Below are 115,343 nucleotides of genomic sequence, written 5' to 3' on the forward strand. Positions count from 1 at the left end.
GTATCGACTACCTGCAGCTACTTGCCGTATGCATCCCCAGTACATTCCTCGCCTGCATGATTGGCGCCTTTGTCGCTGGGTTTATGGGCTGCGAACTCAAGGACGACCCCGTTTACCTTGAGCGCCTGGCTGAGGGCAGCATTCGTGCAGAGAGCCTGCACCAACAGGCGCTGCTGCCCAGTGCCAAGCCTGCCACCTTCATATTCCTCGCGGCGCTGCTGGTCATCGTCTGTTACGCCGCTGCGATTTCAGATTCTGTGGCGCTTATTCAAAACCCGCCGCTCGGTCGCAATGAAGCAATCCTGTCGGTCATGCTGGCCGCCGCGGCAGCGATTGTCTGTTTGACGAAAACCGATGCGTCACTGATACCCAATGCGGCCACGTTTAGATCGGGCATGACCGCCTGCGTTTGCGTATTGGGCGTAGCCTGGCTGGGCTCGACATTTGTTGAGGCACACGTCGAAGACATTAAATCCGTCGCCGGAAATTTGTTAGCGCAATATCCCTGGATGCTGGCACTGACGTTGTTTTTTGCCTCAATGCTGCTCTACTCCCAAGGCGCAACTACCGTCGCCCTGATGCCCGCCGCCCTGACGATTGGCGTTGCACCACTGACCGCAGTGGCCTCTTTCGCCGCGGTGAGCGCGCTGTTCGTATTACCTACCTATCCGACGCTGATTGCCGCTGTGGAGATGGATGACACTGGTTCGACGCGCATTGGCCGGTTTGTGTTTAACCACCCATTTCTCATTCCCGGCGTAGTCACGATTGCCTCAGCAGTGGTGCTGGGTTTTGCTTTCGGGAGTGTGATTTTGTAGTGGCCACAGCCGCAACTGTTCCTGTAGTCGACACAAATTCACGCCCCTTTCACACGACATTGCTATCTTAGTTTCAAGCCCCGAATTCGCGAGCCCTCTCCCATGCAACGTCGCGCCCTATTTGGCCGCTTGGCGCTTACCGCAGCATTCACACTGTTGACAATCCCGGCCATTGCGGATGAAAAAAAGCCTGCCGGCGCTGGGGAGTGGGATTACACCGCAGACTTCCGGCTGCGCCTGGAACAGGACTGGGACTCCCGGGAAGGTGACGGCAGCGCGCGCGATCCCCGCCTGCGCATGCGGATTCGCCTCCGCGGAGGCCTCGGATATCACCTGACCGACCACTGGAAAGCCCAGGTACGCCTGCGCAGTGGCCCCAGGGCATCTCAGCAATCCACACACATCACGATTTACGACTTCAACGGTGGCGATGACGGCCCCTATGAGTTCAACTTCGACCAGTGGTTTCTCGGCTACAAGAATGGCGGTACCGAGTTCTGGGCAGGCCGGCGTGAACTCGAATACCTGCATCAGGACGAACTCTTTGTATTCGACAATATCACCTACACGGGTATTGGCGGCGGTCACCGCGATACCGTCGGCGATCAGTCCGAATACTTTGCCTCGTTCAACTACGTAAAACTGCCGGTAGGCATGCGCGACTATTCCGGTCGCGCAGCAATCGGCGAGTTAGCGTATCGTCACAAGATTGGCTCTGGCGATATGGGCGTAGCCCTGGGCTTTTTCCTGACCAACGCGGACTCAGGCGACCCGGACAACTCGAAACTCCTGACCGAGAACGGCAGCCGCGATTATCGCGAGATCAACCTGCAGTTGCAGTACCGCACCGAGATCGATGCCACACCCCTGACGCTTGGCGCTGATTTCACACGCAACTTCGCCGATTACGACGACGCAGACCCGGGCAGTTTTACCGATTTCCACCGCAAAGACGTCAATGGTTTTGTAGTTGAGGCGATGTACGGCAACAAAAAGAAACCCTGCGACTGGCAGATCGGATATTTTTACAGCTACCAGGAAACGCTGGCCACCAACAGCTCCTACACCCAGGACGAGTGGGTGCGATGGGGAATGTCAGATCAGGTAAGAGCCACCAACTACAAGGGGCATGAGCTGCGTTTCACCTTCATACCGGCAAAGAAAATGAGCATTGTCGCGCGGCTATTCCTTGTAGATGCCATCGACCTACTCTATCCAGACGATGTGGCCAAAGAAGACGGCAAGCGACTGCGAGTCGATTGGAACATCTCGTTCTAGGTGGCGCCAGTATTTAATTGATTCTCTCGGTCTTTGGCTAACAATTATTCATTGGCTCACTCCTAAGTCAGCATTGACCTGACAATCGGCTACTAAACCTCCACTACTGTGAGTACGCCATTTGTAATCACCTCCTATCCGGCACTGACTGCCGCTGCTGAAATGGATGGCACGAGCTCAACGCGCATCGGCCGGCTAGTGTTTAACCGCCCTTTTCTCATTCCCGGTGTAGTGACGATCGCCTCAGCCGTGGTGCTTGGTTTTTCTTTGGGGAGTGTGATTCTTTAGTGCCGCTAACGATGTAGCTTCGAACAAGCCCAATAAATGGGGCGTTATGACCAAAAAATACATTCGAGATCTTCACGCGATCAGTACGTATAAGCTCACCGGGGAGCATTGATTCGAAGCCAATAACCGCCATAACGAACCGTGTCGGACGGACATATTGATACGGACTGCCTTAGTAAAGAAGCGACGTGCAAAGAGCCGCCTTCCCCTCAAACATTCCAATTCGCTATATCAAAGAAGCCTCTTATTTCAAAAAGGTGGTTTCGTTTAGTTTTCCCAGCGACTACAGTTGTAAACTGTTTGAAACCACAAGTGTAATCGGAAGGCGAATGGAAATTTCAGAAGCAGAGCACGAAGTAATGGAGGCGTTATGGGACGGAGCACCCGCGAGCGCTCGTGAGGTTTTCCAACGACTTAAAAGTAAAAAAAAATGGCAAGAACAAACTGTAAAAACCCTACTTAGCCGCCTGGTTAAAAAGGGGGCCATAGATTATGTCCGCCAAGATCGCTCATTTTTATACTCCCCTTGTTTTGGACGTGAAGCATACCAGATCAAGCAAAGTAAAAAACTTGTAGAGAGACTATTTGACGGCCAGCTCTCCATGCTTGTTTCAGGTTTTGTAAAAGGTGGAAATTTAAAGAAATCGGACATAGAAGAACTCAAGGACATCATCAAGCAATGGGAAAAAAATAATGATTAATTGGGTTCTGGAGCAGCAAGAACCGCTGACTTTAACGCTTTTCTTGGTTTGGTTTTGCGATTTGGTATTGGTAAAACGCCTTGGAGCAAAGTTCACTTACCGACTATATGCTCTGATCCCCCTGGCTCTCTTTGTTATAAACCTGCCTCCCATAAACCTAGCAAGCACAGCCCAAAGTAGTGAGTCGCTCCACCTGATTCCTTATGCACTGGCGGTCACTGCCTATACCGTTAATGATTACCAAATTGCTCAAAGCGTAACATCAAGTACCGCGAATAATATCGAGTGGATCTGGCTACTTGGTGCAGGAACACTCATAACGAGCGTACTGATAGGATTAATCAGGCTAGCCATGCTACCAAAATCACCGGTGCTTGAAGACCGCCAGTATGAACTACTCCCCAGCGGGATTTTTTATACCTCCAGCAAAGTAAAGGGGCCGATTTTAAAAGGTATCTTCAAGCCAGAAATAATTCTTCCCAGTGACTACAAACAATACTATGAGACAAAGCAGCTGGATTATGTATTGGAGCATGAACTGGTACACGCCAAGAGATTCGACAATCTATGGAATCTACTTGCACTTACGCTCGCCATTCTCTTTTGGTTTAACCCAGCCGCTTGGATAGTTTACCTGCGCTTCCGTCTCACCCAAGAGTGTGCTTGTGACGAAGAAGTCATATCACAGGCGGACAAACAGAAAAAAATCCTATATTCCAGAGCAATGTTGCAGTCCTATGAGCGTTGGGATGGATTCTGGATACTTCAATCACATTACGGAGATAAGATGACAATGATTACAAGGATCGATCGATTGAAAAGCACATTAAAACCTTCAAAGCTTGCTCGATTTTTAGCGAGCTGGGTTAGCGCAGCGATTTTGGCTTTGGCGTTTGCTTGGGGACAAGCAATAGCTAAGAGTCAAAATACGATTAACCTAAATGATGCAGACTTATTGAATTTTTCCATGCCAAGGGCGGCATTTTTTGAAGGAATCCAAGGCGAGGTCCATCTCCGGTTTGACGTAAAAGACGGTAAGGTTTCATCTATTCAGGTAGTAGAAACTGTAACATCAGGCGGGCATGAAGAAGCGTTTATAGAATCCGCGACTAACTTCGTTACAACATTGCCGTTCAGCGATAAAAACTCCAACCTGAAGGCCGCTGATTATGTTGTGAGATTCCATGTAGCAGGTGTAGGGACATCACAAGTCGCTCTCGACAAAGTTCTTAAGAAGATGCCCCATCGTAAAATCCACTTATTGCCCTATTCAATCCCATCCCCTGCGAACGAAATTTCCTTCACAGGGAAACCAAAATTGCAATACATTAAAAGCCATTACCCAAGTTACCCTGAAGGTCTGGAAGCGTTGGCGATTTCTGCGTCGGCAGTGGTAGAGCTGGATGTTCGGGAAAGCGGTATCGCCGTCAACCCACGCATTATCAGTGTTGACGCACCAGCAGAGTATCAAGACGCATTCCGTCAAACGGCATTGTCCGAAGCGGACAACCTGAATGTATTTAAAAACAATACCGGGCGGCAACTCGATAACGTCAGAGTGCAGCTCCGCTGGACGCCCGCTGACTACACGAAAGGCGTTGACCAGTTAAAATTGGGAAAAAACTAATTAAAGCCGGAAACACTAAGGATTGGTAAACCTTCGTGTTTCCAGTGAAGCTGGTCACTCCCGTGGTGGCCGGTTCTCCGATTTAGAATAAAGCTGCCCCTTCCTTCGAATGCCCACCGCTACAGCAGTAAGTGCTCTTCCCTGTAAGAACCGAACTAAATTCACACACTGGAGAGTTTCATCAGCACCAATCCCGAGACGATCAGGATCGCGGCAGCAATTCTCATCGCATTCACCGGCTCTGCCAGAAAAATAATACCCACGATAAACGCACCAATAGCACCGATGCCCGTCCAGATCGTATAAGCGGTACCGAGGGGGATAGTGCGCATGGCAATGGCCAATAGCCAGAAGCTGCCCAGCATGGTGACCAGTGTGATGAGGGAGGGGACGAGCCGAGTGAAGCCGTGGGACTGCTTCATGGAGAATGCCCAAATCACTTCAAGGGCGCCGGCGATGACAAGGTAGATCCAGGCGGACATTGACTGCTCCGTTTCAAACAGGGCCAGGCCGTCCTGGGAATCACTACCCGAAATGGGGGAGGCCGTCCTCCTTTAGAGGCCGGAACAATACCCCACGAGCGATTTTTGATCAACATGGCTCCCCCTTAGAGGTTGCCCTGCCGGCCATCGGGAACAATCTGACTGGCACGTCACACGCTGCTGCCACATCCGCCACGGGCTCCGCCTCACAACTCACGGCACAGTACATGCCAGGACAAGCACGAGAGAAAAGCTTTGACTTCGCTCACAGGGGGGCCTACAGTGCCTTTAGTCAAAAGTAAGCCTCTTGTTTAAATCCTCAGTTTCGTCGCATCCGTATTTCTTCGTCCTGTAGCATCTAAATTCCAGTCTTCATTTTGCTATTCATGCCTTATGAAGGCACCCTCTATTTGTTTACAGGAAATAATCATGTCCAATACAACTACCGGCACGGTTAAGTGGTTCGACGAATCCAAGGGCTTCGGCTTTATTGCACAGCAATCCGGCCCTGACGTGTTCGCGCACTTCAGTGCTATTGCGAGCTCCGGGTTCAAAACCCTGGCTGAAGGCCAGGCTGTTGAGTTCTCCGTAACTCAGGGCCCTAAAGGCCCGCAAGCTGAAAATATTGTTTGCGTTTGAGCCAACTGGTTCGCGCATTCGGCAGGCCAGACCCTGGCCCGCCAAATGAGTGGCCCTAGCTGCCACTCCGGTTGAGTTACCGTCAGGTCGCTCAACCTGTAAGACGGGCATTCAGACTGATCACAGTGTGAATGCCCTCCTGCAATACCCCTCAACGCCGTTGAGTAATCTCCGCCTGCATACCTTGCCGAGTAACACCTGATCTGTCCTTACATATCACTCAAGTTTTTACCAAGCGCAATTTTATTGGCGGTTTTCCCGAGAGGAAATCATGAGTAAATCCCCAATAGCTGCGTTTGATCCCCAAGACGCCAAAAAATACAGTAACCCGATCCCCGCGCGCACGTTCATTATGAACCTGCTCGAAAAAAGCAATAAAGAGCTTGATCGGGAACAACTGGCAAAAGTCCTGGACCTCACTTCTGATGAACAGAAAGAGGCCCTGCGTCGCCGTTTGCGCGCAATGGAGCGCGACGGACAAATTCTTTTCGAACACCGCAAAGGTTACAGCCTGGTCAAAACCGAAGACCTGCTGAGTGGCCGTGTGATCGGGCATCCGGACGGTTTCGGATTCCTGAGCAGTGACGCATCCGAAGAAGACCTGTTCTTGTCCGATAACGAAATGCTGACCGTGTTCGACGGTGATCGCGTGCAGGCCCGTATCAGTGGCACCGACCGCCGCGGCCGTAAAACCGGCGTGATTGTGAACGTACTGGAGCGCAACACCAGTCATCTGGTTGGCCGTTTGCAGTTTGAAGATGACCACTATTTTCTCAAGCCGGAAAACAGTCGTATCGCCCACGAGATTGATCTGGATCGCGACCAGTTGATGGGCGCCAAGCCGGGACAGTACGTTTCCGTTGAGATCGTCGATTTTCCCAGCCGTCGCTACAATGCCTTCGGACGTGTCACCGAGCTGCTCGGTGATGCCATGGGTCCCGGCATGGAGATCGATGTCGCCATCCGCAGTCACGATATCCCCCACAACTGGCCGAAGGGCACCCTGCGCGCAGCGAAGCAGCTGGGCCATAAAGTGCCCGAGGCGGACAAACTGCACCGCGCGGATCTGCGAGAACTGCCGTTTGTGACCATCGACGGTGACGACGCCAAGGATTTCGACGATGCAGTGTACTGTGAAAAAGACGCCAATGGCCGCTGGCGCCTGTTCGTAGCGATTGCCGATGTCTCCCACTACGTTGCCCCGGGCAGCGCACTGGACCAGGAAGCGCAGAATCGCGCGACATCGGTGTATTTTCCCGGTCGCGTAGTGCCGATGCTGCCAGAATCACTCTCCAATGGTTTGTGCTCGCTCAATCCACAGGTAGACCGGTTGGTGATGGTCTGTGAGATGACATTCAGCAAAGCCGGGAAAATGACCGCTTACACCTTTTCCGAGGGTGTTATCCACTCGCACGCCCGGCTTACCTACAATCAGGTGAATGCCTTCATCACGGCTCCGGATTCGGGACTCGGGCGGCAGACGGCGCGTAAACTCAAAGACACGGCGCCACATATTCACGCGCTGCACGGGCTCTACACGGTATTGAAGAAAGCTCGTGCAAAACGCGGTGCAATGGATTTTGAAAAGACCGAAGTGAAATTCGAGTTCACGGAAGACCGCAAGATCGAGCAAATAGTCCCAGTAGTCCGCAACGATGCGCACAAGATGATTGAAGAGTTCATGCTGAGCGCCAATGTGGCCACCGCAGACTTCCTCAAGCGGCAGAAGATACCGACCCTGTACCGCGTGCATGACGGCCCGCGGGACAAGAAACTGACCAGCTTGCGCGCATTCTTGAAGGATAAAGGGCTCAAGCTGGGCGGCGGCAACAAGCCTTCGACTGCGGATTACGATCAGGTGCTGAGCAGTATTGGCCAACGCGCCGATGCGCAGACCATCCGCACCATGATGCTGCGATCCCTCAGCCAGGCGGAGTACAGTCCGGATAACCGCGGCCATTTCGGACTTGCCTACTCCGCCTATGCGCACTTCACCTCGCCCATTCGCCGCTACCCGGATTTGCTGGTACACCGAGCCATTCGCTCAGTGATCCGCCGGGAAAAGCAGCGCAATCCGCTGCGCAAGGCGCTGAGCTATGTGTTTGGCGCGGGCAAAGCACCGGTACAGCGCTTCGAGCACGCGACGCCCCTCGCTCCCGGAAAAAGCTACCCCTACGACAAGCCGGCCATGCAGACCCTCGCGGTGCACTGCTCCAACGCCTCGCGCCGCGCAGACAAGGCGAGCTGGGATGTTGAAGCCTGGCTGAAGTGCGAGTTTATGCAGGACTTTATCGGCGAGACCTTTCATGGCGTTGTCGGCAGCGTTACGCACTTTGGTCTGTTTATCGAGCTTGAAGATCTTCAGGTTGAAGGCCTGATTCACATCTCCGCGCTCAAAAATGACTACTACAACTTCGATGCTGCGGCGCAGCGTCTTGTTGCCGAGCGAGGCAACAGCAGCTTTGCCATCGGTGATGAAGTCAGAGTGCGCATCGCCGCGGTCGATATGGAACGACGTAAAATTGAATTCACGCTGGCCAAATAGCAGCCGACGCTAAATCGGCCAATTACCCTAAAGCGAGAATGCCCGATATCGGAAGATAGCGGGCATTTTTGATTTGGCGGATTGTCTTCTCATGTATTTTTTCTCCATTGAACCTAGAGACAAATCCCCCCGGTTGATTGCTCCGTCAAGCTTTTAGAAAAAGAGGCATCAGCGCCATGCCCGACCTACCTCTCCATACTGTCGTCTATTAGTAAGCTAACCATAGCCCCTTTAGTTCGTTAACAAGAGATAACACCATGCGCTACTCGGTTATGCCGTACTACGCACGGGTTCTACAAATTCCGACCCCGCGCTGGTCTACTTACGATGCAGCCCGCTACGGACTGAAGTGACCAGAAGACCTGCCGGTGAGCATTCAGGAACGTGCGTGGACGTCGCCGATCTGGTATACGCCCGAGCAATAACCTGCAGAATAACTCTGTCTTTCCCAACCAGGGCAGCAAACTATCGGGTTACTTTTTATAGAGACTCTGGACCACCGCCAGCACGACGGCGGTGGTCCAACCAAACATAATGATGCCAATAGCCGCCTGGAATGAGGACAGTAAGCGCAGGCTGCCTTCCAGCACGATATCGCCGTAGCCGAGCGTGGTGTAGGTCACCATGGAAAAATAGAGTGCGGGCTCCGCTCCACTGAATGCACCCAGCCAGCGATATACCAGCGCCCATGTCATCACTTCCGCAACCGAGGCAAAGAACATCAGCAGCACCACTGCTGACACAACCACCGGTCTGCCAGTGGGCAGAAATGGATGTGTCGGGTGCAATCCGGCGATATGTCGGCTCCAGCGAAGAGCAACGGTCATCGCTACCGCGTGGATCAGCGTGTTCAACACCAGTAATACTGATGCCACGAGCAGTACACTTAAGAGCATTTCGCAGTCCGATCCCGCTATTAATCTCAGGGTAGTTTTCGCACTTTAGTCTACTCACTGGCCCGCCTATAACCGAGGCGCTCCAAGTCACATAAAGATAGTCACATTATGTGTCGCCGCTCTTCTATACCTTCACGCTGCCTGCGTCACTGCTGCGTGCCAAGGGGGTGCTGCACCTGGCAGAGAAACCCTCGCACCGAACAATCTACCAGCGCGTTGCTCAACGCTGGCGCTACACCAACACAGAACCTTGCGGCAAAGAGCGCCCCCATTCGAGCCAGGTCCTTATCGGTCCCGCCGGTGTGCTCGACCAGTCCACACTTACAGAGAAACTTGACGCCTGCCGTGTCGACAGCGAAGAGACTTAGGTCTATAGCAGACTAGGCTCTAGAGAAAGGAAGGAAAGGCTGGAAGGGAAGGCAGTAAATCTAGTCAGGTTATAGCGCCAGGCACCGCGTGGACCCCACGCTCGAGAGCGCTGATTACTGGGACCCAGCACCCTGGCCTCGCCAATAATCACGGACGACAACACCTATGAAATTACGCAGCAATTTCGCATCTGCCCGCTTTCTTCTGGAACTTCTCCTGTTGGCCTTCCCCTTCTGTCTGGCACAGGCCCAAAGCTACGGTCGCCCTGAGACGTTCGGCGGCGGCCCACCGGATCACTGGATGCTGGGTGCGGAAGTCTACCTGTGGGGTGCCAGTATCGGCGGCGACACCGCACGTGGCGATACAATCGATATCGGTTTCGATGAACTCGTCAAAGATCTCGAGGTCGGCTTTATGGGTACCCTGGCCGCCTCCCGGGGCGAGTGGACGCTGTTTGCCGATATGATCTACCTGGATGTCTCCGACGATATCCGCCAAACCATTCGCTTCCGGGGAGACCTGTTCCGCGTGGGGGCAGATATCGATCTGCAAGGCTTCGTAAGCACCCTGGGCGGTGCCTATCGCTTTTATCAATCAGACGTTTCGAATATCAATGTAACGCTTGGCGCACGCTACCTGTGGCTGGACGTCGATGTCCGGGGCGATATCGATAATTTTCGCAGATTCCGGATTTCCGACTCCGATAGCGTCTGGGATGGTGTTATCGGCCTGCGTGGAAAAACCGATATCGATGATCGCTGGTACCTCACCTACTATGCGGATATTGGTGCGGGTGATAGCGATTCGACCTGGCAGGCGGTGGGCGCGATCAATTATCGCTGCTACCGATACGATTTTGTCGGTGGCTATCGCTACCTTAAGTGGAACTTTGACCGTTCTCCTTATTTTGACGACCTGGATCTGAGTGGTCTGTTTGCGGGTGTGAAATTTTTGTTTTAGCCACAGGACTTTGCTAGCGCTAATCGCGAAATCCCTCCGTAACAATCATCAGGGAGAGGGATCAATTCTGGTCGCCAGCGGCTCGCCCTGTTCAAAATCGGTAAATGCCTGCAAGGTGGTTGTGGCGATATCGGCGAGTGCGTGATCTGTCAGGAAGGCCATATGCGAGGTAACGATCACGTTGGGAAAGGTAAGCAGGCGGCAAAACGTATCGTCCTGCAGCACATCGGTAGAACGGTCGGTATGAAACAGGCCGGCCTCATCCTCGTACACATCGATTGCTGCCCCGCCGATTTGACCGGACTTTAACCCTTCCACCAGCGCCCGGGTGTCAATCAGCCCACCGCGCCCGGTATTGATGATCAGCGCCCCTCGCTTTAACTGCTGAACCGTCGTCGGGTTCAGGGTGTGGCGGGTCTCCGGGGTTAAAGGCAGGTTGAGCACTAAAATATCGCTTTCCCGCGTCAGCTCGGGCACATCACAATGCGTTGCAATGTCATCCAGTTCAGAATGCCGATGCAGGTCGTGGTACATCAGGCGGCAGCCAAAACCACTCAATGCCCGCAGCACCAGCCCGCCGATTTGTCCGGCACCCAAAACCCCCACGGTTTTATCTGACAACTGGGTGCCAGTCAGCCCATCGATACTGAAATTGAATTCGCGACTGCGCAGGAAGGCGCGGTGAATTTTACGCGTAAGGGAAAGGATCAACCCTACGGTAAACTCGGAGACCGAGTGCGGCGAATAGTGTGGTACCCGCGCTACCGGAATCCCCGCCTTGTCTGCCGCCTCCAGGTCGATCTGGTTGAAACCAATGGAGCGCGTAACAATAATCCCGCAGCCATTTTTCTTCAGAGCGCTGATCGCCGCGGCATCCACCGCATCGTTTACGGAAACGCACACGCCATCGCTGTCATTGGCGAGTGCCACGGTATCTGCCCCAAACCGCTCTACGCAATAATGAATCTCGTGCCCGAGTTCACGGTTTACCGCCTCAAAGGCGGCGCGCTCAAATCCGAGCGTACTGAATAGTGTGATTTTCATGGAACGATTCCCTTCCTCCGGTACGCCAGATTGGTCAAACGCCTGCATGATCAACAGGGAATGTAGACAACCCAAACTGAGGTGTCATTTATCCGCATCGTGATAGCCAAAGTATCATTCGGGAAAAACCTTCTCCCGGTTGCCGCGCCGCAGGCGACTGAAATACTGTAGTTCCCAGGGCCTTAGTGCCACCAGCAGGCTGGAGCCATAGCGCTCGTCCAGCGCGAGTTCGGTATCCGCATCGTGGAGCTCATCGAACTGTTGCAATAATTTGTCCATTTTTTTCATCAGCTCGGCATTCGCCGCTCTTGAGAGCATACCGGTGCGGAACACGAGCTTTTCCCCGGGGCCGGAGAAGCTGGATGCCAGGAACTCCGGTTGTACTTCCTTCTGGAACAGCTGCTGGATCGGCCCATTGGGACGCCAGTGGAACTCTTTCGCCACAATCACCCGGTAGCGATTCAGTGGCAGCAGTTCGATCAGTTTCAGCCGATCGAGGCGCGCCAGTAACTGGATGCATTCTGTCTCGCTCAGTTCATATGTCTCGAGTATCTGCGCAACGGTCCAGTAGTTGAGTACACACACTGCCATCAGGAGCAGGCGGGGATCGGAGGCCAGTTCCTGTTCCTGCTGTTCGCTCAGCGTCGCAATTCCCCGTCGCGCCTCCGCAGCCTTGCGCACGAGTTCAGAAAAATCCAGCCCTGCAATCTGGCAGAGGGACTCGAGTCGCGCGACGGACAAAGTGCCGCCACTGAACATCCTTTTGACACTGCTTTCAGACAGCGCCAACTGGCGGGCAATCTGCGCGTAGGTAACCCCTCTCGCCTTAAGCTCGCGCTTCAGCGTCTTCATCAGTGCCTGTACCTGACTCATGTCATGCCTTCCCTCAGCTATCCAATATGGCCACCCGCAAAAAGTATCACCTGCCGATACTTTTTGGTCCGGTTCACGCGACTCTATCGGATTCAGGTGATTGCTACGAGCCCTTGCCGATAGATTCCACAGCGGCACGTGCCACTACGGCACGTAAATCCATGCAGCCCCAGATGGCATACGGAGGAACCGACAATGCAACGTGTATGGAGCAATCCCATAGGCTGGTGCCTGAGTTTTTTGATGAGTGTACTCGCGCCCCAATTAGCCACGGCCGCCGGCCTGCTGACACCGGCCAACAGCAACCTGCCCCAACTGGAGATCAGGGAGCACCATGTGAATGTGGTGATCGAGGATGGCTATGCCATCACCGAAGTGGACCAGACCTTCGCCAATCCCCACGACCAGCAACTGGAAGCTGTTTACACTTTCCCGGTACCGGAGAAGGCCTCGGTGGGTGAATTCACCTACTGGATTGACGGCAAGCCGGTGACCGGTGAAGTTCTCCCGAAAAAGCAGGCCCGCGACCTGTACGAGCAGGAAAAGTCCCAGGGCAGGCGCACCGCACTGACCGAGCAGGATGAATACCGGAGTTTCGATAGCCGCGTATACCCGGTACTGCCCAATGACACCGTGCGTATCCGCCTCGTGTACATACAGCCGGTACACGCGGACCTGGGTATCGGGCGCTACGTGTATCCACTGGAGGAAGGCGGTGTGGATGAAGAGCGTATGGCGTTTTTCACCTACCAGCCCCATGTGCAGCAAGCCTTCAGTTTCAAGCTGACCATGCGCTCTTCCTACCCCCTGGACCAGTTCCTGCTGCCCGCCCACCCGCAGGCACAGGTGCAACGCGCATCCGATCAGGAGTGGCAGGTATCGTTCGCTAATACCGCCGGCGCGGCGGCGTTTGCCGACGAGGAAGGACTAACACCGGCTTCGTTGGCCGCGACAGCCTCCACCAACGGCACAACAACCGGCAGCGCATTTACCCTCGACAAGGACATAGTCGCCTACTGGCGGCACCAGCCCGGTCTGCCCGGCGCCGCGGATATGGTCACCTATCGTCCCGAGGGCAGCGATCGCGGTACCTTTATGCTGACCCTGACTCCCGGCGATGACCTGGGTGCAATATCCCATGGGCGCGACTGGACCTTTGTACTGGATCTCTCCGGCTCCATGGCCGGGAAGTACCAAAGCCTTGCGGAAGGCGTGCGCAAAGGGCTGGGCAAGTTACAGCCGGGGGATCGCTTCCGCATGGTGTTGTTCAATGACCAGGCGCACGAACTCACCAACGGCTACGTTGCGGTTAACGACGCCAACGTGACCCACTACCTGCAACAGCTGGAATCGGTTCAGCCAGATGGCGGCACCAACCTGTTCGCCGGCCTGAAAGCCGCCTACCAGGGGCTGGACTCCGATCGGCCCAGTGCCGTGATCCTGGTGACAGATGGCGTCGCCAACGTGGGTGTGGTTGCCAAAAAAGCATTTCTGGAATTACTCGAGCAACACGATATCCGCCTGTTTACCTTTGTGATGGGCAACAGTGCGAACCGCCCTTTGCTTGAGGGCATGGCCAAGGTGTCCAATGGCTTTGCGATGAGCATATCCAACAGCGACGATATCTCAGGGCGCCTGGTGCAGGCCGCGGATCAACTGCGTCACGAGTCGTACCGGGACATCTCGCTCACGATTTCCGGGAAGAAGTCTGGAATAAAGGTACGCGACCTCAGCCCCGAGCAAATCGGCTCCCTGTATCGCGGCCAGCAGTTGATCGTGTTCGGTCACTACTGGGGGGATGGCCAGGCGAACCTCGATATCGAAGGCAAGGTTTCCGGGCGTGAAGTGCGCTACCGTTCGGATCTGGAATTCCCGGCAACCGACACCCGCAACCCGGAACTGGAACGGCTGTGGGCCTATGCGACCATTGAGGACATCCAGAACCGCATGGACTACCTCGGCCACAACGCCGACAGCGAAGAGGCGATTGTCGGCCTCGCTGTGGAGCACGGACTGGTGACGCCATATACATCCATGGTGGTTGTGGAAGAGCAGGTATTCGAGCAACAGGGTATTGCCCGCAACAACAAGGCCCGGGTTGAGCGGGAAAGAACGGCCCGGGAAAACCGCGCCGTGGCACCGGTACAGGATAATCGTCAGGACAGCGCCCAGCCGGCCTTCAATAGCAACCGCGCCTACCCCCGCAGCAGCGGCGGGTCCAGCGGCCCGGTGATGCTATTGCTGCTGATTGGCCTGATACTATTGCGTCTGCAATCGCGCCGGAATACCGCCGGCACATAATCAGTAAGAGTGAGTGCAGGGCCTCAAAGGGGCCCTGTTGCGATACACACAGCAAGTACGACACGCCTTCCAGCTGGAGGACAGACCTTGGATTTAACAGAACTGGCCGCCCGCGCGGCATCCGCAATTCGTCAGGCCGATGGCCTGTTGATCACCGGTGGTGCCGGTATGGGCGTGGATTCGGGGCTGCCGGACTTCCGCGGTAATGACGGTTTCTGGCGCGCCTATCCAGCGCTCGCGGAGGCCGGCCTGTCGTTTGTGGAAATTGCCGATCCGGAACATTTCCACAGCTTCCCGGAGCGCGCCTGGGGGTTTTACGGCCACCGCCTGAACCTCTACCGACGTGTAGACCCCCACGCAGGTTTTGAACTACTGCTGGAGATCACCGAAAAACTTCAGAAAGACTACTTCGTGTTTACCAGCAATGTAGATGGGCACTATTCAAAAGCGGGGTTCGACGCAGAACGGATCTTCGAGTGCCACGGCTCGATCCACCATCTACAGTGCACAGAAGACTGTAAAGGCCGTATTTGGCAAGCCGATAACGAATCCATCGATATCGACGAACAACGCTGTTTGGCTATCGGGCCAGTACCCGTTTGCCCGGATTGTGGTGGCGTAGCGCGGCCCAATATACTGATGTTCGGCGACTGGCACTGGAACTCTCAACGAGCAGATTTACAACAGAGCCGCTACGAGAACTGGCTGAACAATGTCGACAAGCTGGTTACTATTGAATGCGGTGCCGGTACGGCCATACCCACCGTAAGGAATCAGGGGGAATATCTCGATGGAACACTGATCCGGATAAACCCACGCGAAGCGCAATCCTCCCACCCAAACGCCATTAGTATCCCTGCAGGTGCACAGCAGGCAATCACTTTGATTGCAAGCCAGCTCGAGCGGTATTTACCATGAGGAAATTTGAGTAACTCCCGTATTGATCTAGCGGGAGCAGTCAGAGTGCCGACACCTCAGTTACGTAATACAACCCGGTATCAGCAGGCTCCCGCTATTTGCATTAGCGCTTGATTGCAAAGGTTACACCGTCAGCCAATGTAGTCAGAATTGACTCCACCCGCGAGTCTTCCAGTATCCTGGTGTTTAACTGTCTCAGGGTCGTGGCTATATCACTGTCATCGCTTCGATCAGCCACTTTGCCACTCCAGAGCATATTATCAAGGATAATAACCCCCCCCGTTTTCAACAGCGCCAGAGACGACTCATAGTAGTCGGGGTAACTCTCTTTATTTGCATCAATATAAACCAGGTCAAATGTGCCGGCACTTCCTTCCGCCAGCAAGGCATTCAGGCCTTCTACGCCCCCCTGATTGACCGCTCGAACCCGGTTGGAGACGCCGGCTTCTTGCCAATAATTAGACGCGATTTCCAATAATTCACCGTCCACTTCCAGCACGGTAAGGGAGCCATCTTCCGGCAATGCCAAAGCGATCGCCAGGCTTGAGTAGCCGGTAAAAGATCCGATTTCGAGGCAATTTCTGCTACCGCTGAGTTTCACCAGGAAGGCAATAAATGCGGCCTCCTCCGGAGGAGTCATCATCGTCGCATCCGGACGAGACTTAAACGTCTCAAGCCTGCACTTTTTTAGAACATCGTGTTCATGAAACCCAAACTTACGGACATAAGCCAGGGTCCTCGCATCGTCCAATCCTGCGGTACTGTTCCAGGCCATTTGTTTTCCTCCCTGAAAACAATTACTTAATCAGGGCAGTAAGTGAATCTATGCTATCAATTTTATCAATATAGATATCGGCCACATCCACCTCCGCACCCAGCTCCTGCTCCATAAAAGCCAGAAGCTCAATCAGCGCAAAACTATCCATTAAGCCACTGGTGAACAGTGGATCTGAATAGCTCGTTTTGGACATATCAATACCCAGGTCAGAAGCGATGTAACTTTTAATTTTTTCTTTATATTCGACCACGTAAATTTCCCTTTACTCAATGCGCTTGATTGCATTCTGCGCAAACACTATAACCATCATGCACGCTCCAGGATAGTCAAAGCTTCTTCCAGTGCGGTGCCTGTTGTTTTCCAGAATTGATCGGCCTTGACCAGATCAAGATGACCACCTGGACAAGGGATCACCGTTTTCAAGTCGATATACTTGGCCCAACCATAGTCTGGCGTCCATTCCCTCAGATTTTCCCACCAGTCAACCTTCTCACTTCGAACGAGAACAGAGGGTACCGGACAATCAGAAGCAACGTAATTATTCACTGCCTCCCGACCGAGCTTAAATGCCTTCTTAAAAGCCTTCGGCAAATTCGGTATCGACTTATGCTGATCATAAGTTATTTTCGCGCCATTTTGGGCACTGACATCCTGTGTTTTGAAAAGAAAACTCGTGTACTTCGTCAGGTACCAGCGAAAATATATGGATAATCTCACCAATGGAGATTTCAGCGGAGGTAGCTCTGGTGGCTTGGTATCGAGCAATACTACTCGTACTTCCAGCCCCTTATCCATAAGCAGGCGCCCCATTTCTATAGCGATCAACCCACCCATGGAGTACCCGATCAAATTATATGGGCCCTGCCGCTGGGCTCTGAGCAAATGCTCAGTCAGAACACGCGCATTCTCTTCGACAGTGCTGTACTCATAGCCAGTAAAAACCGGATGCAATAGCCCATATGCCTTCCACTTTTCAGAGATACCCCGTGCGATCAGCTGGGAAGACATAACATGCCCGCCCATACCCGAAATCATGTAAATCGGAACTTTCCCTTCAGGTGTTTTTTTATCCAGCGAAAGAACAAGACTCTTCTCACTCACACGCCTTTCGGCACTATCGCCCTCGATACTGACAAAGGATTCGCTCGTGTCATCGCACATTGTAATAGCAGACATCATATAAGCTCTCTGTTAAAAAACATCGGCCCAAATAATATTATTCATCATCAGACATCGACCATTCGATATCGCTTAGGTCCGGACGACTATAACTTGGGAGTCGCCTAGGAAAATGAAGGTTTCAACCACGAGACATCCTTCAATTCGCCAGTTGATTCTCTCTCCCGTGAAAAAACCACTTCTTTAGGTAGATCGTGCGCAATAAAGAATAACGGGCTTGCGGTGGGACCGTAACTTCCCGAACATCCGACCACAATCAAGTCACCGACCGACACTTTAGGGAGCTTTACCCGATGCGCCAGCGTATCAATGGCAGTACATAAGGGACCAACCACCCGGTACGTTTCTTCCTCACCACCAAGGCTATTAAGGTTTATCATCGAATAATGTCGATGTGAAATCCCGCCAAGGTGGCCGCACGCTCCCAGATTGTTATTCATACCGCCATCGCAAATCACGAAATTCGAATTCCTTGATTTTTTGACCCTGACCACTTCAGTCACAAATAAACCCGCAGAACCTACAAGAAACCGCCCCACTTCGATAAAGCACTCAATATCCGAAGAAATTTTCTTTACATCTTCAATAATCTTTGAAGCCACATCAGGCAGGCTATCCAACGTCAGACTGGTATCGCCATCGTGATATGGAATCCCCATTCCCGCGCCAAACACAAGCTCATTGATCGGCTCACCCCACAGTTGAATTGCCTCCTGGAATACTGACCACATACTGACAAAGTGATCAGCTATCGATTCATCGTTAAGACATTGGCTACCCGAGTAGATATGAAAGCCCGCCAGTTCGACATGTTTCAGCTTTTTCACTTCCGCAAAAACTTCGGACAACCTGTCCTGATCGATCCCGAATTGCGTCGGCCTGCCGGCAAGGCGCACTCCGAAGTTTTCTTCGGCGAGTGACGGTGCGATCCTTATAAGTACACGCGCGATAACGCCTTTTTCTCTTGCGATGTCATTGAGGGATATCGCTTCACTCAAGTCTTCGATGACTACCGATCCGACATTGTTTTCAAGCGCAAGCACAAGGTCCGAGTCACGTTTAGCCGGTCCAGTAAATTCAATCTTGTCACTACTCCATCCATTTCCTATTGCATGTTTTAGCTCACCTGAAGAAGAAACATCCAGAGAGTCAATATGGTCTTTAAGCCAATTCAGGAGGAACGGATTAGGATTTGTTTTTACTGCGTAACGTATCTTAAACCCTTTGGTGGCTTGTTTCAGCTTATCGATATTACACCCGAGCACACCCATGTCGTAAAAATAGAGTGGAGTGCCAAATTTCCGGGCGGCCTGACTGACCGAATCAAAAGTAAACTCTTCAAAATTCATAATAAATCCTGTTAATCAGCAACCGGTTCAGCTTTTATCCTGTCTATTCTCTCGACGATATCTCTTACTGCAGGGATATCTATTTTTCCGCTCAGAGTTTCTGGTAGCTTCTCAATGAAGTAGATATTCCTGGGAACAATATGTGAAGCAAGCCTTTGGCGTAATATTCCCTTTGCGGCTTGCTCATCTCCCAAACCAGGATCATCCATCTCTACTACAGCACTCAGAACAGGATCACTGGAACCAGAAGCATCTGAAACCAAAACGACCACATCGGAGACATTCAGGACGCCTTTTATCGTATTAGCCACATCTTGTGGAAAAACCCTCTGATCCAGGATCTTTAACATATCGCTCTTTCTGCCAGAGATAACGAGTCGTCCAGAGTCATCCAGATATCCAACATCTCCGGTGACAACTGGGCTTTGGATATCTTTATTCACCTCTCCGACATAACCCAGCATCCGGCCAAGTCCTTGTGCCTGGATATTACCCTCCCGCCCGGAAGGTAGGACCTGACCGGAATCATCAGTAATCGATATCTCGACACCGGGGTAGACGCCACCAACAGATTCAAGATCTGCTTCATTGACCACTTTACAAGATGCAATTCTGAACATCTCAGTTTGGCCATAGGTTTTAACAAAAACCGTATTCTTCAAATTCTGGTTTATCACGAGCAAGTCGGGTAAAGGTAGCGGTCCGCCAGATAAAGTGACATACCTAAGTGTATTGAGCTGCCCCCACAGTTGATCCGTATCATGTACCTTTAGCAGGCCCTTCCATATCATTGGAGACATCGCCAATCCACATGGCCTGTATAGCGAAATTTGCTTCAGGATATCGGCGGGAAACCATGAAGAGGAAAAAACATAATGCCCGCCTGCAAACAAAGTACCCAATAATTGAGTCAAACCGACATCAAAGTTGATAGGCAGAACACCCAAGACACAGTCTTCAGCCTGTATTCCAAACCAGTCTTTTTCGACCCTGGCTCGCTCATCAAGGTCGGACTCACCAATACAAACGCCTTTTGGATTACCGGTCGACCCGGACGTGTAGATGATCAAGGCTGTTCTGTCAGGTACACACTTGGCTTTATCCGAACCTGCGGAATCTTCAGTAGCACAAGGGAAAATCATCCAGTCAGACTGAAAATTGTCGAGTTCAACTTTTAAATAGCCGGAAACAGAAGATAGCCCTTCCAGCTCATCGGTTTTTCCCAGTAAGTTTTCTCCAATTTTATCCACAATCCCCGCAATGCTATTTCCCTGATTGAGCATACTCGCAATTCGCGCACTGCCCTGACGAATATCGATAATCGCCAGTGGAACACCAGAAATTCGAGCAGCCAATATCGCAATCGCTTGTAGAGGCCCCCTATTTGCCATCACGAACGCAAAGTCAATATTCTCTCTAATTTCCTGTAATTTTCCTGCGATCCCACTGGCAGCAGCCCAAAGTTCCGAGTAGGTCAGGTCGTTTCCAAAAGTATCTGATATAGCGGGGATTTCAGCCAAAGAACCCGCATATAGAGCCACTTTTTCAACCAGAGTCTCAGTCATTTCCCCTTACCTTCCTGAGTTGCAGGATGAGTGTTCTTTTGCACGATGCTTTCTTCACGTTAGAAAATCAGGTTCGATCAACGCCATAAAGAGTTTCGGCCGTTTTCTCCGCCAGTCCCGCCAAAAATCGTTTGCCACCCTCAAAGCCCGGGCTTTCCAGCTTTAGCTCTACTCTTTCACAGGTACGAATCAGCGAAAGACTGATTTCACCACCATCTGTAGAAAATGAACGAGGAATAATGGCAGCTTGATAACCCTCCGGATATTTATCTTCAAAACGCAACTCATTAACAAAACCATCAAAAGGAAATCGTCCAAGTCTTCTGAGATCTTCCTGGGAATGAATAATCAACTCATAAGGAACATCGCTATTGGACATCGCATACTCAAAGTCTTTCCGGACCTGATCCGAGTGCCTCTCAAAGTCATTAGCTGGATTAACCGTTAAAAAAACCGGAACCAGGTTTACAAACATTCCAACTTGAGGATCCTCATCGGAATCCCGCCGCATGGCAACATGCGCGCAAAAGACGAAATTTTCTCGACCAAAGCTGTGGTAAAGGACCCAAGAAAATGCCGAAACCACATCTACAAAACTAGCACCTGCGCTTCGCACCTGATCCAGAACAATACTGAAATCCAATTGACTTTCGGATCCCGCAACGGAAGCTATTAACGGCTTGTTGCTTATTCTTTCCAAAGAGAAAAGTAATCTTTCTCCTATTTCTTTTGCTCGCTGGTCGTAGAACCCCGAATCCGCCCGATCTTGTTGATCCAACAAAAAATCATCGTATTCCGACTCCACTGGAACGAGACTTAAATCCTCGCCCTTTAACAAAGCGTTGTAGATATCAATAAAGTCTTTCGCTATTCTTCCTGTCGAGTTGTCATCCGCGGCTATGTGGTGGGCACTCAACTGCAACAAATCGCCGCCCGTATCAAGCTGGCAGCATAAAGCGGCCAAAAGGGGCCCTCTTCCCAAATTAAATTTGTAATCCTGCTTTATGAACGCCCTGACTTCAGACCCACCCGACAGACTCCAAACTCCAGGCAGCCTTTCCATCAGAACGCCATCTTCAGAAGGCGGCTCCTGTAATGTTAGCTGGAGACTGCCTTTACTTGGTTTCACTGTGGTTCTTAAGGTTTTGTACCTATCAATCAAAATGACAAGCGACTTCCTGATGAGGTCATCATCAAAACCTTCACTACGAATTACATACCTGGTACAGGTTATTGACTTATCCCGCCGCTCGAACATTTCCCGGAAAAACAAGCCAACTTGAGCAAAGCTACCCCTTGCTTCAGATTCAGACAAACCCAATGAACTTTCACGCCCCTTGGCTGAAAGAAATTCAGCCTGACGCTTTAGCGTTGGATAGCGATAGATATCAGCCACTTCTATCCGCAGATGCAACTCGCGCTTGATTGCCGAAACCAGAGCAATAGCAGACATACTATTACCCCCGACCTCAAAGAAATTATCATCTGCCGAAGCAGCTACAACCTTCCCTGACTCAAACCATAATCTGGCAATTTTTGAGGTGGTCTTATCGACGCCCGAGATCTCTGGAGCTGAAGTTTTCACTTCCAAGCTCCCAAGAGACTTCTTATCTATTTTAAAATTTTCGGTATATGGGAATTTTTCGAGCGCGGTGATTGAGGACGGAATCATATAGTCCGGCAAAGCGGAAACCAGAAATTTCCTAATTACATCTACGCCGCTTATTGCTTCATCCACTAAAATGACAAAAGCATGGAGTTCCTTACTCCCGCCTCCATCATCTTTGGCGATAATAACCGACTCTTTTACCGACTCATGGGACCGAAGATGGAAATTTATCTCTCTAAGGTCTATCCTGATCCCCCTGACTTTTAGCTGATCATCCGTTCGCTGCAAGTATTCCAGGTTCCCTTCAGTATCCAGCTGAGCAAAATCTCCGGTGGAAAAGTATCTTTCCCCGTCTATACATGGAAACTTCTCTTTATTCAGATCAGGCTGACCATAGTATTCAAGAGCCAACCTTGGACCACCTATATAGAGTTCTCCAACCTGTCCATCACCAACCGGTGCGCCCTTCGGATCGAGAAGCAGCTGTGTCATGGAACCTACCGGCTCGCCAATCAACACCTTACTTGAAGCGGAATTTCTGCTATAGAAATGGCAATGACTCAAGCCAAATATCTCAGTGGTGCCGTATGCGGTCGCAACGCGAGCATTAGGAAAAACCCGCTGCAGCATCTCTATGGATCTATATTCGAACGAATCACCGCCATACCAGACAAGCTGAATATTTGAAAAAGCCTCTATACCGACTTCGCTTTCGACATACTCAGCAAGGCTTTTTAATAACGCAGGCGGACAGTGAAATGCGGTACACGCTCTCACCCTGGCTGACAGCCATTCAAGATCCAGTGCATTTTTACGATCCAGGATCAGAGTGGTGCCGCCGTGAACCAGGGCCGCCATGAGCTCCAGCATGCTGATACTCCAGGCATAGCGGGCGATGGAATCGAGGACATCATTGCCAGTCAGGCCAAGATGATTACTCGGTTCAATAATCGACGCTGAAAGCGCCGCATAGCTACCCAGGACACCTTTTGGTTTTCCTGTGCTTCCTGACGTAAAGAAAATGCAGGCAGGATCATCCGGTTTCGATTCGAGTCGGATATTACTGGGGACTTCTACCCCAGCCATTTCATCTACGTATACCGAAGTCAATCCAAGTTTCTCGACGCGCTCCTTATAGTGCGACTGCGTAAGGGTAATGACGGGCAATATCGCATCCTGACGCTCGTGGATTTGTGTATCAGGGTGCATCGGATCCAGGGGCGCATATATGGCACCCAACCGAAAAATTGCGAGCATGGCCACAACTATGTCTTCAGATGGATCCAGTAGTACGGCAACAAATTTCTCTGAAGACACACCAGCGGTATAAAGATAAAACGCTAGCGCGTTAACGCGCTTATTAAGTTCTGCAAAGCTGATTTCCCGATCTTCAAACCGGATAGCCGTTTTATTTGGCGACTCATCAGCATATTTGAGAATTACGTCATCTAAACGAGGATGTAATTTATTGTAATTTGTCGTTATCATAGCGGCAGCATGTATCCCTTGCCTTCCATAATCTTCAGTGCTTAGCGCTTACCACAACTCAATAGGTAAGGCATTTAATGCACTATTCCCTGCTATCGATTGCCCAGTTCACGGGCAATAAATGGTGCCAACTTCAACACACCACATTATTTTTTGGTAACGGTTAACTCTAAATTTTCAGACTACCGAATTAAAACAATCCAACAATGCCTGCGGCCTGAATATCATTGCAGTTACAGCAACATATGTACCTGCTTTGCCAGCTGCAAGTGAAATCCGGAATCGGATTCAGCCTTGCTATGTCTGGCCCTGGTAAGCTTGCGAAGTGTTTCCATCCGCCCTTCTTGCGCCGATATCAGTTTGTTGTTTTTATCGAACGACGCCGCCCGCTCCCAGGCAGGTCTGGATGAATCAATAGCGTTTTCCAGATAGTCTTTAAAAACAAAACCCAGATCGCTGGATTTTTTTGCAAAAGCATCTCTCAGCGCTAATACATGCCCCAAGGCTACGGTCATACCCTGGCCGTATATAGGGTTAAAACTGGTGATCGTGTCACCAACAGGAAAATAGCCTATTGGAATTCCTGAAACCTGATCAAAGCGGCGGAAAACGGAGTGAGCTTTTTTAAACACTTTGAGGCTACCTAACGTATCTGCTCCACAAATACGCTGCCAAATTCTCTGATCGGCCAGATTTTTGGCCATATCCATCCACTCTTCTATGGTTTTCGGTGGCTTAATGCCGTTTGTACCGTGTAACGATACACACCAGGACTCACCCTCTATCGAGATTAATGATCCGCCGATATGGGAAACACCCGGCTCCGGGTTCACCAGAATATTTTCCTGGCAGCCTTGCCATTCCGCCTTCTTCTTAAAGTGCAGGGTTGCATAAAACAGGTCGATGGAAGACTTCTCTACCGGCACTTCACCCGACAACACCTTGCTTACCTCAGACAGGAATGGTGCACCATTACCAGCGGCATCGATCACAATATCGGAAGCAATTTTCGAGCCGTCCCGCAGCGTGACCGAAGGCGCTCCCCCCTTGGGATCAGTGGCAAAATTCAGGCGCTCCACCGGTGATCGGTGGCTTATCTGAACGTTGTCGATTTTACTCACATAGTCGAATACAACATTCTCAAGCAGTGGACGTGATTGGGATAAGAAATGAATCCCCAGATCCCTGTTCGGCATCCATCCGCCGTACTCGTATATCTGCTGGTCGCTGCCAAAAGACACACGTACCGCGCCACGGGATTCAAGCGCGGACGATATGCCGGGTAAAATGCTCTCAAGCCTGTCCAGGCCAGCCCTCAGTAATATATGAATATGCGCGCCCTGAGGAACCGCTTTACGGACACCAGCAGGAAAAACATCATCATTCCTGTCTCGCTGGTCTTTATCCAGCACGGTCACCTTTTTGAAATAAGGTGATAACGCGGCAGCCGAGGCAAGCCCGGCCATACCAGCGCCAACGATAACCGCGTGATTCATTTTATCCATAAGCCCACCGTCCACTGGCGATCAACAGCTGTACATCTGAGCACGCTGAAACCATTCCAAGTGTCGATCAGGACTGGTAAATATCTCAGCTTGTTTCTTTTGAGAAAGCGCTCGTAACAGCTCGTAATTTTTCTTTGCTGCATGGCCGTCAAATGACGAATCATAAGCCGCACATACCCGCCAGGCTTTTTGTGACCACGCGGCAGACGTCTTTATGTAGTCACTCTGTGCCAGGCCAATATCGTCGTGATCACTAAACGCGTCGTGGAGCGCTTCAGCATGCCCAAAACCGACCGTCATACCCTGGCCGAAAGTGGGGTTCACACTCGTTATCACATCACCGAGAGGGAAATAGCGGAAGGGTAGCTCTGGCATCAAATCAAATCGACGCCAGGTTGATAACGGCTTTTTATATAAGGCTACTGGGTGAATTTTGCGAGCCTGTATCAACCGCTGATAAATCCGGTCCGCGGGCAGTTGCCTGGCAAACTCGACCCACTCACTCGGCGTTGTCGGCGGAACCAGACCGTTGCGCCCGTGCAGGGATACAAACCAGCGACCGTCTTCGATATCGAGCAGGGCTCCCCCTGCGGAAGCACCAGGCTCCGCAATGATCAGGATATTTTCTCTACTTTCGGCCAGCGATTCTGGCTTGTCGACGATTGCAGACGCATAGACAATATTTGAATTGATTTCATCAACCCGGTCCATTCCCGGAAAGAGCTCATTCAATTGCCTTACAAACTTCCCTCCACGCCCGGAGCAATCGACCACGATATCGGCCGGCATTTCACGGGCTTCACCGTCTGGTTCCGCCAGCCTCACACCGGCAATCCCCCCAACACCATCTAATGTGAGATTTCCGACCCGAACACCATCAAGAATAGAGACATTTTCAAGCTGGGTTACCCGGGATCGAATAACATGCTCAAGCAAGTAGCGCGACTGCGCGAGTATGCTGCAGCCCAGATCACGTTCCGGCAGCCAAATGCCATATTCATGAATCTGCTGATCGATACCGGCACGCAAACACTTTGCACCAGAAAGCGTCAGTTCCTGGGTTATCCCCGGGAGAAATCGCTCCATTATCTGCAAACCGCCAAGCAAGAGACTGTGTAAATGAGCAGCCTGACCTGCGCCTTTACGAATGGCGGGTACATCTGGCAGAGTATCCCGTTCAAGAATACGAACGGTTTTGAAGTGCGGGGCTAGCGCAGCCGCGGCTAATAGGCCTCCGGTCCCCGCCCCGATGATTAGGGCTATATCCTTGCCCTGTTTAACTGTCATATGGCATATTCCGTGTGCTTTGTCACTATCCGACAGTGGCATGGTTAACAGATGTTAATCCAAACGGCTTCGATTTAGCCATAGCTCTACTTTATTTACCAGTAATTATTACTCCCGTAAATTCATATCCAGGAAGGAAATGGCTTTACCCACCTGAACCCTCTTCAGGTGTCGGAATGGCCAGTAACTGCGTAAGGAAACCATGAAGCTGCTCGACAATATCAACGAGATACTACCTGTCATACTTGACAATTCTTCCCGCTGCGAAGAGATCGGGATGGTGCCAAAAGAAAATGTCGAGTTGCTGAAACAAGCGGGGTTTTTCCGCGCACTGCAGCCCAAAGCTTACGGCGGCCTTGAACTTCCTTTCCCCGAATACGCAGCCTGTATCGCCCGCCTGGCAGAAGCCTGCGCATCCACGGCTTGGGCATGTGGGCTACTCGCCAATCACTCCCACGCGATCGGTTTGTTTTCGGTGCAGCTGCAAGAGGAAATATGGGGGAAAAACCCCGACGCCCTGGTGAGTTCCTCCGTTGCACCTCTCGGTAAGTGGGAACCCGTTGAGGGTGGCATCCGACTTTCCGGTACTTTCGGGTGGTCTTCAGGCTGCGACCATGCGGATTGGGCCGTTCTCGGTTATATGGGCAAAAACAATATGGGCCAGGCCGGCCCCTGCTTTGCCGTAGTACCACGCAGCGATTATGAAATCCTGGAAGACTGGGACACCATGGCACTGCGGGGGACGGGCAGTAAGTCTTTGCGGCTAAAGGACGTTTTTGTTCCTGATTACCGCACCGAGTCCCTGTTCGGTCTGAACTTCGGTCTTACCCGCGGTTACAAGAGCCACAGCGGCGACATTTTTTACACGCCGTTTTCCCCCGTCTTTTCTATAGGGTTTGCTGCAGTAGCTTTAGGGATTGCCCGCCGCTTTGCCCATCTGTTTACGGAAAAAACCAGGGCTCGTACCAGAGCCTATTCCGGGGCCAAAGAGATAAACAATGCGCCCGCGCAGATGTATCTTGCGGAATCCACCAACCAGATAAAATCGGTACAGCTTCTGCTGGAAAATGACTGGCGGGAAATGATGGATCGTGCCAGCCAGCAGAGTTTGCCCTCGCCAGACGATGTGCTGAACTGGCGATGCCAACAGGCCTACGCCATCAAAGCCCTGATCGAAGCGGTAAGCAGACTGTCGCTGGCATCCGGCGGCAATGCCTGGTTTGCCAGTAATGAGATGCAGCGGCTATTCAGGGATATCAGGATCACCGGCAGCCATGCGCAAACGGACTATGCCATCGCGTCACAGACCTACGGCAGGCACCTGCTGGGACTCGGAATGGATGCTAAATTCTATTAAGTCCCGGTAAGTCACCCCGGTGCCCGGACATGGCACCGGTTGCAATAAACGTTGCAATAGCCAGAGGCGTAAACAACAAGGCCACAAACAAAAAGAGCGTTACTTCGGCAACGCCTGAAGTACCTGGTGGCTCTCACTAACTTCCGGCACACAACCTCCCCTCGTAGCCAGGTAATGCAGGTTAAAAACGGAAAAGTAGTGTTGGAGGATCGAAGCCGGTCTTTCTTCTCCGGCGAGTAACAAACAGCTTATGGCCGCCTCTGCCGTCGAAAAGCGATCACTTTTCCCTGAGTCCCTCACCGCGTAGGAACGTACCAGCGTTTCCGGCAAACTGAGGCACGGCGTTGCGTCCAGCCAGCGACTCAAGCCAACCATTCGGCTGCACTGCTTCCAGGTGCCATCCAGCAAAATCAGCGTGATCTTTTTTGAGCCGGTCGGTAGGGTTTTGGTAACCGGCCTTGTGCAGTTCACGGTTCCATCCGCAGGGAAGACGATAAAGCACTCCCGACCAGGGTCGCTCAGTAACGCCTTCAGCCCTTCAGGTGCTTCCAGCCGATTCCACAAGAAGACCGGTGTCTGCGGGAAGGTATCCACGATTAACCGACCGGTATTGGTCGGTTTGAACAGTTCCTTACGATGCATAAGCAATGCGAAATCCACCTCGCTTTCCGCCCTGGGACGCCATTCGCACATGCAGGCAAACTCGCCCATCTGGCAGTCCGCGCACCGTTTTACGCTTTTGCCTTTGGCCAAAAAGGGTTTAGTGGATTTCGCAAGCTCCTGATCGCGCAGGAGCGTATACATCGTGGAATACATATCTGACCTACAACCAAATCAACCGCCCCTGAAACGCGCTTGCTCGCGCTGACCCGGGATTGATGCGGACCTGAATAAAGGGGCCGCTCCGCGTGGGTGATGAAAGGCGAAATTTTACACTGCGGCAAAAGTGAAGTCCCAGCTTAGTTGCACCGTGAAAGGCGTACAGGCCTAAATCCCCTGCCTGACAGGTTAACCGGACCGCAGTACTCGTTGGCCACACACTACTCTTCTATCAATATGACCAACCGGTCTCACCTTAATGGCTAAAAAGCGACACAAGCCGGTCCTCGCCGCTATCTTTGTGACCGGGAAAGATGCGTTAGGCACAGATTCCCTGTTGGCGAGAATTGTCAAATTGCTTCAAGGCCACTCCTCTATTCTCGCGTACTGATTTGAACAATAAAAACACAGTTGAGTCTCCACAGGAGTATCCGCGATGAGCGAGAAGTTTGATTTTGACCAGGTCATCATCGGGTCTGGTTTTGGTGGTTCCAGCAGCGCACTGCGCCTGAGTGAAAAGGGCCACCGGGTGCTGATGCTGGAAAAAGGCAAGCGCTGGAAAGACAAGGATTTCTCCAACAACTCCTGGAACATCAAGAAGTTCCTGTGGGCGCCCAAGCTGGGGCTGACCGGCACCATGCAGGTGAGCCTTACTCGTAAGGTGACCGCACTCCACGGCGCCGGTGTCGGCGGTGGCTCGCTCATCTACGCCAACGTGCACCTGATCCCCACCGACGAGGTCTTCGACTCCGAGCCGTGGTCGCGGGTACACAAAGACTGGAAGCAGCGCCTGCTGCCGTTTTACGGCCTGGCCCAGCGTATGATCGGTGTGGCCAAAAATCCCTACGGCAATGCTGCCGACGAGACACTTAAGGAAACCGCCCGACGGATGGGGCGCGAAGACTCTTTCCAGGTCGTGAATACCGGCGTGCTGTTCCCGGAAGCCCCCGAGGACCGGAGCGGCAAGGACCGTGGCGATCCCTACTTCGATGGCGAGGGCCCGGACCGCAACAGCTGCCAGCACTGCGGTGGCTGTATGATGGGCTGCCGTCACAATGCCAAGAATACCCTGGAGAAGAACTACCTCTGGTTTGCCGAGCGCAATGGTGTGGAGATCCGCGCGGAAAGCGAAGTCACCCGCATCGAGCCGCTGCCCAACGCCGAAGGCGTGCGCGATGGCAGCGCCGGGTACGAGCTGACGGTACAGAGTTCCACCGCCTTGCTGTTCAAGAAGCCCTACAAAATCCGCACCCGCGGGGTCGTGGTGTCAGCCGGTGTCTTCGGTACCATTCCGCTGCTGCTGAAAGCCCGCGACAAAGACGGCACCCTGCCAAATATCTCGCCACAGCTCGGCCGTCAGGTGCGCACCAATTCCGAGACGCTGATCGTCGCCACCAGCGACTACAAAGACAAAGACGGCAAGCCGCGGGAAGTGTGCGAGGGCCCGGCCATCACCAGCATGTTCGACCCGGATGATGAAACCCGGATCGAAATCGTGCGCTTTGCCCCCTATGGGGATTTCAATTTCGCCCTGCAGAGTGCGGTGCCAATTACCGAATCCAACGGGCGCGTGCCACGGCAGATCAGCATGCTGGCCAGTATGTTGCGCCAGCCGATCAAATCCCTGTGCATGCTCAACCCGATCGGCAAGTCTCGCAACAGCATTATCTTCCTGGTGATGCAGACCAAGGACAGTTTCGTACACGTGAAATCCGGCAAATGGCCGTTCGGCTGGCGGGTAACACAGGAACCCGGCGACTCACCGCTGTCGAATTATTTCCCCATCGCCCACGAGACCGCCCGCCACTATATTGACGCCGCTGGCGGCGGTAACGCCGGCAACGTGGTCACCGAAGTATTGACCGGTGCCCCCAGTACTGCACACCTGATGGGCGGCGTGGCCATCGGCACCTGTGCCGAAGACGGCGTGGTGGACGATACAGGCGCGGTATTCGGCTACCAGAACCTGCGTGTGATCGACGGCTCGCTGATTCCCGGCAATCTGGGGGTCAACCCGTCGCTAACCATTCTGGCCCTGAGCGAGTACGCCTGGTCCAAAGCACCGGTCTTCAACCGGGAGCGTGCGGAGAAAATAACCCCGGTGCGCTTTTCCAACCCGCTGCCCGGCAGCATCTCCGCACTGACTGGCAGCGGCGACCTGCACGGCATCATCTGTCGTAGCGGGACGGCAGACCGTATTACTGCCAGTGAATCTACTACCAGCGTGACAGGCTGAACCGGAATCATCCGCGCCTAGGGAGAAAGTAATGAACAAACAATTTGAAGTTCCGCGCGAGCAAGCCTTAGCGCAGATCCAGTATGTATTCGAGCAGCAACGCCAGGCGTACCTGGCACAGCCTTATCCGAGTTTTGCCCAGCGAATCGAGGACCTGAAGCAACTCGCCAGGCTGCTCACAGATCACCAGGATGCGATCGTGCAGGCGATCAGTGATGATTTCGGCAACCGCTCGCCCACGGAAACCCTGTTCTGCGAATTTTTCGTGGTGCTGGACGGCATCAAGGACACCATCAAAAAGCTGCGCAAGTGGATGAAACCGCAGAAGCGCCACACACCGTTCACTCTCTACCCGGGAGCGAGCAGCCGGGTGATTCCCCAGCCACTGGGCGTGGTGGGCGTAATCGTGCCGTGGAATTTTCCGGCCAACCTGATGTTTGCCCCGCTGACCTGCATTTTTGCGGCCGGCAACCGCGCCATGGTGAAAATGTCGGACCGTTCCTCGCGCCTGGCGCATCTGTTAAGCAGTGCCAGCGGTGACTATTTCCCGCCGGAGAAGCTGTCCATTTTTGCCGACAGTCACCAGATAGGTCCGGACTTTTCCGCATTACCGTTCGACCATCTGCTGTTTACCGGCTCCACCCAGACCGGCCGCGCAGTGATGCGCAATGCTTCCGCCAACCTGACACCGGTAACGCTGGAACTGGGTGGCAAGTCGCCCGCCGTGGTAGCTCCCGACTTCCCCATTGATGTCGCTGCCGATCGCATCATTTACTGGAAGCTGGTGAATGCCGGCCAGATCTGCACCAATATCGATTACCTGTTTCTGCCGGAAGACAAGGTAGAAAGCTTTGTCGAGCAGTCCCGCAAACTGGTCGCCAGGCGCTATCCAGACCTGCAGAGTAGCGATTACACGTCGATCATCGACGACACATCCTATAAACGCCTGTGGCAAACCGTTAGAGATGCGGAAGCCAAGGGTGCCAGGGTGATCAACCTGGCACCCGGCGGCGAAGGCGATGGCAAGTTGCGCAAGTTCCCCCCGCACCTGATCCTCAATGTCAGCGAAGATATGCTGGTAATGCAGCGGGAAATTTTCGGCCCGTTATTGCCAATCAAAACCTACCGGCAGGCCAGTGAGGTCACGGACTACATTAACCATCACGACCGCCCGCTCGCGCTCTACCCATTTACCAGAGACAAGCAGTTGCAGGCGTTTTATATCGAGCACGTGATGTCCGGTGGTGTCAGCGTCAACAATGCACTGTTGCACGTAGCCCAGCACGATATGCCATTCGGTGGCGTCGGCCCCAGTGGTATGGGCCATTATCACGGCTACGAAGGCTTCGTGAATTTCTCGAAGATGCGCCCGGTGTTCTACCAGGGCTTCTTCGACGGCATGAAACCGCTGATGCCGCCCTACGGTCCAACCACGCAGAAAATCCTCAACTTTATGTTGCGCCTGGTGCGCTAGGGTTCGCAGTAGGCCCCGAGCGAGTCGTGACTGATGAGACTTGACTCTTTTCGCCACTGCGCGCATTTTGCTTCGATATGGAAAGTGGCAGGAAGAGGTTTCGCCGCAGATGACCACGCATTCAGTCCGACTCGCCTCCTTCGATGGCATTCGCGAAGCCGCACTGGAACTCGGTGTCGATCCCGAACCGATTTTCCACCGCAACGGCCTACCCCCGCTGGGCGACTACAATCCCGACGCCCGCTTTCCCTATATCGCGCTGATCAACACGCTGAATACACTGGCAGACGCCACGGATGCGCCACACTTCGGCCTGCTGGTGGCCCGCCGGCAACCGCTGACGACCATGGGTCTGCTCGGTGCCGTGGCCGCTGAAGCCCCCACCGTCGGTCAGGCCATTACCGATATCGGCGACCACCTAAAAGTACATATCAATGGCGCACGTTCAATCTGCGAAGTGGAAAAGGATATCGCCACCTGGCGCGTCGCGGTGGATCTTGAAGGCGCACCGGACCTGAAACAGAAACACCTTCTATCCGTCGGTATTGCCTTTAACATCCTGAGACAACTACTGGGTTCGAGCTGGCTTCCATCCCGGGTCCAGTTCGATCATGCACAACCAGAAGATGTGCGCCCCTACAAACAGTTCTTCCGCTGTCCGGTGCTTTTCGGACAGGAGTTCTCCGGCCTGTGTTTTCACAGTGAGGTTTTACAAAGGGCCAACACGGAAAAGAAAGGCGCCGACTACGGACAACTGAAATCGGCCCTCGAATCCAGCGAGCAGTCACTAGGCGGCGATTTCGAGGATTTATTTCTCAGCACCACCCGAGAATTGATCGAAAAGGGAAACCTTTCACTCGAGAGCGTGGCAGCAGCACTGGATATGTCCCCGCGTACCTTACACCGCAGGCTGCGCGAGGAGCTCGACACCAACTTCCGCGAGGCTTCAGACAAAATTCGCATCCAACTGGGGATGAAATACATCCGTAACACCACACTCCCCCTGAGCGATATCGCGGATATTCTCGGATACTCGGAACTGGCCGCTTTTTCCCGGGCGTTCAAACGCAAAGTTGGCTGTTCACCCAGACAGTGGCGCGCGGTGGCCTGATTTCAACTCTGCTTGTTTACATAACTCTCTTTTAGTATCTCCAGCTTCACACCAGCAGCACTCGGGGCGGAATGCCAATTGTTTATTCAAGGCGCAAACATGCGCGCTTGCAATTGCCCATCCGGTTACCGCGCACTGCATTCAAGGCTCCTTATTTCCCCAGCAAAATCCCACCCCCATGCTACTTTTACTGATGCTTTCGCAAGTTCTTCGGCAGTTTATAAATCCATAATTGCCGCGCCACGAAAAAGCTTTTCCGCCAATTGATACAGCCTTGGAACCTGGCCCTGTACCAACTGGTGTTAAACGGAGTTAACAATGAAAAAGCTCAAGCTGGCTGCCGCTGTAGCACTGCTGTCACCGGCACTGGCAACAGCCCAGATACCGGTTTCCGATATTGATCTGACGCGGTTTTATGTACGCCTGGGAGCCAGTTTCGTCTATCCAGACGACGACATCACACCGCTGAAATATTACCTGCTGCAGGATTGGGAGCTTTATCGTACCGGATGGGATATCGATGAAAACGTGACCTGGAATGTTTCCGGCGTCTGGCGCCCGCTTCCCTACCTCGGCGTGGAGGCGCTGTATATCGGCAGTCCGGATCACTCACTGACCATCACCAATTTTCGCGCCCAGCCCGGGCGGGACAATATCGAGTTTGGTTTTTTCACCACTTCATCCGCCAATCTTTTCGTCAACTGGTACCTGATGGATGAGACCTGCCTCGGACAGCCGTATATCGGTATCGGCGTCAACTACACCGACTTTTACGACGACGAACTCAAACCGGAAATGCAGCGTTACCTGATCGACAGCGGTTTGGCCACCGGGCTTTCCAAGTTCGGCATGGGACACTCCTGGGGCGCCAGTGCACAGCTTGGTCTGGACTGGCGCCTTGGCCACGGGCGCGCCTGGCTGATCAATGCGGCGGTGATCTATACCGACGCGGATACCGACGGCGTGGTTACCTTCCCGGTTTCACCCGGTTATGAGCGCCTGTATTCCGATTTTGAGTACAACCCCTGGACACTGAACCTCGGCGTAACCTACGAGTTCTAGTCTTCAGGCCGGTTCCGGATAACAATCTATAACGACTCCCCCGGGGGCATTTGTGATTCAAACAGCGCGGAATTTGTTGCTCACCGTCCGGCTTTTCAACAAGCATTTGTTACCTTCCATCGGCCTGGTGCTGGCCACAGCCCTCTCGCCTTCCCCGGCAATTGCGGAATGCTCGCCCTCAAATACCGGCACCGCCGGCGACGACAGCATTCTGTGTGACGAAGACAACGACGCCGGGGGTGCCGATGTAAACAGCCTCGCGGGGGACGACACCCTGGATTTGAATGGCGGGACAATAGGTACCGTCGACGCCGGAGCCGGCAATGACACCGTCAACATCAACGGAGCTCAAGTCGAAACGAACCTGCTGACCGGCGACGGCGACGATACCGTGGTCATGGATGTGCGCGAGTCGGAAGTGGGCTCTTTTTTCGGCGGCGGTCTCGACACCGGTACCGGCAACGATCACGTGCATATCTATGACGGGCTCGCCTTCGAAGTGCTCACCGGCGAAGGCGATGACGAGGTGATTCTCGAAGGCGGATTCATTTTCAACTTTCTCGATACCGGTGCCGGTGACGACTATGTCTACTGGGATGAAGGCATCCTTAGCGAATTTCGCGGCAATGCCGGATCCGACTACCTGGAAATCGATGCCTTCGCCTATGAAGGCGATGTGGTCCTCGATGGCGGCGATGACCTGACCGCAGACGACGGCGATGTCGATACGCTGCGCTTCAAACTGGACCACGAAATCGACGGCCGCCTGCTGCGCAACTGGGAACGCATCATCATCAACGGCAGCACCAAACTCGACCTGCTCGGCACCCTCGCCGTTGGTGGCGGGCAGGACAGCAACGGCCAGCAACTGGGGCTGGATATCCGGTTTGGCGGGATCGTCCAATTTCTGCCGCGGGCCTATGAAATTCAGGGCGATGTACTGAATGCCGGAACACTTCTCTTGCATGACAACCGTATAAGCCAGTTGAGTATCACCCCGCACAATGACGGCCGCTTTGGTAACTATATTGGCCGCAACGGACGCCTGCGGATCGATACCCGCCTGGCCGGCGACAACGCCGCTACAGATCGGCTCAATATTCTCGGTAATGCCAGCGGTACAACATTCGTGCGCGTTTACAACATGGGCGGTAACGGCGCCCTGACCACCGGCGACGGCATCAAGGTGATCGACATACAGGGCGACTCCCCCAGCGATGCCTTTGTGCTCGACGGCGACTACTGGGGCGCTGACCGCCAGGATGTGACGATCGGCGGCGCCTACGGATACACCCTGCACCACAACGCACTGAGCGACCCCGACGACGGCAACTGGTATTTGCGCTCAACCCTGCTCGATCCTTTTGATGGCAGCGGCAACCTGATCCCCCGCTGGCAACCGGCTGCGGTAATGTACGAAACCTACGCGCAGGTGCTGCGCAATATGAATCGCCCGAACACCCTGCGCCAGCGGGTGGGCAACCGCTTCTGGGCGGGTACCAGTTACCTCGATCGCGGTGTTTGCTGCCTCACCGAAGCCACGGAAAAAACCATCGATGGCGGCGGCCTGTGGATGCGTATAGCGGGGGAGTATTACGACTTCGCGCCGGAGTTTTCCTATGGACGCGCCCAGTGGCAGCAGGACTACGGGCAGGCTCAGGTGGGTGTGGATTTCTCGGTTGATCCCTCCGTCTATGGAGGGCGCCTGGTCCTCGGGCTGTTCGGGCAGTATGCGTATGCGGATACCGAGCTGGACGCATTCTTCAGCCACGGCCAGTTTGATACTGAAAACTTTGGTGTTGGCGGTACCGCAACCTGGTACGGGCACCAGGGTACTTATGTAGACCTGCAAGCCCAGGTCAACTGGTTCGACACCGACCTGCGGTCTTACGAGCTCTACTACCTGGCCAGAGGCAATGATGCGGTGGGCGTATCCCTGTCCGCCGAAGTCGGGCACACCATCAAGCTGTGTGACTACTTCGCCCTGACCCCGCAAGTGCAGGTGACCTATAACGCGGAAGAGGCGGACGATATCTACGACGCCTACGGTGCTTATATGAAGGACACCGAAAACCACGGCGGCGCGGCGCGCTTTGGGGTGGCCTTCGAGCAGCGGGTAAGTGGGCGCAAATCCCCCGCCAATATGTACGGTCGATTGCTGCTCGAACGGATCAACCTCTACGCCATTGCCAACGCATTTTATTACTACGATGCAGAAACCCGGGTGAACGTATCCGGTACCTACCTGTACCAGGCCCGCGACGATTGGTGGGGGCAGATTGGCGTTGGCGCCACCTACGATGAATGCGGCGATCACTGCTCCTTCTATACCGAAGTGGATTACAGCACCAGCTTCGACAACCCGGGCGACAGCTACGGCGCAAGTGTGCGCTTTGGCTTTCGCTTCAAGTGGTGATACCGGCGCTGCCCTCGCCACAGGTTTTCCCTATACTCGCGTCATGTCTCCGCCTGCCGAAATACCGCTGACCATCGCCGAGCCCGATCATTGGGCCAACCTGCTGTGGGCAGTCAGCAGCACCGACATTTGCACGCCCTCCACACTTCCGTGGCTGCCTGCGCCACGACGACAACGCCTCCGTGAGTACTTTTCCACAGCAGACGTTCGCGATGCACGGTCAGAATCATTGACGCAACTGCTGGAGAGCACCAGCAGCCGGCGCCTGGGGGTCTATTTTGAAAACCTGTGGGCCTTCGCGTTTGAACATCACCCGGATTACCGACTGATCGCACGCAACTTTCCCATTCGCGAGGGCGGACGGACGCTGGGCGAGCTGGATTTCCTGGTCCAGCACCTGCCCGATGCTCGCTGCGAACACTGGGAGGTTGCGGTGAAGTTCTACCTGCAAGCCGGTGACTATTGGGTAGGCCCGGGCCTTAAAGACAGGCTGGATATCAAGCTCGCACGCATGCGCACACACCAACTGCCCGTGCTTCATGCCGCCGCTACCAGCGCGGCATTAACCACACTGGGATTGCCAAACCACCAGGACAGTATCCGCCAGTGGGCGCTGGTGCCCGGGCGCCTGTTTCGCCCACTTGGGGAGATCGCCCCAGCCACTGATCCGGGTTACTGGTGGTGTACGCTGGAGCAGTTTATCCACAACGTCCGACATCTCTCCTCCGGCCATTGGTTCCAACTGCCCAAGCACAGCTGGCTCGCACCCCTAACGACAGGTCGGCCCAATACTGAACGCGAGCAACGGTTTGTCGATGAACAGCTGCTTGCCCGCGGGCCGGTCTGTGTCGCCGGCACCCGCAACGGCCGCGAATACACCCGCGGGTTTATCGTGCCGGATGACTGGCTCGAACAAGCATTCAAGCGATTACCAACCACCCGGTAACGATCAAAAAACGCACAAACCATCGACACATTACTGTCTTAGCGCCAATACCTGACGCCCAAATCAACCTCCAACATAAATTTAAGAAAAAAGTACCAGTAACTGGGCTAACCTTATTGCTCTACCAAATACGAATCATTACTATCCGCATCCAAATTAACATCTCTTAACAATAAGGAAGCCGACCCGTGGAGAACGCAATCGCGCTATTTATTCAGGGTGGTGTAGTGATCTGGTTGCTGTGCGCGTTTTCCATTGCCGCAACAACCCTGTTTCTGCAAAAGCTGTGGCAGTTCTGGCAGCTGCGTACCCTGCCCGGCGCCACTCCTGAGCGCGTGCTTCAACACCTGGAAAACGGTGAGCGCAGCCAGGCGCTGATACTCTCCAAGGGACAACGCAACCCCCGCGCGCGCCTGATCGCACAGACGCTCGGGCTGTTTGAACGCCAAACCCTGTCCGCCGACAAGGTCCGTACCGAAAGCCTGCGCCTGGCCCGCGTCGAGATCAGCAAGCTCAACAGTTTCCTGCGTCCACTGGAAGTAATCGCCACCCTGGCGCCGCTGCTCGGCCTCCTCGGTACCGTCATGGGCATGATCGAAGCGTTTAAAGCAATGGAGGCCGCCGGCACCCAGGTGAATCCTGCGGTATTGTCCGGCGGTATCTGGCAGGCGCTGCTCACCACGGCCCTGGGCCTTGCCGTCGCTATTCCAGTATCCCTCGCGCATAGCTGGCTCGAGCGCAAAGTGGAAGTACAGGCAGGTGACATCCAGAACGATCTCGACCGCGTGTTTACCTGGTTCGCGGAAAAAGACAGCCGCAAGACGGCCGCTAAAGAGCCTGTAAAAGCGGGCGAAGCCAAATCAAAACCCAGCCAGCAGCCGGCCTGATTCCAGATAAATAAAGCGAATAGAAATGGAATCCACCTGCTCACAACAAGCCGCGGACACACCTCTGCTGTTTCAGTCCCGCCGCCGCGGCATCAGCCTGACACCGCTGATTGATGTGGTGTTTATCCTGCTGATGTTTTTCATGCTGACGTCCAGCTTCAGCCAGTGGCGGGCGGTGGATTTCTTTTCGCCAACGGAAGCAAGCGCGACGGCAGAAAAGCCTGCGGCACCATATGTACTGATCCTGCATGCCGACCAACGCTTGCGGCTGGCCAATGGTGATCTGGATATCGCTCATTACCGGGACTTTTCCCCGGCGATGTTGCAACACTTTGAACAAGACGCTGCCGTATTGCTGGCTCCCGAGGCCACGGTACGGGTTCAGGATATCGTCAGTGCACTGGAAGCCCTGCAACAGGCCGGCCTGAGCCGGGCAACATTGGGCAAGAGCCTGCCGGAAAACCTGGCCAAACAGGTGGGCGAACAATAATGCAGCTGCACACAGCACGCCCGCGCAAGAGCGCCGACGACAGCATGATCCCGCTGATCAACATCGTCTTCCTGCTGCTTATTTTCTTCATGATTGCGGGAAAGATCAGTAACGACCAGCAGGACGCGATCACACCGCCGGTTTCACAAAGTCAGGAACCGGTGAACACGCCACCTGCGGTGTTGAAAATCAATGCGGAAAACCAGCTCACGTTTGATGGTAAGGCGGTAACCCTGGAGACACTGGCAACCAGCCTGCCGGAAGTGCGCACGCAGATTTACGTCAAGGCCGACCGGAACTTACAGGCCAAGGATCTGGATGCCGTGTTCAACCTGCTGCGGGAAGCCGGTGTGGAGCAGATCACCTTGTACAGCGAGCGCGCTGAAGTTCAGTCCGGCGGCGGCAGCTTATGAACAGTATCCAGTGGGTTTCGTCCCTGTTTATCGCACTGATGCTGCATCTGCTGTTGGCCGCCGGCATTTTTCACCTCGAGCAACCGGAAGCCGGTGTCGCCGTGGAGGCAGGGGAAGGTGGTGTAGATGTTGGCCTCGGCATGCTGGGCAGTTACGAGGAAGTTCTGCAGCCCCCGGAACCCGAAAAAGAACCGGAGCCTGCACCCGTCGAGCCGCCAAAACCGGAAAAGAAGCCACAACCGAAGCTCAAGCCGCAACCGCCAGAGCCGGTGGTAAAACCAAAACTGCCTGAATCCGAGCCTGAACCAAAGCCGGAGCCGCAACCACAGGTAACGACGGTAAAAACGGCGGAAGTCAGCCAGATTGCCGTAGCGAAAGTAGAAGCCAAAGCAGAAACCGCAGTGGTGGACGAGCCTGCGCCGCAGGTAGAGAAAAAGCCTGAGCCCAAGCCCGCCTCCGTACGCGCAACCGGGCGGCACAATCACGCCAGCGCAGGCGCCACCGCCGGCAATGCCAAAACCTATTTCAGTGCGCTGATGGCCTGGCTGAACCGTTTCAAGGATTACCCGGCGGCACTCAAGAAAGAAAAAATTCAGGGCGTAGTCACTGTGGAATTCACCATCGCAAAGAATGGCGACATTACCAAAGCGGCTATCAAAAAGAGCTCGGGCCACCCGGAGCTGGATGCGGCGGCAATGTCGATGCTGCAGAACGCATCCCCGGTGCCACCGATACCCGAATCCATGAACCGGGAGACCATCAAACTGGTTATCCCGGTCGAATATTCACTGATCACAAACCGGAAATTCACGGAGTAGAACATGAAGAAAGGAAAGCAACTGGCCCCGGCCTCCCTGCGTCAATCCGCGCAGCCGCGTCTCAACGTCAACAAAACCGCACTGGCTCTGAGCGTGCCAATGCTGCTGATGGGGCAGGCGGCGCTGGCCGAGGAAGAAGCGATCGTTCTGGACACCATGCAGATCACCGAGCGCACCAGTGATACCAATCCCTACGCCGAAGAGGGCGCGCCCTACAAAGCCAAGGTTTCCGGTGATGCGCGTCGCGTAAAAGAAATTGCCAAAACACCGCAGACCATCAGCGTACTGACCCAGACCGCGATCAAGGAATCCGGCCGCAGCGACCTGCGCGAAGTACTGGACGCACAGCCGGGCGTAACTCTCGGCACCGGTGAAAACGGCAACGCCTTCGGCGACCGCTACATCATCCGCGGCCACGAAGCGCGCAGCGATGTATATGTTGATGGCCTGCGTGACCCGGGCATGACCACCCGTGAAAGCTTCGCCGTTGAGCAGATCGAAATCACCAAAGGCCCGAGCGCAACTTTCGCCGGCCGCGGTTCCACCGGTGGTGCCGTTAACAGTGTGACCAAGCAAGCCAGCACCGACTACGACTTCAATAACGTGGAAGCGGGCTTCGGCACCAATGATTTCCGCCGCCTGACCCTGGACAGCAACGTCAAGATCTCCGAAACCCTGGCCGCGCGTGTGAACCTGCTGCACGGTTACGAAGAAGTGCCGGATCGCGCCCCGGCGGATCGCGAGCGCAATGGTGTGGCCCTGTCCCTCACCCAGCAGACTACTGACAAACTGAGCCTGACTGGTGACTTCTACTACCTGAATGCCGAAGACAAGCCGGACCTCGGTACCTACATCGTGCCCGAAGGCCGCCCGGTACACGACCTGCCTACCTACACCCAGGACCAGGATTTCCTGGATTCCGAGGTACAGACGTTTACCTTCCGCGCCAACTACGACATCAGCGACAACCTGCGTTTCCAGAACTCCACCCGTTACGGCACCACCGAAAACGGCTACGTAGTGACCGGCGCCCGTGGCACCACCCGTGCAGACGATGACGAGATGGCACCCGGTGCAGGAACCGTAACCCTGAGCACGCACCAGGGCTGGCAGGATGTGGATTACTTCGTAAACCAGGCCAACCTGTTTATCGACAGCCAGCTGGGCGGCGTGCAGCACCAGTTCCTGATCAGCGCAGAATATTCCGACCTGGCGGTACTGAACGGCCAGTTCAAAGTGGACCCAACCGCTGCCGGCAACTGTGAGGCCAATGGTCGCGGTGATAAACACTTCTGTATCGTGGACGAGAACGGTGATTACATCACTGATAACGGCAACCTGATGGGCCTCGAGATCACCCGCAGCGACTGGGATTCCGATTACCAGATCAAGACCGCATCTGTCTCCCTGATGGATACTGTTGACCTGAATAATTTCTGGACCGTACACGCCGGCCTGCGCCTCGACAGCTTCGACTACAGCAACGCAGCCTTCGGCCGTGGCGCCACCGAAGCCACCTTGTACGAATATTCCGATACCCTGGTGAACGGCCATGTTGGTGTGGTGTACACCTTCAACGACCTGGGCAATGTGTACTTCACATACGGCACCGCCACCAACATCAACGGCGGTGAATCCGATGTGGGCGCAAACTGTGGTTACGGCGGTATCTGTACCGACAGCGCCAACGTGGGCGCCCCCAACCCGGAAGGCACCCGCAACCTGGAACTGGGTACCAAGTGGAACCTGAATGGCGAAAAACTGCTGCTGACCGGTGCCATCTTCCAGATCACTAAAGACGACGTGATGGAAAGCCTGCCGTTTGGCTCCAGCTATGACGATGTTGGCAGCATCAACACCGGCAAGAACCGCGTGCAAGGTTTCGAAGTAGCGCTGGTGGGTAACCTGAGCGACAAGTTCAGCACCCAGTTCGGCCTCACCATGATGGATTCTGAAATCCTTGAGTCCACCAACGAGGACAGCATCGGCGAAAGCCTGGCGAACTTCGCAGACGACAGCGCCTTCCTGCAATTGCGCTACCAGGCCACCAGCGCGTTCGCTTTCGGTGGTTCTGCCAACTACTCCAGTGAAATCTTTGCCGGCCAGCCGGACTCCGCGGCCAGCGATACCTTCCGCGTCCCCAGCTACACGTCTTTTGACCTGTTCGCCAGCTACCAATTCAGCGAAAAGCTGAAAGCACAGCTGAACGTTAACAACGTGACCGATAAAGACTACTATCTGGCGGCATACCGGAGCGGTGCCTTCACCTACATCGGTGATGCCCGCAGCGCTGCGCTGACTGTGTCTTACGACCTGTAATCCACGCGCAGCCTGAAAAAAGCCGGGGACTTCCCCGGCTTTTTTTTAGCCCAGAAAAGTTACGCCAAATAAATAGACCAGAGCAATGACAGAGCAGACCCCGCCAACCGATTACCTCGACCGGATTCCCCCGCATTTAGTTAGCGCCGGGGATTACGAGCAGGAAGCCAGACAGCGACTCTCCGACCCGGTATGGGCGCAGATTGCCGGGGGCGCCGGGGATGAAATCACCCTGCGAAAAAACCGCACAGCATTCGATACGCTGGAAATCATTCCGCGCATGCTGGCGGATTTTCGTCACGCGGATACCGGGGTTAACCTGTTCGGCCGCAGGCATAAATTCCCCCTGTTGATCGCTCCCATCGCCCACCAGCAACTGCTGTACCCGGACGGTGAACTGGCCACACTGGCGGCAGCCAACGCGCTGGAAACCACCTTTATCGCCTCCACTCTGGCATCCACGCCACTGGAAACCATTGCTGCAGAAAGTACCGCGCCTTGCTGGTTCCAGCTCTACTTTCAGCCGCAACGGGAACAGACCCTCGATCTGCTGCAACGGGCCGAAGCCGCGGGTTACGAAGCCATCGTGGTGACCCTGGACGCGCCGATCAGCGGCCTGCGCAACCGGGTACAACGCTCCGGCTTTGCCCTGCCCGCACATATTCCCACCCCCAATACAACGGGCTACGAGCCACCCGCGCCACGCAGCCTGGCGCCGGGCAGCAGTGTGATCCTGAACGGCTTTATGGCCGATGCACCGCGCTGGGAGGATCTGCAGTGGCTGCGTGAGCAGTGCAAATTGCCGTTACTGGCAAAAGGCGTAATCAGCCCGGCGGATGCCGAGCAGTGCAAGGCCATCGGGCTCGACGGCATCATCGTATCCAACCACGGTGGCCGCACCCTGGACGGCCTGCCGGCCACCATCGACGCGCTGCCGGAAATCCGCGCGGCCGTCGGCCACGACCTGCCGCTATTGCTGGACAGCGGTATCCGCCGCGGCACCGATATCTTCAAGGCCCTCGCCCTCGGCGCTGACGCGGTATTACTGGGCAGGCCATACCTCTACGCACTCGCCACTGCCGGCGCCTTGGGCGTCGCGCATTTGCTGCGTATCCTGCACGAAGAACTGGAAATCGCCATGGCACTGTCCGGGCGCCCGGATATCCAAAGTATTCAGCCCGACGCAGTAAAGCGCCGCTAAGAAAGCGCGAACAGGAGACACCATGCTTACAGTTATCGAAGATCTCTTTACCACCGACGAAGCCGCGCAACTGCGCGCGCAGCTGGTGGAACAACCCTGGCTGGATGGCGCCGCCACCGCCGGCGGCCAGGCGGCCTCGGTAAAGGCCAACCTGCAAATGGATGACCGCAACCCGGTAGCGCAACAGTTGCGCCAGCAGGTACTGGAGCGCCTCGGCCGCAGTCCGCTGTTTGTCTCCGCAGCGCTGCCACAAAAAATCTACCCACCCAAATTCAACTGCTACCGCGACGGCGGCCACTATGGCCTGCACGTGGACAGCGCCATCATGCAGCTGCCAAATGGGGAGTCCCTGCGCACTGACCTGTCGATTACCCTGTTCCTGAGCGAGCCGGATACCTATGAAGGCGGCGAGCTGATGATCGAGACCCGCTACGGTGCCCAGGCGGTCAAGCTGAATGCCGGCAGTGCGGTGCTCTACCCGTCCTCCAGCCTGCACCAGGTGACCCCGACCACCGAGGGCGAGAGGGTTTGCAGCTTCTTCTGGATCCAGAGCCTGGTGGCCGACGACCACCAGCGGGAACAGCTGTTCGAGCTGGACCAGTGCATCCAGACCCTGACCATGGAGCGCGGCCACCAGGATCCACAGGTCAAATCCCTCACCGGGATCTATCACAATCTGTTGCGGGGTTGGGCAACTACCTAAGCCCCTGCGCCCTAGTGCTGTACACAGAACAACATTGAGGCGGTACCGCTACCGGGTAGAGCTTTGTGAGACACGAGCTAGGCGCCCCCCCCTAAACCCATCCATGGGGGCTCGGCTGCGGCCGTCCTGGCCGCAGACGGTCTCACAAAGCTCTACCCGGTATCGGTACCTTCGCGGCGAGTTCAGCTCATCGAATATCATCACGCATAGCACCAATTCCCTTTCCCCTCCTACCCCCGCCTCAAACTGATCGACTGCCACAAATCCGGAAAATAGCTCCCCCACAGTTGACACAAGTCAATTAGCGTTTAGAATTTTCAGAAATTTCTGAAACTTAAGAAAAAGATGAAACTTTCGAACCAGGCACAAGCGTTCGTCCTGCATTTTGGGGAAATGGGCAGCCGTTGGGGATTCAACCGCACCGTGGGACAGATGTTCGCCCTGCTCACCATCCATAGCGAACCGCTGAATGCCGACCAGCTCGCCGAAGCGCTCAAGATCAGCCGCGGTAATGTGAGCATGGGACTCAAAGAATTACAGGCCTGGCGCCTGGTGGAGCTTCACCACCAGCCCGGCGACCGCAAGGATTACTTCACCGCAGCCGGCTCCATCTGGGACCTGGCGCGCACCGTATTCGAGGAGCGCCGCAAGCGTGAGCTCGACCCGACCCTGACACTCCTGCGCCAGCTTTTACTGTCCGATCCCCGCGACGAACAGGAAGCGCTGGCGCAGGAAAAAATCCAGGAGGTTTACAGCCTTCTGGAGATGCTCGACCAGTTTGCCAATACCCTGAGCAGGCTGGACCAGAAGGACCTGCTCAAACTGATGAAACTGGGATCCGGCCTCAGCAAACTGCTGGAGCTGAAATCCAAAGCCAGCGGTGGCTCCCGTAAAAAATAGGGCGTAGCAGGAAATCAATGGCGCCCGGCCCGGGCGCTGTCAGTGTTTTGTGAGGTGCTCATGCTGGATACACTGATCCTTTCGCGAATACAGTTCGCGGCCAATATAAGTTTTCACATTCTCTTTCCCACCATTACCATCGCGCTCTGCTGGATCCTGTTCTTTTTCAAGCTGCGCTTCGATCTTACCGGCAACCCGGTGTGGATGCGGGCCTACCGCTTCTGGGTAAAAATCTTTGCCCTCACCTTCGCCCTCGGCGTCGTCAGCGGTCTCACCATGTCCTTCCAGTTCGGAACCAACTGGCCGGGCTTTATGGAAAAAGTCGGCAATATCGCCGGCCCGTTACTGGGCTATGAGGTACTCACCGCTTTCTTCCTCGAGGCAACCTTCCTCGGCATCATGCTGTTCGGCATCAACCGGGTTTCCAGCCGGCTGCATACCATTTCCGCATTGATTGTCGCCGTCGGTACTACCCTGTCGGCGTTCTGGATCCTTGCGCTCAACTCCTGGATGCAGACGCCCACAGGCTACGAGATCCGCGATGGCGTGGTGCACGCATCAGACTGGATGGCGATCATCTTCAACCCCTCATTCCCCTACCGCTTTGTGCACATGCTGCTGGCTTCCGGGCTGACCGCCGCCTTCTTTGTGGCCGGGCTCTCCGCCTACCGGATCCTGAAAGGGGACCACAAGCAGGCGCCGCGGCTGGCGCTGAAGACCGGCCTGATTGTTGCCGCGATACTGGCACCGGTGCAGGCCTTCGTCGGTGACCTGCACGGTCTCAACACCTTTGAGCACCAGCCGCAGAAAATCGCTGCCATGGAAGGGGTCTGGGATACCGAAGAAGGCGCGCCACTGCTGCTGTTTGCGATTCCGGACGAGGAGCAACGCACGAATCATTTCAGTGTCGGCATCCCCAACATGGCGAGCCTGATCCTCACCCATGAAACCGACGGCGTAATTCGCGGGCTGAACGAATTCGAGGGCGATCACCCGCCGGTCAAACCGATGTTTTTCGGTTTCCGCATTATGGTCGGCGTCGGCCTGCTGATGCTGGTCACGGCCTGGTGGGCGATTTTCCTGCTGCGTAAACGCGGCGAGCTGCCGACCTGGATGCTCAGGGTATTGGTAGGCATGACCTTTTCCGGCTGGGTAGCGACGCTCGCCGGCTGGTATGTCACCGAGGTCGGGCGCCAGCCGTGGCTGGTCACCGGTATTCTGAAAACCGCCGACGCGGTCACCCCGGTAGCGCCCTCCCATGTCGGCCTTTCCCTGACCCTGTATCTGGTCACCTATGTGGTACTGATGTGGGCGTATATCCATACGCTGCGGGTAATGGCACTGAAGTCGGTCAACGTTGAAGAATTCGAAACCAGTGAACCGGTTGCCGACGGCAGCCTCACCAACCTGCCCCGGGAAGCATCCCTCAATTTTGGCCATAGCACTCAAGGAGGTGTTCAATGAGTGGCGCGGTAACTGATATTGCCAATATGGCCGGCACTGACTGGCTGCCGGTAGTGTTTATCGGCCTGATGGGGCTCGCGGTCGTGGTCTACGCGATTCTCGATGGCTACGACCTGGGCGTCGGTATCCTGCTGCCGATGGGCGAGGCCGACGAGCGCCAGCGGGACATCATGATCGCCTCAATCGGTCCTTTCTGGGACGCCAACGAAACCTGGCTGGTACTGGCCATCGGCCTGCTGCTGATTGCCTTCCCCACTGCCCACAGTATTGTGCTGACCAACCTGTATATTCCAGCGGCGATCATGCTGATCGGCCTGATCATGCGCGGTGTGGCATTCGACTTCCGCGCCAAGGCGGCGGTGGACCACAAGCTCGCGTGGGATCGCACCTTCAAGCTCGGCTCCCTGATCACTACCCTTGCCCAAGGCTACATGCTGGGGCAATACGTCATGGGCTTCGACAACAGCTGGTCTGCATTTTACTTCTGCGTACTGAGTGCCTTAGGGGTGACCGCGGCCTATACCTATATCGGGGCAACCTGGCTGGTGATGAAAACCGAAAACGCCCTGCAACAGCGTGCAGTACAGTGGAGCATCCAGGCCGGGCGCGCTGCCCTGGTGGGCGTGATCGCGGTGTGCGTCGTCAATCCGCTGGTGAATCCGGGGGTATTCGACCGCTGGTTTACCTTCCCGCTGGTGATGTTCGTGCTGCTGATACCGACGCTGTGCTTTATCGCTTTTATTAGCAACGACATCCTGCTGCGCCGCCTGCCGAAAGCGGGGGACCGCCATTGCAGCCTGCCGTTCTATACCGTGGTTGGGATTTTTATCCTGAGTTTCACCGGCCTGGCTTTCAGCTTCTTCCCGGAAATCGTGCCGGGCCAGCTGGATATCTGGCAGGCCGCCAGTGCACGGGAATCCCTGCAATTTATTCTAGTGGGCGCGGTGATTGTTGTGCCGGTTATCCTGCTGTATACCGCGTTTTCCTACCGGGTATTCCGCGGCAAGGCGACGGACCTGCACTACTACTGAGTGAACTTGCGGTGCGGTAAAAACTGAGTACGTTGCTACCGCATCGCCAGCCCGTTAGTCGGCGGTCATCAGGCGAGCCTTATCGGCCTCACATTTTCGATACTGAAGTCTTCGCCGGTATATCCAGTCTGGCTGATATCGAGTTAGGATGCGGGGACAGGCATTTTTGGCAACAGGATCTGTTACATGGACTTTCGAATTTCCGCCGGCGTACTGTGCGCCGCAATCTCATTCAGTGCAGTTGCTTCAGCGCAGGATACCCAGAATCTGGTCGAACTGGGCGCGCATACGTTTGCCGATAATTGCCAAAAGTGTCACCAGATAGACGGCTACGGAGAGGAAGCGCTTTACCCTTCACTGCGCGATCCCCAGTTACTGGCGAATAAACCGCTGTTGATCAAAACCATATTGCACGGACGGACCGCACAACAGGCCGACGGTACAGAGGAGCCCCGGATGCCGTCCCTGGACTACCTGACCAACCGCGAAATCACCGCACTTATTGCCTTTATATCGAAGAGCTGGGGTAACGAGGTATTGCTGGTCAACAGTGAGGACATTACCCAGGCCCGCTAACAGGTACTCCGCAACTACGCCGCGATCTATAAAGTCGCGGTGAACTTATGGCTGGGGTTTCTTTTTCCACTTCCTGAACTCCTTGAGCACTTTGTAGGGCCGCTCGGTATACCAGCCATACCCTGCACGGCGCTCTTCGGAAACCTGGTTCAGGTCGAAATACACTTCCCCATTGCGATCACCGAATACCGGGCGGTCGCTGTCGATATCGTAAAAGCGCGCCCACAGCGGGCTCGCTTCTTCATCAGTGATCAGTTCCTTGTAGCTGTGCCCGGCACGCTCATAGCGGAAACCGTTGATCTTGCGCGCCTCAAACCATGCGACGGCGCTTTCAATCGCGCGTGCCACCGCCGGCGGCGGGTTATCCAGGCTCATCATGAACAGCACCAGGTCGGCACTTTCGCTGGTGGCCAGCGCGACCGGCTCGAAAGCTCTTGCGGATGTCGGCAGCAGGGTCTCGGCATCGTGTTGTGCGCCCCAGATCGTTGGCTCGCCATCGATGGCTACCTGGGTATCCACCAGCATCTGTAACCCGCGCGCCAGGCTCGCCCGCGCCTGTTTTTGCAAAGGCTCAGGAACAAATGCGAGACGCGCATCACCCCGCGCTACAGCCCCCACCAGATTCAGCAGGTTGGCAATGGCATCGTCATTGAACGTGATGTCATCGTGATATTTTCCGCGCAGGGGGAAGGTCTGCGGCCAGCCGCCATTCGGATACTGGGCGGTAATCACCAGTTGCAGTGCGCGCAGGGCGGAGTCGCAATAACGCTGCTCACCGGTGGCATTGCACGCGTTCACCATCACCCAGAACTGCACACTGGTGGCATAGTTGTCGAAAGTGGGCACATAGTCCTTTTCTTTGCCGAACTTCTGCCCGGGCTTGCGCGGCGCACTTCCCATGTCCGTTCGTTTGGACCAGCCGCCGGAAGGGGTCTGGAACGACAACACCACATCGGCAATATGCCGCCCCTCTACACTGGCAATAAATTCGGCATTACTGGTTGCCCGTTGGGCATCGAAGCCAAAGCGCTTGGTCGCGGGCGCGTCCAGGGGCTTCTTCAGCCCGGCCTGCTGTACTTCCGCCTGCAGTGCCTTTTGATCCAGCTGGTAGAAGTGCTCGGACAGGGCCCGATACTCCTTCATATTCCCGGCAACTTTGACGGATTCCACGGCATTGATGTCACCGGAGCACCCCGCAAGAAGCGCGAGGGAAGCAAAGACGGCGGTCAGCGGTTGGCGAATATTCACACGGGCACCCTGTCAGGCAGAATTTATTATTTGGTCTTACCAAATGCGATGCTATCAGACTCAATTCCCGTGTGAAACCCGCGCGCCGGGGCACGCGCAGTGTTCAGCAGCAGTCGCCAGAAACAAAAAACCCCGGCGCAAGGCCGGGGAATCAACAACAATGAAAGGATTTACTTCAGCACTAGTCTCAGTCGAGGAACTCACAGCGACCGACTTCAGCCCCTGCCGTGACCGCGTCGCGCAACCCGCCGGGGAAACCGACCTGTTGCGATACACCGCCATTGCAGACATACACCTGACTGAGGTCGATATACCAGGAGAAGGAATAGCCCGCCAGACCGCCAGCGATTTCCTTGCCGGAGGCACTGATGGAAATCGGGTTATCCAGGGGCAGGTTGTCCATTTCCACCACACCCTGCTTTTTCAGGAAGTCGGCAAAGTGCATCCAACCAACACCTTCGACCCACAGAGCGCCGGCCAGGCCCAGGAAGAAGTTACCGGCACGACCGACCATCACACTGCCGTCATCGCTCATGTCGAATACGCTGACCGGCACAGCGCCCACCGCGTCGGTAATTGCTTCCTCACCCAGGAGGGTACAGAAGTCGCGCCCGAGGAACTTGTACGGCAGGTCGTGACACCAGCGCAGGGAGCCGGTATTGATGACCGCGTCATCACCGAGCCCCTTGTAAGGGTTCCAAAGCAGAATGCCATCCGGGCTGGTCAGGGCCACCTTGCTGCCATCGTAGTTGGCCGTGTTGGCATCGGTCGCACCGAACGCGTCACCCGCATGGAGTAACGGACCTTCCTTGACCCAGGCCACCGGGTTGCCGAAGCCGGCGATCCCCACCACCACATCACCGTTACCGGAAATGGCGTGAGCGCGTACAAACTGGGTGCGGGAAATATCCAGGCCCTCGGTGCTCAATTCGCGCATGCCGCCTTTGGTATCCCAGATCCAGGGAACAATCTCGCCCATGAAGGAGCGCTGGCAGCTGCCGTCGCCATCAACATCCTTGTAGGCAAGGCCAACCGCCGTCTTGCCATCATCATCCAGCGCCCAGGAACTGGCCGCCGTTTTTCCGGTATCGCCGCTGCCACCACAGGTATTCCCGTTCAGGTCACCCAGGGCGATATCACCTTTTTCCGACCAGATGACGGGCTCCAGAATACCGTTGCCATTCGTGTCTTTTTCGACCAGCATTTTCTGGCCATTGCGACTCATGGCGCCATTGCCCGGTACATACTCCGGCGGCAGGATATTGAAGCCTTTGTTGATATCCCAGGTGAACGCCGTGGTACCCACATGACCAGCGGCAAATTTGCCGTTCTTGGACATGTCGCGGATAAATGCGGCCACTACCGGCGTAACCTGTACGCCTTTGGTGAAACCATTGAAGTAAAAATCCGCTTCCTTGGTTACGCCCGCTTCCGCAAGAATCGGCGTCGCATCACAGGCATCATCGCTCAACGGGTCACTGCTTTCGGCAACATTCCAGTATTCACCAACCGATGCCAGAGCCTGTGGTGTGGTCGGATAACCGCCGGCAACGATTTCTTCCAGGTAAAGCACATAGGACTCGCCCGGTGTCAGGTTGCGAATCGTGAAACGACCGTCGGGCCCGATTTTCCCCTGGGTTGCAGAACCGGTCATATCCGATATCGCATCGAACATGGGGTTATCCACGTTGCGCGCAATCACATTGATACCACTGTATTCCGTAGAGCCGTCTTTCAGACGCAGCACCCCGGAAATTGTGCCGGTGGTCGACGCATAGTCCGCAGTCGGGTAAAGATTGGAAATGGCTGCGATATCGTCCGGATGATCGACCGTGCTTTGCTCTGCTCCCGCCTGGCCGCTGTGATCGATAAACGGGAACATGGTTTCAATAATGGCAGGGTCCGCATTATTGGCACCGTAGGCGGCGGGGTAATCGTAGCGGTGAACCGGCTCCACTCCGCAGCCTTCTACCCCCGGGTAGTTAGGTGCGTAGGTATAGCTCATATAGGCCATGGAACCATTCACCTGGCTGTGGGACAGGTTGATCGCATGGCCGAATTCGTGGGTGAAAACCCCCGCAACCCGGTTGCCATCGATATCGTCGTCCCACACATTCCAGCCATTCATTACTGCAGTGGCCTCGATGATGTGGTTGTTTTCATCGGCCCACTCCGGGAACGCAATCCCCAGTACGGACTCTTTCGGCACCCCGAAATAGTCTTCCAGAATCGAGCCGTCGCCATCGTAAAGCACGAAGAAACCATAGCCATTCTCAACACCATACAGTGACGTGGCATTTTCGCCGGTTACATCGGCAATACCGGTGATAGTCTCAACACTGCCAACGATCTCTGCAGAAAAAGTGGAGGTGGGTACATCGCTCCAGTTTTTAAACGCATGCGCGGTAATTTCATCGGCACGCTCGATGGTGATAAACGGGGTCTCCCCATCGTAGTCCATGGTAAAGGCATCACCGCCATCGGTATAAACAGGAATCGGCCCTCTACTGGTGTCCCAGGTGTACGGTTGCGGCGTAGAGTCATCGGTGGTGTACAGGGGGCCTGCGGCATAAACGGCATTCGCGGCAACGGCGAAGCCAATGGCCGTCATCAACTTGGTCGTTTTCATTATTTCATCTCCCCTTTGCCAATCCAGTCTTCCGCGACAGCGCGGCCGACCAGATCCATAAAGGCAGTCGCATCAACGGCCCCCGGTGAGGTCAGCATATTGATCTGTTCTGCATTCAACAGTTTTTGATTGATATCAACGCCATCAAAAAGTCCGATATTATTGAACTGGTTCACCAGCTTTCCGTTTTCCAGTCTCAGTTTTCCCTGGGCCATGCCAGCGGTAGTCTGCAACCCGGTACGGCTGGCCTTTTTGAACATAAACGCCACCACATATTCGTCTTCCTTCCAACGCGGGAATCCCTCAGGTGATATCGCCAGCAGTTGATGGCCATTGGCAGCGACTTTTGGCTTTAACAGCCCAAACTGTCGGAAGGTATAGCTTTGTCCGTCCTTGACTTTGCCCTTGGCTACAGACCCTACGGCAATAGTCACTTCGGTATAGGGGACTCCGGAAGCATCAATCCCGTCACTCACCGCAGTTACCGTTCCGGAAATAATGGAATCAGCACTTTGAATCAATTGCGTCAGGTTCTGAGATTTGAGCTTGGTGGCATGTGCCATAGGCACAGACAGTAAAACCAGAAGCGCGGCGGCCAGCGCGGCCACAGGCTTGCGGCACAGCAGGAGATATTTCAACACTTTGCGTTCCTCTCTTTATTATCAATAGTGAGCCCGCAGAAAAAATCGACGGCAAGACGGCGTTACTCTTGCGGTCATTTCGATATCTGGACACGGATACAGTAAAGAGAGGTTCCCGGACAGAGATATAGGGGAAACCCCGATATTTCATCATGTGTGAAACAGTTTTCTTTTTTTGGCCTGAAGAAAATCAACTGTGAAAAATAATGGTGAAAAAAATGGCGCAAAAATTTTCCCGGCACCAATTTGGTTCAGCAGGAAATTGGATTTCGAATTGAAATCACATTTCGGCAGAAATAATCCCAACACGCATTGCAAATCGGACCAATCCCGGAACATGGTAAATCCCCAGGCGATCCATCAGCTGCGCCCGATGGGCCTCCACAGTTTTCACACTGACGTTGAGATTGGAAGCGATATCCCGCGGGCCTAACCCTTCGGCTATTTGCTGCAATATCTGGCGCTGCCGCGGGGTTAGGATTTCCTGAACCGAAACCCCATCCTGTGCATGTTGAATAAAGTACTGTATTTTTTCCGCATTGATTGCCGAGCATAGATAGTCCCTGCCGCAGCACACGGCCTGCAATGCCGCGGCCAACTCATCGAATGCAGAATCCTTGAGCAGGTACCCGGAGGCACCGCTCCCCAATGCGCGGGCGACATACTCCGGCCCCGAATGCATGGAGAGAATCAACAGCCGTATGTCCGGATAAGCCTGGCTGACCTGCTGTACCACTTCCAGCCCGTTGATGCCCGGCAGAGAGATATCCAGCAGCAGTACATCGGGCAGTGTCGTGTGTACCAGCTCCAGCGCTTCCAGTCCGTCGCCACACTCACCGACGATTTCGAAATCATTCAGGTCATCCAGTAATGCCCGAATGCCCGCACGCATTAGTGCATGATCATCTACCAGCAGAATCCGTTTGTTTTTAATCCCTTGCATGCTCTTCCCCGACATACGCTCCCTCACATACGTTCTCTCACATGGGCAGCACGGCGCTGACCCGACAGCCCCTGCCAGGCCCGGAATCAAAATGCATTTCTCCCCCTACACTGCGAGCCCTTTCCAGCATCCCCAATAGCCCCAGGTGCTCGCCCCGCTGCACACGATCCCAGGCTTGTACCGGGTCAAAGCCGCGTCCATTGTCACTTACCACCAAGGTGACCTGCCCATCGCTGCCCTCAAGAAACACTTCGATTCGCCGGCAATCGGCATGGCGCAGCGCGTTGCTCACCGCTTCCTGAACCAGACGGAAAACTACCGTGCGAATCGATCTGCGCACTTCTGTTACCTTGCCGACAGCATTCAGCCCAATATCGATTCCCGTGCGATCGGTGACCGAGTCCAGATGAACTTTCAGCGCTTCCGCCAACCCAATTTCATCCAGAAGCGGCGGACGCAGCGTTAATGAAATATTTCGCACCTGCCCGATCATACGGTCAAGCATGGAGACAGACTCATTTAAACGCTGTTGCTGTTCTCGGCTATCCGTTGCCCTCCCCACTCGCTGTAGCGATATTTTTGTCGCCGTCAGGGTTTGTCCAAGCTCATCGTGCAGCTCCCGCGCAATATGCTCCCGCTGCTCCTCTTTGGCCGATTGCAGCCTGCCGGTGAGGTTGCGCAGCCCTGCGTGGGCCTCGGCCAACTGGCGGCCGCTGATTTCGGCCTTTTGCAGCGCCCCTTCACGCTGTTTACGTAACTGCTCCAGAACCTGATTGCGCCGGCGAAGTTCACGCATGCGAAGGTTATGTAAAGCAAGCGCCAGCATGATCAACAGCGCTACAGCCCCGCCCCGAAACCAGGTCGTCATCCAGTAAGGGGGCACAACGTTAAGCTGTAACGCCGGAGACTCATTCCAGCTACCGAAGACATCGCGCCCGCGTACGCTCAGCTGGTGCGCTCCAGGTGAAAGCTCCAGTAGAGTCAGTTCCCTGCGCGCCCCCAGGGGCAACCAGGGTTCAGAGGAGCGCAGGCGGTACTCGTATTGATGGGTGCCTTGTGCAAAATCAAGAGAGGCAAAGGAGACCGAGAGCATTTTTCCCCAGTCGAGCTCCACCGACTCCACTGCCATCGCCGGCCGTGTTTGGATACCGCTGTTTTCCGTCGCGCGGGAAAGTTCGACCAGCCGAACCGGGCTCGGCTCACGCTGAATCCACTCAGTGCCAGCAGGAATCGTCACCAGCCCGTTGATACCGCCGAAATACAGGCGTTTTTCATCCCGGGCTGCGGCACGTGCATTGAAGTGGGTAACCGGTAGCCCCGATTCTGCCACGTGGTGTACCAGCAACCCGGTTGCCGGTTGCAATCGCGATAACCCCCGCCGTGAACTCAACCAGATGGAACCGTCATCGTCTTCGACTATCCCCATCACCCCCGGTGCCAGCAGCCCATCGCCCTGTCCCCAACGCCGTAGCAAATGCAATTTCCGGTCAGCCCCCAGCTGCAAGCGGTGCACACCTCCACCATCGGTACCAACCCAGATATCATCGGCCCTATCCCGGTAAAGTGCCGTGACATTGTGATGTCCCAGCCCTTGCTCCTCACCAAAACGCAGGCACCCCCAGGGCTTGGTATTGCAGAGATTGAGCCCATTGGATCGCGTCCCGACGAGCAACAGGTTTTCTCCGAGATCCAGTAATGCGGTGATGTAATTACCGCTCAGCGAGTCGGACTGCTCGGGAATATGTGTCCGCCTTTCGAATGTCGAATGACCGGCCGGCAACACGAAAAGGCCGCTACCGCCAACGCCTACCCATAAATCACCCGATTGACTTTCCAGCAAGCTCGTCACATAACCTGCGCCTAGTCCCTTTCCGGAATCCGCATTGATCAGGCGGTGGCTGCCATTGGAATCCAACTCCCACAGCCCGTGATTACTGCCCGCCAGGGTCTGTCCATTGCGGCGCTGTAATACGGAAAGAATACCGTCTGAACTCAATGCAGTTGTGTGAGTGGTCGCCTCTTCCACAGCCAATCCGTCATCACTGAGACGTTGCAGCCCGCCACCAAAAGTGCCGACCCAGGATTGTCCCGCGCTGGTTGCCATTACCGCCGTCACATTGCGGTGACGCAACTGCCCCGCCTCATTTCCTGCGTGCAGCCAGCCGTAAGTATTGCGGTTCAGGCGGGCCATATACACGCCATTGCCCCAGGTGGCGATCAGCAGCTTGTCGCCACTAAAGTGCAAAACCAACTGGGGAAGTGCCGGCAACTGTCCGTCTTCCCCGAGAGGCTTTGGGTTGGCAACCTCCACCGCGCCAGTCGCGGGGTCATATATCAGGACGCCCCGCGCCATCGTCGCAATCCAGAGCCGACCTTGCGGCCCCCACTCCAGCGCCAGCACGGTCGGATGCACCTCCCCGCCCAAATCAACGAGCTCGCCCTTCCCCTGAGCAAAGTCCAGCTGTACCAAACCACCGCGGGTTCCCGCATACAACGTTGACGCTCCCTGGCGAGCGAGGGCAAAAACACTGTTGAGATCCTCGGCGCCCGCAGTCATCCCGGTCAGATCAAAATGATCGAAACCCAATGCTCCCTGCTGCCAGCGATTGACGCCACCACCCACTGTGGCCACCCACACCGCTCCGCCGTCCGGCTCACCCAGAACGTCGTAAATGTAATCGTGGGAAATGGAGCGGGGCTGCGCCGGGTCGTGAACAAAGCGGGTAACGCGGCCGGAAACCGGATCAATCCGGTTCAGGCCGATCTGGCTGCCGGCCCAGATTTGCCCCTCCGAGTCCTGGGCCATGCCATACACACTGTCATGGCTTAAGGTATGTAGGTTTGCCGATGCGTGGCGTAGATGGGTAAAAGAATCTGTGCGGGGGTCGTAACGGCTGAGACCGCTGGTATTGGTGGCAATCCAAATAAAACCGTCGCGGTCTTCAAATAGCCAGCGGATATCGTTGTCGGGCAAGCCGCTACCGCCAGTGGGAAGAGGTACAGCCTGGTAACCATCGTAACGGAAGAGACCTTCACGGGAGGCAACCCAAAGGAACCCGTGGCGATCCACCAGTAACGAGGTGGCCACCTTGATATCCAGCCCCTGCCCTGCTCCTAAAGGATAAAAATCCAGGGGCTGGGCTTTGAGTGGAAAAGGCAATATAAGCAGCAGAAAAGCCAGGCTTTTCCAGTACATCGGCCGTCCCCTTGGTTGTTGTTATCCGCTGACGACAGACAGTGCCTCCGCACACAGGCGGTACAGGCCAGCCTTTATTCTATGTAGTACGGCAGTACAAAGCCCGCGATTGGCGTCACAGTTTTTAAACACGGGGAATTTGAAATGGCAGCAGCATTCCAGGGAGGGCCAACCGGAAAATAAAGAAATTTCCGCCAAGCTACTTCGACGCGAACAGCTTGATGAGACTCAAATAAAAAAGCCGGGAGGCCCCGGCTATTCAACAAAACAATTTTCGCGGGAAGCACGCGCTTCCGTCAGCCTGCTGTCGCCGCCAGTTGTGCAGCCTTGGTCCGGCGTTTTTCACGTGCTGTGCGGCGTTTTTCGCGGCGCTGGTACCAGATATAGATACCGGTGATGGATAACAGCAGAGGGGAAAGGCCGATCACACACCAGATGACCTTGCTCACGAGACCGGCAAAATTTCCAAAGTGCAGGCGGCGGTAGCTGTCCACAATCTTCGCGCCCAGGGAGGCGTCGCGGATGTCGTAGCTGAGCATGTGCTCGCCGCTCTGTGCGTCGTAGGTGACATTGCTCGCATATTCGCTGATCAGCGGATTGCCGGTGTGCACATCGCCCCAGAAGGTGAAATTGGTACCCGGCTCCCAGGGAAAGGAGATATAGGTGGTCTCGAAATTCTGGATGCGATTGCCGGCATCCTCCATAAACCCTTGCAGCGAGAGGTCGTCGTTGTACAGGCGCGCCTCCATTTTGTGATGCGCATGTCCGTCCGCGTGCTCCTCCAGCTCGTGGGCAAAGTGCACAATGTTCCACCAGGCCCCGGTAAACCCCAGGATCAGTAAAACCGGCGTACCAATAATGCCCGTCATTTTATGCAGGTCGGAGAAGTAGACGATCATCCGCGCGTTCCAGCGCAGGGTGAAAAAGCTCTTCCAGAATTTCCGATACAGGATAAAACCGCTGATGCCCAGCAGACACAGCAGAATCGAGAAAATACTGGTAATCAACATGCCCCAGTCATCCAGCAACAGGGTGTAGTGCAAATTGAGCAGCCAGTCGGTGAGATGGTGGGTCAGGCCCATGGGGGGGCGCAGTGGTTCACCGGTGTACTGGTCCAGCAACGCATAGGTCCACTCGTCGGTGCCATGCTGCATGGTATAGACGAGATCTGCGCGGTCTTTGTCCTGAAACAGTGCCCAGCCCACCACTTCGTACTGGGGAAAGTTACTGTGCATGGACAATTCCAGCGCGTCCAGGCTCAGGCGCTCACGGCCAGCGGATTCCACCCGTACCTTGTCGGCGAGCAGCATGGAATCAATCTCGTGCTTGAACACCAGGATGCTGCCGGTTACGCAAATAACCAGCAGCGGCACAAACGCGACCAATGCCATCCAGCTATGCAGTTTGAACAGGATTTTATTCATGGTTTCTTGACGGTTTTAAAAACACAAACGGGGCGACGGTATTCAGGCCCGTCGCCCCAACAGCTTTTCTGAATGCCTTACAGAATCAGTAGCGCCAGTTCACCGATGCGCTGAAGTTGCGCGGTGCGGCATAGAAGCCCTGGTCCCAGTACAGGCTGCTGATGTATTTTTCGTCGGTGAGGTTTTCACCATTGAGGGAAACACTCAGCTGCTCGGTCACTTTGTAGTTGGCGAACAGTTGCAGGGTGGCATAGGCTTCCTGCTCGATCGTGAAGCCTGTGGCGTGAGTGCGAGAAATATCATCCTGCCAGTTCAGGCCGCCACCGACTTTCAGGGCATCCAGCATGGGTGGGCGATAGCTGGCATACAGGCGTACCGTCTGTGCCGGGATAAAGTCGCGGTTCAGACCATTGCCCGCCTTGTTGTCGATATTGACCTTGGCGTAGCTGAATTCCATATTCAGGCCGTCGGTGAATTCGCCACTTACGGTCAGATCAAAGCCGTTGCTGTCATAGTCGCGGCCTTCGTAATAATCAATCAGGATCTGGTCGTTGTTCGGATCTTCCACCTGCCCTGCAAATTCCGCCACATTATTCTGCTGGGTCTGGTAGTAGGCCAGGGATGCGATCAGCTTGCCCCCCAGGAACTGCCCCTTCACACCGACTTCATCGTTCACCCCTTCGGTGGGATCAATAAAAGTCAGGTCTTGTGCGACATCGTCCTGCGCGGCGAAGGTTTCAGTGTGGCTGGCGTACAGGGAATAGTTATCGGTTACCCGATACACCAAGCCGGCGTAGGGCAGCACCTTGCCGTCCACCTCAGTGACTTTGCTGGTACCGTAACCTTCGCCATCAGCCTCCCAGTTCACCACGCGGGCGCCGCCCACCAGGCTCAAACTGTCGGTCAGCCTGAAACGGGTGGCAGCAAACACAGCGTTCTGCGTTTCATTGAAATCACTGCCAGTCAGGCCATCGGTATACACCGGCTTGACTGGGGTCTGACCAATCCACTGAGTAAAATCGCCGATCCAGGGGAAACCATTGGTGTAGTCGTACAGGGAAACTTCTTCCGTAGAACCTTCAGACCAGTTGTAGCCGAACAGCAGTTCGTGTTCCCGGCCCAGCAGGCTGTAGGTACCGGAAACACGCAGGTCAAACACATCCTGACTGCCATCCTGGGTATAACCGCTGGCGTAACCGATCAGACCTTCTTCGGTTTCACGGTCAGGCAGGCTGTACATGTACAACAGCTCGCTATCGCCCTCGAGATCAGAAGAGCTGTAGTAGCCCTTGATTTTCCAGCCATTGGCAAGCTCGTGCTTCAACTCGGCAAAGACTTCTTTTTCGATATTGTCCCAGTAAGCCCACTCGGCGGCAGTGGAGGCGGACACGTCGTAGTTGGTCGCGGAGCCATCGGCGTACACCAGTGGCAGCGCACCCCACATCGGGCTGTCGGCCAGGCTGCTCTGGTAGCTCGCGCCCAACGTCAGTTGGGTAGATTCACCCAGGTCTTTTTCCAGGGCGCCATACACCACGGATTTGTCCATCGCGTAGAAGTCCAGGTAGGACTCACTGTCGTCCTTGGTCATCACCACCCGGCCCCGCAGGCCATCGCTCAGGGTACCAGCGACATCGCTTTCCAGGCGCAGGCTGTTCCAGGAACCGGCAATGGCACTGAAAGACATTTGCAAATCGTCAGTAGGACGCTTGCGGACCATGTTGATGGTGGCGGAGGGATTGCCGGCGCCGCTCATCAGGCCATTGGCACCGCGTACCACTTCGATACGTTCGTAGATGGAGGTGTCGGTCTGCCCCATACGGAGGCCATAGGTTGCCGGCAACCCTACGCCGTCAACCTGGAAATTGGTCACATCAAAACCGCGTGAGGAGTAATACGTTCGGTCGGTTTCAACGCTCTCAACCTGAATACCCGGCACCGCAAGCAGCGCGTCGTTCAGGTTGTACATGTTGAAATCGTTCAGCTGGGTGCTGCCGATGGCGGATACGGATTGCGGGGTGTCCAGAATCGACAGACCGAGACCGGTAGCGGTATCCATGTCCTCAACCAGATAAGAATCTACCTGCTCGCCCGTGACCTCCACATTTTCAAGCTGTTCCGATTTAACCTTCGATTCTGCGGCAATGGCGCCATTGGCCAGGCACAGCGCAGAAGCCAGCAGTGCACGAGAGAAGATTCGCGAATTGATTTGCATGGATGTTTCCCCAGATTGACCCCAAAACTGGGACGCAAGTCTAGGTCACGAAAAATATAAATGCAACTCGTTATCATTTGCATAAACGTTATCTTGCACGCCATCTGTCATGCAATCTCACGCAATGCGACAAACTGTGGGACTTCTGGCGTACAAACAAACCGCTAAACTTAAATCAGGGAGTACCCTCAACATCGTTGTACCAATCAACTACCTGGAGATCACGCCCATGCCCATTCGCGCTCACACCCTGGAAGCCGACTTCCCCGAATATTCCGCAACCATCCGCCAGCTGCGCCAGGAAGATCTGGATTTCAAGATAGAGAGCGACGACTACAACAAACTGGACAAGGAAATACGTGGGCTGGAAGAGCGCGGCATCACCACCGACGACAACCATTTCAACGAGCTGAAGATTCGGCGCGCGCACATGAAAGACCAACTGTACCGACGGCTCAGGAATGGGCACGGATAACCCTCCCCGACACCGGGACAAGCCGGCAATAAAAAAGGGCTTCGCTATGCGAAGCCCTTTTTGTTCGATATCACGAAACCCAGTATTAACTTACAGGTTGCGGTCAAAGAAGTTTTTCATCATCTGGTGCCAGTGCTTGCGGGTCTCTTTACCACGCAGGCTGTGTTTCTTGCCCGGGTAGGTCATCAATTCAAACTGCTGGCCATCGTCCTGCAACTGCTTGATCAGGCGGGTGGTGTTGGTAAACAGCACATTGTCATCCGCCATCCCGTGGTAAATCAGCAGTGAGCCTTTGAGGTCTTTCGCATACGGGAATACCGATGATGCCTCGTAGGCTTCCGGCACCTGGTTCGGGTTGCCCATATAACGCTCGGTGTAGTGCGTGTCATAGAGCCCCCAGGCAGTCACCGGCGCACCGGAAATCCCCGCCTTGAAATAGTCTCCGGCCTTGAACATGGTCATCAACGCCATATAGCCACCATAGCTGTGACCGTAAACGCCGATACGCTCCGGATCGACAAATGGCAGGGTGCGCAGGAATTTAACCCCGGTTACCTGATCGTCCACCTCGACGGAACCCATTTTCTTGAAGATCGGATCTTCAAATTTCTTGCCGCGGTTGGCGGAGCCACGATTGTCTACGGTAAAGACCACATAGCCCTGCTGTGCCATGTACTGGTTAAACGGGCGATCCCAACCGTTGGTAACCAGTTGCGCATGCGGGCCACCGTACAGGAACACCATGACCGGGTAGGTTTTTTTCGGGTCAAAGTCCGCCGGCTTGTACATGCGGTAGTACAGCGTATGCCCTTCCGGAGCCTTGATGGTGCCGAATTCAGGCGCGATCCAGTCACTCATGTACGGGTACAGCGGGTGACCTTTTTCGACCTTGTTTTCTTCCAGCCAGGTGACGCGCTTGCCATCAATGCCGTGCAGGCTCACCTGTGCCGGTGTCGTCGGGTTGGAATAGGTGTCGATATAACCGGATGCATCACCGGCAAAGGCAATGGAGTGCATGCCGGCGCGGGAGGAAATCTTGTCGATGCCTGATTTGCCGTCGAGTCCGGTCACATACAGATGTCGCTCCAGGGGCGTATCTTTACGGCCGCTGAAATAGACCTTGCCGGCTTTCTCGTCTACTGCTTCCAGCTTGTCGATCGCCCAATCACCGTCGGTGAGCTGTGCAAGCTGCTTGCCGCTGAGATCGTACAGGTACAGGTGCTTGAAGCCGTCCTTTTCTGATGCCCAGATAAAGCGGTCGCTGTCTTTCAGGAAACGCAGGTCTTTATGCAGGTTCACCCAGGTATCACTGCGCTCGGTCAGCGCGGTGCGGGTCTTGCCGTTTACAGTATTTACAAACCGCAGTTCCAGTTTTTGCTGGCTGCGATCCTGCCATTGATAGGACAGCAGGTCGTTGCGCGCCCACTTGACCCGGGGAATATAAATATCTTCGTTTTTGCCGAGATCCAACCAGCGGGTTTTACCGCTGGCGAGATCCAGAACTCCCAGCTTGATCTTAACGTTGGGGCGTCCCGCAGCCGGGTAGCGCTGCTGGATCATGTCGATGCGATCCGCATAAATTTCGCTGCGGGTCACTTCGTCCACCGGGGACTCATCCACTTGCAGATAGGCAATCTGCTGTTCATCCGGCGACCACCAGTAGCCGGTCATACGGCCCATTTCTTCCTGGGCGACAAACTCCGCCATACCATTTTTGATCGCGCCGTTTTTTGAGCCGCCGTCGCTGGTGAGCTGGCGCTCCTTACCGGTCTTCAGGTCCACCACGAAAATATTCTGGTCGCGGATAAAAGATACGAACTGCCCTTTGGGCGATACGCGCACATCGGTTTCGAAGGCTTCGGTTTCGGTCAGGCGTTTCGGCTTGGCGTTGGCTACGTCGTAATAGAAAACATCGCCGGCCAGCGGGAACAGCAGGGACTTGCCGTCTTTCGACCAGCTGTACTCCATGATGCCACTGCCAAAAATTCGCTGGCGCTCACGACGGGCTTTTTCCTCGTCGGAAAGGTTCTCCTCGCCTTTGTGCAGCTTGTCGGAGTTGACCAGCATCCGGGTTTCACCGTCCTTGAGACTGTATTCCCACAGGTCGTAGCGGTTGTAATCTTCTTTGCGGCCCTGCAGGAAGGTTACCCGGCTACCGTCGGGGGAATATTGCAATGCGCGGGGGCTGGCACCGCTCAGGGCTGGATCGGAGAATATTCTATCGATCGTCAACTCTTCAGCAGACGAATATCCGGAAATCCCGGCAAGGATCAGGGGGAGAACAAGACGCTTCATAGTTTTTGGAATCGGTTACACGTAGTTTGGAGATAAAACCGCACATCGTTGCGGCGTCATTTCCGTCATTCTAACGCGAAACCCTTATCCGGTGCGGTATGCAGGCCCTCGGCTCCCCGCAGCCTGCGGCCATTTCGTCCCACCAGCGGCACTAGGCCGCGCTCTGGTCAACAAGTTCTCTGCCGGATTTATCCACAGGTGTGGCGCCCGTTGCCCAGCTCACGACAACGCCAGCCAACAGCGCGGCCACTACCGCGGGAATGATCGGGTTGCCCCAGTAAGCATTGGCGGTCGCCATGATCAGGACAGATGTCAGCGACCCCGCTACCAGCGAAGCCAAAGCGCCCTGCCAGGAAAAACCGGGCCAGAAGCGTCCAAGCAGGCCACATACAAACAGCCCGGACATAATGGTGGAGATCATTTTGCCGATATAACCGATCAGGTCATCCGACAATAGTGCCAGGCCAAGGGCCGCACCAATGACCACAACCAGCCCCCACCGGGAACGGCGAATACCGTCACCCGGCACAGCCTGTGATTCCCGCTTGGAGAAATCCCGCACCAACACACTCACCCCGGCGATCGCATCTGAGCTGGCACTGGACATGGTGGCTGACAGCCCCGCCAGTAGCACCAACACACCGATACCAACCGGCAATACTTGCAGGGCCAGAAATGGAAACGCATGGTTGCGGTTTTCAAGCTCTCCGTTCAAGGCAAAAGCGCACATGCCGATGACCGCGGGCACCAGAGAAAACCCAAGGTACAAAATGCCGGAGAGATAAAACGAACGGCGTACCGAACTTACGCTGCGCGCAGAGTAGATACGCTGGCGAAACGACGGTGTTGCCAGTACCCCCACGGCAATCACCAGCGCGAGAGAAATTCCAGGCAGGATGCCGACCATCAGCGGCACTGAGGTATTCGCCTGCGGTTGCGCCGCCAACATACCCTGCCAGCCGCCTACCTGATCCAGCGCAAAAAACGCCATCAGCAAAAAACCGACGAACAGTACCAGTGCCTGCAAAGTATCGGTCCACACCACCGCATGGTAGCCGCCAATAATCACAAACACGGCAAAACCGGCGGCCACAATCAATTTTGCAAACTGCAGGTCGATCCCTGCAACCCAGGAAAGATACAGACTGCCGCCGAGAATATGCGCACCCAACCAACCCAGGCAGGCGACAAAGATCAACAGTGCCACCACTTTTTTGACCAGCGGGTGGTCCCCCACGTAGTGGGCCAACTCTTCGCTCATGGTGGAAAAGCGCTGTGCGCGGGCGGGAGCAAACAACAACCCCAGCAATAAAATGCCCACAGCCCCACCAATACCGTAGAGTGCGCCCGCCCAGCCATTTTCATAACCGAAACCCACCGCGCCCATGGAGGAGCCAGTGCCCACCATGGTGGCCACGGTAGTGCCCACTGTCAGCAATAACGGCAGGCTGCGCCCCGCCAGTAAAAAGTCGTCACCGCTTTTCTGGCGGCGGCTGACAAACCAGCCCACCGCGATCAGGAAAACGATATAGAGCGCGAAAATACTGAGAAAAAATGTGGCATTCATTGTCGAGATTTATTGTTATTGAACGCGAGTAACCGGGATGACCTTCTGAACTTTTCTAGACGGAGGGCGCCTTGTAGCAGACCAGGCCCACCTCCACTTTACAGTCCACCACCAGATCGTTCACAGAACAGATGCGGGCTGGCGGATTTGCCCCGAAGTTCTCCTTGAACACTTTGTTAAACGACTGGAAATAACGGGCGTCGGTCAGGATCACCGTCACATGCACCACATCCGCCGCGCTATAACCGGCTCTGTCCATGATGGCGAAACAGTTGTCGATGGCCAGCTGGGACTGCTCCACGATACCACCTTCGACCACTTCGCCGTCACGCATGGGCGTCTGCCCGGACACATACAAAAAACCACCGGCCTCAACGGCACTGGAAAACGGCAAATGCTGCCCGCCAGTACCGGTTCCACCCTCTGCACCAAACCTTTGAATCATAACTTCACCCTGCGAATAATCCGTCAACAAATCATCAGGCTCAGGATTACCTTTCCAAAGCCCGCTTACAATTCAGTGCCTGAACAAAAATGCGCCGCTGCGACTGTCGAGTACATCGCCGTCGCGATACGCGCATATGCCGTTCACCCAAACCCGGGAAATACCCCGCGCCGGCGCCAGGGGTTCCGCATAACTCGCTGCGGATTCCAGTGTGCCAATATCAAACAGGACCAGGTCTGCACAATACCCCTCGCGAATAAAGCCGCGCTGCTTCAGGCCGAAGTTCTGCGCGGAAAGTCCGGTCATTTTGTGGACCGCTGTGGCCAGGTCAAACAAACCGAGATCGCGGCTGTAATGGGCCAGTACCCGCGGAAAAGCGCCCCACAGGCGCGGGTGCGGATGCGGATCATTAGGCAACCCGTCAGACCCCACCATGGTCAGGGGGTGGCTAAGAATATTGCGCACATCGCTGTCGCTCATGCAGTGGTACACCGCACCAGCCGGCTGCAGTTTTTCTGCTGCTTCCAGGTTGGACATTCCCCAGACCTGCGCAATGGCCGCCAGCGGTCTGCCGCCCTGCTCGGGGCAGGATTCGGACCAGGTAATAAAGATCTCGGTGTCGTCGGTTACCTGTGCGAGGTCGAGCGTGCTGGAACTGGCGGTATAGGGATAACAGTCGCAAGCCACTTGCTGATGCTGTGCTGCCTGCTCCAGGGCTGCCAGCACTTCGCCGCTGCGGCCCCAGTTGCCCCGCCCGGCGCATTTCAGGTGGGAAACAACCAGGGGCACCCGGTGCTCACCGGCGGTCATCAGCGCTTCGTCGATCGCCTCCATAATGCGATCAAACTCAGTGCGCAGGTGCGTGGTGTACACCCCCCCCTGCTCTGCCAACACCGCCACCATCGCCAGTACCTCGGCGGTATCGGCGGCATTCGCACTGCCGTAGGCGAGGCCGGAACTCAGGCCGAGAGCCCCCTGCTCCAGGGCCTGGCGCAACTGCGCGCGCATCACTTGCAGCTCTTCCGCGGTGGCGCTGCGTTTCAGGTCCGGCATTTGGTTATTGCGCAGGGAAGTGTGTCCCACCAGCGCCGCCACGTTCACATTCGGACGCGCTTTCTGCACCGCGCGTGCGTAATCGGAAAACTGCGGAAACGAAAACTGTTCGCGCCGGCCCAACAGGTTAAGCGGGTCCGGCGGCTCTGCCTTCAGGGTCACCGGGCTGGCACTGATCCCACAGTTACCCACAATGACCGAGGTCACCCCCTGGCTTATCTTTGCTGGCACCTGTGGATTGTGGATAACTTCCAGGTCGTCGTGGGTGTGAACATCGATGAACCCCGGGGCCAGGCACCGCCCTTCAGCATCAATTTCAATTTCACCCCGCTCGACAATTCCGCCCTTCTCAGTAGTAACTATTCGCTCAATGACGCCATCGCTGATGGCGACGTCGGCGCAGAACGGTGCCGCACCACTGCCATCGAATACCTGCCCGTTGCGAATTACCGTTTTGAAAGTCATCCACTGTCCTGTGAGTATGCGGGTCAGTCTCCCAGCGGCAGGCGATCCTCACCGTGCTTGTGACTGTCCAGGGTATGTTTGAGCCGGCGCAGGGCCTCGCGGCTTTTGCGTTTTTGCTTCACTGCCAGTTCTGTAGCCAGTACATCGATCGCCGCCAGCATCACGTAGCGCGCGGCGCTCGGCCGGAAAATGTAATCGGTTTCCAGGGGCTCGATGGGAATCACATGGTGCATGACCTTCGCCAACGGGGACTCCGCCACCGTAATCGCCACTGTCGTCGCACCATATTCACGGGCGATCTCCGCAGCCTCCTGAACATCCGGGCTGTACCCCCCGAGAGATAGGCATAAAACCACATCACCGCTATCGATCGTGGATGCCGCCATGCGCATCAACATCGGATCGCTATAGGCGGTAGCCGGAAAGCCGAGACGGAAGAAGCGGTGCTGGCACTCCTGGGCCATTACCGTCGAGCCACCGCCAACACCGAATATCAAAATTTGCCGAGCGTTCACCAGCTCGGCTACTGCCGGCTCGATCACCGCCTCGGTAATCAGCCGTGCGTTGTGATCCAGCGCCGCTTTAATTTCGTCATAAACACCATAATTGGCGCCCGGCTCGGTTTTTACTTCGGTGTAAAAACGCTGCCCTACCGCCAGTGCCTGCGCGAGTCGGAGCTTGAGATCGCGCACATTTTTGCAATCCACCGCTTTCGCGAAGCGGGTTATGGTGGCCTCACTGACACCTGCCTTGTCTGCCAGCTCGCTGATACTGGCGTGGGCGGCAAAGCTGATATCGTCCAGTACCAGCCGGGCGATCTTCTGCTCGGCATCGCGCAGCTGGCCATAGTGGGCATGAATTTTGGAGACAATATCCGGTTCGTGACTCACAGCGCTTCCCAGTTTTTTTAGACTTTTCAATGACATGACCCGGGTGGGTCGACCGGATATTGATACTACGCAAGCCGGGCCAGTATAGGTATCGTGTTTGTTATTTTCAACACTGTATTTATTTTTGTGATATTTTCTACCAAACGTACCAACTCATACCGTATATAACCCGCGAGCAAGGAACGCCATGGACGCAAACACCCCCGCCCACAAGCCCAATTTGCTGAATGAAGATATCGCGCTGCCGGCAGCGGTCATTTACCAGTCCCGTGTCACCCACAACCTGCACTGGATGCAGCAGTTCGCCAATGAGCGCAACGTCCTGCTAGCGCCCCATGGCAAAACCACCATGACTCCGGCGCTGTTCCAGCGACAACTGGCAGCCGGCGCCTGGGGATTAACCATCGCCAACCCGCAACAGGCCCGCGTGGCCGCCAAAGCCGGGGCAGAGCGAATCCTGATGGCGAACCAGCTGGTGGGGCGGCAGAACCTTGCGCAGATCGAAGCCCTGCTCGCGGACTACCCGACCCTCGACCTCTATTGCCTGGTGGATTCCGCAGCTGGCGTGCGGCAACTGGGTTCGTTTTTCTGCGATAGAGAGGAGCCTGTCAGGGCACCAAAACTCCTTTTGGAAATAGGTGTGCCCGGCGGCCGTACCGGCTGCCGCAATTACCAGCAGGTAAGGACTGTTTGCGAAATGCTGGAATTGTTTCCCGCCCTGGAACTCGCAGGGGTGGAAACCTACGAGGGGCTGATTCATGGCGAAGATGCAGAGCTTCGGGTACGCGCCCACCTGACGATGGTGCGAGCCCTGTGCCTCGATTTGCTCCACGACGGTTGTTTCAGCACGGAAACCGTTCTGCTCAGCGGTGCCGGTTCCGCCTGGTATGACGTGGTCGCAGAGATACTGAACGACCACAATGAAGCACGGGTGCAAACGGTTATCCGCCCCGGCTGTTACCTGATTCACGACCGCGGTATTTATCAACAGGCACAAAACGCCGTCATGGCGCGGCTCGCCCGGGTATGTACCCCCAGCGAAGATCTGCAATCGAGCCTTGAAGTGTGGGCCTATGTGCAGTCCCGGCCGGAGCCGGAAATGGCCATTCTCACTGTCGGCAAGCGCGATGCGGCGTTTGATGCCGGTTTGCCACAGCCGACCCTGCATTTCCGTCCCGGTGATGACTCACATCCAGGCGAAGCGCCGGATAACTGGGAAGTAACCGCGATAATGGACCAGCACACCATGCTGCGGGTACCTGCGGATTGTGATCTCGCGGTGGGCGATATGATTGCGCTTTCAACCTCCCACCCCTGCCTCACCTTCGACAAGTGGCGAAGCGTATTGCTGGTGGATGACCAGTACAATGTGCTGGAAAGCATGGATACCTATTTCTGATATGCGCAGTACTGATTTAAGCAGATCTCAAATAACCAACATAACAACAAAAATGCTCATGAAAGTTCCATCTCTCACCACACTGCTGCTGACACTCAGCTGCAGTGCGTTGGTCCCCTTCAATAAAGCCACCGCTTTAGAGAGTGACACACAGCAACAAGCACCGCTGGCTTTGATGCCCTACCCACAAAAGAGCTTGAGAAAGAGCGGTGACTTCGACCTTACGCGGGACACACAGATCCGCATTGTCGGCGATAGCACGCCATTACTGGACGCAGCCATTGAGCGCTTTCAGCAGCGACTGTATCGACAACGCAGCTTGACGTTGCCCGTTGGCAACGCTATTTCCGCAACACCCGGCCCTGAGGCAACGGAAATCCTGATTGAGCTGCCGCAATTCAGGGCGAGCCGCGCCCTGCCAAAAACACTTCTGGAATTACAGCGCGAGCGCGAGAAATACCAACTGCATATTTCCCCACAGAAAATCACGCTCCGCGCCGGCGAGCCTCTGGGTATATTGCGCGGCCTGCACACCCTTTCCCAGCTTGTCGGTAGCGAAGCTGGTCCTATACAGGCCGTGCAAATTGAAGACCAACCGGTATATCGCTGGCGCGGCCTGATGTTGGATTCCGTACGCCATTTCCTTTCTATCGATACCATCAAGCGCCAACTGGATGGTATGGCCGCGGCCAAGCTGAATGTTTTCCACTGGCATTTGACTGACGATCAGGGCTGGCGTCTGGAATCACCGAGCTATCCCCGCCTGCACCAGGTTGCCTCCGGTGGCGACTACTACACACGGGATCAGGTACGGGAAATCGTCGCCTATGCCGCAGCGCGCGGCATCGTGGTGGTTCCTGAAATTGATATGCCAGGCCACGCCAGCGCTATCGCAGTGGCGTACCCGGAGTTGATGTCGGCCCCCGGCCCTTACAAGCCTGAAGATCGCTGGGGCGTGCACACGCCCCTATTGAATCCGGCGAACCCACAGGTGTTGGAATTTGCAGAGACAATCCTTACGGAAGTCGCCGAGCTGTTCCCGTTCGAATATATCCATATCGGTGGCGATGAGGTAAATCCGGAACACTGGCAAAACAATCCGCAAATCCAGACCTATATGGCCGAGTACCAGCTCAGCACACCACAGGATCTGCACAACCATTTTAACCTGCAGCTGGCCGCTATCCTGCGCAGACTGAACCGGCGTATGATCGGCTGGGATGAAGTCCTGCATCCAGATCTGGATAAAGAAGTGGCCGTGCAATCCTGGCGCGGCCCGGACGCGCTGGCGGACACCGCCCGCGCCGGCCACCCGGCAATATTGAGCACCGGTTTCTATCTCGACCAGCCCCAGTACACCGCCTACCATTACCGCAACCGGATAACACCACCGGACACCCCCGCCCACCCCAGGTCCGAAGATGATATACAACAACAGTGGGCCTTTGAATTTCCGCGCAAACGCGGCAGTGCCATCAGCGGGCAACTGACCCTGTTCAGCACAGGGGGCAAAGTGACACGGGGCTCGATTACCTTCTCCGGTAAACGTTCCCAGCCGCTGATGAATATTTCACAGCACGGTCCGCTTACTCGCTTTAGCTCCGATACCTGGATGGGACCATTAAGCGCCCGCCTGCAACTCGATGGACAGCAATTGTCCGGCAATTTTCTGGTAGGCAACGCGCCCTACCGGGTAAGCGGCGAATTTCTGAAAAGCGCGAATATCAGTAACGCACCGGAAGTGCACGGTGCCAAAACCGCAATGACGAGAGCACAACGGGAAAATATTCTCGGCGGTGAAGCTGCTCTGTGGGCGGAAATGGTCGACGAGCACAATATCGACCTGCGCCTGTGGCCGCGCACTTTCGCGGTGGCCGAGCGGCTCTGGTCGGGACAGATCGCCCGTGATGAAGACGACCTTTACCAGCGTATGGAAGCTGCCGAACAGTGGGCTGCCAGCGCATTGCCGCTGCAGCATCGCCAGCAGCAACAGCAGGCGCTTGCGCAGCTGCTGTCATCGGAGCTGGTTGAAGCCGGCCTCAACCTGAGCGCGGTTCTCGAGCCGGCACATTACTATCACCGCCATCACGAAAAATCCGCTCACGCGACTTATTCGCGCCGCGACCCGCTGAACCTGCTCGCGGATTCCCTGCCGGTGGAGAGTCTCGCCCTACGCGAATTCCGCAATCTGGGACAATCCCTAACCCTGAATCCCAAACAGAATACCGACTGGAAAATTCTCCAGCGCAGTCTTCTCCATCTGTGGCGCGGCGCACAGGCGGCGGAGCAGATACTGACAGCACTGCCGCAATCACAGCGCGGTGAAGATATTCAGAAAATCGCAGAGCTTGCGATACTACAGTCGGAACTGAGCTTCGAGATCGTCAGCCGGTATTCTGATCAGCGTCCTTTCAGCCACGATGAAGAAATTGCGGCCCGGGAAAAACTCGATCGTCTGAAAGGAATGCACCATGAAATCGTATTCCCTGCTGTTCCTGTACTGGAACAACTCTGCGACCTGTTACAGTATTCCACCACAGCACCGACAAAAATAACCAAAGAGGAATCCACCGATGTTTAAGCTGTCTCGTTTCCAATGCTGCCTTCCCGGCCTGCTTGCGCTCAGCATCCAGGGCTGTGTGCCGGGTGAAGCGGAGTCCTCGGTAGATACTCGGGACTGGATGCCACAAGGCAGTTTTACCACGGGCATCGAAGGGCCGGCGAGCGGACCTGACGGCAGCCTCTATGTGGTTAACTTTGAGAAACAGGGCACCATTGGCAAGGTATCCGGCGAGAACCGCGGTGAACTCTGGTTGCAACTGCCCGGCGACAGTGTGGGTAACAGTATTCGCTTTAACCAACAGGGCGAAATGTTTGTGGCGGATTACGTGGGCCACAATATTTTCCGTATCGACAGTAAGAGCGGAGAAATCCTGCATACCTACCACAATCCGGATATGCACCAGCCCAACGATCTGGCACTGGCTACAAACGGCACCATTTATGCGAGCGACCCGAGCTGGTCTTCCAATAGCGGGCAGCTGTGGCGGCTGGATACCGATGGCACTTTTACCTTGCTGGAAAAAGACATGGGCACTACCAACGGCATCGAGCTGAGCCCGGACAACAAGAAGCTGTATGTGAATGAAAGCGTGCAGCGGCGGGTGTATGTATACGATGTGTTGGACGATGGCGATATCACCAACAAGCAGTTGTTTATGCAGTTTGACGACCATGGGTTAGATGGTATGCAGACAGATGTGAAAGGGAATCTGTATATCACCCGTTATGGCGCGGGTGTGGTATTGAAAGTTTCTGCGGATGGAAAAATTCTGCGCACTATTAACTTACAAGGGCAACATCCGACCAATATTGCCTTTAGCCTCGATGGTCGAAATGCCTATGTAACTATGCAGAAGCGCGGTGCGATCGAGCATTTTTCAGTGGATTCTATTTAGCTATAGTTGCGGTGGCGCTACCGCGAATTGCTTTGTGCGACACGCCGTAAACCCATCCATGGGGGCTCGGCTGCGGCCATCCAGGCCGCAGACGGTCGAACAAAGCAATTCGCGGTATCACCACCTTCGCAACGACCCCGCTACAATATTTTTAACCATGCGTTGAACTCTCCGCGAAGGTGTCGATGATGGGTGCAGCCTTGCCAGACCTTCCGCGAGAGGGACCTCGCGGAAGAGCCCCCATGGATGGGTTTACGGCGTGTCTGACAAGGCTGTACCCGTCAGCGGCACCGCCACAAACTCTATCAAGGCCACCTATGCTGCAATTAAAAAATCCCACCCGCTTCTGACGGGTGGGATTTTAAATTCATGCAGCTGAAAGATAAATCGGCGCAGTCTTCAGACTTTAGAACTTCGCACGCAGTCCCAACGCATAACGCCGGTCAGTAATGAAGTTCAGGGAGTCGGTACGAGTACCCTCCTGATCCAGCTGCAACTGGGTACGGGTTTCCGTGTTCAGGATATTGCTCGCTTCCAAACCGACCTGAATATAATCGGTTACATCGTAGTAAACCGAGCCATCCAGGAAGCCCGCAGCCTTGGCATAAACCGGCGCAAACTCGTTGGAGTCACGGCGGGTTACCAGGTATTCGGAGCGCCAGTTGTAGGCGAGACGGGCAGACACATCGCCGTACTCGTACATACCCACAATGTTGTAACTCTCATCGGAGTAACCCGGCAGCGGCAGATCCGTGAAGGCACGGAAGCTGTTGCGGGCGTTGCTGATTGGATTGCCTGTGGTATCAAAGCGCACCGAACCCAGCTGGGCATCACTCATCGGATCGTTCAGATCGTTCTGGTCGATGTAGGTATAGTTCAGCTGCACCCCCAGACCACTCCAGGCACCCGGCAGGCTGTCAAAGAACTGGCTGTAGGAAACTTCAAAACCCTGGATAGAACCGGAACCATCGTTCGCCGGGCCATTGAAGGAAACAGACTCGGTCGCACCGGTACGCGGGTTAGTCACATCCATCAGGAAAGGACGCTCGCGGAACAGGTTGTCGATATCCTTGCGGAACAGCGCCAGTGCCAGCATACCGGTATCAGAGAAATACCACTCGGTAGTCAGGTCAATGTTGAGCGCTTCTTCCGGCTCCAGGAACGGGTTGCGGGAAGTACCGTTGATCTGCAGGCTGCCCGGCACAATCCCTACGGCCGGCCCACCTTCCGTCTCGCGGGCCACATCATAGGTCAGGCTCACAATGCCCGAGTTGCGGGTGTCCTGCAGGTTCGGGAAGTACAGGCTTTGGGACGCACCGAAACGCACGATCACATCGTCCTTCACGTTCACAGCCAGGTTCAAGCTTGGCAACACGGTGCTGTAGTCTGTACCGTCGACGGTACTCACCGAACCCTGACCATCGGCAAATGCCTGAATATTTTCCGGCAGGAATTCCGAACCCTCGCCGCTCACCAGCGGCAGCACGGTATAACCGGTGGATTCCAGCTGGTAGCTTACATAGCGCAGGCCGAAATTACCTCGGTACGGCATTTCCAGAGTGTCATCGGCAAAGTCGAAACGCACATAGGCTTCCTGGCGTTTCTCATTGGTGGAGGTGATGTCGTGCGGCGCGAAGGGGCTGCCCGGAGCTACACGGCCACCCATATCTTCCATTGCCTGGTAGCAATTGGGATTGCTCTGACCCACCGGGGAAGTACCGCCCGCATTGGTGTCACCATAGGGTGAGGTGTTGAACCCTTCCTCACAGGCGCGGCGCATGAAGTTGGCAAAGTCTTCTGCAGACGCCATGTTAATGAACAGGAAGTCGTTACGGCCATTGAGAACCCCGCCCTGGTAGAAACCGCCCCAGTTCTGGCGCTCGAACTCGCCGGGAATCGCGTTGTAATCCCCGTTCATGGACAGCGGTGTGCTCCAGGGGGTATTCACGGTACCCCAGTTGGAATACTCGCTATCGCGCACGGTGAGGTCCTTGTCAGAACTGTACACGCCACCACTCAGGGTGCGTGCCCAGCCGTCCCCCAGCTCGTATTCCAGATCCAGCTTCACCGCGTTCATGCTCGCATCGGAATCCACAGCGGTATCCAGCGCGGTAGCGAGGAACACATCCGGGCGATCGCCATCCCAGTTGGCTGTGTAATTCGGCTCGAACAGATCCGTATTGAGAAACTCAATGGTCGGACGGCTGCCGCGCAGATCCAGGTACACATCTGAAACCGTGTGCTGGGCGCGCGCGTTGATGCCGTTGTTGATCATCTCCTCGGTGGCATCCACGCGCTGGATATCCAGGCCCACATTGAGTCGCTCGGTCGCCTGCCATTCAACATTGAAGGAAATATCCTCAACCGAGGTCTCCGTTTCGTTGTAGCGGGTAGACAGGTGCATCGGCATATTCGCGCCGTAACGAATCACACCGCTGGTGAACATGTTGTTCTCGTCCCAGGTGGCCTCCATGCCTTCCGGCACGTCGGTGAGCACGGTGGAATCAAACCACTGCGCCTGGTCAAAGCCCTGCCCCTGCGGGCCGATCACGTTTTCACGCCACATCAGAGAGGCATCGGAGCTCAGGTATTCCAGCGTGGTGATAACGCTGTCATCCGGGCTTCGCCATTGAAATGAGGAAGCAAAACCGGTGCGCTCGCGATCATTCTCGGCACTCCGCAGGGAATACTGACCCGGCATGTAGTAGACAGAGTCTTCCGGCTGTCCGGCAAAAGCGACCGGGCCCTCTAACGGTGAGCCCGCCTCAGTGCCGGCAACCGCGCCCCACGCATACACCGGGATATGCGCATCGCCGCGGGAATAGAAGTTGGCTACACCGATACCGTCACCCCGGGTGGCGAGCTCTGAATGGGAGGCGGAGACCAGGAAGCCAAAATCACCGGCATCGGTTTCCCACACGTCGCTGTACAGGCCGGACATGGTGGGCGTGCTCTCTTCCCGGAAATCACCGTAGTTGCTTTTTACGGTGCCGGCGATCATCTGCTCGTTGGAATCGAAGGGCTTGCGGGTGACCAGGTTCACGGTACCGGCAATGCCACCGGCGATCATATCCGCGGTCTGGTTTTTCACCACTTCCACCGAACCCAGCAGCTCCGGAGAGATATCTTCAAAGTTGAGGCCACCGCTGCGGGTAGCACTGAAGGAATCGCGACCGTTGATTTCACTGCGCACCCGATCGAGGCCGCGCACCAGCACACCGGTGCCTTCATCCGCGTAGTGGTTGGGATCATCAGAAGCGGCAAAACGCTCGATACTGACACCGGGCACCCGCTGCAGGGCCTCGGTGACAGACTTGTCCGGCAGTGCGCCGATATCCGATGCGGTGATGACGTCTTTGACGGTGTCGCCGTCGCGCTTCATCGCCTGTGCGGATTGCAGTGTTGCGCGGATATCGCCGTACACAACAACTTCTTCAACCGACTCGCCGCTTGTCGGTTCCGCTTCCTGAGCCACAGCCTGAGCCGGCAGGACGCCGTACACGGCGGTGCAGACCGCGAGACTCAGTAGCTTGTGATTGAATTTCCTTGTCATGGCTAACCCTCGGTGGTGTTCATTTTTATTGGATAGAAAGCTTTACCCCAGGTCTTTTCGTCCCGGCACTTTCTTTAGTTACCTCTCCTCAAGTCCTGCGCGCTCGCCTACCTCTTTTACCCTTTCCTTCTTCGCTACCCCGCGCGAAAAAGAAGCTCCGGGACCTCCGCAAATGGCAATACCCGGCGAAGGCACCCGACTGCGAGCGGTACAAGGTGAGCGGATGAGTAACTGGCGATGCCAGCGCATTAGGAGAAACATACCAACCAGGAAAATAACTTTCAATAAATAATCACATTCTTGGTAGATATTTTCACGGATAAGCAGAATTCTGCTGTAGAGCCCGCCAACAGGCACTTCCGAACTCGGCCTCATAAGGTGGAACAGGGGGAAATACCCGGCGAACTACGTCAACTCGGTCACAATTTGGACAGACCAGCGGTCGGAAAACCCGGCACCACGGTCAGGCCGGCTAGATTGGAAAGTGTCCGATGGATGGATTGGTGTGTCCGACAGTTCTGACACGTGCGTATCATTTCTCAATAGGCAGCATCGCGGCGGCACCGCTTCCGAAGGCTCAGTTAACCAAACCGCACGACGGAACCAACAACCGTTATCGATGTGCATAGCCGCACACTCAGATGCCAGGGTTGTGATCATCATCCCAAGGGATCAACCAAGAGCATTTACACGCCACGCAGTGCCAGCCATTATGTAATGTCATAACGATGAAAAGATGACGAGGCGACCATGAGCCGGCCCTACCTGAGAATCGACATAGTCTCCGATATTGTTTGCCCCTGGTGTGCCATCGGCTATCTGCGCCTGCAACAGGCCATTCAGGCCAGCCCCCACCAGTTCGACATCAATATTGTCTGGCACCCTTTCGAGCTGAACCCGCACATGGTCGAAGCCGGTGAAAACCTGCGTGAACATATCACCGGTAAATACCGGATTTCCGACGCGCAGAGCGAGAGTAACCGCCAGCACCTGAAAGCCCTTGGGCAGGATCTCGGTTTTGAGTTCAATTTCAGCGATGATATGCGGATCTATAACACCCGCCGCGCCCATATTCTGATGCACTGGGCGGAGCCCACTGGCAAACAGACTGATCTGCAGCTGCGCCTGTTCAACGACTACTTTACCGAGGGCAAGAGTCTCAGCCACGACAGCGTTCTGCTCGATGCCGCGGAAGCTGTGGGGCTGGACCGGGAAGCCGCTGCCGCCGCACTCGATGACCCGGCCATGGCACGCCAGACTATGGCCCGTGAAGAACAGCTGGTAATGCAGGGGATCCAGGGTGTTCCGCTGTTTATGTTCAATCACGACTACGCCATCAGCGGTGCCCAGGAGACAGATGTGTTTCTGCAACAACTGGACCAAATCGCAACTGCCGGCTCCTACCTCTGACTCCACGGCCAGCCCCGCGGGACGAGCCAACGCCGCGGGGTTCTCGACCAGCCGTGCCACACAAATCCTCTTCTCCCTGCCAAATTGCGCTCAAAAACAGCGCCCTTAACAATCGTTAACCCAACTTAACTTCTGGTGAACCAACATAGCGCCTGGTTTATGGTCACATGGACTCTCATATTTACGGAGCAGATTCCATGAAAACCATCGCGCCCATTGTGGCCATCGCGGCGATAGCCTCCCTCTCTGCGTGCTCCAGCACGCCGAAGGCTCCGCCAGTCTTTTCCGAGTCCCTGATTACCAATATCACCGAGCAGGGCAACCGCATGTTCACCTACACCGCTACGGTTAACGGCGGCGGCCCCGGAGGTGGTGGTGAAGCCCCTGGTGGTCGAGGCGGCAGGGGCGGTGGCCCCAGTGGCGGTATGGGGGGCGGCCCAGGTGGTGGCATGGGCGGAGGTCCCGGCGGTGGTATGGGTGGAGGCCCTGGTGGCGGCATGGGCGGTGGACCTGGCGGTGGTGTGGGTGGCGGCCCCGGTGGCGGCATGTCCAGCAAGATGCGCATTGACCCGGACAAGGCTGCCCAGGAGCGCCTCGAAGAAGTACTCACCAGCACCAAGTACTGCCCGCACGGCTGGTTCGTGATCGAGAAGAACACCCAACAGAGTTCCGTTGAAATCAAGGGTGAATGCCGCGCGGGCTGACCCAAACCAATAACGAAAAATCAACAACTCACAAGGCGAGAACACAATGGATAACAACGAACAGAAACAACTTACAGGCCCCTGCGTACCAGCAGCGGAGAGCGCGGCCGAGAAACCCTTTAGTCGCAGGCAGGTACTTTCTACACTGGGCCTGACCGGCGCCGCATTACTGGCGGGCTGTAAAAACGGCGGTTCCTCTGACGGTGGTGGCAGTTCATCCAGTAGCTCGTCTTCGGGCGGCTCATCCAGCAGCAGCTCTTCATCCGGCAGTTCGTCGTCCAGCGGCTCTTCAAGTAGTTCCGGCAGCAGTTCCGGTGGTACCACACCGGGTACCTGCACGCTGATTCCGGAAGAAACTGAGGGGCCTTACCCGCTCACCGCCGTGCTGAGTAATTCCGCGATGGTGCGCTCCGATATCACCGAGGGCAAAACCGGTGTGCCACTGACGCTGGTACTCAACCTGGTGGACGTAAACAGTGACTGCGCTCCAATTACCAATGCAACGGTATACATCTGGCACTGCGACAAAGACGGTGTGTATTCCGGTTATTCACAACCGGGCGCAGATGCACGCGGTGAAACCTTCTGTCGCGGTATCCAGGATGTGGACAGTGATGGCATGGTGCTGTTTGAAACCATCTATCCGGGCTGGTACACCGGTCGTATTACCCATATCCACTTCCAGGTATTCCTGTTCAGCAGCGGCACCGCAACCGCCACTTCACAGATTGCCTTCCCGGAAGAAATTACCCGCGCCGTGTACGATTCCACACTCTACGCAGACCACGGGCAGAACAGCTCGGTGAGCAGTTTTTCCGCGGACAATGTGTTTAGTGATGGGGTGAGTTTTCAGTTGGCAGAAGTAACCGGAGATGTGGAAAACGGTTATGTGGCCACGTTGCAGGTAGGTATCGCCGTCTGAGGCATTTCCAACAATTGGAAGTTCTCGAAGGCCTGTAGAATCTGCAGATCGTTGGGATAAGGTGCCGATAGCGGGTGTGGTCTTGCGTGACCGTATGCGGCCTGGATGGCCGCATCCGAGCCCCCAGGGATGGGTTTACGGCGTGTCACGCAAGACCATACCCGCTGGCGGTGCCGCCACAGCTCTTTCCGAAAAACCAGGAAAGCCGTGGCAACAAGGTCAATTTAATGCGCGAGCAAATAATCCGCGTGGAAGCGCAGATGCTGCTCAATAAACGAGGCGATAAAGTAGTAGCTATGATCGTAGCCGGTATGGTGTTCGACCTTGACCGGATAGCCCGCGGCTTCCGCCGCAGCTTCCAACGCATTCGGCTTCAGCTGTTGTTCGAGGAACTGATCGTCTTCCCCCTGCGAAATCAGCATCGGTAAACGCTCGGTAGCACGACTCAGCAGCACCGTCGCATCGTACTCTTCCCACGACGTTTTATCGGAACCCAAATAAGCCGAGAAGGCTTTCTCGCCCCACGGGCAGGCCATGGGGTTACAGATCGGGCTGAACGCCGATACCGAAGTGTAACGGCCCGGGTTTTTCAACGCGATCGTCAAGGCCCCGTGCCCCCCCATCGAGTGGCCGGAAATTGCGCGGCGTTCGCTCACCGGGAAATGCGCTTCAACCAGCTGCGGCAGCTCTTCCACAATGTAATCGTACATGCGGTAGTGTTGCTTCCACGGCTGCTGGGTGGCATTCAGGTAAAAGCCTGCGCCCTTGCCCAGGTCGTAACCCTCATCATCCGCAACATCGTCACCGCGCGGGCTGGTATCCGGGATCACCAGCACAATACCCAATTCCGCCGCCATTCGCTGAGCGCCGGCTTTCTGGGAAAAATTTTCATCGGTACAGGTAAGCCCCGAGAGCCAGTACAGCACCGGGAATTTCTGTTCCGTATTCTTGCTATCTGCAGCCACCGGTGGCAGATAAATGGCAAAGCGCATTTTGCAGTCGAGCACCTGTGACTGGTGCTCGTACTGCCGCTGCGCGCCGTCAAAACAGCGGGTTTCGCTGACTAGTTCGATCGACATGCAGTCTCCGTCTTATTGGTAGTGAATAACGCTGCGAATACTTTTGCCTTCGTGCATCAGGTCAAAAGCTTCGTTGATTTTTTCCAGCGGCATGGTGTGGGTAATGAAATCATCCAGCTTGAATTCACCGGCCAGATAGCGCTCCACATAATCCGGCAGTTGAGAGCGGCCCTTGACGCCCCCGAACGCGGTACCACGCCACACACGACCGGTTACCAGCTGGAACGGGCGGGTGGAAATTTCCTGACCGGCACCGGCCACGCCAATGATGACAGACTCACCCCAGCCCTTGTGACAGCACTCCAGTGCAGAGCGCATGACGTTGACGTTGCCGATACATTCAAACGAATAGTCCACACCGCCATCGGTCAGCTCGACAATTACTTCCTGAATGGGCTTTTCGTAATCCTTCGGATTAATGCAATCGGTCGCACCCAGTTTCTTGGCCAGTTCGAACTTGCTCGGGTTGATATCGACCGCGATGATGCGCGAGGCCTTGGCCAGGCGGGCACCGATGATCGTGGCGAGACCGATGCCACCCAGGCCGAATACAGCCACGGTTGCGCCCTCTTCCACCTTGGCGGTATTGGCGACGGCACCCATGCCGGTGGTGACACCGCAGCCCAACAGGCAGATCTCTTCCAGCGGCGCGTCCTTGTTCACCTTGGCGACAGAAATCTCAGGCAACACGGTGTATTCAGAGAAGGTCGAGGTACCCATGTAGTGGTAAATCGGCTCGCCATTAATGGAGAAGCGGGTGGTGCCATCGGGCATCAGGCCCTGCCCCTGGGTGGAGCGGATTTTCTGGCACAGGTTGGTTTTGCCGGATTTGCAGAATTTACACTCACCACATTCGGGGGTGTACAGCGGAATCACGTGATCGCCCACCGCCACGCTGGTTACGCCCTCGCCCACGGATTCCACGATGCCGCCACCTTCATGGCCGAGAATCGCCGGGAATACGCCCTCGGGATCGTCGCCAGACAGGGTAAACGCGTCTGTGTGGCATACGCCGGTTGCAATCAGTTTAATACGTACTTCGCCCGCCTTGGGTGGCGCGACTTCCACTTCCTCAATCGACAGCGGCTCGCCCGCTTTCCAGGCCACAGCGGCCTTGCACTTGATGGTCTCAGCAGACATGAAATTTCCTCTATTGGCATTTCCCGGTGATTGCCCGGTTTGGCTGACAGCTTAACAGATCACCAGACCATTGACGGCCTGGATCCTGACAAGCGCGCCAGCACAAAGGGCGAACTGACGTTTTTTTGCACGCTGTCGGTGCACGAGTCAGTAGCCCACTACGCCTTAACAGCACGAAACAAGGCGCGTGTTAATTGGCCTGCAAATTGCTGAAGCATTAATTGGGGCACCCGGTAGAGCTATACCGGCAGGCCTATACACAGACAATGAACGGGGAGAAGACGATGAATGACCACCAATGGCTAATGAATTCTCAGGCTCTCAATGCACTGCGTAAACTCCGAAAGCGCATCCAGGCGGAATTCGGTCTTAGCCTCCGTTTCTCCGACTTCGATTTCGAAGTTCAACTGGCAAGACTCAAACACCAAACCAAAGACAAAGATAGCCTGAAGCTGATTGACGAACTTGAAATTCTCCGCGGCAGCCCCTTCCTGACTGGAAAAGAGCCACCGGAAAGACTTTACCGTGGTCAAAAAATTCTCCAGGAAGAAGTAACAAAAGATATTTATGAAATGATTTACGGTGAAGAACTGGCGCAGCACGATGGCCGCGCGGCATATACACCAGCGCAAAAAATATATCGGGGGCAACCGATACTGCGCTAACAATTGCCCCGCGCCCCTACTGCGCCTGGAATTAATTATCTGCTTATCTGCCCGCCAGCTTCAACAGAGAGGAAGCCTCCAGATCATCTTCGATTTCATCGAGTACTTCCTCTGCAATATCCATTAAAAGCTGCTCGGTCGCCTCACGGGTAGAATCCTCTACGACACCGCCATCTTTGGGCGCACGCGTCTGATACTTTTTCTGCAATTCCAGATCGGCAATATTGACTCTTCCCTCGCGAAGATCGCCTTTACGGGAACCGGAAATACTTTCCAGCCGGTAGCGGAAGCTCCCATAGGCATTCATTACGCCTTTCTCGACGTCAACATCTCTGTTGCTAAAAATATCGACCATTTTCTGTCGAATAAGAATATCGAAGTTGGTATGCAGAATTACTGGTGCGCCTCCGGACACGAGCTGTACATTCTCATCGACAAAAAACTCACCAAATCTTACCTGCACCTGTTGCACCAGGTAGTCTGAAAACTCCTGCATGGCTTTTTTCTTCATATCCCCCAGCCCGCCTTCTGTGCCGGATAGTGCCAACAGCAATTGTAAGTTGTTTCCTGTTAGAGGTGTCGGCGCTTCTATTGAGACTTCAACAGGCGCAACTTGAAGACGAATCGAGGGCTCGTTGGTAGCCAGTTGGGGCCAACCATCCAGACTTCCCGCCTTGGCGCCAAATGCAACCAAAAGTACAGGAACGAAGACGGCCCATGCGGGAAAAAGGCGAGGGAAATGCAATAAAAGTGATCTATAAGGGGGCATGCGCTATAACTCCGAAGCGTCCGAGGTTTGTGGATCCATGTGCGTTCAAGAAAAATCAGATTTTTCCCTGCAACCAACGGGCCACTTACAGAATAAAATTTTACGCGCTTGAGTTACAGCAGATTCAAATAGGTCAACCCCCTGAACTATTTCAAAAAATTTCCCAGACTGATCAGTCCCATACGATGTATACCTCAATGATTCCTCATTGAGGTATATTCATTCAGGAATGTCTACTTCAGGAGTAGACTTCTTTCTTCAGAAAAAACTTACTCAAGCAGCTGCGCGCGCAGATGTGCCAGCTCCTGAGCATCCACATCCAGCGCATGCTCAATGTAACCTTCAACAGAGCCGTGCTGGCGCTCCATTTCTGCGAATGCGCTTTCCAGCCAGGAAAGCTCTACACCGGACATAGCTCCGCGAACATCTTCCGGTAGCTGTGCGAAAAACGCGAACATACGCTTCTCTTTTTCACTGGCATCTTCCGGCAGTTCCATCATTTTGACACCGGCCAGGGTCTTGTTGGACAGCATGTAATCCTGTTTTACGGTTTCGCGGTCAACACCCAGCGCCGTCAGTATCAGCGCAGCGCCAATACCGGTACGGTCCTTGCCCGCGGTGCAGTGGAACAGCAGGGCATCGTCGCTCTCGATCAGTTTCTGGAACATGGCGCGGTAGGCCGGAGTCTGCTGCTTGACCAGGTCCGTATAGCCTTTGTCCATCAGTTCAACCAGATCCTGCTTGGCAAAGTCAGGCTTGGTGAATAACCGGGCAAAATCCTTTTCCCAGTTCATTTCATAGTCCCACTCGAGCGTGATCGCATTGCCGCCGCGCCAGTTGTCCGGCTCCTGGGTACGCTCTTGGGTGGAACGGAAATCAACAATGGTGGCGATTTCGCGATCTTTCAGGTAGTCGTAATCATTCGCGGTCAGGTTAGTCAGGATGCCGGAGCGGTAGATCTTGCCCCACTTTACGGTTTTACCGTCGGCGGTTTGGTAGCCGCCAAGATCGCGGAAGTTACGTCCACCTTCCAACGGCAGAACACGCAGCTGTTCAACTTCGGTTTGTACCGCTGCGCTCTGAGCCTTGTCTGCTACCGGTGCAGTTACACTGCACGCGCCCAGGGCGACAGCTACCGCTGCCGCGAGAATGCTATTCATGAATTTGTTTTGCATAAATCACCTGTCAATTTTTATAGCCTGGGGCCAGTGATTTACTGGCCACAGTTTGTTGAATAGAAGTTGCTAATCAGAAGTTCACGCGGAAGCCGGCGAGGTAGCGGCGACCGTAACCTTCTACCTGGTTCGGGGTGCGCTCGTCACCTACGTAACGCACATCGCGTTCATCGGTCAGGTTGTTCGCGTTGGCGTAGATGGAAACATCCGCACCGAATACAGACATCGGCAGGTCGTAGCTCACGGACAGATCCACACGCTTCTGTCCCGCCCAATACTCACCCATGCTGTCGTTCTCTGTGGTAGACAGCCAATCGTCGCGATATTGGCGGTTGAGGCGGATAGAGAAGCTTTCCATCTCGTAGAACACAGAGGTATTGATAATCAGGTCGGAAGTACCCGGCAGACTGAATTTTTCTCCGCTGAGCGTCTCGAATTCACTGTCGAGAGCGGTAACGTTGGCGTTCACACCAAATCCGGACAGCGCAGGGAACAGGTCATCCGCCTGAGCAATGAAGTTCAGCTCCACACCGCTGAGTTTGCCGTTGTCACCGTTTACGTAGCCGGTGTAGTCCCACTCTTCGCCGGCCGCTGCCGACAGGTAAACACCGCCATCAATTTTAGAGCTGGCCGCGTAAATCACGTTGTCGATACTGCGTGTAAAGGCGCCCGCTGACACGAGGCTGGCATCTCCCAGATACCACTCAAGAGCGATATCACCACCCCAGGCTTCTTCAGCTTCCAGTGAAGGATTGCCGCCCATAACAATTTTGTCAGTGACATTAACTGCCGCGGCAGCGCGCCACTCAGTGTAGGTCGGGCGGCTTACACCGGTGGAGACAGACATACGCAGTTTCACATCTTCTGCGAGGTCGACATTCAGGTGCGCGCTTGGCAATACGTTGGTGAAGGAATCTTCATAGTAGCCATACTCGCCTGCGCTGCTGTAATCCGTGTTCTCCACGCGGGAACCCAGCACCAGGTTACCCCAGTCAAACTGAGTGGTTACCATCACGTAACCTGCCAAAACCTGCTCTTCCAGGCTGATCAGCTGGTCCGGCGTTGGCTCTACACTTAACCCGCCAACGGCTTGCTCCCAGGCATCGCGCAGGCCCTTGTTGTTGTAGTAGGTACCGCCGATCACATTGGTAAAATCTGTGTCCCAGGCTTTGTCGGTTGCAAAGCTGTTGATATCGACACTGCTTGGGAAGGCCCCATAACCGGCAGCCATTCCAAATCCGTCCGCATCGCGGTTATCCAGCTCTAAACCTGTTTTCAGCACGGCATCCTGACCAAAGAAGACAAGATTCCGCTCGGCATCCAGCTTTAACTTGGTGGCATCAATAGCCAGCTCTGAGGACACTACGTAAGCCAGATCCATGTAATAGTCGAGCTGACTCAGATCTGCGGCGTCACTGGTACCAATTTGGGTGACTTCAACCATCGGATCTTCCAAATCGCTCACGTCGTAGCTCGCGGACACCATGCCCGCTCGGCTCATGGCAATTGGCAGGAAGATACTGTTCTCTGTCTCGGTCCGGTTCAGGCGTGCTTCGATGAACCACTCACCAAAATTGAAATCTGCACCCAAGGTATTGGAGAAGGTGGAATTTTCGTACAGGCCATCTTCAAGCATACGGTTGGCTTGTACCACATCCGCTGCGCCCTGCGCCCCTGGCTGGGCACTGCCAGAGAAATCCAGAATGTACTGGTTTCGCTCTTCGAAATCCTGGAATTCATTGTACAGGGTGCTGACAAATACTCGCTCCAGTGCACCGTCGCCGCGGTACTCAAAGCGGCCACCGTAGGCGCGGTCTTCACGAGTAACTTTATAGCTGCGGAAGTCGAGCTCATTGACTTGTACTTCGCCATCGACCAAGTCGAGATCGTATTCACGATTGTCGGTGGTCTGCTCACGGCTGTTCTCAGAGGCAAACAGCGAGAAACCGTAATTTTCATTGGACCAGGAAGTACGGAATGAAAATTTCTCAATGTCACCGTCGCCCAATTCCTGGGTACCAACGCCTATGTCCAGGGAGGTCGCCGAGCCGTCTTGAGCAAACGGGTCAAAGGTAGAAATATTGATGTAACCGGAAACCGCCTCACCGGGCATATCCGGCATGACGGCCTTGTTGGCATCGATGCGGCTGGTGATGACGGATGGGAAGCTGTCGAAACGCGGTACGCGGCCATTCTCGGCACCCGGGATGCTCAGGCCATCGATGGCGAGTGAGGTATAGCGGAAAGGCGCGCCGCGGAAGTTGATGTAACGCGCCTGGCCCTGGTCGCGCTCAATCGCAAGGCCCGGCACGCGGCCGAGGGAATCCGCCAGGTTCTGGTCCGGGAAACGGCCGATGGTATCTGCGGAGATAACATCCACAGTGTTGTCCGCATCGCGCTTGGCGTCGATCGCGGCTTTCTGGCTGTCGCGGATCGGCTGTGCCATTACTACGACTTCTTCTACCTGAGCCGTATCAATCTTGCTGGCGTCTACAGCCTCTTGCGCCATGGCGCCGTGTGCGGTGCCCGCTGCGGCGAGGGAAATCAGCAGTGACAATTTACTGCGTGAAAAGGTGTTCATGTGCTCGCTCCCAAAATGGTGGCCCCGTTTTTTCTGGAGCCGCGGCCTGTTTCACGGCCACTTTTGAATTTGTCTGTCAGTCAGAAGTGCGACTGGGTGTCGCTGGGCGGGAGCCTTTCCTCCCGCTGCCAGCGCATCATCGGCAGCGGGTATGACAAAAAAGTTAAATGGATATTGGCGGGGCTTAAAAAGATATCTCTAAATGATAAAAATCTTATAAATCAGCAATTTAGATAAACCGGGAAAGTCCATCCCGGCGAACACATCAAACTCAGTGAATACGAATTGCCACTCTATCCAGAACAAGGCGGTAGCGGTTGCGGCCACTTTTGGGATCACGTTCGACGTCAAACAGATAGGGACCCGCGAGGGAGTCTCCGAGGGTTGCGATAAGCTCGTCTTTTATTTTGTTGCGATTCTGGTCCAGGGTCTTCGCCCGCAGGCCATTTTCACGCAGGTCGTTAATCGCCTTGGCATGGCCATTGCCGACCTCCATCAAGGCAACCAGATCTTCACCACCTTCGCGATCCGGTCTGTTCACTGCAGGATTTAACACCCAACCTTCGCCCTCGTGGCGCAAACGGGCGTACCAGAGATAATAGAAGAACGGGGTCTTGGGCAGCGCTATATCCAGCCCGTGAACCCGCAGGCGCCCGTCGGCAATAAAAAATTCCAGCTGCGGCTGCGAACTGGCCACATCCGCGGCGACAGTGAGATCGCCTCCGCTGTGAGCATAAGCTTTTTCCAGCCAGGCAAGCTGATCGGAAGTAAGTGCAGCCAATCCCGGTTGCTGCAACCAGTCAAGCAGTGTCTGCAATTCCCCAATAAAGTCCGGCCGCAACCGTTCAAACAGGGTGCGTATCCCGGGACTGAGTTCACTCAGCCGCTGTGCAACCTGTATCGTTTCAGCGTTGCTCATACCGGCGTCCCGCAACTGATGCACTTCTTTTCGGCATGCGCTGGAGAGCGGCAGTGGCAGCAATCCCAATAACACCGTTGCCAGCAATGCCAATGACAGTTGCGAGGTCAGGAGATATGCCCACCGGGTATTGCAATCGAGCGTAAATTCACTGTGCTGCTCCCGCGTGCCTATTCGCCAGTCCACAGAAAATTCTGCGGCCCCGAAGCCCGTATCCGTTGCATCGACCTGAGTGTGGGGGTTGTCACTCATCAAGCGCGCGACCGTAGCCCGACACTGGTACACCACCGGCAGTAAACTCTCGCCGCTCAGTGCTGCGAGATCGCGATTGATCTTTTCCGTAACCCGATCGATCAGCTCAACTTCCCGGAAGCCATAGCTCAGGGCCTGATCCAGTTGTTCCGGTAATTGTTTTTCCAGTGTCGTCGCGAGACTGTCTGCGGCTGTGGAGTGAGCCCACCAATATCCTGCACCCGTAAAAATAATGCTCAGGGAAAGCCAGGCTCCCAGTAACAGGCTTGCGCGCGGGTTCAACCAGTCAAATCGCCGCACAATCGTGGCCCTCTACTTCCATTTCACTGCCATCACCGAAAAACGCGCGGACCTGCTGGAACGCGGCAATGATTTCGCAGTCAACAGCGGCCGCGCGCTGTCTGCGCACGAACAGACCCGCCGCCACAGCGCTATCGGAAATCAGGGTGCGTTGCAGGGGGATGTCCAGATCCTGTTCCAACCAGAGGCCACCACTGATCAGGTCAATACTCCCGTCGCGAAAAGCAGTAACCAGGCTTAATGCATCGTCGAAATAGACAAGCTCCTGTTGATCGATCGCAACGCCCGCCTGCTTCAGCGATTCCAACGGCAACAGATAGTGGGTGTGGCTGAGGCGGTCGTTCAGCAGACCGAGCCGGCGTCCTTTGAGATATGGCGCGGTAATTTCCGGTTTTTGTTCGCGGCTGAACCAGTAAACCTGGTAGTGCCCGATACGCAGTAGCGTGTCGTAGTAGTTGGAAAATTCAGGAACCAGGCCGCGCATATTGTGCGCGCGGCTCCAGATCAGATCGTACTCTTCGTTCAGCAACTGCTCAGCAGTAAGGTAGCGGCGCGGCTTCCAGGAAATCTCTATGCCTGCATAGTATTTGGCCACCACAGGGGAGGCACACAGGTAGTCGGCAACTTCGCGTGCATACATCGAGGTAACCGTGAGAATCCTGAATGTGGAGCGGGGATCATTGTCATCGCGGCTCGCAGCGGCAGCGTTGCACTGGTAGGTGTGGTAGTCGCTCAGGGTGGGCGGGCTGACCTGTTGCCGGGTTATCCACAAGCTCACCCCCAGCGCACCGGCGAGCAGCAGGCTTACTATTACGCAGTAAACACGTCGGGACAGGACAATCGGTATCGACATCAAAGTGCTGGCAACCTGAACGATAAGAAGCCGCAGCTTATGTAGATTTTGTGGCAATCTGATTACAGAATGCCTTCACCTGCCCCCGTTCGCCCCCCCCGCACTTACCGGGTAGCGTGAACCGCGGGTGGTGCTCGGCGCCACCCGCTGGTGTTTATCCGTGCCGCCTTATCAGTGGTGCGCGGAAACCGCCGCCGCATACTCGTGACAGGTACTGTCGTTTACCGCATGGGCAATATCCCCCATGCTCAACATCCCCACCATGCGCTTGGCCCCATCGATCACCGGCATTCGGCGAATCTTCATCTCTTCCAGGTGTGCAATCGCCTCTTCTATATGCTCATCGGCATAGCAGTATTCGATACCGCTGGTCATCACGTCCTCGGCGGTCATTTCCCGGATGTCGATGCCCTCGGCCAGCCCGCGACAGACGATATCGCGGTCTGTGACCATTCCGATCAGCCGGTCATCTTCGCCCACGGGGATAGCGCCCACATCGTGATCGCGTAGCAACTGCGCAACCTTCCACAGGGGCGTATCCGGGGAACACCAGGTCACACCCCGGTGCATGGCTTGTTCAACCTTCATCTCACACCTCCCATCTCAAGCCTGAGCCTCGTTGATCTACCTGCCAGTATAGTGAGGCAGGTAGCGACAGGAATGGCTACGAACTCCTTTCGCAGCGCCCTATAACTGGTTTGAAGAATGAAAGAAAAACGAGAGGTGAACGGTCATGGCAAAAGCCTGGGTTCTGGTAGCCAACCATACTCACGCCCGCCTGTTCGAAGCGGAAAATCGGGCAGGTGCACTGAGGGAAATAGAAGCGATGGTGTATCCGGAGGGACGCATGAAAGGCCAGGAGCTGCTCAGTGACGCACCGGGACGGGCATTCGACAGCCTCGGACTGGGCCGCCATGCGATGAGCTCGCCCACGGACCTGCGCAAGCAGGGCGCTCAAAAATTCGCCCGCGACATCGCCCACGCCCTGGAGAAAGGCCGGCAGCAGGGGCGTTTCGACAAGCTTTATATTGTTGCCGAGCCATCCATGGCCGGCTCATTGCGTATGTCCATGACGCCACCAACCCTCGCCACCATCGCGGGCGAGTCCCGTAAAAACGTCGCCGAGTGCGATACTGACGAGATACGTGCCCAGCTGCCCACCTGGCTGTAGCACCCGCCAATTCTGAGATTCTCGCCGCCAGCACCCGGACAGGTGCTGGCGGCGATTGATTTGTTACGGTCAGATTGCGAACATGCCCGCAGCAAAATCACTATCAGGGAAGCGGCAATGCTGAGACTGTTTGAAATCCAGCGCGGCAAAATCCGAGAATCCAATTCCGACGGTCAATACGAAAACAAGCAGCTGTCCGAGGCGGCCTGGATCGACCTGCAGGAGCCGGAAGAAGACGAGCGCGATCTACTGGAGCAGCTGCTGCGCACCGAGCTGCCAGAATCCGAAGACGTGGAAGAGATCGAATCCTCCGCACGGTACTTTATCGACACCGCCGGCATCCACGTGCACTCCCTCTACCTCACCCAGAGCGAAGGGCGTCACAATACCGCCACGGCGGCATTCATCCTGCAGCCCCAGCGCCTGATCACCGTGCGGGACTCCGAGCTGGCAGATTTCCGCCTTCTGCGCATGCGTGCCCGCCGCGGCCAGGTGGAAGCCCACAGTGCCCAGGAACTGCTGATCCTGCTGTTTGAGCAGAAGGTGGAAAACCTCGCCGACGCGCTGGAAGACAACTACCTGAAACTCGGTGAGGTCAGCCATCTGGTACTGGAAGACGAAGACGCCGAGCTGGAAGAAGCCATTGATCACCTGGCCAAACTGGAAGACAGCAACGGTAAAATCCGCCTGTGCCTGATGGATACCCAGCGCTCCATCGCCTTTCTCCAGCGCCACCTGAAGGATGACCCGGAGCTGCGTGAAAGCTGCTGGGGCATACTGCGCGACATTGACACCCTGATGTCCCATACCACCTTCCTGTTCGAGAAGATCAACTTCCTGATGGACTCCACCCAGGGCTTCATCAATATCGAACAGAACCAGATCATCAAGATCTTCTCCATCGCCGCGGTGGTGTTCCTGCCACCCACCATGGTCGCGAGTATCTACGGCATGAACTTCGAGCATATGCCGGAGCTGCAGTGGCTGCTGGGCTACCCCTGGGCACTCGGGCTGATGTTGATGGCGGGCATGGCGCCCTACCTCTACTTCAAGAAAAAGGGGTGGCTGTAACGCCCCCCAATTCATCCTTTCCCACCACCGAATTCACCGCCAACTGCTACCCTTTTAGGGGTGAAAAGTACTACAAGGAAGCAGGCAGAAGATGGCAACGGCGGGTGGTCAAAATGGGGGCAATGGAGGCGACAAAGCCTTCCACATGCGGCGCTGGCTGAGTGTCCAGCAGGCGCTCAACCATCTCAGTGCACTGTCTGAAGAGCCGCTTACCAGCGATGATCTCGCCCAACTCGCCGAAGAGCGCAAGATCGACCTCTACTGGTACCGGCCCGGGCAGAAACTGCGCTATCTCGACAGGCCCCAGTGGCCTGTGACTGAACTCAAGCAGCCCCTGCGCCTGTGCCCGGATCACAGCAACGACTGGCGCGCAATTACCGGTATCTTGCGCCAGCGCCCCGCCCTGCCCGCCGAAGAAAACGATACTCCGGTGCTGCAGGACGCCGAGGGCAACCTGCTGAAAATCACCTTCGACCTCAACCGCCGCCCGGAGCCCTTCAGCGGCCGCTGGTACCCCAATATCGCCGAGCTGGTGGTCAAGCGCGGGGATCTGGAACTGCTGGAAAACCGGTTGTTCCTCTCCGATGAAGCCAGTGCGCTGGAACCACACCTGCTACTGGATGTAATCTGGGAGCTGGAGCAACTGGCAATGGAAAACGGCCATATGGCGGGCGAACCGAAACACGATATGGACTGGCTCACCCGACAGGTGAGCAATCGCACCCACCTGGACCCGACTCTGCTGGGCCGCGTGTTCCACGCCGCTGAGCGCCAGCACGACTCCCATCACTAATCCCTTCCCAATTAGTCACGCCCCCTTTCTCGAGCTGGTTGCGCGAACTTTTCTGGCCGGTAATAGTCCACTTTGTGAACGGCTATAGGCCCACGCTATTTGCTCCTGTGCGATTTTTTCGAAAAATAGTTCCCGTTTTTTGCACTATTCCCGGGCCGCGAAATTTTTATAATGCAGTTCTCGGATAATCCACAGACTCAAGGAACCTGATCGTGCAGACTCGCAACAGCGATACTCACTATGGCTGGGTGGCGGTAGCCTTCCACTGGATGATGGCACCGGCCATCATCGGCATGTTTGCCCTGGGCTGGTGGATGCGTGGGCTGTCTTATTACGACCCCTGGTATCGGCAGGGCCCGGATATCCATAAGTCCGTCGGTATTCTGCTGTTGGTTTTACTGGTCGCGCGTCTGCTGTGGCGCTGGGCGAATACGTCTCCCAAACCGGAACCAGCCCCGCGCTGGCAACAACAGGCCGCGGCCGCTGCTCACTGGGTGCTCTACGGTTTGTTGCTGGCTATCTCCGTTACCGGTTATCTGATCTCCACCGCGGATGGCCGCGCGATTGAGGTGTTCAACTGGTTCAGCGTGCCGGCCTCCCTGCAGGGGTTTGAAAACCAGGAAGATATCGCAGGCCTGGTACACAAGTGGCTGGCCTGGAGCCTGATGGGGCTGGTTGTGCTGCATGGCCTTGCAGCGTTTAAGCATCATTTTATTAACCGCGATGCGACGCTGCGTAAAATCCTGGGCATCGGTGCGCGCAATAACGCCTGACCAAAACATTCTTACATTGACCTTACACAATCCATTACAAGGAAAGCACAATGAAAAAACTCGCCGTTCTCCTGTTTGCAACCCTGCTGGGCGCCACCGCTGCCCAGGCCGCTGAATATCAGTTCGACACCAAAGGCGCGCACGCGTTTGTCCAGTTCCGTATCAAACACCTGGGTTATAGCTGGCTGTATGGCCGTTTCGACAAGTTCGACGGTAACTTCGTATACGACGAAGCCAAGCCGGAAGCGTCTTCTGTAGAAGTGACTGTGGACACTACCAGCCTGAACAGCAACCACGCCGAGCGCGACAAGCACCTGCGCGGTAAGGATTTCCTGAATGTGGCCAAGTTCCCGACTGCTACCTTCAAGAGCACTGGTTTTGAGCCGAAAGGCGATGGCAAAGCGGTTCTGACTGGCGACCTGACCCTGCACGGCGTGACCAAGCCGATCAGCATCGACGTAACCGAAATCGGCGGCGGCAAGGATCCCTGGGGCGGCTACCGCCAGGGCTTCACCGGTACCACCGAATTCAAACTGAAAGACTTCGGCATCGACTACGACCTGGGCCCGGCTTCCCAGACCGTTGAGATGATTCTGGATGTGGAAGGCATTCGTAAGTAAGTTTCAATTTCTATCTCACAGGATGGAGATTGAGAGCCCGGCCTTAGTGCCGGGCTTTCTTGTTTTTGGAGCGTCGGCCACAAATGGTAGGAGCCCTGATCTAACTCTGTAGCGGTAAATCACCGGGTAGCCCTTTTCGGAACCGCTGTGAATACGTCCCTGTACGCTGCGTCGGAAACGTCCCTGTTTCCGACGCTTCCGAAAAGGGCTACCCGGTGCTTTACCTTCGACTCCTAGACTTTTACTTCGTCAGCATAGCGGGCTGTAAATAACTGATCACGTGTAGTTTCGAAGATAGGTTTAACGTAGCTTTCGCTTCACACTAACGAAGCATTAAACCTGACGAGAAGGCAGAGCGGTGTGGATCTGTTTTTGAAAGCGTCGGAAACAGGGGCCGAAGGCGCCGCGTTGAAGCGGCCGGGCCACGTTTCCGACGCAGCCTACAGGGATGTATGCATGGCGGTTTGACTGGGGACATCCCTGTCCCCAGCCCTTCGGGCGACTTCGTCGTCTCAAATTGCTCCCGGCAATTTGATCAAAAATGAATACCCACCGATCTGCCGCCACCGAGCCAAAACAAAGCGAACCCCATAACCATCAGGCACTCACAGTGCGACTAACAGGCTCCCTAACCAGCAGCCGCCCAACAACAAATACCACGAGCCCCATAAGAATCCCCGGCATACCTTCATAAATATGGCTGTGCCACTCCAGCCAACGCCAAACAAGCGCGGTTGTGAGTCCCAAAACACTCATGGTAATCGCCAGTCTCTGTGAAGGACGGCCGCCGGCGGCCAGTACCATCAGCAGAGGTGCAAAGGCAGAAGCCAGCGCAGACCAGGACATTACCACCAGGCTAAACACACTCTGTTTGTTCAACAGCGCCCAGGCTACAGCCGCGGTAGTAATGCCCAGAGTAGCCAGCTTCAAGATACGGGTGTTTTCCGTGCGGTGGGGTAACAGGTCGTGGGTCAGGGCTGCCGAGCAGCTCAGTACCAGTGAATCAGCAGTAGACATGGTTGCGGCAAAAATGCCCGCGAGGATCAGGCCGACAAAGACCGGGGACAGAAGCTCCATCGCCATCATCGGCAACGCCAGTTCCGCATCAAAGCTGCCGGAGTCGGACAACAGGATGCGCGAGAGCATGCCCACACCGGTCGCCATAAAATAGAAAATCGTAAACCACAGGTAATACCAGCAGCGCGCCTGCACCATGCGCCCGGAATCATTCAAGGCCATAAAGCGCACCATCACATGGGGCTGGCCGACAACGGAAATACCCGCAAACAACCAGCTCAGCGCGAACAGCACACCGCCGGCAATCCCCGGCAATAACATATCCTGGGGATACCAATTCAGGAAACCTTCCACCTGCCCCATCTGCTGCCATGCGGCACCGAGACCACCGACCGACTGCACCGCAACAAACAGCAGCAGGCCCATCGCCACCACCATCACCATCGACTGGGCGGCGTCAGTCCAGATAGACGCGCGGATACCACCCGCAAGACAATAAGCCGCGACGATGACACCACCGATGACCGCACCACTCCAGATCGGCAGATCCAGTACAACGTAGAGCGCCTTGCTGCCCGCCACAAGCTGGGCACTGGCATAGGCCAGCAGAAACATGAGAGAGAGGATACCGGCCAGCTTCTGCCAGGTGCCAAAGCGCGTGCCGTTCCAGGCCGCGAGTACACCCGCGTAACTTGATTCTCCGGTTTTCTTGGCCGCATCGCGTAGCGACTTGTGCATCCACAGGGAACCGAGAAAATCCCCCAGGATCCAGCCAACCATCAACCAGATTGAAGCAAGCCCGGTCGCGTAGGTGTAACCGATCACACCAATAAACATATAACCACTGTTATTGGTCGCGACCGCAGACAGGCCCACCAGCATGGGCGAAATGTCCTGGCTCGCGAGATAGTAATCTTTTTTGGTGCCGCGACTTTTGCGGTAGGAGCTGATGCCCACTGCCGCAAACAGCGCGAGAAATATTAAAAAGCTGATGAGCACGATGCCCTCCCCTTGTGATTATTATTCGCAGTAAATCGGGTATCGCTGATCTGTGACTGGTAAAAATCACCGACAGTACCGGCAACACCGATACCCGCAGTCCACTCAGTGGTTATCTTTTTCCGCGTCCGGGTCGGCATCCGGCGTATTGCCAATCCCCATAAGCTCGACAAACGACGGGTGTTCATAGAGACCATTGAACGCCGAATCTTCCATCGCCTCATCCCGGTATGCAGTGGAAATTTCCAGTGCGCGCTGCAGATAATCCACAGCCTCTTCCCATTGCTCCAGATAGGCGTAGGCGCACGCCAACTGGTAATAGGCATTGCCGTTCTGGCTATCAATTTCCAGCGCCTGTAGACAGAGATTGATGGCCCACTGGGGTTCGTCCAGTTCGAGAACGGAATCCGCCTTGTAAGTCAGCGCTTCACCATCGTTCGGTCGCAGTTTGAGAATCTGGTCATAAACAGAAATTTTCGCGGTTGGCGTCTGCTCGCGACCAGCGCGCAGCCACAGGGAGTGGATCTCCTGGGTCAGCTCAATTTCATCCCGGTTGCTCTCGATATGCTGGGTTTTTTCCGAGAGCTGCTCCTCGATGCTGCGCAGACGTTCCTCGTACTGCTCAACGAGTTTCGAGATCTCTTCATTGGCGAGGTTGTGGACTTTTTCCTTTACGTCGCGCAGTGAAGTCCAGCCCAGAATCACCAGCAGGGAACTGAAGCCGGCGATGAGATAGAAGAAGTAAGTTACCGTGTCGGTGGCGTAGGTAATTGCCTTGTCCGCGGCACTCAGCTGACGGTCGACAATATTTTCCGTCAGGGATACCTTCTGGGCCGCCATATCGATACGCAGCTGTTTGAGTTCATCCAGTACGTAGCGCTCGATAAATGCTGAATACAGCGGCTGCTCCAACTGCTCCACCGCTGCCTGGGCCTTTGCCTGCGCGGCAGCAAGTTCTGCGGCTTGCGCTTTCTCTTCCGAATCCGCCGGTGGTTGCTGCGCCAATGAAACCGCTGAAATTGGCAACAGCACCAACAAAAACAGCGCCGCCAGCAAAGCTGACGGCGCTGTTTTAAATGACGACCCGATCAGGCCGCGCATATCGCTTCACCGTGGTCATGTACTTCCACCAGGGCTTCGTGCAGGCTCTTGACCGCATCTTCGTAGTTACTTTCATCAACCACGAACTGCATGTCCACCTGGCGCATGGATTGGTGTACCGCGAGGACACTGATGCTGGCGCCTGCCAGGGCACCCACCGCGCGGGACAACATGCCGGAGGTTTTCATGTCGCTACCAATCGCCGACACCACCGCGACTTTACGCACCTGAATATCGCAGTCGGGATAAAGCTCATTGATGGCGCTTTTAATCCGCTTGACGGTTTTCAGGTTATTGCCGAGGTAGTGGGTAATCGTGTTGGCGTTGGTGTCTTTGGTCACCACACTGCCTTTAAAGCGCGCAATGATCTCATTGATCGCGCGGTCGTAACTGGTCATGCTGCCCATCATGTCCTGATCGAAACATTCAACAGCATAGATGTTTTTCCGCCCCGCGATGATTTCCACTTGGGGGGTTTCGCTGACATAGTCGCCAGTGACCAGAGTACCGCGGTGTTCCGGCTCAAAGGTATTCATGACCCGCAGCGGAATTTCCTGCTGACGCAGGCCTTTTGCCGCCCGCGGGTGGATGGCTTCCATACCCAGGTTGGCAAGCTGGTCCGCCACATCGTAATTGGTGCGGCCGATCGGCACCGCCTGTTCCTCGCCCACCAGGCGCGGATCGGCACTGCTCAGGTGGTATTCCTTGTGAATAATGGCTTCGCTGGCACCGGTGATTACCGCGATGCGACTGAAGGTCATTTCGCTGTAACCACGCGCGAAGGTTTTCATCAGGCCGCCGGCGGTGTGCGCATAGCCTGTAGCGATCGGCAGTTCGCTCCCGAAATCCACATCCGCGAAGGCGCGTTCAATACGCTCGTCCAGCGTCATGTGTTCACCGTCACGCCATCCGGTAAGATCGACAAAGCGTGCGTTGATACCTTCCTGCTTCAGCAGCTGTACCGTATTCCAGGCACTGTGCGCTTCACCCAGGCTGGCAAGCATTTCGCTCACGACGTCCAGGTGACCTTCCAGTGCGAAGTGACCGTGCTGGCAGACCCGCTCCAGGTCGCCGAGGCAGCTGGCAGCGTCGTCCAGGCGCTCACCGATAAAGCGGTTGGCCTTGGCCAGCATGACCTGATCGCTAAACAGCTCAGCGTTGATCTCTTCCATGCGCTGGCGCAGACCAGCAATGGCATCCGACCATTCACGTTCGTCGTCAGCGCCGGCAAAGAGCGCAAAAATGCCGGGGCGCCCGGATTTTTTATGTTCGAGCAGCATATCGGTAATGCCGCCGTAGGCAGAAACCACGAAAACACGCCGGTACAAACCTTCCGCTTTCGCCCTGCCATTTTTCAGAATGATGTTGTCGCGAACTGCGCGGTAGTCACTCATGGACGTACCGCCGATTTTTTCCACCGTGTGTGTATTCATGGGATCCTTTTCTGTTGCAAGTTTGAGTGTCAAATGCGGGGCGCGGCTGGCCGCGCCCCAGAACTCAACTGCCTTATTTTTCGTCCGAGACTTCTTCTGCATCCAGTTCGTAAGCGCCTTCTGCGTTATGCACTTCCTTGCCGTGCAGGGGCGGGTTGAATACACAGGCCATTTTCATTTCGGTTTTGGCTTTCAGCACGTGCTTGTCGTTTTTATCCAGGATATAGATAGTGCCCGGAGAGATTTCATGCACCACACCGTCAGCTTCAGCCATCACGGAACCTTCACCGGAAATGCAGTACACGGATTCCAGGTGGTTCTGGTAATGCAGGTGCAGGTCAGCACCTTCGTAAATGGTGGTGATATGGAAAGAGAAGCCCATGTTGTCGTTCTTCAGCAGCAGGCGAGTGCTCTCCCAGCCCTCGGATACTACGCGGCGATCTGTTTTTTCGGCTTCTTGCAGCTGTCTTACAATCATTTTTAACTCTACTCGTTCGCTAATTCGTCGTTAATTTTTTACGGGCGCAGCAGTATTAAGCGGCACCAGCCAGTGCGGTGTCATCGCTGGGCTCTTCTGCAAAGAAATCGTGCTCTTCCGGCACATCCTGACCTTTCAGGACTTTGGCTACAGCAGCTTCAACGATATCCAGCGCTTTGGTCAGGTTTTCGTCGCTGATGGTCAGCGGGCACAGGGTTTTCACCACGTGGTCTTCCGCACCACTGGTTTCGATCACCAGGCCATTGCGGAATGCTTCGCGGGTAATCTGGCTGGCCAGGTCGCCACTCACGCAGTTAAGACCGCGGAACATGCCGCGACCACGGGTGGTCATGTTGCCATCACCGTATTCGTCCACGATTTTTTGCAGGCGCATGCCGATGTAGTCGCCCTTGCGCTGGACTTCTTTCGCGAACTTGTCGTCGCTCCAGAAGTTGTCGATGGCCGCCTTGGCGGTTACGAATGCCAGGTTGTTACCGCGGAAAGTACCGTTGTGCTCACCCGGCTTCCACTGGTCCAGCTCCGGCTTCATCAGCACAACGGCGAAGGGCAGACCGTAACCGCTGAGAGATTTGGACAAGGTCACGATATCCGGCTTGATGCCCGCTTCTTCAAAGCTGAAGTAGCTGCCGGTACGGCCACAGCCCGCCTGAATGTCATCGACAATCAGCAGTACGTCGTGCTTCTTACAAACGTCGGCCAGGTTGCGCAGCCACTCGACGCTGGCCGCATTGATACCGCCTTCACCCTGTACCGTTTCCACCAGTACCGCTGCCGGGTGGTCAATACCGCTCGAAGAGTCCGACAGCACCTTGTCCAGGTAAGCCGTGGTATCGATATCGTCACCCAGGTAGCCCTCGTAAGGCATACGGGAAACGCCGCTCATGCTTACGCCAGCAGCGCCACGGTGGTGGGAGTTACCGGTCGCAGCCAACGCACCCATGCTGCAGCCGTGGAAGCCGTTGGTGAACGAGATGATGTTTTCACGGCCTTTGTATTTGCGCGCGATTTTCAGCGCGGCTTCTACCGCGTTGGTGCCGGTGGGGCCGGTGAACTGCATGACATAGGACATGTCGCGCGGCTTCAGGATGTGCTCGTAGAACGACTCCAGGAATTCACGCTTGGCTTTGGTATGCAGGTCCAGACCGTGAGTGATGCCGTCCTGCTCGATGTATTCAAGCAGAGCCTTTTTGAAAATCGGGTTGTTGTGGCCGTAGTTCAGCGTGCCGGCACCAGCCAGGAAATCCAGATACTGGTTACCCTCTTCGTCGTAGAGGTATTCGCCCTGGGCCTTGTTGAAAACCCGCGGGAAAGCGCGGGCGTAGCTCATTACTTCGGATTCAATCTCATCAAATACTTTCATGTTGGCAACCTTTGTTTAATTGGTTGAAGCAAAAATGTAAAAAATCGGGGGAATTAGGCGGACCCTCGTGCACAGTGCCCGCGGTAAGAGACCGCGGGTATGCGGGGCCTTCTGCGCCTTACGTAACAGGGCCGCCAGTAAACGGCCCGATGCGCACCAGCTTTTCGCTGTCGTGACGTCCTTTGAAATGGCGCTCGCGATCAAACATCACGGTGTCTTCGCAGCCAGTTTCCAGCTTGCGCGCCAGACCGCGGAACAGCGCCCAGGACGCGGCGTTGTCTGGAGTAATCGTGGTTTCCAGGTGAGTCACGCCCTCACACACGTCGCGCGCAAGAATCTCGCGCAACATACGTCCGGCAAGCCCCATACCGCGCCCCTGCTCGGCCACGGCAACCTGCCAGACAAACAGCGTGTTGGGACGCTCCGGAATGAGGTAACCGGAAATGAACCCCACCAGCTCGCCGTTTAACTCAGCAGCAACGCTGGTTGCGGAGAAATGACTGGCCTGCAACAAATTGCAGTAGAGGGAGTTTTCATCCAGAGGCGGGCAGGAACCAATCAGCTGGTGCACATCGGCACCGTCTTCACTGACCGGGCGGCGCAGTACAACCTCATTGGCTGCCTGCACCGAGATGACCTTGTCGTCGGTAGAACCTTCTTCTTTAGACTCGCTTGTGGCGCTCAAATCAATACCTTTAGTCATCAAACTTTTATCTCTTGGTCATCCAGCAGAAACAGCCACTCAAATCTTCTGTTACCCAGATCAGATGCCAATTTTTGCTGAAAAGTTGACCTTTTCCTGAAAAAAATATTTACTGCTCTAAATATTTGAAAGCATAGTACTCTAAACATTATCGAGGGCGCAAGACCAAGCCTCATGCAATTTGATCAGAACTCGACCAGTTCTCACCCGGGCGAGAGGGATGCCGCCAGGCCAGAGAGCGCACCAGCTGTGAGCTCCAGAGCAATCGCAGCCGAGCGGCAACAATCCCCGCAGCAACGCGAGGTGACAGATCGCGGCCACCCCCGGCAAGGGCGTGACCAAAGGGTTCCAGTACAAAAGCCGGCTGGCGGAATTGACAAAAACAGTGCAGCGCATAAAGTCGGGCCAAAACAAATGACCCGTCGCGAACTCGAGAGCCTGCTGCTGATGGACAAAATAGAAGAAGTACTGATTACCCTGCGCCGCCTGATTCGCGCTACCGACCTGCATTCCAAGCAGCTGGTCAAAACGGCCGGACTCACCGCACCCCAGCTTTTGCTTTTGCAAGCCATTCGCGAACACGGCCAGGTCACCATCGGCGCCCTCGCAAAGGAAATCAGCCTGAGCCAGGCGACCGTCACCACGATTCTCGACCGGCTGGAAAAACGCGGACTGGTTTATCGGGAACGCTCATCGGAAGACAAGCGCAAGGTGCACGCCTACCTGACCGAACAAGGCGCAGAAATCATTCGCGATGCACCCACCCCATTACAGGAACATTTCGTACGTCAGTTCCGGGATTTGCGTGAGTGGGAACAGAGCATGATTATTTCTTCCCTGCAGCGCGTTGCCCTGATGATGGATGCAGAGCATATCGATGCCTCACCGGTACTTGATGTAGGCGATCTCGATCGCAAAGACAGCCGCCAACTTCCCGACCAGGAAACCCCCAAAGACAGCGAGCAAAGCGACCGCGATAACCCTACAGCAGACAAGGGTTAGCCCCTTTTGGTCATGCCCCGCGCCAATTGCTAGTAATTCGCATCCAGAGATTGCATTCAGGCAACAGTTGGGTATAAATGTGTCGATAAAATTAATACGGGTGCCAACCCTGTAGTTGGTACTCGCATACCAAGTCAACGGCGTCATTGCGAAGCGAGCAAGCCCCTCTTATAGAAGTGAGTTACCTGCCAAGCCGGCCGGCAACATAAATCACCTGGGGCCCTCAGTTTTTGCTTAGCGCAGGGGTACACGGCCGTACCACATGTGAAGCCATGCGCACGCCCAGTCTTGGCACGACCCCGTGATGAGAGATGTCACGGTTTTATTTTGGGGAAGGGAATTAACATGGCTTGCCTACAGCATCCCGACAGGGATCAACCTGTATTCCTGATGGCACATCACACCATCGGGCGCCGCCAGGGTGCGACTGATACTCGCATCACGCTGCCGGAAATTTCCGGCATTCACGCAGCCATTCAATGGACCGGCAGCCACTGGGTTATTCGCGACCTGAGCCGCAACGGCACCTGGGTAAACGGCCAGCAACTGATCCCGGCAAAAAACCAGCAGTTGAACCTCGGCGACAAGATCAGCTTTGGCCGCTCCAACAATCCTGTGTGGAAGGTGGAAAACCTGAACCCGCCGGAAAACCTGCTGATCGATATCAATACCGGTGAAGCACAGCCGCTTGAGTCTTACCACCTGCTGCCCGACGAACACGAGCCACTGGCAAGCCTGCACTTTAACCCGATCAATGGCGTCTGGGTTTTCGAACTCCTCGAAGGTCCGGAAAATGGTGAAACCGCCCGCGTGGTTACCCATAAAAGTCGGGTGGATTGTGCACACAACAGTTGGGAACTGTTCCTCGGCAACAGCCAGAGCACAACCACCGAGCTTTCCACCCAGAATCTCTGCGTATCTGATTTTCGTTTGCGCTTTACCGTAAGCCACCACGAAGAACACATTCAGCTTCAGCTTACTCAGGGCGACATGACCCTCGACCTGGCAGCGCGCACGCACAACTACCTTCTGCTGTACCTCGCGCGCGCACGGGCAAAAGATATCCAGCGGGGCGTAAACCCTGCCGACCAGGGTTGGGTGGCCATCGATCTCGCCACACGGGAACTGGGCATTACAGTCAACCACCTGAATACGCAGATTTTCCGCGCCCGCAAACAAATTGCCGACAGCCTGCCAGACGCCATCGATACTTCACACCTTGTGGAACGCCGCGCATATGAAATGCGCCTCGGCTGTAGCCACCTGGATGTATTCAAAGGTTCGCAGAAAGAAATTGTCGAAAGCAGCACGGAAGCGGTTACAGAATTGTGACACGCTCCCGGGTTGAGGTGCCGCCCCGTCGGCACCGGCAATGAAAACCTGTAGCCCTAACAGGGCGCAATAGGTCAGCAGTCAGTTTAAGCAGTCACGGACATGACCCACAAACAGCCACCTTTTTACATTGGTCGTTACCTGGTCACCGGCAAACTTGGCTCCGGTGGCATGGGCGTGGTCTATCTCGCTACCGATGAGCGCCTTCAACGCAAGGTGGCCATCAAGCAACTGCTGAGCAACCCCAATAGCCGCAATGCACACAAACGCATTCGCCGCGAAGCGCTGCTGCTGGCGCAGCTGAACCACAGCAACATCGTGCAAATTTACGATGTGGTGGAAAGCGATCACAATATCGCGCTGGTGATGGAATACATCGACGGCTGCTCACTTGAGCGCTGGCAGCGCGAACGCACTCCCGACCTCATCCAAAAACTGCAATTGCTGAAACAGATCTGCGCCGGGCTCGGCCGCGCGCACGCAGCCGGAATTATTCACCGGGATCTGAAAGGGGAAAACATCCTCGTCGACAGCAGTAATACGGTGAAAATTACCGATTTCGGCATCGCCAAAAGCAGCCTCGAAGACAGCGACCTGACCCGCGAACAGCATATTGCCGGCAGCTGGGGCGCCATGTCTCCCGAGCAGGCCCAGGGCAAACCGCTGGATCACCGCAGTGACCTCTTTGCGCTGGGCGTACTCGCCTATCGCCTGTTGTGTGGCCAAAACCCGTTTGGCGACAACAAGAGCCCGTACGTTATTGTCGATCGTATCGTCAACAGCGCGCAGCCACCGGCGGCAAAGCTCTGCCCGGACCTGCCACCGGCACTCTGCAACCTGCTGGATCGCCTGCTGGCAAAAGCACCCGAGCAAAGACCGGTCAACGCCACCGCCGTGGCGGAAGAGCTCGACGCCGTACTCAAGTTCGGCAATACCAACAGTTTCACCCGCACCCATAGCCTGACCGCCACGGTAACTACCGAGGAGTTCTTTCAGCAGCGCCGTGGATTCGCTCACAAGGTGCAGCGCACTATCGGGATTGTCGCCGGCGCCCTCGGACTCGGCGCCGCAGTAACCGCGGGCATATGGCTTTGGGATAGCACCCCAATGGCGACATCACAGCAGTACATCGCCGTGACAATCCCCGCGATGACAAACCCAAGTCGCGAACAACAATTGCTCTCCAGCAATGTACAGGGTGCGCTCAAGCAAGGGCTGTCCGGACGCAAAGGTTTGAATCTCATCCCTTTTACCGAGTCGCAAAGATTTCACGGCCAACCGCTGGCACAGCAGGCACGATCGCTCAACACTGACTTGCTGTTGGTACCCGATCTGCAATGTGCCCAACACAGCTGCGAACTCACCCTGGAACTGGTAGAGGCCGAAAAGCTCGCAGTGATTGCCAGCCGCAGCACCCGCCTCACCGTTGATGAATCCCTCGGCAGCCGCGCGCGCACGCTTCAGCAGCTGGATTACCTGTTGCCGGACAATCCCTCACTGGGCGCCAAGGAAGAACTGGCGATCAGTGCGGAGAATTATCAGGCGTATCTTGAGCTGTACGAGCAGCGGCTCGATTACCGCAATCTGGCTAATCTCCTCGACAAGGCGGAGCAACTGCAACGGGAAGCGCCGACTTTCACCCCGCTGTACGAGCTCTACACCGATATGGTGGTCGACCTGGAAGACAACAGCCGCAGCGCCGAAGCACCGGAGCGGCTGGAGCGCATCCTGAGAAATGTACCGGCACAAATCGCCGACTCCCCCGCGGTCCTGACTACGAGACTCCGCCTGGCCCTGTTTCGCAATGACGTCGGCAAGACGGAAGCACTGCTGGAGCGGCTCAAGCTGGTCCTGCCGGACGAGGCCAGCTATTACTTCCTGAATGCCAATTATCACGACCTGCAGGGCAACTACGAGAAAGCCCTTGAGGAAATCGACAAGGCCCTCGCCCTGCGCACCAGCTACAGCTATCTGCACCAGAAGGCCCTCACCCTCACCCTGACCGGCGACATGCCCGCCGCCAATGCCGTACTGGAACAGGCTATCGCCCTGAACAGCGAATCCCTCGATGCCATATCCCTGCTGGCGGCCAATATGATTGATAGCGGCGAGGCCCCGGAAGCCATCCAGCTGTTGAGCGACATAGGCCTGGATCAGCTCGGCCCCCTGGATACCTACAACCTGTGCATGGCCCAGTTTGTTGAGAAGCAATACCAGGAATCCTTCGAATGCCTGGAACGGGTTATTGAAATGGCGCCGAAAGATGCCTCACCACTGCTGTACCAGGCAGAAATCGCCGATGCCCAGAACCGCCCACAGCAAGCCGAAAAACTGGTGCAGCGCGCTCTGGAAATCACCGCAGACCGAACGGATTGGGAAGGCGTACTGATGCGGGCTCTCGCCCATGCGGACCTCGGTGAAGCGGAAGAGGCGGTAGCGGACCTGATGAAGATACGCCGCGAAGCACCGGACGACCTCTACGTAAATTACGCCCGCTCCCAGATCTATATGGGCACCGGCGACCTGCTCTCGGCCAAGGCCCATATCCGCAAGGCGCTGGAACAAGGTAGCTCGGCGGTCTGGTATTGCACCCCGCGCTTTGCCAAAATCTGCACTCTTCCCGCGTTTGACGATCTCCGCCAGCAATACCCGGAGCTTTGCAGCACGGACAAGGGCAATTCCCAGATTGCCCGCAGCAGCGACGAGACTCCCAGGCTCTGACGCTGTAACGGCCGGCAATACCCCGGCCACAGGCTCAACTGATAACAAGAAAACCGCAGATGGATATTGCAGAACCAAAAGCCGGCACACTGGCGCCCGGCAACGCGACGGCGAAAAGTGATAGCGACCGCTACCGCATATTGAATACTCTCGGTGCCGGCGGCATGGGTATTGTTTACCTGGCCGAGGATCTCAAGCTGCACCGCCAGGTGGCGATCAAGAAGCTCAAAGATGACGTCACCAGCCCCAGCGCCCGCGACCGGATCCAGCAGGAAGCCCGTCTTTTAGCCCAACTTAACCACCCCAATATTGTCGCCCTGCACGATGTGCTGGAGGAAGACGGCAATATCGCGCTGGTGATGGAATATATCGAAGGCACCACCCTGCGTGCCTGGATGCGTGAGCACACCCCGAACCTGCAGCAGAAGCTGCAACTGCTGATGCAGATCTGTGAAGGCCTGCAGCAGGCCCATAACCTGGGCATCATCCACCGCGATCTGAAGCCGGATAACATCCTGATCGCCACCAGCCGCAACGGACATGTGACGGCAAAGATCAGTGACTTCGGCATTGCCAAATCCGAGCAGCTGGACGAGAAAACCCTCACCGCAGAAAACCAGCTGGCCGGTACCGTTACCGCCATGTCGCCGGAACAGATCCAGGGCAAAACCCTGGATACCCGCAGCGATCTGTTCAGCCTCGGCAGCATTGCCTTTGAACTGCTGTGTGGCAGCCGCCCGTTCGAGAAAGACGCGGCCGGTGCACTGGCGGTGGCCAACCGTATCGCCAACGAGCCACACAGGTCGCCCAAGGAGGTATGGCCGGCCATTCCAGAGCCACTGGCGGTCCTGCTGGACAAACTGCTCGCCAAGGATCCCGCCCAGCGCCCGGAAAACGCCCAGGTGGTCTACCAGGGCATTACCCTGCTCCACCGCCAGGGGGTGGAGGCCGAAGACGAAGATTACACCGCAACAATGACCGACCTGTTTACCCGCCACGAGGTAAAAAGCCGCCGCCGCTGGCAGCGCGCGCTGGCCGGCATTGCAGGCGCACTGTTGCTGGGTGGCACCGGCTACTGGAGCTGGGAGTATTTCACCCGGCTGGAGCCGCAATATATTGCGGTGATGCCAGTGGAGATTAGTGGCGAGATCCGCGGCGAGGAAAATGCCATAGCACTGACCAAAACGATGGTGCGGCAGGCATTGATGAACTCGGTTTCCCAGCTGAAAGCCAGTGCGCTGGTGAGTTTTACGCCGAAGGAAGGGCAGGGTTTTGAGGAACAACTGCGGACATTGAGGGATAAAGGCATAACGGATGCTTTATTTGCACGTCTGGATTGCGCGCGAGCACGCTGCGAAATTGAGCTGCAACGGCTAAATCCAGCTACCAGTCAGATCCAGCAGCAAACTGGCTTTGCTTTTTTGGCGGATAAAAAGCAGGAATCCGAGTACAAGATTACGAACAGCAGTATTAGCTTGTTCCCAAGCGCATACAGTAAAAATACAGCAACAATGATCGCGATGTCGGATCAGGATTACAGCGATTACCTAAGCATTCTAAGCCGACAGGAAAGTAAACAATTATCCAAAGACGATTTGGATGTGCTCGAACAACTTATCAATAGCCAACCCAAAAATCCCAACCTGTATCGAACATACACTCAGGTCGCGACTGATATATTTGCACTGACTGATGACAAGGCAACACTTCAGGCCGGACTGGATATGCTGGAGCGAGCCAAGTCCCGTGGCATTTCGGAAACACTAACGCTCGAATTGGAGCTATGGCTACACACTTATAATGCTGACAAGTCCCAATTCGACAAACTGCTAGAAAAGGTGAACCAGCAGAAATCACCATCTGCTGCATTGCTTGCCAAGTTTTCCCGCTACTTGTTTACTCAAGGCGATTATGAATCCGGGCTGAATTACGCACAGGAAGCCGCCGCGCTAAACCCTTCGGCAGATAATCTGTATCTGGTCGCAATAAACCAGACTGCAAGTGGAAATTATACAGAGGCACGTACAACTCTGGAGCAAATCACCAGCACATTCTCAGAGCACTGGTCATCTTATTCGCTACTTGGTGTCATTGAATTGGAAAGCGGCAACTTTTCTGCCGCGGAAAGGGCCATTACGGCAATTCCTGAGAACCTCCGAGGCTGGCGCACAAAATCCAATCTTGGCGTGGCTTATTTTCTTCAGAAAAAATATGAAAATGCTATCCACGAATACCAACAGGTACTAAACGCTGTTCCCGATGACGCATATACATATACCCAGATAGCCGAGGCACAGCTTTCTATCGGAGAACATCAAGCGGCGAGAATAAATTTTGCCAAAGCGGTAGAGATTACGGAAGAAAAAACGGATCTCGAATTTAGACTTAGCCGCGCAGTTGCTCTGGCAAATCTTGGAAAGCATGCGGATGCTATCCGGATAGCTCTAGAGCTAGTCAAATCATCGCCGGATGATACCGATACAAAATATACGGCAGCAGAGGTTTACTCGCTGGCTGGAGAATGGCATTCCGCTGAGTTCTATATAACTGAACTTCTCGATCAAGGTATGAGCGCAGAGTGGTTTTATCTGCCAGTATTCCAGCAACTCTGCACCCAACCCCAGGTATCTAACAAGGTAAAAACTACGATCTGCGACTGATTATTGTGGCTCGATTCGAGCGTTAGGGTCGCCAGAAACAAAGTGCATTCCACCATCTACGGTTTCGCACAACCAATAAAATGCGAAATTGTCAGGCTGGGTCTCTTTGTCCTTGACGGTGATCACCAGCTGGGTGTACTTGCCATCAACCCGTTTCGCCTTGGCGGTAAACTGGTGTTTGAAATCCGGGGTTAGCGCCAGCAGGCCATCTGCCTTGCGGCTGGTGCTGCGGGTAAACTCGAGATCACGACCGGGTACCGCGGAGAGGTCCAGGGTCAGCTTGATTTTGACCTTGCCGCCGCGGCCGCCAAAATGGAAGTCCATATTACCGAAGTGCTCTTCCGGATTGTTCTGCTCAAACAGAGGCCAGTACTGGGGCTCGCCATTTACCGGCTCTACCGGGCGCAATACCATATTCAATTCCAGCGTATCCGCAGGAACCTGAATATCCAATACAGGCAGACTGTCACAAACATTTGCTGCATTTTTTTCTTTTTTCACAGTGTCATCCCTTTTTCTTAGTCATCGAGCGTATGAGTGCTCGCTATCCCTGCAAACCGCCAGGGTATTATTAGGCCTAGTAAGCTATGCAATTCCCAATCGGGAATGAATTTTGCGCGTAACAGCTTAAACAAGCAGATACCGGAATTCCATCACATTTTGATTAAAAAAAACCGGCAGTAAGCAAGCTTACTGCCGGTATAAATAGATGGTCCCAGCCATCCACGGTTACAACAACACTATCAAGAGCGAAAATGAGGCATCCGTGCCTCGGCCAGATCCTTCCTCAATCCCCGGCAACCTAGGCTCAAAAGGCGGCCGGAGCGATCTGGCAATTCAGCTTGCGCTGAAAGTCTTCCTGATCCACCGTAAGCCCTCGCAATATCCCTGCGGCGACTTACAGCTACCAATCCATTGGTATGCTGGCTGAGGGGGTGGGGCTGTTACCTGCGCGGAAAACAATTCCTTTGCTTTCCGTATTGTCCCGTCTTCCATAACGGCCACATTTAACAGGGTGTCTGCAATCCACCTTGGCGGAGCACCGGTTACGGTGCGTTCCGTGCTCCCCCTCAACCTTGGTCGCCACTTTACGAACTAACCCATTACATGTCGATCACAGGCAATTACATGCCATTTCATCGACCGGAGAACCAGTTCGCACTTTTAGCGGAACTAAGGCGCCAGCTGCCAATAATGCGATTCCGGGCAGATTCACTACACTGTCGAATCGGTTGCCTATCTTTTATGTACTGTCTTTGCGCGCTATTTATCAAGCGCGGGGGACAGCTACTTACCGAAAGACGCACCAAAGACAGATCGCCGCTTTGCTTGTTGGTGCGCGGCCGATCCCGTAATATCAGGCGTCTTTTCGCCCACAATTTAATCAGCGCTGTTTTATCCACGATGTTGAGAATATTTACGCGCCTAACTCGCTGCGCCGCCCTGGTTTCACTGCTTGCGCTTTGCTCGCCTGTTTTTGTGCACGCACAGAGTTACGAGCAGCTGTACAGTGACTATCGTGACAGTCTGTACCAGATCCGCCTGATCGAGCGCTCATCAAACTCCAAGGCCGGGCTCGGTTCCGGTTTCCAGATTTCCGCCGACGGCCTGATCGCCACCAACTACCACGTGGTATCCGAGGCGGTGAGCCACCCGGAAAAATACAACCTGAGTTATCAGTCTGTAGACGGCCAGGAAGGCGAGCTTGAACTGCTGGATGTAGACGTTGTGAATGACCTGGCGATCCTGCGCCAAAAGGGCAACATTGGTAAGCAGCACCTGGAGCTTGCACAGCAGACGCCCAACAATGGCGAAACCATTGTCGCGCTGGGCAACCCGCTGGACCTGGGTATGACGCTGGTACCGGGTACCTATAACGGTATCGCCGGCGGCAGCTTCTACGACCGCATTCATTTTTCCGGCTCGATCAATCCCGGCATGAGCGGTGGGCCGGTCATCAACCGCAGCGGTAAAGTGGTGGGTATCAATGTAGCCACTGCCGGCAACCAGATCAGTTTCCTGGTGCCTGTGGATAAGTTGGTGGCCCTGCTGGAAGACTATCACCGGGAATCCGATGATGGCGCGCTGGAGTTACAACCGGTCATCCACCGCCAGCTGCGCGATAACCAACAGCGTATTATCGATGCCATTCTCCAGGCCGACTGGAAATTGCGGCCACTGGGCGATGCCATGGTGGTGGGCGAAATCGTCCCCTCGGTACAGTGCTGGGGTAATTCCAGCGAAAACGAGGACGAAACCCTGGAGCAGATCGCCAAGGGCTGTACCGGACAGGATGTGGTTTATTTATCGGAAGAGTTCGATACCGGTCGGGTGGAGTACGAGTTTTTCTGGCTGGAAGGCACCGATGAACTGACATCGTCACGCTTTTACAGCGCCTACGAAGATGAAATGAGTGCCTTCTTCCCGGGCAACAGCGCCAGCGATGACGATGTAACCAACTATAAATGCCACCAGCAGTTCACCTCTCAACCGCGCATTAGCGGCAAAGCAGCGGAAAATAGTGCCGACGCAGCCGTAGACGAAGACGAAGTAGGTGAAAGTGAAGAGGCGCAAAAGCCGCCCAAATCCAATGGCAACCGCGAGCCGGTGGTGGCGCGTACTTCCTACTGTGTACGCCGCTATAAAGAATTCCCGGACCTGTATGACGTGTTCTTTGTGAGCCTGACCGTGGATCAGGAAAAGCGCGCACTGGTGAGCCACTTCACCCTGTCCGGCTTTACCCAGGAATCCGCCAGCGCCTTTACCAAGAAGTTTGTGAGCGAAATTGAATGGCACTGATTATCGAAGAAATCAGTCGTGCCCACCGGGTACACACCCGCTACCGGATGGAAGAGAACCGGGCGACACTGGGCCGCAGCTTCAACAACGCGGTGATCATCGAAGACCCTCACGCCGATCCGGTACACGCCGAGGTAGTGCGCGATGACGACGGCTGCTATGTGCTGCGCGACCTGGACAGCCTCAACGGTGTCCAGCTGCTGCGTAATCGCCGCGACAAATCGGTGAAGCAAGCCCAGATCCGCGAGCACCTGATTCAGTCAGGAGACGAAATCCAGATCGGCAAAAGCTGCCTGCGCTTTACCGATACCGATAACAGTGTTCCCGCGGCCATCCCCCTGCACTCTGCAGAAAGTGTGTTCGACCGCATCGCCACCCCGGCAGTCGCGTTCGGGCTGTGCCTGCTGTTCGCCGGGCTCTCACTGTGGCTCCGCTATTTGGGGACGGCGAACCTGTTTCCCTGGACCAAGGGCGTTGAGATTGTTACCAATACGATCATTGCACTGCTGCTGTACGCCGCGGTGTGGTCATTTATCGGCCGCGTAGTGCGCCACGAGTCGCACTTCCTTGCCCACCTGTCCATTGCTGGCGGCGCCGCCCTGCTGTACACCGGCTGGCAGTGGTTCAGTACGGTGATTGACTACAACTTTTCCATGTCTCGCGTGATGCCCATGCTGAATACGGTGGTACTGGCTGTTCTGTTGCCAGTGGTACTCTGGTGGGCGGCGTATCTGGCACTGAACCTGACACCGCGCTGGCGCATGGCGATAGCGATTCTTCTGCCCTGGGGCTTCCTCGGGTTGACTGCGGCCATGCAGTTCAACGATATGGACGAGTTTAGCGAGTCGCCAAGGGTGTCCAAGGAACTCAAGTACAAAGACCTGCTATGGCGAAAGCCTGTACCGCTGAACGATTTCCTCGCCGAAGCGCCGGAGCTGTTCGATATCCCGCTGAAGGACAAAGACTCGGACAAGGCCGGCGATAAGAAGAAAGCGGAAAAACCTGCCACCGCCAGTGAAACCGGGCAAGAGCAAGAGTCCTGACCACACAGCGACAGCGCAACACAGAAAAACAAGATCAGTGCATACGGGCAGCAGTTACCCGCAGTGCACAAGGAGTAACCCCATGACCAACACTTTCTGGAGCCCGGCACTCTCGCGCCTGGAGCCTTATGTGCCCGGCGAGCAGCCGAAAAGCACAGAGCGGCTGATCAAGCTGAATACCAATGAAAGCCCCTACCCGCCTTCGCCGCGGGCACAGGCGGTACTGCAAAGCAGTGATCTCGGCGACAAATTACGCCTGTATCCGGACCCGGAATCCACCGAGCTGCGCGCGGTGATCGCCGAGCAGTTTGACCTCGCGCCTGAGCAGGTTTTCGTCGGCAACGGTTCCGACGAAGTATTGGCGCACGCGTTTTACAGCTTCTTCCAGCGCCCCGAGCCGCTGCTGTTTCCCGATATTACCTATAGCTTCTACCCGGTGTACTGCCAGCTGTACGGCATCGAATACCAGTGCCCGCCGCTGCGGGATGACTTCAGCATTGCTGTCGAAGACTACGCCGTAGAAGGCGCCGGCGGGGTGATCCTGCCCAACCCGAATGCGCCAACCGGGCGCTACCTGCCACTGGCCGAGATCGAAAAGCTGTTGCAGTTGCACCCGGAGCGGGTCGTGGTGATCGATGAGGCGTATATCGATTTCGGCGGCGACAGCGCAATCAAGCTGATTGCGGACTACCCCAACCTGCTGGTTATCCACACCCTGTCGAAGTCTCACGCGCTGGCGGGTTTACGCCTGGGTTACGCGCTGGGCCAGGCACACCTGATTGAAGGGCTCAATCGCACCAAGAACTCCTTCAATTCCTACCCGATCGATGGCATCGCCCAGCGGGTTGCCGCCGCCGCCATCGCCGATCGCAGCTGGCTGGCTGACAACTGCGGCAAGGTTATCGCTACCCGCCAGCGCTGCTGCGCCGCACTTACTGCGCTCGGGTTCGACATTGTGCCATCCACCGCCAACTTTATTTTTGCGAAACCAGGCGCAATTTCTGCCGAAGCGCTGTACCAGGCATTGCGCCAGCGCAATATTCTGGTGCGCTACTTCAACAAGCCCCGTATCAATGAGTACCTGCGTATCAGCATTGGTACCGATGAAGAAATGGATACCCTGATCAGCGCCTGCCAGGAAATTCTGCAGCGCTAACCGGCCGCGTGCGTCAGGAAAACGGTGCCCGACGCGGCACAGCTGAGTTTCAGCTGAGCCGCGCCACAATTTGCGAGCGGAGCATTCCACAGAACTCGCTGTCGAACCCTCTATAATTGCCCGGACATCCATTCACAACCGACGCCATCGTTGTTTTTATGTCGCCTTTCGCCCGTTTTTATCCAAACCTGATCATCACCACCCTGCTTGCGAGCCTGCCCCTGTTGGCACTGGCCAAAAACCCGTGGGAAGCGGTGGAAATCCCCTCCAGCCAGCCGCCCACGAGCATTGGCAATTACACGAATGGCTGTCTTGGCGGCGCTGAGCAGATGCCGCTGCGCGGAGAGGGCTTCCAGCTGGTGCGCACCGGCCGCAACCGCCACTACGGCAATCCGTATCTGGTGGATTTTCTCAAGGACTTCTCACGCTCGGTCGCGGAAGCCAGTCTTGGGCGGCTGCAGATCGGTGATATGTCCATGGCCCGGGGCGGTCCCTTCACCAGTGGCCACAGAAGCCACCAGATGGGACTGGATGCCGATATCTGGTTTTCCCAGGATGCCCGCGCGGCCAAGCGCCCGCTGACGCCGTGGGAGCGGGATAATATCTCCGCTATTCCCCTGGCCGATGAGCGCCAGCATGAGCTGATTACAGAGAACTGGGACCCGCGCGTACCCAAAATCCTGCGCCTGGCGTCAGAAGATGACAGGGTAGCGCGTATTTTTGTGCACCCGACGATCAAGCGGAAAATGTGTGATATCGCAGGAGACGACAACGAATGGCTGCGCAAAGTGCGTCCCTGGTGGGGACACAACTATCATTTCCATGTGCGCCTGGATTGCCCCCCCGATGACGCAAGCTGTACACCCCAGGCGCCAGTGCGCGGCAATCCGTGCGGCAAAGACCTCGACTGGTGGTTTAGCAACGAATTTTACGCCATCCTTAACGGCACCGCGCCCAAGCGCCCGAAACCGGCCAAGCCGTCAGAGCCACCGCCCATGCCCGCCCGCTGCGAGCAGGTGATGAGTGCGCCACCCAGCTTGATTGATAAATAGCGGTTAGACCAATAATTCCGGAATATACGAGAGCCCCATGAGTAACCAGGCTGAAACAACCATCAATGTGCTGCTGATCTGCGGCGGCGGCGGTAGCGAGCACGACGTATCCCTGCGGACCGCAGACTTTATCCAGCGCGAGCTGGGCAAGTCATCGGAATTCCGAATTGTGCGCGTGACCATGGATGGTGCAGGACAGCTGCGGGATGAGCAGCAGCGAGTGCAGGAGTTGCGCTCTGACAAATTGCTTTACAGCAGCGATGGCAGTGCTCAGGCGGTGGATTACGTGGTACCCGCAATCCACGGCTATCCCGGAGAAACCGGCGACCTGCAATCGCAGCTGGAAATCCTCGGCATTCCGTATTTTGGCTGCGGCCCCGAGGCCAGCAAAATCTGTTTCAACAAGGTCACCACCAAACTTTGGTTGAGCGCCCTTGGCGTAGACAACACCCCCTACCAGTTCCTGTGCAGCAATACTGCAGAGGAAATCGGCAAGGCGCGCCAGGCATTACAGGAGTGGGGCACGGTATTTATCAAAGCCTCCAACCAGGGCTCTTCGGTGGGTTGCTATAAAGTCTCTTCAGAAGAAGCGCTGAAGCCGGTTTTGGACGAAGCTTTCTCGCTGTCACCGTACGTGCTGATTGAAAAGAGCCT

At 55.4% G+C, this 115,343-nt stretch carries 91 protein-coding genes and 1 pseudogene (2 of these 92 cut by a window edge); 51 read left to right on the forward strand and 41 right to left on the reverse strand.

Annotated features, from left to right (window positions below):
• The 4 genes from LC093_RS06625 to LC093_RS06640 all read left to right on the forward strand — a co-directional run.
• Positions 1-818, forward strand: the 3' portion of a protein-coding gene (locus LC093_RS06625; RefSeq protein WP_226663435.1) for an anaerobic C4-dicarboxylate transporter. Its footprint begins 487 nt before the window's first position; only the last 818 of its 1,305 coding nucleotides appear in the window; its start codon lies off the left edge, out of view; its stop codon occupies positions 816-818.
• Positions 819-920: 102 nt separating this feature from the next.
• Entirely contained in the window at positions 921-2,096 is a 1,176-nt protein-coding gene (locus LC093_RS06630) for a putative porin (RefSeq protein WP_226663437.1), read from the forward strand.
• Positions 2,097-2,572: 476 nt separating this feature from the next.
• On the forward strand, positions 2,573-3,085 hold the full coding sequence (locus LC093_RS06635; protein ID WP_226663439.1) for a BlaI/MecI/CopY family transcriptional regulator: 513 nt from the start codon (positions 2,573-2,575) through the stop codon (positions 3,083-3,085).
• Positions 3,078-4,712, forward strand: coding sequence for a M56 family metallopeptidase (locus LC093_RS06640; protein ID WP_226663441.1), 1,635 nt, complete (start codon positions 3,078-3,080; stop codon positions 4,710-4,712). The genes LC093_RS06635 and LC093_RS06640 overlap by 8 nt, the downstream gene beginning before the upstream one ends.
• Positions 4,713-4,873: 161 nt before the next feature.
• Here the strand turns inward: LC093_RS06640 and LC093_RS06645 are convergent, their stop codons facing one another.
• Positions 4,874-5,194 (reverse strand): DMT family transporter, encoded by a 321-nt coding sequence (locus LC093_RS06645; RefSeq protein WP_226663443.1) that lies wholly within the window; start codon positions 5,192-5,194, stop codon positions 4,874-4,876.
• Between the two features lie 429 nt (positions 5,195-5,623).
• Between LC093_RS06645 and LC093_RS06650 the strand changes: the two genes are divergently transcribed.
• The 3 genes and pseudogenes from LC093_RS06650 to LC093_RS06660 form a co-directional block, all read left to right on the forward strand.
• Positions 5,624-5,833 carry a cold-shock protein gene (locus LC093_RS06650; protein WP_226663445.1) on the forward strand — a complete coding sequence of 70 codons (210 nt, stop codon included), beginning with the start codon at positions 5,624-5,626 and terminating at the stop codon, positions 5,831-5,833.
• Between the two features lie 271 nt (positions 5,834-6,104).
• On the forward strand, positions 6,105-8,378 hold the full coding sequence (gene rnr, locus LC093_RS06655) for a ribonuclease R (RefSeq protein ID WP_226663447.1): 2,274 nt from the start codon (positions 6,105-6,107) through the stop codon (positions 8,376-8,378).
• A 278-nt stretch (positions 8,379-8,656) separates the two neighbouring features.
• Positions 8,657-8,803: pseudogene (locus tag LC093_RS06660) on the forward strand (DUF3604 domain-containing protein); the annotation flags it as partial.
• A 48-nt stretch (positions 8,804-8,851) separates the two neighbouring features.
• On the opposite strand, the gene LC093_RS06665 reads toward LC093_RS06660, so the two are convergent.
• Positions 8,852-9,274, reverse strand: coding sequence for a potassium channel family protein (locus tag LC093_RS06665; RefSeq protein WP_226663450.1), 423 nt, complete (start codon positions 9,272-9,274; stop codon positions 8,852-8,854).
• 110 nt (positions 9,275-9,384) lie between these two features.
• Between LC093_RS06665 and LC093_RS20530 the strand changes: the two genes are divergently transcribed.
• Both LC093_RS20530 and LC093_RS06675 read left to right on the forward strand, forming a co-directional pair.
• Positions 9,385-9,642, forward strand: a complete 258-nt coding sequence (locus LC093_RS20530) for a GTP-binding protein (protein ID WP_226663452.1) — start codon at positions 9,385-9,387, stop codon at positions 9,640-9,642.
• 166 nt (positions 9,643-9,808) lie between these two features.
• On the forward strand, positions 9,809-10,603 hold the full coding sequence (locus LC093_RS06675) for a hypothetical protein (RefSeq protein WP_226663455.1): 795 nt from the start codon (positions 9,809-9,811) through the stop codon (positions 10,601-10,603).
• A 48-nt stretch (positions 10,604-10,651) separates the two neighbouring features.
• On the opposite strand, the gene LC093_RS06680 is transcribed toward LC093_RS06675, so the two are convergent.
• Both LC093_RS06680 and LC093_RS06685 read right to left on the reverse strand, forming a co-directional pair.
• Positions 10,652-11,647, reverse strand: a complete 996-nt coding sequence (locus tag LC093_RS06680) for a 2-hydroxyacid dehydrogenase (RefSeq protein WP_226663457.1) — start codon at positions 11,645-11,647, stop codon at positions 10,652-10,654.
• A 114-nt stretch (positions 11,648-11,761) separates the two neighbouring features.
• Complete coding sequence (locus LC093_RS06685; RefSeq protein ID WP_226663459.1) at positions 11,762-12,520, reverse strand: helix-turn-helix domain-containing protein; 759 nt, start codon at positions 12,518-12,520, stop codon at positions 11,762-11,764.
• 195 nt (positions 12,521-12,715) lie between these two features.
• Between LC093_RS06685 and LC093_RS06690 the strand changes: the two genes are divergently transcribed.
• Both LC093_RS06690 and LC093_RS06695 read left to right on the forward strand, forming a co-directional pair.
• Positions 12,716-14,821, forward strand: a complete 2,106-nt coding sequence (locus tag LC093_RS06690; RefSeq protein ID WP_226663461.1) for a VIT and vWA domain-containing protein — start codon at positions 12,716-12,718, stop codon at positions 14,819-14,821.
• An 87-nt stretch (positions 14,822-14,908) separates the two neighbouring features.
• Positions 14,909-15,739 (forward strand): SIR2 family NAD-dependent protein deacylase, encoded by an 831-nt coding sequence (locus tag LC093_RS06695; RefSeq protein WP_226663463.1) that lies wholly within the window; start codon positions 14,909-14,911, stop codon positions 15,737-15,739.
• A 103-nt stretch (positions 15,740-15,842) separates the two neighbouring features.
• On the opposite strand, the gene LC093_RS06700 is transcribed toward LC093_RS06695, so the two are convergent.
• From LC093_RS06700 to LC093_RS06735, 8 genes are all read right to left on the reverse strand, one after another.
• Complete coding sequence (locus LC093_RS06700; protein WP_226663465.1) at positions 15,843-16,514, reverse strand: O-methyltransferase; 672 nt, start codon at positions 16,512-16,514, stop codon at positions 15,843-15,845.
• Between the two features lie 22 nt (positions 16,515-16,536).
• Positions 16,537-16,767: an acyl carrier protein gene (locus tag LC093_RS06705; protein ID WP_226663468.1), complete on the reverse strand. Its 231-nt coding sequence runs from the start codon at positions 16,765-16,767 to the stop codon at positions 16,537-16,539.
• 56 nt (positions 16,768-16,823) lie between these two features.
• Entirely contained in the window at positions 16,824-17,696 is an 873-nt protein-coding gene (locus LC093_RS06710; RefSeq protein ID WP_226663470.1) for a thioesterase domain-containing protein, read from the reverse strand.
• A 104-nt stretch (positions 17,697-17,800) separates the two neighbouring features.
• Positions 17,801-19,045 (reverse strand): hypothetical protein, encoded by a 1,245-nt coding sequence (locus LC093_RS06715; RefSeq protein ID WP_226663471.1) that lies wholly within the window; start codon positions 19,043-19,045, stop codon positions 17,801-17,803.
• An 11-nt stretch (positions 19,046-19,056) separates the two neighbouring features.
• Positions 19,057-20,610: a class I adenylate-forming enzyme family protein gene (locus LC093_RS06720; RefSeq protein ID WP_226663473.1), complete on the reverse strand. Its 1,554-nt coding sequence runs from the start codon at positions 20,608-20,610 to the stop codon at positions 19,057-19,059.
• Positions 20,611-20,677: 67 nt separating this feature from the next.
• The gene (locus tag LC093_RS06725) at positions 20,678-23,707 is read right to left on the reverse strand and encodes a non-ribosomal peptide synthetase (RefSeq protein ID WP_226663475.1); all 3,030 of its coding nucleotides are present in this window, start codon (positions 23,705-23,707) and stop codon (positions 20,678-20,680) included.
• 233 nt (positions 23,708-23,940) lie between these two features.
• Entirely contained in the window at positions 23,941-25,212 is a 1,272-nt protein-coding gene (locus tag LC093_RS06730; RefSeq protein WP_226663478.1) for an NAD(P)-binding protein, read from the reverse strand.
• 21 nt (positions 25,213-25,233) lie between these two features.
• Positions 25,234-26,499, reverse strand: coding sequence for an FAD-dependent monooxygenase (locus LC093_RS06735; protein WP_226663480.1), 1,266 nt, complete (start codon positions 26,497-26,499; stop codon positions 25,234-25,236).
• A gap of 202 nt (positions 26,500-26,701) precedes the next feature.
• On the opposite strand from LC093_RS06735, the gene LC093_RS06740 reads away from it, so the two are divergent.
• Positions 26,702-27,856: a flavin-dependent monooxygenase gene (locus tag LC093_RS06740; protein WP_413231490.1), complete on the forward strand. Its 1,155-nt coding sequence runs from the start codon at positions 26,702-26,704 to the stop codon at positions 27,854-27,856.
• A 99-nt stretch (positions 27,857-27,955) separates the two neighbouring features.
• Here LC093_RS06740 and LC093_RS06745 read toward each other — a convergent pair whose 3' ends face one another.
• Entirely contained in the window at positions 27,956-28,672 is a 717-nt protein-coding gene (locus tag LC093_RS06745; protein WP_226663485.1) for a tRNA-uridine aminocarboxypropyltransferase, read from the reverse strand.
• 439 nt (positions 28,673-29,111) lie between these two features.
• Between LC093_RS06745 and LC093_RS06750 the strand changes: the two genes are divergently transcribed.
• From LC093_RS06750 to LC093_RS06830, 17 genes are all read left to right on the forward strand, one after another.
• A complete protein-coding gene (locus LC093_RS06750; RefSeq protein ID WP_226663486.1) occupies positions 29,112-30,911 on the forward strand; it encodes a GMC oxidoreductase in 1,800 nt (599 codons plus the stop codon).
• Positions 30,912-30,942: 31 nt separating this feature from the next.
• Positions 30,943-32,385 carry a coniferyl aldehyde dehydrogenase gene (locus LC093_RS06755; protein ID WP_226663488.1) on the forward strand — a complete coding sequence of 481 codons (1,443 nt, stop codon included), beginning with the start codon at positions 30,943-30,945 and terminating at the stop codon, positions 32,383-32,385.
• 109 nt (positions 32,386-32,494) lie between these two features.
• Positions 32,495-33,496: an AraC family transcriptional regulator gene (locus LC093_RS06760; protein ID WP_226663494.1), complete on the forward strand. Its 1,002-nt coding sequence runs from the start codon at positions 32,495-32,497 to the stop codon at positions 33,494-33,496.
• 318 nt (positions 33,497-33,814) lie between these two features.
• Entirely contained in the window at positions 33,815-34,558 is a 744-nt protein-coding gene (locus LC093_RS06765; RefSeq protein ID WP_226663496.1) for an OmpW/AlkL family protein, read from the forward strand.
• 52 nt (positions 34,559-34,610) lie between these two features.
• Positions 34,611-36,974, forward strand: a complete 2,364-nt coding sequence (locus LC093_RS06770; protein ID WP_226663498.1) for an autotransporter outer membrane beta-barrel domain-containing protein — start codon at positions 34,611-34,613, stop codon at positions 36,972-36,974.
• Complete coding sequence (locus LC093_RS06775) at positions 36,952-37,920, forward strand: DUF1853 family protein (protein ID WP_226663500.1); 969 nt, start codon at positions 36,952-36,954, stop codon at positions 37,918-37,920. Before LC093_RS06770 ends, LC093_RS06775 begins: the two co-directional genes overlap by 23 nt.
• A 188-nt stretch (positions 37,921-38,108) precedes the next feature.
• Positions 38,109-38,807, forward strand: a complete 699-nt coding sequence (locus tag LC093_RS06780; protein ID WP_226663501.1) for a MotA/TolQ/ExbB proton channel family protein — start codon at positions 38,109-38,111, stop codon at positions 38,805-38,807.
• Between the two features lie 25 nt (positions 38,808-38,832).
• Complete coding sequence (locus LC093_RS06785; protein ID WP_226663503.1) at positions 38,833-39,297, forward strand: ExbD/TolR family protein; 465 nt, start codon at positions 38,833-38,835, stop codon at positions 39,295-39,297.
• A complete protein-coding gene (locus LC093_RS06790) occupies positions 39,297-39,710 on the forward strand; it encodes an ExbD/TolR family protein (RefSeq protein WP_226663505.1) in 414 nt (137 codons plus the stop codon). Before LC093_RS06785 ends, LC093_RS06790 begins: the two co-directional genes overlap by 1 nt.
• Positions 39,707-40,528, forward strand: coding sequence for an energy transducer TonB (locus LC093_RS06795; RefSeq protein WP_226663507.1), 822 nt, complete (start codon positions 39,707-39,709; stop codon positions 40,526-40,528). The genes LC093_RS06790 and LC093_RS06795 overlap by 4 nt, the downstream gene beginning before the upstream one ends.
• A gap of 3 nt (positions 40,529-40,531) precedes the next feature.
• Complete coding sequence (locus LC093_RS06800) at positions 40,532-42,847, forward strand: TonB-dependent receptor (protein WP_226663511.1); 2,316 nt, start codon at positions 40,532-40,534, stop codon at positions 42,845-42,847.
• Positions 42,848-42,932: 85 nt separating this feature from the next.
• Positions 42,933-44,048: an alpha-hydroxy acid oxidase gene (locus LC093_RS06805; RefSeq protein ID WP_226663513.1), complete on the forward strand. Its 1,116-nt coding sequence runs from the start codon at positions 42,933-42,935 to the stop codon at positions 44,046-44,048.
• A gap of 22 nt (positions 44,049-44,070) precedes the next feature.
• Positions 44,071-44,751, forward strand: coding sequence for a Fe2+-dependent dioxygenase (locus LC093_RS06810; protein WP_226663515.1), 681 nt, complete (start codon positions 44,071-44,073; stop codon positions 44,749-44,751).
• 345 nt (positions 44,752-45,096) lie between these two features.
• Positions 45,097-45,651 (forward strand): GbsR/MarR family transcriptional regulator, encoded by a 555-nt coding sequence (locus tag LC093_RS06815; RefSeq protein WP_226663517.1) that lies wholly within the window; start codon positions 45,097-45,099, stop codon positions 45,649-45,651.
• A 60-nt stretch (positions 45,652-45,711) separates the two neighbouring features.
• On the forward strand, positions 45,712-47,115 hold the full coding sequence (locus LC093_RS06820; RefSeq protein WP_226663518.1) for a cytochrome ubiquinol oxidase subunit I: 1,404 nt from the start codon (positions 45,712-45,714) through the stop codon (positions 47,113-47,115).
• Entirely contained in the window at positions 47,112-48,146 is a 1,035-nt protein-coding gene (gene cydB / locus LC093_RS06825) for a cytochrome d ubiquinol oxidase subunit II (RefSeq protein ID WP_226663520.1), read from the forward strand. Before LC093_RS06820 ends, cydB begins: the two co-directional genes overlap by 4 nt.
• A gap of 186 nt (positions 48,147-48,332) precedes the next feature.
• The gene (locus LC093_RS06830; protein ID WP_226663521.1) at positions 48,333-48,722 is read left to right on the forward strand and encodes a c-type cytochrome; all 390 of its coding nucleotides are present in this window, start codon (positions 48,333-48,335) and stop codon (positions 48,720-48,722) included.
• A 45-nt stretch (positions 48,723-48,767) separates the two neighbouring features.
• On the opposite strand, the gene pelA is transcribed toward LC093_RS06830, so the two are convergent.
• The 7 genes from pelA to LC093_RS06865 all read right to left on the reverse strand — a co-directional run bounded on the left by pelA (position 48,768) and on the right by LC093_RS06865 (position 61,015).
• Complete coding sequence (pelA, locus tag LC093_RS06835) at positions 48,768-49,970, reverse strand: pectate lyase (RefSeq protein WP_226663523.1); 1,203 nt, start codon at positions 49,968-49,970, stop codon at positions 48,768-48,770.
• A gap of 187 nt (positions 49,971-50,157) precedes the next feature.
• Positions 50,158-52,599, reverse strand: coding sequence for a hypothetical protein (locus tag LC093_RS06840; protein ID WP_226663525.1), 2,442 nt, complete (start codon positions 52,597-52,599; stop codon positions 50,158-50,160).
• Complete coding sequence (locus LC093_RS06845) at positions 52,599-53,240, reverse strand: hypothetical protein (RefSeq protein ID WP_226663526.1); 642 nt, start codon at positions 53,238-53,240, stop codon at positions 52,599-52,601. Before LC093_RS06845 ends, LC093_RS06840 begins: the two co-directional genes overlap by 1 nt.
• Before the next feature lie 280 nt (positions 53,241-53,520).
• A complete protein-coding gene (locus LC093_RS06850; RefSeq protein WP_226663528.1) occupies positions 53,521-54,183 on the reverse strand; it encodes a response regulator in 663 nt (220 codons plus the stop codon).
• A gap of 37 nt (positions 54,184-54,220) precedes the next feature.
• Positions 54,221-57,379 (reverse strand): two-component regulator propeller domain-containing protein, encoded by a 3,159-nt coding sequence (locus LC093_RS06855; RefSeq protein WP_226663529.1) that lies wholly within the window; start codon positions 57,377-57,379, stop codon positions 54,221-54,223.
• Positions 57,380-57,675: 296 nt separating this feature from the next.
• On the reverse strand, positions 57,676-58,803 hold the full coding sequence (locus tag LC093_RS06860) for a PepSY-associated TM helix domain-containing protein (RefSeq protein WP_226663531.1): 1,128 nt from the start codon (positions 58,801-58,803) through the stop codon (positions 57,676-57,678).
• 85 nt (positions 58,804-58,888) lie between these two features.
• Entirely contained in the window at positions 58,889-61,015 is a 2,127-nt protein-coding gene (locus LC093_RS06865; RefSeq protein ID WP_226663533.1) for a TonB-dependent siderophore receptor, read from the reverse strand.
• A 229-nt stretch (positions 61,016-61,244) separates the two neighbouring features.
• Here LC093_RS06865 and LC093_RS06870 point away from each other — a divergent pair, with 229 nt between their 5' ends.
• Complete coding sequence (locus tag LC093_RS06870) at positions 61,245-61,490, forward strand: YdcH family protein (protein WP_226663535.1); 246 nt, start codon at positions 61,245-61,247, stop codon at positions 61,488-61,490.
• Positions 61,491-61,580: 90 nt separating this feature from the next.
• Here the strand turns inward: LC093_RS06870 and LC093_RS06875 are convergent, their stop codons facing one another.
• The 5 genes from LC093_RS06875 to LC093_RS06895 form a co-directional block, all read right to left on the reverse strand.
• Positions 61,581-63,785 carry a S9 family peptidase gene (locus LC093_RS06875; protein WP_226663537.1) on the reverse strand — a complete coding sequence of 735 codons (2,205 nt, stop codon included), beginning with the start codon at positions 63,783-63,785 and terminating at the stop codon, positions 61,581-61,583.
• Positions 63,786-63,936: 151 nt separating this feature from the next.
• Positions 63,937-65,352: a sodium:solute symporter family protein gene (locus tag LC093_RS06880; RefSeq protein WP_226663539.1), complete on the reverse strand. Its 1,416-nt coding sequence runs from the start codon at positions 65,350-65,352 to the stop codon at positions 63,937-63,939.
• 55 nt (positions 65,353-65,407) lie between these two features.
• Entirely contained in the window at positions 65,408-65,797 is a 390-nt protein-coding gene (locus tag LC093_RS06885) for a RidA family protein (protein WP_226663541.1), read from the reverse strand.
• Between the two features lie 72 nt (positions 65,798-65,869).
• Complete coding sequence (locus LC093_RS06890; RefSeq protein WP_226663543.1) at positions 65,870-67,315, reverse strand: N-acyl-D-amino-acid deacylase family protein; 1,446 nt, start codon at positions 67,313-67,315, stop codon at positions 65,870-65,872.
• A gap of 23 nt (positions 67,316-67,338) precedes the next feature.
• Positions 67,339-68,205 (reverse strand): MurR/RpiR family transcriptional regulator, encoded by an 867-nt coding sequence (locus LC093_RS06895; protein ID WP_226663544.1) that lies wholly within the window; start codon positions 68,203-68,205, stop codon positions 67,339-67,341.
• A gap of 187 nt (positions 68,206-68,392) precedes the next feature.
• Here LC093_RS06895 and LC093_RS06900 point away from each other — a divergent pair, with 187 nt between their 5' ends.
• The 3 genes from LC093_RS06900 to LC093_RS06910 are packed head-to-tail and all read left to right on the forward strand — an operon-like array spanning position 68,393 to position 73,062.
• Positions 68,393-69,604, forward strand: a complete 1,212-nt coding sequence (locus LC093_RS06900; RefSeq protein WP_226663545.1) for an amino acid deaminase — start codon at positions 68,393-68,395, stop codon at positions 69,602-69,604.
• 58 nt (positions 69,605-69,662) lie between these two features.
• Positions 69,663-72,185, forward strand: a complete 2,523-nt coding sequence (locus LC093_RS06905) for a beta-N-acetylhexosaminidase (protein WP_226663546.1) — start codon at positions 69,663-69,665, stop codon at positions 72,183-72,185.
• The gene (locus LC093_RS06910; RefSeq protein ID WP_226663547.1) at positions 72,178-73,062 is read left to right on the forward strand and encodes an SMP-30/gluconolactonase/LRE family protein; all 885 of its coding nucleotides are present in this window, start codon (positions 72,178-72,180) and stop codon (positions 73,060-73,062) included. The genes LC093_RS06905 and LC093_RS06910 overlap by 8 nt, the downstream gene beginning before the upstream one ends.
• Before the next feature lie 406 nt (positions 73,063-73,468).
• Here the strand turns inward: LC093_RS06910 and LC093_RS06915 are convergent, their stop codons facing one another.
• On the reverse strand, positions 73,469-76,615 hold the full coding sequence (locus LC093_RS06915; protein WP_226663548.1) for a TonB-dependent receptor: 3,147 nt from the start codon (positions 76,613-76,615) through the stop codon (positions 73,469-73,471).
• Positions 76,616-77,365: 750 nt separating this feature from the next.
• On the opposite strand from LC093_RS06915, the gene LC093_RS06920 reads away from it, so the two are divergent.
• The 3 genes from LC093_RS06920 to LC093_RS06930 all read left to right on the forward strand — a co-directional run bounded on the left by LC093_RS06920 (position 77,366) and on the right by LC093_RS06930 (position 79,651).
• Entirely contained in the window at positions 77,366-78,025 is a 660-nt protein-coding gene (locus LC093_RS06920) for a DsbA family oxidoreductase (RefSeq protein ID WP_226663549.1), read from the forward strand.
• A 197-nt stretch (positions 78,026-78,222) separates the two neighbouring features.
• Positions 78,223-78,729 carry a hypothetical protein gene (locus LC093_RS06925; RefSeq protein WP_226663550.1) on the forward strand — a complete coding sequence of 169 codons (507 nt, stop codon included), beginning with the start codon at positions 78,223-78,225 and terminating at the stop codon, positions 78,727-78,729.
• A gap of 46 nt (positions 78,730-78,775) precedes the next feature.
• Entirely contained in the window at positions 78,776-79,651 is an 876-nt protein-coding gene (locus LC093_RS06930; RefSeq protein ID WP_226663551.1) for an intradiol ring-cleavage dioxygenase, read from the forward strand.
• Positions 79,652-79,875: 224 nt separating this feature from the next.
• Here the strand turns inward: LC093_RS06930 and fghA are convergent, their stop codons facing one another.
• Together fghA and LC093_RS06940 are read right to left on the reverse strand one after the other, a co-directional pair.
• Positions 79,876-80,730, reverse strand: coding sequence for an S-formylglutathione hydrolase (gene fghA / locus LC093_RS06935; RefSeq protein WP_264192918.1), 855 nt, complete (start codon positions 80,728-80,730; stop codon positions 79,876-79,878).
• Positions 80,731-80,742: 12 nt separating this feature from the next.
• The gene (locus LC093_RS06940; RefSeq protein ID WP_226663553.1) at positions 80,743-81,870 is read right to left on the reverse strand and encodes an S-(hydroxymethyl)glutathione dehydrogenase/class III alcohol dehydrogenase; all 1,128 of its coding nucleotides are present in this window, start codon (positions 81,868-81,870) and stop codon (positions 80,743-80,745) included.
• A gap of 284 nt (positions 81,871-82,154) precedes the next feature.
• Here LC093_RS06940 and LC093_RS06945 point away from each other — a divergent pair, with 284 nt between their 5' ends.
• Entirely contained in the window at positions 82,155-82,535 is a 381-nt protein-coding gene (locus LC093_RS06945; protein WP_226663555.1) for a hypothetical protein, read from the forward strand.
• Positions 82,536-82,578: 43 nt separating this feature from the next.
• On the opposite strand, the gene LC093_RS06950 is transcribed toward LC093_RS06945, so the two are convergent.
• From LC093_RS06950 to LC093_RS06975, 6 genes are all read right to left on the reverse strand, one after another.
• Complete coding sequence (locus LC093_RS06950) at positions 82,579-83,304, reverse strand: hypothetical protein (RefSeq protein WP_226663557.1); 726 nt, start codon at positions 83,302-83,304, stop codon at positions 82,579-82,581.
• A gap of 269 nt (positions 83,305-83,573) precedes the next feature.
• Positions 83,574-84,479, reverse strand: a complete 906-nt coding sequence (locus LC093_RS06955) for a tyrosine-protein phosphatase (protein WP_226663560.1) — start codon at positions 84,477-84,479, stop codon at positions 83,574-83,576.
• A gap of 73 nt (positions 84,480-84,552) precedes the next feature.
• Positions 84,553-87,060: a TonB-dependent receptor gene (locus LC093_RS06960; protein WP_226663561.1), complete on the reverse strand. Its 2,508-nt coding sequence runs from the start codon at positions 87,058-87,060 to the stop codon at positions 84,553-84,555.
• 271 nt (positions 87,061-87,331) lie between these two features.
• On the reverse strand, positions 87,332-88,531 hold the full coding sequence (locus LC093_RS06965) for a hypothetical protein (protein ID WP_226663563.1): 1,200 nt from the start codon (positions 88,529-88,531) through the stop codon (positions 87,332-87,334).
• The gene (locus tag LC093_RS06970) at positions 88,518-89,384 is read right to left on the reverse strand and encodes a hypothetical protein (protein ID WP_226663565.1); all 867 of its coding nucleotides are present in this window, start codon (positions 89,382-89,384) and stop codon (positions 88,518-88,520) included. The genes LC093_RS06965 and LC093_RS06970 overlap by 14 nt, the downstream gene beginning before the upstream one ends.
• Before the next feature lie 171 nt (positions 89,385-89,555).
• On the reverse strand, positions 89,556-89,972 hold the full coding sequence (locus LC093_RS06975; RefSeq protein WP_226663566.1) for a CBS domain-containing protein: 417 nt from the start codon (positions 89,970-89,972) through the stop codon (positions 89,556-89,558).
• 145 nt (positions 89,973-90,117) lie between these two features.
• On the opposite strand from LC093_RS06975, the gene LC093_RS06980 reads away from it, so the two are divergent.
• From LC093_RS06980 to LC093_RS07000, 5 genes are all read left to right on the forward strand, one after another.
• The gene (locus LC093_RS06980) at positions 90,118-90,555 is read left to right on the forward strand and encodes a host attachment protein (RefSeq protein WP_226663569.1); all 438 of its coding nucleotides are present in this window, start codon (positions 90,118-90,120) and stop codon (positions 90,553-90,555) included.
• Positions 90,556-90,672: 117 nt separating this feature from the next.
• Positions 90,673-91,626: a magnesium/cobalt transporter CorA gene (corA, locus tag LC093_RS06985; RefSeq protein ID WP_226663570.1), complete on the forward strand. Its 954-nt coding sequence runs from the start codon at positions 90,673-90,675 to the stop codon at positions 91,624-91,626.
• A gap of 91 nt (positions 91,627-91,717) precedes the next feature.
• Positions 91,718-92,419: a hypothetical protein gene (locus LC093_RS06990; RefSeq protein WP_226663572.1), complete on the forward strand. Its 702-nt coding sequence runs from the start codon at positions 91,718-91,720 to the stop codon at positions 92,417-92,419.
• Between the two features lie 212 nt (positions 92,420-92,631).
• Complete coding sequence (locus LC093_RS06995) at positions 92,632-93,192, forward strand: cytochrome b (RefSeq protein ID WP_226663574.1); 561 nt, start codon at positions 92,632-92,634, stop codon at positions 93,190-93,192.
• A 50-nt stretch (positions 93,193-93,242) separates the two neighbouring features.
• Complete coding sequence (locus LC093_RS07000) at positions 93,243-93,812, forward strand: YceI family protein (protein WP_226663575.1); 570 nt, start codon at positions 93,243-93,245, stop codon at positions 93,810-93,812.
• Positions 93,813-94,409: 597 nt separating this feature from the next.
• Here the strand turns inward: LC093_RS07000 and LC093_RS07005 are convergent.
• The 6 genes from LC093_RS07005 to ectA form a co-directional block, all read right to left on the reverse strand.
• Entirely contained in the window at positions 94,410-95,828 is a 1,419-nt protein-coding gene (locus tag LC093_RS07005) for a sodium/proline symporter (RefSeq protein ID WP_226663577.1), read from the reverse strand.
• 105 nt (positions 95,829-95,933) lie between these two features.
• Positions 95,934-96,929: a tetratricopeptide repeat protein gene (locus tag LC093_RS07010; RefSeq protein ID WP_226663579.1), complete on the reverse strand. Its 996-nt coding sequence runs from the start codon at positions 96,927-96,929 to the stop codon at positions 95,934-95,936.
• Positions 96,917-98,362 carry an aspartate kinase gene (locus LC093_RS07015; protein ID WP_226663581.1) on the reverse strand — a complete coding sequence of 482 codons (1,446 nt, stop codon included), beginning with the start codon at positions 98,360-98,362 and terminating at the stop codon, positions 96,917-96,919. The genes LC093_RS07010 and LC093_RS07015 overlap by 13 nt, the downstream gene beginning before the upstream one ends.
• A gap of 73 nt (positions 98,363-98,435) precedes the next feature.
• The gene (locus LC093_RS07020) at positions 98,436-98,840 is read right to left on the reverse strand and encodes an ectoine synthase (RefSeq protein WP_226663582.1); all 405 of its coding nucleotides are present in this window, start codon (positions 98,838-98,840) and stop codon (positions 98,436-98,438) included.
• A 55-nt stretch (positions 98,841-98,895) separates the two neighbouring features.
• Positions 98,896-100,221, reverse strand: coding sequence for a diaminobutyrate--2-oxoglutarate transaminase (gene ectB, locus LC093_RS07025; protein ID WP_226663584.1), 1,326 nt, complete (start codon positions 100,219-100,221; stop codon positions 98,896-98,898).
• 118 nt (positions 100,222-100,339) lie between these two features.
• Positions 100,340-100,924, reverse strand: coding sequence for a diaminobutyrate acetyltransferase (gene ectA / locus LC093_RS07030; protein WP_264192919.1), 585 nt, complete (start codon positions 100,922-100,924; stop codon positions 100,340-100,342).
• Positions 100,925-101,371: 447 nt separating this feature from the next.
• Here ectA and LC093_RS07035 point away from each other — a divergent pair, with 447 nt between their 5' ends.
• The 4 genes from LC093_RS07035 to LC093_RS07050 all read left to right on the forward strand — a co-directional run bounded on the left by LC093_RS07035 (position 101,372) and on the right by LC093_RS07050 (position 108,639).
• Positions 101,372-101,926: a MarR family winged helix-turn-helix transcriptional regulator gene (locus LC093_RS07035; protein WP_226663828.1), complete on the forward strand. Its 555-nt coding sequence runs from the start codon at positions 101,372-101,374 to the stop codon at positions 101,924-101,926.
• 345 nt (positions 101,927-102,271) lie between these two features.
• The gene (locus LC093_RS07040; protein WP_226663585.1) at positions 102,272-103,258 is read left to right on the forward strand and encodes an FHA domain-containing protein; all 987 of its coding nucleotides are present in this window, start codon (positions 102,272-102,274) and stop codon (positions 103,256-103,258) included.
• Between the two features lie 102 nt (positions 103,259-103,360).
• Positions 103,361-105,979 (forward strand): serine/threonine-protein kinase, encoded by a 2,619-nt coding sequence (locus LC093_RS07045; protein WP_226663587.1) that lies wholly within the window; start codon positions 103,361-103,363, stop codon positions 105,977-105,979.
• Positions 105,980-106,038: 59 nt separating this feature from the next.
• Positions 106,039-108,639, forward strand: a complete 2,601-nt coding sequence (locus LC093_RS07050; protein WP_226663589.1) for a serine/threonine-protein kinase — start codon at positions 106,039-106,041, stop codon at positions 108,637-108,639.
• Here LC093_RS07050 and LC093_RS07055 read toward each other — a convergent pair whose 3' ends face one another.
• Positions 108,640-109,140, reverse strand: a complete 501-nt coding sequence (locus LC093_RS07055; protein WP_226663591.1) for a hypothetical protein — start codon at positions 109,138-109,140, stop codon at positions 108,640-108,642.
• Between the two features lie 978 nt (positions 109,141-110,118).
• Between LC093_RS07055 and LC093_RS07060 the strand changes: the two genes are divergently transcribed.
• The 5 genes from LC093_RS07060 to LC093_RS07080 all read left to right on the forward strand — a co-directional run.
• Complete coding sequence (locus tag LC093_RS07060; RefSeq protein ID WP_226663593.1) at positions 110,119-111,438, forward strand: S1C family serine protease; 1,320 nt, start codon at positions 110,119-110,121, stop codon at positions 111,436-111,438.
• On the forward strand, positions 111,429-112,481 hold the full coding sequence (locus tag LC093_RS07065) for an FHA domain-containing protein (protein WP_226663595.1): 1,053 nt from the start codon (positions 111,429-111,431) through the stop codon (positions 112,479-112,481). The genes LC093_RS07060 and LC093_RS07065 overlap by 10 nt, the downstream gene beginning before the upstream one ends.
• A gap of 82 nt (positions 112,482-112,563) precedes the next feature.
• Positions 112,564-113,637 (forward strand): histidinol-phosphate transaminase, encoded by a 1,074-nt coding sequence (gene hisC, locus LC093_RS07070; protein ID WP_226663597.1) that lies wholly within the window; start codon positions 112,564-112,566, stop codon positions 113,635-113,637.
• Positions 113,638-113,795: 158 nt separating this feature from the next.
• Positions 113,796-114,689 carry a penicillin-insensitive murein endopeptidase gene (gene mepA / locus LC093_RS07075; protein WP_226663599.1) on the forward strand — a complete coding sequence of 298 codons (894 nt, stop codon included), beginning with the start codon at positions 113,796-113,798 and terminating at the stop codon, positions 114,687-114,689.
• A 37-nt stretch (positions 114,690-114,726) separates the two neighbouring features.
• Positions 114,727-115,343, forward strand: partial view of a D-alanine--D-alanine ligase gene (locus LC093_RS07080; protein WP_226663601.1) — the 5' portion only. It continues 400 nt past the right edge of the window; 617 of the gene's 1,017 nt are visible here — the first part of the coding sequence; the start codon lies at positions 114,727-114,729; the stop codon falls past the right edge of the window.

Origin of the sequence: Microbulbifer aggregans (genome assembly GCF_020524005.1) — a bacterium.
Classification (GTDB): domain Bacteria; phylum Pseudomonadota; class Gammaproteobacteria; order Pseudomonadales; family Cellvibrionaceae; genus Microbulbifer; species Microbulbifer aggregans_A.

What these genes read in the sequence shown, in the direction of transcription:
- LC093_RS06630 (WP_226663437.1), top strand. Translation starts at nt 921, where the DNA reads ATGCAACGTCGCGCCCTATTTGGCCGCTTGGCGCTTACCGCAGCATTC.
- LC093_RS06640 (WP_226663441.1), top strand. Translation starts at nt 3,078, where the DNA reads ATGATTAATTGGGTTCTGGAGCAGCAAGAACCGCTGACTTTAACGCTT.
- LC093_RS06645 (WP_226663443.1), bottom strand. Translation starts at nt 5,194, where the DNA reads ATGTCCGCCTGGATCTACCTTGTCATCGCCGGCGCCCTTGAAGTGATT.
- LC093_RS06650 (WP_226663445.1), top strand. Translation starts at nt 5,624, where the DNA reads ATGTCCAATACAACTACCGGCACGGTTAAGTGGTTCGACGAATCCAAG.
- rnr (WP_226663447.1), top strand. Translation starts at nt 6,105, where the DNA reads ATGAGTAAATCCCCAATAGCTGCGTTTGATCCCCAAGACGCCAAAAAA.
- LC093_RS06665 (WP_226663450.1), bottom strand. Translation starts at nt 9,274, where the DNA reads ATGCTCTTAAGTGTACTGCTCGTGGCATCAGTATTACTGGTGTTGAAC.
- LC093_RS06675 (WP_226663455.1), top strand. Translation starts at nt 9,809, where the DNA reads ATGAAATTACGCAGCAATTTCGCATCTGCCCGCTTTCTTCTGGAACTT.
- LC093_RS06680 (WP_226663457.1), bottom strand. Translation starts at nt 11,647, where the DNA reads ATGAAAATCACACTATTCAGTACGCTCGGATTTGAGCGCGCCGCCTTT.
- LC093_RS06685 (WP_226663459.1), bottom strand. Translation starts at nt 12,520, where the DNA reads ATGAGTCAGGTACAGGCACTGATGAAGACGCTGAAGCGCGAGCTTAAG.
- LC093_RS06690 (WP_226663461.1), top strand. Translation starts at nt 12,716, where the DNA reads ATGCAACGTGTATGGAGCAATCCCATAGGCTGGTGCCTGAGTTTTTTG.
- LC093_RS06700 (WP_226663465.1), bottom strand. Translation starts at nt 16,514, where the DNA reads ATGGCCTGGAACAGTACCGCAGGATTGGACGATGCGAGGACCCTGGCT.
- LC093_RS06710 (WP_226663470.1), bottom strand. Translation starts at nt 17,696, where the DNA reads ATGATGTCTGCTATTACAATGTGCGATGACACGAGCGAATCCTTTGTC.
- LC093_RS06715 (WP_226663471.1), bottom strand. Translation starts at nt 19,045, where the DNA reads ATGAATTTTGAAGAGTTTACTTTTGATTCGGTCAGTCAGGCCGCCCGG.
- LC093_RS06720 (WP_226663473.1), bottom strand. Translation starts at nt 20,610, where the DNA reads ATGACTGAGACTCTGGTTGAAAAAGTGGCTCTATATGCGGGTTCTTTG.
- LC093_RS06725 (WP_226663475.1), bottom strand. Translation starts at nt 23,707, where the DNA reads ATGATAACGACAAATTACAATAAATTACATCCTCGTTTAGATGACGTA.
- LC093_RS06730 (WP_226663478.1), bottom strand. Translation starts at nt 25,212, where the DNA reads ATGGATAAAATGAATCACGCGGTTATCGTTGGCGCTGGTATGGCCGGG.
- LC093_RS06735 (WP_226663480.1), bottom strand. Translation starts at nt 26,499, where the DNA reads ATGACAGTTAAACAGGGCAAGGATATAGCCCTAATCATCGGGGCGGGG.
- LC093_RS06740 (WP_413231490.1), top strand. Translation starts at nt 26,702, where the DNA reads ATGAAGCTGCTCGACAATATCAACGAGATACTACCTGTCATACTTGAC.
- LC093_RS06745 (WP_226663485.1), bottom strand. Translation starts at nt 28,672, where the DNA reads ATGTATTCCACGATGTATACGCTCCTGCGCGATCAGGAGCTTGCGAAA.
- LC093_RS06750 (WP_226663486.1), top strand. Translation starts at nt 29,112, where the DNA reads ATGAGCGAGAAGTTTGATTTTGACCAGGTCATCATCGGGTCTGGTTTT.
- LC093_RS06755 (WP_226663488.1), top strand. Translation starts at nt 30,943, where the DNA reads ATGAACAAACAATTTGAAGTTCCGCGCGAGCAAGCCTTAGCGCAGATC.
- LC093_RS06760 (WP_226663494.1), top strand. Translation starts at nt 32,495, where the DNA reads ATGACCACGCATTCAGTCCGACTCGCCTCCTTCGATGGCATTCGCGAA.
- LC093_RS06765 (WP_226663496.1), top strand. Translation starts at nt 33,815, where the DNA reads ATGAAAAAGCTCAAGCTGGCTGCCGCTGTAGCACTGCTGTCACCGGCA.
- LC093_RS06785 (WP_226663503.1), top strand. Translation starts at nt 38,833, where the DNA reads ATGGAATCCACCTGCTCACAACAAGCCGCGGACACACCTCTGCTGTTT.
- LC093_RS06790 (WP_226663505.1), top strand. Translation starts at nt 39,297, where the DNA reads ATGCAGCTGCACACAGCACGCCCGCGCAAGAGCGCCGACGACAGCATG.
- LC093_RS06795 (WP_226663507.1), top strand. Translation starts at nt 39,707, where the DNA reads ATGAACAGTATCCAGTGGGTTTCGTCCCTGTTTATCGCACTGATGCTG.
- LC093_RS06800 (WP_226663511.1), top strand. Translation starts at nt 40,532, where the DNA reads ATGAAGAAAGGAAAGCAACTGGCCCCGGCCTCCCTGCGTCAATCCGCG.
- LC093_RS06805 (WP_226663513.1), top strand. Translation starts at nt 42,933, where the DNA reads ATGACAGAGCAGACCCCGCCAACCGATTACCTCGACCGGATTCCCCCG.
- LC093_RS06810 (WP_226663515.1), top strand. Translation starts at nt 44,071, where the DNA reads ATGCTTACAGTTATCGAAGATCTCTTTACCACCGACGAAGCCGCGCAA.
- LC093_RS06815 (WP_226663517.1), top strand. Translation starts at nt 45,097, where the DNA reads ATGAAACTTTCGAACCAGGCACAAGCGTTCGTCCTGCATTTTGGGGAA.
- LC093_RS06820 (WP_226663518.1), top strand. Translation starts at nt 45,712, where the DNA reads ATGCTGGATACACTGATCCTTTCGCGAATACAGTTCGCGGCCAATATA.
- cydB (WP_226663520.1), top strand. Translation starts at nt 47,112, where the DNA reads ATGAGTGGCGCGGTAACTGATATTGCCAATATGGCCGGCACTGACTGG.
- LC093_RS06830 (WP_226663521.1), top strand. Translation starts at nt 48,333, where the DNA reads ATGGACTTTCGAATTTCCGCCGGCGTACTGTGCGCCGCAATCTCATTC.
- LC093_RS06840 (WP_226663525.1), bottom strand. Translation starts at nt 52,599, where the DNA reads ATGAAAACGACCAAGTTGATGACGGCCATTGGCTTCGCCGTTGCCGCG.
- LC093_RS06850 (WP_226663528.1), bottom strand. Translation starts at nt 54,183, where the DNA reads ATGCAAGGGATTAAAAACAAACGGATTCTGCTGGTAGATGATCATGCA.
- LC093_RS06855 (WP_226663529.1), bottom strand. Translation starts at nt 57,379, where the DNA reads ATGTACTGGAAAAGCCTGGCTTTTCTGCTGCTTATATTGCCTTTTCCA.
- LC093_RS06860 (WP_226663531.1), bottom strand. Translation starts at nt 58,803, where the DNA reads ATGAATAAAATCCTGTTCAAACTGCATAGCTGGATGGCATTGGTCGCG.
- LC093_RS06865 (WP_226663533.1), bottom strand. Translation starts at nt 61,015, where the DNA reads ATGCAAATCAATTCGCGAATCTTCTCTCGTGCACTGCTGGCTTCTGCG.
- LC093_RS06870 (WP_226663535.1), top strand. Translation starts at nt 61,245, where the DNA reads ATGCCCATTCGCGCTCACACCCTGGAAGCCGACTTCCCCGAATATTCC.
- LC093_RS06875 (WP_226663537.1), bottom strand. Translation starts at nt 63,785, where the DNA reads ATGAAGCGTCTTGTTCTCCCCCTGATCCTTGCCGGGATTTCCGGATAT.
- LC093_RS06880 (WP_226663539.1), bottom strand. Translation starts at nt 65,352, where the DNA reads ATGAATGCCACATTTTTTCTCAGTATTTTCGCGCTCTATATCGTTTTC.
- LC093_RS06885 (WP_226663541.1), bottom strand. Translation starts at nt 65,797, where the DNA reads ATGATTCAAAGGTTTGGTGCAGAGGGTGGAACCGGTACTGGCGGGCAG.
- LC093_RS06890 (WP_226663543.1), bottom strand. Translation starts at nt 67,315, where the DNA reads ATGACTTTCAAAACGGTAATTCGCAACGGGCAGGTATTCGATGGCAGT.
- LC093_RS06900 (WP_226663545.1), top strand. Translation starts at nt 68,393, where the DNA reads ATGGACGCAAACACCCCCGCCCACAAGCCCAATTTGCTGAATGAAGAT.
- LC093_RS06905 (WP_226663546.1), top strand. Translation starts at nt 69,663, where the DNA reads ATGAAAGTTCCATCTCTCACCACACTGCTGCTGACACTCAGCTGCAGT.
- LC093_RS06910 (WP_226663547.1), top strand. Translation starts at nt 72,178, where the DNA reads ATGTTTAAGCTGTCTCGTTTCCAATGCTGCCTTCCCGGCCTGCTTGCG.
- LC093_RS06915 (WP_226663548.1), bottom strand. Translation starts at nt 76,615, where the DNA reads ATGACAAGGAAATTCAATCACAAGCTACTGAGTCTCGCGGTCTGCACC.
- LC093_RS06920 (WP_226663549.1), top strand. Translation starts at nt 77,366, where the DNA reads ATGAGCCGGCCCTACCTGAGAATCGACATAGTCTCCGATATTGTTTGC.
- LC093_RS06925 (WP_226663550.1), top strand. Translation starts at nt 78,223, where the DNA reads ATGAAAACCATCGCGCCCATTGTGGCCATCGCGGCGATAGCCTCCCTC.
- LC093_RS06930 (WP_226663551.1), top strand. Translation starts at nt 78,776, where the DNA reads ATGGATAACAACGAACAGAAACAACTTACAGGCCCCTGCGTACCAGCA.
- fghA (WP_264192918.1), bottom strand. Translation starts at nt 80,730, where the DNA reads ATGTCGATCGAACTAGTCAGCGAAACCCGCTGTTTTGACGGCGCGCAG.
- LC093_RS06940 (WP_226663553.1), bottom strand. Translation starts at nt 81,870, where the DNA reads ATGTCTGCTGAGACCATCAAGTGCAAGGCCGCTGTGGCCTGGAAAGCG.
- LC093_RS06945 (WP_226663555.1), top strand. Translation starts at nt 82,155, where the DNA reads ATGAATGACCACCAATGGCTAATGAATTCTCAGGCTCTCAATGCACTG.
- LC093_RS06950 (WP_226663557.1), bottom strand. Translation starts at nt 83,304, where the DNA reads ATGCCCCCTTATAGATCACTTTTATTGCATTTCCCTCGCCTTTTTCCC.
- LC093_RS06955 (WP_226663560.1), bottom strand. Translation starts at nt 84,479, where the DNA reads ATGCAAAACAAATTCATGAATAGCATTCTCGCGGCAGCGGTAGCTGTC.
- LC093_RS06960 (WP_226663561.1), bottom strand. Translation starts at nt 87,060, where the DNA reads ATGAACACCTTTTCACGCAGTAAATTGTCACTGCTGATTTCCCTCGCC.
- LC093_RS06970 (WP_226663565.1), bottom strand. Translation starts at nt 89,384, where the DNA reads ATGTCGATACCGATTGTCCTGTCCCGACGTGTTTACTGCGTAATAGTA.
- LC093_RS06975 (WP_226663566.1), bottom strand. Translation starts at nt 89,972, where the DNA reads ATGAAGGTTGAACAAGCCATGCACCGGGGTGTGACCTGGTGTTCCCCG.
- LC093_RS06980 (WP_226663569.1), top strand. Translation starts at nt 90,118, where the DNA reads ATGGCAAAAGCCTGGGTTCTGGTAGCCAACCATACTCACGCCCGCCTG.
- corA (WP_226663570.1), top strand. Translation starts at nt 90,673, where the DNA reads ATGCTGAGACTGTTTGAAATCCAGCGCGGCAAAATCCGAGAATCCAAT.
- LC093_RS06990 (WP_226663572.1), top strand. Translation starts at nt 91,718, where the DNA reads ATGGCAACGGCGGGTGGTCAAAATGGGGGCAATGGAGGCGACAAAGCC.
- LC093_RS07000 (WP_226663575.1), top strand. Translation starts at nt 93,243, where the DNA reads ATGAAAAAACTCGCCGTTCTCCTGTTTGCAACCCTGCTGGGCGCCACC.
- LC093_RS07010 (WP_226663579.1), bottom strand. Translation starts at nt 96,929, where the DNA reads ATGCGCGGCCTGATCGGGTCGTCATTTAAAACAGCGCCGTCAGCTTTG.
- LC093_RS07015 (WP_226663581.1), bottom strand. Translation starts at nt 98,362, where the DNA reads ATGAATACACACACGGTGGAAAAAATCGGCGGTACGTCCATGAGTGAC.
- LC093_RS07020 (WP_226663582.1), bottom strand. Translation starts at nt 98,840, where the DNA reads ATGATTGTAAGACAGCTGCAAGAAGCCGAAAAAACAGATCGCCGCGTA.
- ectB (WP_226663584.1), bottom strand. Translation starts at nt 100,221, where the DNA reads ATGAAAGTATTTGATGAGATTGAATCCGAAGTAATGAGCTACGCCCGC.
- ectA (WP_264192919.1), bottom strand. Translation starts at nt 100,924, where the DNA reads ATGACTAAAGGTATTGATTTGAGCGCCACAAGCGAGTCTAAAGAAGAA.
- LC093_RS07035 (WP_226663828.1), top strand. Translation starts at nt 101,372, where the DNA reads ATGGACAAAATAGAAGAAGTACTGATTACCCTGCGCCGCCTGATTCGC.
- LC093_RS07040 (WP_226663585.1), top strand. Translation starts at nt 102,272, where the DNA reads ATGGCTTGCCTACAGCATCCCGACAGGGATCAACCTGTATTCCTGATG.
- LC093_RS07045 (WP_226663587.1), top strand. Translation starts at nt 103,361, where the DNA reads ATGACCCACAAACAGCCACCTTTTTACATTGGTCGTTACCTGGTCACC.
- LC093_RS07050 (WP_226663589.1), top strand. Translation starts at nt 106,039, where the DNA reads ATGGATATTGCAGAACCAAAAGCCGGCACACTGGCGCCCGGCAACGCG.
- LC093_RS07065 (WP_226663595.1), top strand. Translation starts at nt 111,429, where the DNA reads ATGGCACTGATTATCGAAGAAATCAGTCGTGCCCACCGGGTACACACC.
- hisC (WP_226663597.1), top strand. Translation starts at nt 112,564, where the DNA reads ATGACCAACACTTTCTGGAGCCCGGCACTCTCGCGCCTGGAGCCTTAT.
- mepA (WP_226663599.1), top strand. Translation starts at nt 113,796, where the DNA reads ATGTCGCCTTTCGCCCGTTTTTATCCAAACCTGATCATCACCACCCTG.